This is a genomic window from Microbacterium sp. ZKA21 (assembly GCF_050434165.1).
In the GTDB taxonomy this organism is placed as follows: Bacteria; Actinomycetota; Actinomycetes; order Actinomycetales; family Microbacteriaceae; genus Microbacterium.
Window position 1 is genome coordinate 1 of the sequence record NZ_JBNPVV010000002.1, and the last position, 113,233, is coordinate 113,233.

The following is a 113,233-nucleotide window of genomic DNA, read 5'->3' on the forward strand; positions in this document are numbered from 1 at the left end:
GGGTGGGTTTATGCACATAGTTTTGCGCGCCCCCCGCGGGGGGGGGGGGGGGGGGGGGGGGGGGCGGCCCCCCCCCCCCCCCCCCCCGCCCGCGCGGGAGGCCGACACGCCACCCGTCGGACGTTTCGGCGGATTCGGTCCGACATCTGGCGTGTCGGCCCCCGGCACGGTGACGGTCAGACGCGGCGACTGCATTCGGCAGGCGCCCTGACAAAATCGTCGTACGCTCGGAGGACACGACGAAAGGACAGCGGATGCGCGTACTCGGGCTGCTCTCGGGCACCTCGCACGACGGGATCGACGTCGCCGTCGTCGACTTCACGGAATCGGACGGGCGACTGCACGGCAGGGTGCTGCACGAGAACAGCGTCCCGTACGCGCCCGAACTGCGCGCGCGGCTCGTCGCCGCGCTGCCGCCCGCGCCGACAACGCTGGCGGAGATCTGCGAGCTCGACACCCTGATCGGCCAGGCGTTCGCCGGCACGGCAGCGGATGCCGCGGCATCCGTCGGGGGAGTCGATGCGGTCTGCACCCACGGACAGACCGTCTTCCACTGGGTCGAGGGCGGCCACGCCCGTGGAACGCTGCAGATCGGACAGCCGGCCTGGATCGCCGAGCGGATCGGGGCACCCGTGATCTCGGACGTGCGGATCCGTGACATCACCGCCGGCGGACACGGGGCCCCGCTCGTGTCGTTCCTCGACGAGCTGCTTCTGCGCGATCGCGCAGGAGTCTCTGCGGCGTTGAACCTCGGCGGCATCGCGAACATCACGATCGTCGGCGACGGCATCGTCTCGGCGTACGACGTCGGTCCGGCCAACGCTCTGGTCGACGCGGTCGTCACGGCTGAGAGCCTGAACGCTCTCGGCTACGACGAGGATGCCGCGATCGCCCGCTCCGGCCGTGTCGACGTGCCGCTGCTCGACGCTCTCCTCGCCGACGCGTACTACGCACTGCCGGCGCCCAAGAGCACGGGCAAAGAGCATTTCCACCTCGACTACGTCCGGGCCGTCGTCGCCGCGCAGGGGCGCGACATCCCTGTCGCCGATCTGGTGCGCACTCTCACCGAACTCAGCGTCCGGACGATCGCCGCGGACGTCCGCCGTGCGGGCATCGGATTCCTCGCGGTCTCGGGAGGCGGATGCCGCAATCCGCTGATCATGCAGGGGCTCCGCGATGCGCTCCCCGGGGTCGAGGTCGTGCTCGCGGACGAACTCGGTGCGTCCGCCGACGCCAAGGAGGCGATCCTGTTCGCCCTGATCGGCTGGTGCACGATGCACGGCGTCCCCGCCGTGGTCCCCGGCGGGACGGGCGCACGCGGACCCCGCATCCTCGGGACGATCACTCCGGGTGCCGGGCCGCTGCGGATGCCGGAGCCGGTCACCGTCCTGCGAAGCCTGACGCTCGCCTGACGCTCCGTCGTGCCGCGCTATCCGACCCGGGTCGCTCCATCCCGTTTCCGACGCGTCGGAAACGGTCGTTCATGACCTGGGGTGACGACGTGCACGATGCGCTGGTGTGCGGCGGGATGCTCAGACGCGGCCGCGACGGGCGCGGTCGGCGAACGCATCGAGGGCCTCGATGACCTCACCCGCCTGCCATATCCGGTACCGGGCGGCACCTCCTGCCTGCGTGAGGATGCCGGATTCGGCGAGTCGGTTCACGGCGGTGTTGGCCGCTGCCTCGCTGACACCGAGTGCAGCGCTCGCCGTCCTCACGGTGATCACCGGCTGCGCGAGCAGGAGGTCCATCAGACGATGCGCGGAGGAATCCGCGCGTGCCCGGACGGCGTCGGACCAGCGGGACCGGGCCTCCTGGATGTCGCGCACCAGATGGCGTCCGTTGCCGATCGCGGCGAAAGTCGCGTTCGTGATCGCGTGCACGATCGCGTCGACGTCTCCTGCGCGGTAGTCGGTGAGCGCTTCGAAGTAGGACTGCGGGGAATGCAGCAGCCCGGCCGAGACCGGAACGGTGACGTTCCGGGTCAGAGCACCGCGTCGCAGCATCGCGTGGATGAGCGCTCGCCCGGTACGCCCATTGCCATCGGGGAACGGGTGGATCGTCTCGAACTGCGCATGGGCGATCGCAGCCTGCGCGAGGACGGGGACGTCAGTGCGGTCTGCGAAATCGAGAAGATCGCGCATCAGCGCGGGGATCCGGGAATGGTGCGGTGGGACGAACTCGGCCGCGTGGGGCGAGATCGACCCCCCGCCGATCCATACCTGCTCGGCGCGCCAGCGACCGACGGCATTCGGCGCACTGTCGGCCAGCAGTGCGTGATGCATGGCGATCACCGACTCCGCCGACAGGTCGGAGCTGAGCGCCAGCGCGGAGTCCATCGCGCGTGCGTTCGCGACGACCAGGCGTGCGTTCGTGGAACGGGAGGCGCCGATCGCGGCCAGGGCGACCTGCTTGGCGCCCGCCGTCAGGTTCTCGACTTCGGAGCTCGATGACGATTCCGAGCGGAGCAGGATCGCGGGAAACGGAGCGATGAACGCCCCGGCTTCGGCGTCGAACCTGGCGAGAGCGTGACTGGCCTCGTCCGCGCCGGCCAAGGTGTCGGAATCGAGCACGACATCGGCGTCGCGGATCAGGGGCGGCACTGCTGCTTCGTATCGGTCGGTGACGCGACGAAGGGTGCGGCGGGACGCGACCTCATCACCTGATCGCCGCCACGGCAACGTCTCGTAAGCGATGGCCGGCCAACCGCTGCCCTGCTGATCGTCAACCATGAGGCCATCTAAGCATAGGCTAGATGGATATCCTTTACTTAAAGGCGGACTGCTTCTCGATGGATGTCAGCGCTTGCGCGGGCGGTCGTCGTCGTCCCAGGGGCCTTCGTACCAGTCGCCGCGGTCGTCGCGCTTGGGGCGCTTGAGCAGCTGCACCGCCACGAGTGTCAGCGACGAGATGCCGATGACGATCAGCACGAGGAACAGCATGTCGTTCTGGCTCATGGGCGTCTTCCTTCCGCGGCATCCGCCACGATCTTCGCGATCCGGGCGGCACGGGTCTCCGGCCGCTTCGCCGTCGCGATGTGCGTGAGACCGAGCTTCTTCACGGATCGGGGGAACTTATCCCAGTTCGCGCGAGCGTCGGGCACGGCATCCAGCGCTGCGGCGAACTCGTCGGGTTCGAGCCCGGCCTCCGGCCCGTCGAGCATCGTCCACGAGCCGTTCGCCTTGGCGATCTCGATCACGCGGAGGCCGGCGGGGGCGATCAGACCGGCCGCTTCGAGCTCTGCGAGGCGAGCCTTGTTCGTCGCAGCCCAGCCGCTGGACGGGCGCCGAGGCGAGAACCACTGGCCGACCGTCGTGTCGTCGAAGGTGCGCACCGGACCGTCGATCCAGCCGAAGCACAGAGCGTGCCGCACTGCATCCTCGTAGCCGACGCCCTCGGCGCCGCCGCCCCGGACGCTGAGCAGCCAGACTCCCGCGGAGCGGGTGTGGTTGTCCTCGAGCCAGGAGCGCCAGGCCACGGCATCCGCCGCCCGCAGGCGCTCGCCGTCGTCGAGGGCGCCCATGTCAGGCCTCGGGGAGCAGATCCGCGACCGAGTTCACGACCTCGTCCGGGCGGAACGGGTACTTCTCGATCTCGGCCTGGTCGCTGATGCCGGTCAGCACGAGCACGGTGTGCAGCCCCGCCTCGATGCCCGCGACGACATCGGTGTCCATGCGGTCGCCGATCATACCGGTGCGCTTGGAGTGCGCGCCGATCTTGTTCAGCGCCGAACGGAACATCATCGGGTTCGGCTTGCCGACGACGTACGGCTCCTTGCCGGTCGCCTTGGTGATGAGGGCGGCGATCGCGCCGGTCGCCGGCAGCGGGCCGTCGGCGCTCGGGCCGGTGGCGTCCGGATTCGTGACGATGAAGCGCGCGCCGCCGTTGATGAGGCGGATCGCCTTGGTGATGGCCTCGAACGAGTAATTGCGGGTCTCGCCGACGACGACGAAGTCCGGTGCGGTCTCGGTCATGACGAAGCCCGCCTCGTGCAGAGCCGTGAGGATGCCTGCCTCGCCGATCACGAAGGCCGAGCCGCCGGGCACCTGCTGCTGGAGGAACGATGCCGTGGCCAGCGCCGAGGTCCAGATGCGGTCCTCAGGGACGCTCAGCCCGCTCGCGCGCAGGCGCGCGGAGAGGTCGCGTGCGGTGAAGATCGAGTTGTTCGTGAGCACCAGGTAGGGCGTACCGGCGGCCTCCCAGCCGGCGAGCAGTTCGGATGCCCCGGGGATGGCGTCGTTCTCATGGACGAGCACGCCGTCCATGTCGGTGAGCCAGCATTCGATCTCGGTGCGTTCTGCCATGTGCTCAGCCTAGGGGCAAGGGTGCAGGGGTCATGCGCTGATCCAGACGACGTCGGCGGCGCCCTCGGGCAGCGCCGCGGATGCCCCGTCGATCGTGACGCCGGCTGCGGTCACGGCGACCGGGTGGCCGACGCCGAGCCCGGATGCCTCCAGCGCGCGCAGCAGCTCGGGATCCCGGTCGTCGACGCGCAGGACATGCCCGGTGTGGCCGATCGGGGCCTCCGCGAGCAGCACGAAGGGGACCCGCTCGACGGCGCCCGCGGCATCCGGGATGGCGTCTCCGTGCGGATCGAAACGCGGCCGCCCCAGGCGCTCGTCGATCCCCTCGAGGAGGCGGTCGCTGATCGTGTGCTCCAGTACTTCGGCCTCGTCGTGGACCTCGTCCCAGGCGTAGCCGAACTCCCGCACGAGCCAGGTCTCGATGAGCCGGTGGCGGCGCACCATCGACAGGGCGCGGGCGAGCCCGGCATCCGTCAGCCGCACCGCACCGTACGGCACGTGCGAGACGAGCCCGGCCGCGGCGAGCTTCTTGACCATCTCGGTGACGCTGGACGGCGCGATGCCCAGCTTCGCCGCGAGCTGCGACGGGGTGATCGGGGCATCCTGCCATTCGGTGTGCGCGTACACCGTCTTCAGGTAGTCGTCTGCTGCCGGGGATGCCACGCGTCCAGACTACGCTGGCTGACCCCGACGCTCCCGCGCGCCGAATACCGGACGGCTCTGTGCATCTGCGGTGCGTCGCAGGCCGGACACGCCGACCGGATGCCGAGGCGTCCGAAATTCGGCACGCGACGGCACCCCGCGACCGGTCCGGATACGCTGGCGAGGTGAGCGAGACCCCCGAGCGCAGCACCCACGGCGTCGGCCCGTGGGAAGGGGAGTGGCCTGACGGCGAGCAGTACGACCCCGAGCTGCTCGCGCACGGCGACACCCGAAACGTCATCGACCGCTACCGCTACTGGCGGATGGAGGCGATCGTCGCCGATCTCGACATGAAGCGGCATCCGTTCCACGTCGCCATCGAGAACTGGCAGCACGACATGAACATCGGCTCGATCGTGCGCAGCGCCAACGCGTTCCTCGCCGACACCGTGCACATCATCGGCCGCCGCCGCTGGAACAAGCGCGGCGCGATGGTCACCGACCGCTACCAGCACGTCGTCCACCACGAGGACGTCGCCTCCTTCGCCGCCTGGGCACGGGATGCCGGGCTGCCCGTCATCGCGGTGGACAACGTCGGCGAGGCGGTTCCCGTCGATCGCGCCGATCTTCCGGAACGCTGCGTGCTGCTGTTCGGCCAGGAAGGGCCCGGTCTCACAGATGAGGCGCTCGCCGCGGCATCCGGACACATCGAGATCACGCAGTACGGGTCGACGCGATCGATCAACGCGTCGGCCGCGGGGGCCGTGGTCATGTACGAATGGTGCCGTCGCCACGCCGGATGAGCGGACGTGCGGGAGGATAGCCGGGTGATGACCGAGCAGCGAGGCCCCCGATCCGCGCCGCGGGTGTGGCAGCGGCTCGACGTCATCACGACGGCCGTGCTCGCGGTGATCCTGCTGCCGGCCACCATCGCCGCGCTCGGGCAGCCGCCTGGACTCTCCGGCTGGCCGTTCGTGCTCGCCATCGGGCTGTTCGCCGTGCTGCACGCCCTGTCGTTCGCCGCGCTCCGCTTCCCGCTCGCCTCCTTCGTCGCCGCGAGCGCGACCATGCTCGCGCTCGCCCTGATCGAGGTCGGGGGCGTGAATTCGGCGGCGATGTATCCGTCGGGGATCGCGTATCTGCTCGTCCTCGGACAGGTCGCCCTTCAGTGCGATCGCCGGTACAGTGCGGCGGCTCTGGGCGTGGGAATCGTGGGGGCCGTCGTCGTCGTGCTGACCACGCCGGGACTCGACAACCCGCTCTGGCAGCTGGGTGGATTCCTCGGGCTGGCTGCCGCGGTCGCCGCGGCATGGACCTTCGGCATCCTGCAGCGCGTGCGCAGGGAGCGGACGGACGCAGACATCCGCGCCCGCACGCAGCGGGCGGTGTCCGACGAGCGGGAGCGGATCAACCGCGACCTGCACGATCTCGTCGCCCACGCGACGACCGTGATGATCGCCCAGGCCGAAGTGGCCAGGACGTTCCTGCGGGAGGACCCGGCGACCAGTGAGAGGGCGCTGGGGGTGGTCATCGTCACCGGGCGGGAAGCGCTACGGGGCATGCGCGGAATCGTCGCGGACGACGCCGTCCGCGCTCCCGTGCCCGACCTCGATGCCGTGCGTGCTCTCGTCGACAGCGCGCGCAGCCCCCAGGCCGACGTCGTTCTCGAAGAGCGCGGTGCGCCTGGCGCGCTCGAACCGGTCGTCGCGCTGGCGCTGCATCACGTCGTGCGCGAGGCGCTGACCAACGCGCTGCGGCACACCGAACCGCCGGTGCACGTCGTGGTGACGTTGGAGTGGCGCGAGGCCGGACTCGTCGCGAGCGTCAGAGACGACGGCGGCGCCGGGCGACGGCCCAACGAACTCGGCGCAGGTGTCGGGCTGGTCGGGCTCGCCGAACGGGTGCGGCTGGCCGGCGGGGCGCTCGCGGCCGGTGGTGACGGCGAAGGCTGGGTCGTCAGGGCGGAGCTGCCCCGCGCTGATGCTCCGCTGAGGGAAGGGGAATCGTGAGGATCCGAGTTCTTCTGGCCGACGACCAGGACCTGCTGCGCGAGGCGCTCGCGCTGATGCTCGGCCGTGACGAGCGGCTCGAGATCGCCGGCTCCGTGCGCTCGGGAGACGAGGCGATCGCCTTCGTGCGCGCCCACGCCGTCGACGTGGTTCTGATGGACGTGCGGATGCCGGGGACCGACGGCATCGCGGCGACCGCCGAGGTGCTGCGGCTGCGTCCGCAGACGCGCGTCCTGGTACTGACGACGTTCGACCTCGATGAGTACGTGTTCGCGGCGGTGCGCGCCGGCGCGAGCGGCTTTCTCACGAAGGACGCCGCACCGCAGGAGGTCGCGGATGCCGTGGTGGCGGTCGCCCAGGGCGATCCGGTGCTCGGCGAGCGCGCGATGGCCGCCATGATCGGATTCGTGCGGGACGGCGCGCCCGCGTCGGACGCCGATGCCGCCCTGGCCGTGCTGAGCCCGCGCGAGCAGGAGGTCGTCCGGCTGCTCGCGACAGGCGCGTCGAACGACGACATCGCGCGGGCGCTGTTCCTGTCGGCGAACACCGTGAAGACCCACGTCAAGGCGGTGCTCGCGAAGCTCGATCTGCCCGACCGGGTCCACGTCGTCATCTGGGCGTACGAGAACGGCGTGCTGCGCCCGGGAGAATGAGTGACCGAACTCACCCGCACGGGTGACCCCGGTCGCCACTGCGGGCGATGTGCCTGCAAGGCGCGCGTTTCTAGCGTGGGGGCATGTCGAATCGAATCCGCTCTCTGCTCCTGATCGTCGCCGTGCTCGGCGGGGCGGTCATCGCCGCCGTGACGCTGCTCCGGATGCTGGCCCCCGATGCCGTCGCCTGGACGGAGGATCTCCATCCGACGTTCCTCGCGCGGCTCGGAGGCAGCACCACCGAGACCATCGTCGGACTGTGCGGAGCGCTGGGGGCCATCGCCGTCGCCGTGTTCGCCGCCACATCACCACGCGCGAGGTCGGGTCTCACGGCTCTGCGCGTCGCCGCCCTGCTCATCGCCGCGGTCGTCGCCTTCGGCACCCCGGGCGGTGTGATCCCGGCCGCGGGCTACACGTTCGCCCTGCTCGTCGTCGGCGGCATCGTCGTGGCGACCGTCCTGCTCGCCATCCGCCATCCGTGGATCGGATTGCCGGTCGCGTTGGTGATGGCCGCGGGAGTCGTCTACGCCGTGGCCAACCTCGAGGCTGGGCCTCTCGTGCCGCGCATCCTGGACGCCATGCTCGACACGCTCCCGACCATGCTGCTGTCTCTGGCGCATGTGATGACGGCGGCGTGCCTGCTCGCGTGGGTGATCGGCGTCAGCGTCGACGCGAGAGGCGCGTTCGCCCGGTGGGTGCTCCGTCATCGGGTCGCGATCACCGTGATCGCGGCACTGTGTTCCGTTCCGTACACGTTCGCGCGTCTGACCTGGCTCACTCCCTGGCCGATGTTCGGCGGCGGCGCCGAGATGTTCGCGGATTCCCCCGGCACGCAGCTGACCGGCCTGTTGCTCGGCACCGGGATGCTCTTCGGCGGACTGCTCACGCTGGGCCTCGTCCGCCCGTGGGGCGAGCGATTCCCCCGATGGATGGCTGGTCTCGGCGGACGCATCGTACCGCCGGCCCTGGCTATCCTGCCTGCGAGCCTCGTGAGCGTCCTGTTCACCTCCGGCGGCATCGAATTCGCGCTCGAGGGCGTCCTCTCGCCGGCCGGGCGGCTCGACGTGCTCTACGTGATGACGATGTTCCCGTTCTGGCTCTGGGGTCCGCTGCTCGGATTGGCCACATGGGCGTACGCGATGCACCGCTCCGCTCCCTCGGCACCCGACGAGGATGCCGAGGCGCGCGCCCGCGCGATGGCTCACCTGGCCGAACTGGAGAGCCGGGAGGCGTGAGGACGCGCCTTCGGCGTCAGCCGCGGTCGACGCCGAAGGCGTTCTTCGTCAGCGCGTTCACCGTGCAGGGCGAGTCACACGTTCGCGGTGAGCCAGCGCCCCGTCCGGACGCGCCACCCGAGCGTCACGAGACGCGCGAGCAGATACACGCCGAAGAACGCCACGGCCAGCCAGGTCACCCCGGCGATGCCATCGACGCCTGTCGCGGCGATGATCCACAGTGCGGGGATGAAGGGCACGAGATTGAGCACGCCGGCGATCGCCAGATAGCGGGCGTCGCCGGCGCCCATCAGCACGCCGTCGAGCACGAACACCACACCGGCGATTGGCTGCGCGATGGCCAGCACGATCAGCGCCGGCTGGATGAGGGCCGCGAGCCCGGCGTCCCCGGTGAAGGCCAGCCCGATCACTCCGGAAAGCCCGCCGATCAGGACTCCGACGATCACACCGAACCATGCGCCCCAGGCAACCGTCCGGGCGAGCACACGGCGAACCATCCGTTCATCCCCGGCGCCGAGCCCTTTGCCGATGAGCGCCTGAGCGGCGATCGCCAGAGCATCCAGCGCGAAGGCCGCGGCCGAGAAGATCGTGAAGACGACCTGCCAGCCGGCGAGCTCCTCCGTGCCGATGCCGGTCGCGACGCCCACCGTCACGAGCAGCGCGGCGCGCAGACTCACGGTGCGCAGGAACAGCCAGCCGCCCGAGCGGGCCGACCCCCGAACGCCGTCGCGCTGAGGTCGCACCGAGGCGGAATGGCGCCGGGCGAGGCGACCGATCACGACCGCGTAGGCGGCGACCATGCCCCACTGCGCCGTCACGGTCCCGGCGGCGGAACCCGCGATGCCCCAGCCCCACCCGTAGATGAACAGCCAGTTCAGCAGGGCGTTCGCGGCGAAGCCGAGCCCCGCGATCCACAGCGGAGTCATGGTGTCCTGCATGCCGCGCAGCAGCCCGGTGGCGGCGAACACGATGAGCATCGCAGGCAGGCCCCACATCGAGATGGAGAGATACGTGTCCGCCTGTTCGGCGACGGCATCCGACGCCCCGAACAGCGACACCAGCCATGGCGACGCCATCGCGCCGGCGACCGCCAGCACGGCCCCGAGCCCCAGTGCGAGCCACATACCGTCGATCCCGACGGACACGGCGTTCTTCGGGTCGCCCGCCCCGAAGCGGCGGGCCACCGCCGGGGTCGTCGAGTACGCCAGGAAGACCATCAGCCCGACGATGGTCTGCAGCACGGCGCTCGCGATGCCCAGGCCGGCGAGCTGCCTCGTGCCGAGATGGCCGACGAGCGCGGCATCCACGATGAGGAACGCCGGTTCGGCGATGAGCGCACCCAGCGCGGGCACGGCGAGGCGCAGGATCTCTCTGTTCAGGGATGCTGAGCCGGCTGCCACCCCCCGAGCCTACGGCGTGGCCCGGGAGAGGGGTTCGTTAGGCTGGAGGCACCGGAATCCGGAGGTGCACCATGAGCGATCCCCGAGGACATGCCGCCCGCTACTGGGCCAGGCAGACCGACCAGCCCGATGCCGAAGCCGCACCGGCGCCGATGCAGCTGACCGCGGAGAACAAGCACGAGTTCGTCGAGAGCGCGATCCAGGTCGCGATCCGCCGCGGGGAGTTCGACGATCTGCCCGGTGCGGGCAAGCCGCTGGAAGGCCTCGGCACGCACCACGACCCGGACTGGTGGATCCGCCGGAAGATCGAGACCGAGAACCTCACCGGCCTCGGCCCGCCCGCACTGCTGCTGCGCACCGAGGACCGCGAACTGAACGATCAGCTCGACGCTCTCAGCCGCGAGAGCGACGTCCGCGACGTGCTCGAGGACTTCAACAGGCGCGTGGTCGACGCGCGGCGTCAGCTCATGGGCGGCCCGCCGGTCGTGACCCGCACGCGGGACGTGGATGCCGAGATCGCCGCGTGGCGCGTGCGCAGGGCGTCGATCGCCGCCGTCGCGTCTCAGGAGCCTGCCCCGACGTCGACGGAAGCCCGGCGGCGCAGCTGGTTCCGGCGCGGCTGAGCCGGCCGGTTCGTCAGCCCCGCGTCTCGAGTCGAGGCGTGCGCGGCGGCTCGGTGCGGCGCTGGCCTGACGCCTCGAACGCGAGCGCCAGGGCGAGCAGCGCCGTATCGTCGTACGCCCGACCCGCGAACGTCAGGCCGACCGGCATCCCGATGTCCGCCATCGTGCCCATCGGGATCGTCACGGTCGGGATGCCGAGGTGTCGGGGGACGAGATTGCCGTTGGCGACCCAGACCCCGTTGCGCCACCCGGCGTCGGCCGACACCGGGTTCACGTCCATGTCGGCCGGACCGATGTCGGCCATCGCCGGGAAGACGACGGCATCGAGCCGGAGGTCGTCCATCCACGCTTCGAGATCGACGCGTCGGGTCTCCTCGAGCCCGCGGACGCCGCCATCCAGGTGCGGGATGTCGGTGAAGTGCGCATACGGGTGCGCCGCGACGACCCCGGGGTATGTGGCGATGTCGTCGTCGAATCCGTCGTAGCGGTCCGGCAGGCCGCCGGACGGCGCGGGGAAGATCCGCGCGCCGCCGACGGCCGTGAGCGTCGAGAGTGCCGGGTCGCCGTTGGCGCGCAGGAAGTCGTCCCACGCCCAAGCCGACAGGTCGACGATCTCCCGGTGCAGGTACTCCGGCGAGACCAGCCCCCTGGTCGCGATCGTCGGCGCGCCTGTGCGGTCGCCCTCGTAGTTCGTGACTGCGGGGAAGTCCACCTCGACGACCTCGGCACCGGCGGCTTCCAAGTCGCTCCGCGCCCGCTCCCACAGTGCGAGCACGGACGGCCGGGTCTCGATCCGCCGCCCCGTCGATCCGCCGATCGTCGTGCCTGTCCCGGCATCCGGATCGGCACCGATGTACATGCGCGGGACGCCGAGCCGTACGCCGCGCAGATCGGCGGCCGCGAGTGCGACGTAGGACTCGGGTCGCACGTCGGATGCCGCGGGGATCGGGACCCAGGGCTGGGCGCGCCAGAAGTCCCCGCGCACGTCCGGGTCGTCCGCGACGATCACCTCCAGCACCTCGAGCAGATCCGCCATTGTTCGGGTGTGCGGGACGACGACGTCCATGGTGGGCACGAGCGGCCAATTGCCGCGCACCGAGATGACGCCCCGGCTGGGGGTGTAGGCGCACAGCGCGTTGCACGAGGCCGGCGCCCGTCCGCTCGACCAGGTCTCCTCGCCGAGGCCGAAGGCCGCGAAGCTCGCCGCCGTGGCCGTGCCGGACCCGTTGGAGGAGCCGGAGCCGAACGCGCTGGTCAGCCAGTCGGCGCTGTACGGGCTCTCCGCGCGGCCGTAGACGCCGCGCTGCATCCCGCCGTTCGCCATGGGGGGCATGTTGGTCAGGCCGAGGCAGATCGCGCCGCCCGCCCTGAGCCGTTCGATCGTGAACGAGTCGCGCTGCGCGACCAGGTCGGCGAACGCGGGCGACCCTGCCGCCGCGGTGAGCCCGGCGACGAGATAGCTGTCCTTCGCCGTGTACGGGATGCCGTCGAGCGGTCCGGCCGTGCGTCCGGCGACCCGGCGGGCATCGGACGCCGCGGCTTCCGCGAGTGCGTCCGGGTTGCGCACGACGACCGCGTTGAGGGCCGTCTCGGTATCCGGCGCGTCGTACGCGTCGATGCGGGCGAGATACGCCTGCACGAGCTCGACGCTCGTTGTCGCACCGGTCTCGAGCGCCCGACGCAGATCGGAGACGGTTGCTTCGACCACGTCGATCATGCGGGAACCCCCGTCGTCGCCGGCTGCTGCTGGGTGATGCAGTGGATGCCGCCGCCTCGGGCGAAGATCGGACGCGCGTCGACCGTCACGGCCCGCCGGCCGGGATACGCGGCTTCGAGGATCTCCCGTGCGCGGGCGTCGGCGTCATCCTCGCCGAACCCGCACGCGATCACGGCGTCGTTGACGACGAGGTGGTTGATGTAGCTCCAGTCCACGAACCCCTCGTCGTCGCGCAGGGTCGCGGGTGCCGGCACGTCGATGATCTCGAGCGGGGCGCCCGCGGCATCCGTCTGGTCCTGGAGGAACGCCTTCAGCTCACGCGAGACGGCGTGGTCGGGGTGGGCCGCATCGTCCTGGCGATGCAGCAGCACCCGGCCGGGGCCGGCGAACGCGGCGACGATGTCGACGTGCCCGTTGGTGCCGAACTCGTCGTAGTCGCGGGTGAGACCTCGGGGCAGCCAGATGGCCTTCGTCGTGCCGATCGTGCGCGCGAGTTCGGACTCGACGCGGGCCTTGTCGGCGTAGGGGTTGCGGTTCGGGTCGAGCTGCACGCTCTCGGTGAGCAGCACAGTGCCCTCGCCGTCGACGTGGATGCCGCCGCCCTCGTTCACGAGGACCGAGCTGATGTGCTCGGCGCCGATGCGGTCGGCGACCGTGCGCGCGACGCCGGCCGACACCTGCCACTGCGCCCACGCCGGGGCGCCCCAGCCGTTGAAGATCCAGTCGACGGCGCCGAGGGCGCCCGGCCGGTGGTCGTCGAGCACGAAGGTGGGACCGAAGTCGCGCATCCAGAACTCGTCCAGCGGCGTCTCGACGATCTCGACGGTCGAACCGAGCATGTCCCGGGCGCGCGCCGTCTCCGTGGGGTCGACGAGCATCGTGACCGGTTCGAACTCGGCGATCGCGAGCGCGGTGTCCGTCCAGGCGCGGTACGCCGTCTCCTGCCACTCGGCACCGTCGCCCAGGGTGATCCCCGCGCGCGGGAACGCCATCCAGGTCCGCTCGTGCCTGTCGCCCTCGTGCGGCATCCGCCAGCCCATGTCGTCTCCTTCGACCGATGTCGACGTCTGTCGATACTGTATTGATCGTCTGATCAATACAAGATGTTCCTACACTGGAGGGATCATGTCAACGTCCGACGTTCGTCCTCGTACCCGCAAGAGTCCGCAGCAGCGCTCCGGTGAGATCCATGATGCGGCGATCGCGCTGGCGAAGGACGAGGGGTTGTCCGCCCTGACGCTGCGCGCCGTCGCGGCCCGGGCCGGCGTCGTGCCGGGGCTGGTCGCGCACTACGCGTCCAGCATGGACGAACTCGTCGCGCGGACGTTCCGCGAACTGACGGCATCCGAACTGGACGATGTCCGGACGCAGGCCGAGACCGAGGCCGAGCCTGCGGCCCGCATGGCGCGGATGATCTCGACCGTGCTGCGCAGCGATCACGACGACGTCACGCTGGTGTGGGTGGATGCCTGGTCGCTCGGCCGTGGCAGCGCCACGCTCTCGGTCGCGATCGACGAGCAGATGGCCGCCTGGCAGTCGTTCATCGCGCAGATCATCGAACTGGGCCGGCGCACCGGGACGTTCCGCACGGACGACACGGATGCCGTGGCCTGGCAGATCCTCGCCATGATCGACGGGATCGCGTCGCACGCGCTGACCCGTCGCACCGACGCCGCGCTGTTCGCGGCGCGGCTGGCGCAGGCCTGCGAGACGCTGGTCGGCGCGGTACCAGGGTCGATCGGGGAGCACCTCACCACGTCCTGACGGTCGGCGGGGTGAGTCGCGGCATCCGCTGCGTCCGATCTCGGACATAGGGTGGAGTGCATGACTGATGCACTTCCCGCAGGCCTGGAGATCTCCGAGTTCAGCTCCGACATCCGACCGCAGGACGACCTGTACCGGCATGTCAACGGCGCCTGGATCGACCGCACCGAGATCCCCGGCGACAAGGCCCGCTGGGGGTCGTTCCACCTCCTCGCCGAGCAGGCCGAGAAGGACGTCCGCACGATCATCGAGGAGTCGCAGACGGCCGAGCCCGGCACGCTGGCCCGCAAGATCGGCGATCTGTTCGCCAGCTTCATGGACACGGAGCGCATCGCCGCGGCCGGCGTGACGCCATTGGCCGAGACGCTCGCCGAGATCGATGCGATCGACTCGATCCCCGCGCTGCTGCGGCTCGTCGGCGTCTACGAGCGCGACGGGCGCGCGCACCTGATCAGCTTCTACGTCGACCAGGACTCCGGAAACCCGGAGCGCTACCTCCCGGTGCTGGTGCAGTCCGGCCTGTCGCTTCCGGACGAGAGCTACTACCGCCTGGAGAGCTTCGAAAGCACCCGCGCGACGTACCGCGTGCACCTCGAACGCCTGCTCGCGCTCGCAGGTCTGCCGGATGCCGCGGCCGATGCCGACCGGTCCATCGCGCTCGAGACCGAGCTGGCCGGCCATCACTGGGACAACGTGCGAAGCCGCGACGCCGTCGAGACCTACAACTTGAAGACGTGGGACGGGATCCAGGCGCTGACCGGGGTCGATCTCACTCCGTGGCGCGATGCCGTCGCCCCCACCAATGCCGCGGCGTTCGACGAGGCCGTCGTCTCGCAGCCGAGCTTCTTCGAAGGGCTCGGCGCCCTGCTCGTCTACGACCGCCTCGATGACTGGAAGGCGTGGCTGCGCGCACAGGTCGTTCATGCCGCGGCCCCGTACCTGACCGATGACATCGTTCAGGAGAACTTCTCGTTCTACGGCACCGAGCTCTCCGGCATCCCGACCATCCGCGAGCGCTGGAAGCGCGGTGTCTCGGTGACCGAGGGGGCCCTGGGCGAGGCGATCGGAAAGGTCTATGTCGAGCGGCACTACCCGCCGACGGCGAAGGCGGCGATGGACGAACTCGTCGCGAACCTGATCGAGGCGTACCGGCAGAGCATCGCCGAGCTCGAGTGGATGAGCCCGGCCACGCGCGAGAAGGCGCTGGCCAAGCTCGACGCGTTCACGCCCAAGATCGGTCACCCCGAGGTGTGGCGCGACTACTCCTCGCTCGAGATCGCTGCCGCCGACCTGTTCGGCAACGTGCGCCGCGCCAACATCTTCGAGCATGACCGCAACGTCGACAAGGTGGGCAAGCCCATCGATCGCCTCGAGTGGCACATGCCGCCGCAGATGGTCAACGCGTACTACAACCCCTCGATGAACGAGATCGTCTTCCCTGCGGCGATCCTGCAGTACCCGTTCTTCGACGCGGGTCGCGATGCGGCCGCGAACTACGGCGGCATCGGCGCGGTGATCGGTCACGAGATCGGGCACGGATTCGACGACCAGGGCAGCCGGTACGACGGCTCGGGGAAGCTCGAGGACTGGTGGACCGACGCCGACCGCGACGCGTTCGAAAAGCGTACGAAGGCGCTCATCGCGCAGTACGACGCGCTGGTTCCGGCCGGTCTCGGCGAGGAGCACCACGTCAACGGCGCGCTCACGATCGGCGAGAACATCGGCGACCTCGGCGGCCTCGGCATCGCGCTGAAGGCCTACGAGCTCTCGCTCGGCGGTGCCGAGGCGCCAGTGATCGACGGGTACACCGGGGTGCAGCGGCTGCTGCTGTCCTGGGCGCAGGTCTGGCAGCAGAAGGGGCGGGATGCCGAGACGATCCGCCTGCTGACGATCGACCCTCATTCGCCGAACGAGTTCCGCTGCAACCAGATCGTGCGCAACATCGACGCGTTCTACGACGCGTTCGAGGTCGCAGAGAAAGACGCTCTGCACCTGCCGGCTGACGCGCGTGTGACGATCTGGTGACTATCGCGGCCTAGGGGATCACGGGGGACCGGGCGGGGGTTACGATATCCCTCGCCCCCTCCTCCCCTTGCCGTGAAGGACCACGCATGGGATCCTCCCTCCCCCCTGCCCCCGAGCCTGTCGACGGCGTGCCGTCCACGGCGGTGCGCCGGTCGCACCGCGGAACGCGACGTCTGCCGCGCCGTGCGGCGATCGGGCGGCGCTCCTTCGACGCCACGCTGAAGGCGCTCGAGGAGCTGGTGGATGCCGGGGCGCAGGTCTCCGTGCATGTCGTCGATCTCGACACGCACAAGCACGTCCTCTCCGGAGACGATCACGTCACGATGCCGATCGCCGGTCTCGGCGTCGTTCCGCTGCTGATCGAGGTCGCCGCCGCCTTCGAGGACGGATCGCTCGACCCGCTCGAGATCGTCGAGCGCTCCTCGGTCGAGTCGGTCACGACGGCGGGACTGTGGCGGCACCTGCGCGCCCCGGCGCTTCCGCTCACCGACCTCGCCGTGCTCGCGGCGACCGCCGGCGATCCGATCGCAGTCAACGCGCTGCTGCACCGGGTCGGGCACGAGCGCGTGAGCGCACGGATCGAAGGACTCGGGCTCACCCGCACCGCGGTCCTGGACCGCTTCCGCGATGCCCGCGGTCCAGACGACGCCCCGCAGGTCGCCGTCGGGTCGAGTCGTGAGCTCGCCGGACTGTTCTCGGCGCTGGTGAACTCCGAGGTCGTGGATGCCGCGGTGAGCGCCCAGGTATCGGAGTGGCTCAGTCTGAACCAGGACCTCAGCCTCGTCGCCGCCTCGACCGGCCTCGACCCGTTCGCGCACGATCACGACCAGCACGGGCTGCTGTTCATCAACAAGACCGGCCGCGACCGCGGTGTGCGGGCCGAGGCCGGCGTGCTCGCGGGCCCGCGATCGGGCGTCGCCTACGCGATGATCGTGTGCTTCGACGATCTGTCGATCGCGCACCGCCTGCGTGCGCACGACGCCTTCCGCGTGCTCGGCGTGGAGCTCATGGAGTACACCCACTGACCGTCCCTCGTTCGCCGAGCGAGCACCCCTTCGACCGTTGAGCGAGGACGGCGGAGCCGCCCGAGTCGAACGGGTTCTCTGCCGAGGTGCGTCAGGCGCTGAGGCGACGGGCGCGGAGGGCAGCGTAGACGCCCGCTCCCAGCACGACCGCCGCTGCCGCCACGGCGGTGACGCCGATCGCAGCACTCGCCGGCTCGCCGGCCAGACGTCCGACGGCGAGCCAGGCCAGACCCCAGGCGGAGGCGATCGCCGGAGCGAGTCGGCCGGTCGCCAGTGCGCTCGCCGCGCCGATCATGGTCACGACGGCGAGCACGCCGACGCCCCAGGCATCCGCCTGGGCCTCGAGATCCGCCGGCAGCGTCTGGGTCAACCAGGCGGCCGCGTTGGCGACGGTCGCGATCGTCACCCAGCCGAAGTGCAGGCCCATGGTCGCGTCGACGAGGAGCCGGTCGATTCCGTTTCGAGCGCGAGAGGCTCCGAGCAGCACGATGATCCGCGCGAGCACGGCGAGCAGCGCGGCGATGACGAGCACCGTGAGGACGAGGGTGCCGAACCGCGCCGCGACGAGCCAGAGACCGTTGAGCACCATGGATCCTGCGATCCACCAGCCCGCGCGTCTTTGGCGGGCGTCCGTCCGCTGAGCCGGCAGCGCCTGCCAGATCGTGTAGCCGGCGAGCCCGATGTAGATGACGGTCCAGATCGCGAAGGCGGGGCCTGCGGGCGCGAGGTAGGAGCCGTCGGCCGCCAGCGCGCCGTTCTGCAGTTCGTTGACCGGCGCGCCGCCGAACGCGCCGCCGCCGACGGTCGCGCCGATCAGCATGAACACGGCGGCCGCGATGACGGCGGACTGGCGGACGATGTCGGTACGCGTGCTGCCTGCTCCGGTTGCCTCGCTCATGCCCCGAGGCTAGCGCCCCCGGTGCGCGACGGGCGCGGCCTTGACAGGAGCGCCCGGATGGGCGAAAGGCTCAGGCGCGGACGCGACGTGCGCCCTCGCCGAGGGCCTCGAGCTTCGCCCACGCGATGTCGGCGTGCACGCGTCCGCCGAGGCCGCAATCCGTCGAGGCGATCACGCGGTCCGCGCCCACGATGTTCGTGAACCGCTCGATGCGCTGGGCGACGAGCTCCGGGTGCTCGACGACATTCGTCGCGTGGCTGACGACGCCGGGGACGAGGACGAGATCGTCCGGGACCGCGGCATCCGCCCATGTGCCGAACTCGTGCTCGTGGCGGACGTTGCCGGCCTCGAACGAGATCGAGCCGACGTTCGCCTTGAGGACCTCGGGGAGGATCTTCGCGATCTCGATGTCGGTGACGTGCGGTCCGTGCCAGGAACCCCAGCACAGGTGCAGGCGAACGAGTTCCTTCGGCAGACCCTGGATCGCGTAGTTCAGCGCCTCGACGCTCTTCGCGGTGAAGGCCAGATAGTCCTCGACGCTCGGCTCCGGGCTGATCTGGTCCCAGTTCTCGGCGAGCGACGGGTCATCCAGCTGGACGATGAGTCCGGCATCCGTGATGGCCTTGTACTCCTCGCGCAACGTCTCGGCCCACGCCCAGAGGTGCTCGTCGTGGGTGGCGTAGTGCTCGTTCCAGACGCGGGCGGCCGAGCCGGGAGCGATCGCAGTGATGAATCCCTGCTCGCCCTCACCGAGGGCGGCCTTCAACTGGCGGATGTCGGCGGCGACGGCGTCCTGACCCCGGTACGACAGCGGGCCGGTCGTCGTGGGGAACTCGGTCGCCGGCTTGCCCTCGAACGCGCCCGAATGCGCATCCCCGTAGACGCGGGGGAACAGCTGCCGGTCGCGGCGGTCGACGAAGCTGGTGAGCTCGATGCTCCCCGGCGTCGAGACCGCGGTGGGCTGGGTGAAGAGGTTGTTGTCCGTGAGCGCGAGGCCGTTCACGCGCTGGAACGAGTAGCTCCACCAGGCGCCGTAATCGAGCGGGTTCGACATCGCCTTGCCGAACTCGCCGTCGCCGACGAGCGTGATGCCCGCATCGCGCTGGCGCTGCACGACGTCGGCTACGGCATCCGCCACGAGCGCCTCGAACTCGGGCGTCGTCTCGAGGGTGAAGCCGTCGTCGCCGAACCCGCGGGCGGCGTTGGCCGCGATGAGGGCGTCGGTGCGAGGCAGGCTTCCGGAGGTCGTGGTGGCGATCGTGCTCATGCCTCGACGCTATCGGGCATCGTGGACACGACTGATTCGCGTGACGAACGGTGACGTCTCAGTGCCGTTGCGGGCCGAACCTGTGCTGGGGATCCAGCCCGGCGATGATCGGGGCCAGCGCATCGCTGAGCGCGTTCAGCTGCGCGGGGGAGAGATGGTCGAGCACGAGGTGGTGCACGGTGTCGAAGTGTCCCGGAGTCGCGAGCACGGTCCGACGGCGCCCCTCAGGAGTGAGGCGGACCTCGACACTGCGTCGATCGGCTGCGCTGCCCTCCCTTTCGACGAGCCCGCGTTCGCGCAGCCGGCTGACCACCTTGGATGCTCGGGGGAGGGTGGCGTTCGTGGCGGCCGCGAGGTCGCTGAGCCGCAGCGGGCCGCCACGAAGCAGCGTGCCGAGCAGCATGTATTCGTAGTGCGTCAACTGCGCGTCGCGCTGCAGCTGGGCGTCGAGGGCGGCCGGCAGCAGCTCGGCGGTCGTGATGAGCGAGATCCACGCGCGCGACTGCTCCGCGGTCATCCGGGTGAGTTTCTCTGCCATGTCGCCCTCCTGTCGGGAATAGTTGCCGCGACAAGTAGGTTATCCCACTTAGTTGCCGAAGCAACCAAATGCTCGGCTCCTCCAACGAAAGGGCAGGACAATGACCGCGATCACCGTCATCGGAACAGGGAACATGGGCCAGGCCATCGCCGGCGTCGCGGCGAAGGGTGGTGCGACCGTGCAGATCCTCGCCCGCGATGTCGAGAAGGCGGCCACCGCGGCCGGCCCGATCGGCGCGCATGCCGGGGTCGTCGGCGACGCGATCGCCGGGGAGATCGTCGTGCTGGCCGTTCCGTATCCTGCGCTCGCCGAGCTCGCGGCGGTCTACGGCGAGCAGTTGACCGGCAAGGTCGTGGTCGACCTGAGCAACCCGGTCGATTTCGCCACGTTCGACGGACTGGTCGTCCCGGCCGATTCGTCCGCGGCCGCCGAACTCGCGGCATCCGCTCCCGGTGCGCGCGTCGTGAAGGCGTTCAACACGAACTTCGCGTCGACGCTCGTGAGCGGCGAACTCGGCGGCGAGCCGACGACGGTGCAGATCGCGGGAGACGACGACTCCGCCAAGCATCTCCTGGCTGACGTCCTCGTCGCGGCCGGCCTGCGCGTCGCGGACACCGGATCCCTCGCGCGAGCCAGGGAGCTCGAGGCGCTCGGGTTCCTGCAGATGGTGCTGGCCGTCCGCGAGCAGATCGGCTGGACGGGCGGGTACGCGGTCCGCGCCTGATCCGAGACACCATCCGGGCCGGCTTGTCTGCCGATCGGCCGGCCCGGGGTGCGTAAGGTCGTGGGATGAGCGATCCCGACTGGACCCCGCACCGGCGAGACGACGGCGAGCTGCTCGGCTGGATCCATGCCGAGGACTCCGAGTGGACGGCCATCGACGTTCTCGGGCGTCCGATCGCCGAAGCGGTCGAGTGGCTGGATGCCGAGGCGGCGCTCGAGGCGCACGGTCTCGCCTGGCTCGCCGACGCGTGGATGCTGGAGGGCGAGTCCGACCGCCCGCTGCGCGTGCGGATCGTCGAGGTCACGCCGACGGATGCCGGTCGCACCGGTCGCATCGTCGTGAAGGTCGACGACTTCGGCGACATGAGCCGGCCAGCGTCCGAACCGTACGTGCTGCCCTGGCCGCTGCCGGCGCGCCTTCGGCCGCCGCACGCCGGTGACCCCGACCCCCGCGTGTTCTGACTTCCTCATCCTCCGACGGCGCTCCCGCAGTTCGACGCGTGCCGAATTCCGGATGCCTCGGCATCCCGTCGGCGCGTCGTCAGCCGAACTGCACTCGACGCGCCGGTCTGTCGCGGAGCCGTCCGGAATTCGGCACCGCAGCGCCGGCGGTGGGGCGGAAGTGCGCTCTCGGCTCAGGGGAGCGACGGATGCTGCTCGACCGTGCGCCCGCGCGGGATGAACAGCGACAGCACGACGGCGATGAGCCCGGCGGCGATCGCGAGCCAGAAGCACACCTGGAAGGCCTCGCGCGTCGGCAGCGCGACCCCGTCGACCTCCACGCTCATCGCGGCCAGCACGCCGCCCATCACCGCTGACGCGCTGGAGGTTCCGACCGAACGGAACAGGGCGTTCAGCCCGTTCGATGCGCCGGTCTCGTTGGCCGGCACCGCGCGCATGATGATCATCGGCATGGCGGCGAAGGTGAAGCCGATCCCGACGCCGATGAAGAGGTTCGCGACGAGGATGTGCCAGACCTCGGTCGACCACAGCAGGACGAACACGTAGGCGAGGACGATGGCTGCGGCGCCGCCGGTGAACAGCGGGCGAGGGCCGATGGTGCGCTCGAGCCATCCGGACAGGGGCGAGATGACCATCATGACGAGGCCGGCCGGCATCACGATGAGGGCCGCGCCCACCATGTCGAGCCCGAATCCACTGCCTGTTTCGACGGGCAGCTCGAGCATCTGCGGGAACGTCACGTTCGAAGCGAACAGGGCGAACCCCATGCCGATAGCCGCGACGTTCGTGAAGAGCACGGCGGGGCGGGCGGCGACGCGCAGATCGAGCAGCGGGTCGGACGTGCGCAGCTGATACCAGCCCCACGCGAGCAGCACGGCGACACCGCCGATGATGCACGTGAGGGTCAGCGGGGCGGTCCAGCCCCATTCTGCTCCGCGCGACACGAACAGCAGGATGCCGGTGAGACCGATCGCGAGCCCGATCGCGCCGGGGATGTCGAGACGCCCCGGCGAGCGCAGCACGTCCTCCGGAACGAACAGGAGTACCAGGACGAGACCGATGACGCCCAGGGCGGCGGCCAGCCAGAAGAGCGTGTGCCAGTCGGCGTGCACGGCGAGCAGCGCCGCTACCGGCATCCCGACCGCTCCGCCGACGCCCATGGTCGCGCTCATCAGTGCCACGGCCGTGCCCAGCCGCTGCGGGGGCAGGATGTCGCGCATGATCGCGATGCCGAGCGGGATCACGCCGGTGACGCCGCCCTGCAGGCCGCGCCCGATGATCACGCCGATGATCGAGCCGGACAGCGCGGCGATCAGCGAGCCGACGATCAGCAGTGCCAGGAGCACGACGACGACGCGGCGTTTGCCGTACATGTCGCCCAGTCGTCCGGAGATCGGCGTCGCGACGGCGGCGACGAGCAGTGTGATCGTCACCACCCAGGTGGTGTCCTCACGGGAGGAGTTCAGCAGGGCGGGCAGCTCGGCCTGAAGCGGCACGACGAGCGTGAACATGAACGATGAGCAGAGGCCGGCGAACGCCAGCACCGCGACCGTCGCCCACCGGGGAGGGGTCCGGGAGAGTCGCCGTCGTGCCCGCTCGTCATCCGTACCCACTCTGCAAGGCTATCGGCGCTCGCAGCGGTCGGCTCCGTGGTCGCATTCTTACGGGGATCGTGGCACGGGTGCCGGGGTGTCCTCTCACCGCACCCCTTCATGAGCGCGAGTGTGGTCGCGCATTCTGCATCGCGGGAACCGCCGGTAGGATTGGGATGCCCGTGATCACGGGTTCTTCCCGCAGCATGCGACCATTGGAGCCACCGTGGCCGAACAGTCCCGTCTTGACAAGGTCATCGCCCTCGCCCGCCACCGCGGGTTCGTGTTCCAAGCGGGTGAGATCTACGGCGGTTCCCGTTCGGCATGGGACTACGGCCCCCTCGGCACCGAGCTCAAGGAGAACATCCGCCGGCAGTGGTGGCAGACGTTCGTCCGCGGTCGTGGCGACATGGTGGGCCTGGACTCCTCGATCATCCTGCCCAAGCGCGTGTGGGAGGCATCCGGGCACGTCGCGACCTTCACCGACCCGCTCGTGGAGTGCCTGCAGTGCCACAAGCGCTTCCGCGCCGACAACCTCATCGAGGACTTCGAGGCGCGCAAGGGCCGCAAGGCCGAGAACGGTCTCGCCGACATCCCGTGCCCGAACTGCGGTACGAAGGGCCAGTACACCGAGCCCAAGGCGTTCTCGGGCCTCATCAAGACCTACCTCGGCGTCGTGGACGACGAGTCCGGCCTGTACTTCCTGCGCCCCGAGACCGCGCAGGGCATCTTCGTGAACTTCACGAACGTGCTCACGGCCAGCCGCAAGAAGCCGCCGTTCGGCATCGGCCAGGTCGGCAAGGCGTTCCGCAACGAGATCACGCCGGGTAACTTCATCTTCCGCACGCGCGAGTTCGAGCAGATGGAGATCGAGTTCTTCACGCCGCCCGCCGAGGCGCAGCAGTGGTTCGAGCACTGGGTCGACGCGTGCTGGAACTGGTTCATCGATCTCGGCATCGACCCCGAGAACATCCGCCAGTTCGACGTGCCCGAAGACGACCGTGCACACTACTCAGCCGGCACGATCGACGTCGAGTACCGCTTCGGCTTCGCGGGCAAGGAGTGGGGCGAGCTCATGGGCGTCGCCAACCGCACGGACTACGACCTGTCCAGCCACACCGAGGCATCCGGCCAGAGCCTGACGTACTTCGACCAGGCATCCGGTGAGCGGTACACCCCCTACGTGATCGAGCCGTCGTTCGGACTCACGCGCGCCATGATGGCATTCCTCGTCGATGCCTACGTCGAGGAAGAGGTGCCGAACGCGAAGGGCGGCGCCGATGTCCGCACGGTGCTCAAGCTCGACCCGCGCCTCGCGCCGGTCAAGGTGGCCGTGCTGCCGCTGTCGCGCAACGAGAAGCTCTCGCCGCTCGCACGCGAGGTCGCCGACGGCCTCCGCGGTCGCTGGGCGATCGACTTCGACGACGCCGGAGCGATCGGTCGCCGCTACCGCCGCCAGGACGAGATCGGAACCCCGTTCTGCGTCACGGTCGACTTCGATTCGCTCGACGACAACGCCGTGACCGTCCGAGACCGCGACTCGATGGCGCAGGAGCGCGTCGCGATCGAGAACCTGCACGAGTACCTCGCGGAGCGTCTCAAGGGCGCCTGATCCTGACGCTGCCGACGGCGCCGTGCTGACCGCGGCGCTGTCGTCCTGCTCGCCGTGCCATCCGTTCCGGAGGAGAACGCCCGAACGGGAGGAGCCGTATCGCGATTCAGGCCCTCCGTATCGTGCGTTCTCCTCCCGTTCGGATGCCGTGAAACGATGGGCAGGTGGAGACCACGACCTTCGCCGCGACCGACGGCTTCCCGCACACCGCTCTCGTCGGTGTCACAGACCCGGATGAGACGCTCGCCGTGCAGGGCGACCTTCGGGCGGTGCTGCCCCTGGCATCCGTGACCAAACCGCTCACCGCATGGGGCGTGTTCGTCGCGATCGAACGCGGGCTCGTGGACCTCGACGAACCCGCCGGTCCGGCCGGGGCGACGGTGCTCGACCTGCTCGATCACACCAGTGGGTTGCCCATGGAGGGCGATGGGCCGCTGAGGCCCGTCGGCGAGCGACGGATCTACTCGAACGCCGGATTCGACGTCCTGGCCGCGCACGTCGCCGATGCGGTCGGCCTGGAGTTCGCGGACTGGATGCTGCGCGAGGTCACGCTTCCGCTCGGCATGACCGACACGGACGTGACCGGTCGCCCGTCGGCCGGAGCGCGCGCATCGATCCACGACCTCCTGATCTTCGGTCGTGAGGTGCTGCGGCCGACCCTGATCCCGGCCGCGCTGCGCGATCTCGCACTGACGGTGTCCCACCCGGGTCTTCGTGGCATCGTGCCCGGCTACGGATCGTTCGCGGACAACCAATGGGGACTCGGGTTCGAGCTCAAGGGCGCGAAGAGCCCGCACTGGCTGAGCGACTCGTTCCCCCCGGAGACCGCGGGGCATTTCGGCGCGCAGGGCAGCTTCCTCTTCATCGACAGATCGAGAGACGTCGCCGCAGCCTTCCTCTCCGGCGTCCCCTTCGGCGACGACCACAAGCGGATCTGGCCGGCGCTCACCGACGAGATCGTCGCACGATACGGCCGGCGCTGAGACCATGAACGACAGGGATGCCGGAAAGTAGCGCCGCCGCACCTGGGTGCTCGGCGGCATCCTGCTGGTGCTGTTCTCCGTCGCCCCGCTCGGAAGCCCGATCGCATCGGCAGGCGCCTGGGGCGGTCTGGTGTCGGGGGCGGCGGGCACGGCATTCCTCGGGATGCTCGCTATCGTGCTCGGCGTGCGCGCTACCCGGGTCGGGGTCACCCCGTGACGGTCAACTGCACTTGATCCGTGCCGCCCGCCTCGACCCAGGCCTGCGAGCGCTCCAGGATGCCGCGGAGCACGTCGAGATCCACCTGCTCGAGATCCTTGACATACAGGCATCCCTTGCCGACCGTGTGGTCGCCGAGCCGGGCGAGCGCCTCGGCGTGCGGCTCGACACCATCGAAGAGGTAGATCGTGGAGGCTGCCTTACGAGGCGCGAATCCGAGCACCCCGGAGTCGCCCTCTGTCCCGGTGGGGTAGCGGTAGTGGCACGAGCCGAATCCGATGATCGTGCCCCACAGCACAGGTTCCCGACCGGAGACCTCCTGCATGAGAGCTGTCAGCGTCTCGGCATCCCTTCGCCGGCGCTCGGGCGTGACGGCGGCGATGAACGCGCCGACGCTGCCGCCTGTCGGCTTCACTTCGCGGCCTTCGCGGCCGCCTTCATCGCCTTCTTGTGCTCGCGGACCTTGGTCAGCGACTCCGGGGAGACGATGTCGGCGACACTGCGATACGAGCCGTTCTCGCCGTACGGGGCGGATGCCTCGCGCCACCCGTCACCCGTGAAGCCGTACTGCTTGCCGAGCAGGGCGAGGAAGATCTTCGCCTTCTGCTCGCCGAATCCTGGGAGTGCCTTCAGACGCTTGAGGACCTCCGCACCGGACGGGTCGCCTTCCGTCCACAGAGCGGACGCCTCGCCGCCCCAGTCGTTCACGAGCGTCTCGCACAGCGTCTGCACTCTGGCGGCCATCGAGCCGGGGAAGCGGTGCACGCTCGGCGTCTGCTTGAACGCTTCGAGGAAGGCATCCGGATCCAGGTGCGCGATGGCTGCGGCATCCACGGCTCCCGTGCGCTGCTGGATCTTCAGCGGACCGGCGAAGGCGGTCTCCATGGGAACCTGCTGGTCCAGCAGCATCCCCACCAGCAGCGCGAGCGGGTTGGTGGTCAGCAGGTCGTCTGCGGCGGTGTCTCCGGTGATGTGAAGGGCCATGCGTCCAGTGTCCCACCGGGTCGGCTGTCGCACGCGTGAAAGTCTGGCGGCGGGTGAGTCCGACGCGCTCTGCCCACTCTTTCCGAGGATCCGTCCACGCGATATCATCATGATATGGGTGACACGTTGCGCGAGTTCCGCGAGCGAGCCGGCCTCAGCCAGGGACAGCTCGCCGTGCGCAGCGGCGTCGCGCAGCCGAACATCGCCGCCTATGAAGCCGGGCGCCGGAATCCGTCGGCGGCAATGGTCGACAGACTGCGGTCGGCGATGCGCCCCTTGCCTCATGAAGCGCTCGAACAGCATCGCGACGCACTCAAGGAGCTCGCCGCGGAATACGGCCTCAGCAACGTGCGCGTGTTCGGCTCGGCGGGGCAGAACGCGGACACTGCGCAGAGCGACCTCGATCTCCTTGTCACCCGCTCGCCGGACGTCGGCCTGCTGACGATCGCCGAGTTCGCCTTCGCCGCCGAACAATTGCTCGGCGTCCCGGTCGACGTGGTCACAGACGGAGGCCTCCCCGCTGATCATCCGATCCTCCGGTCGGCGGTGGCCGCGTGAGCGATAGGGACGAACGGTCGTTGCGCGAGATCGTGCGGTTGTGCGACAACGGCACGCGACTCGCTGCCCGCGGACACGAGTGGTACGTCTCTGACGACCTCAATACGCCTGGGCTTGCGGCCGAGTCGATCATCATCAAGATCGGTGAGAATGTCGCGCGGTTGAGCGATGAAGTGATGCTCTCGAACCCGCAGGTGCCCTGGTCGAGCATCAAGCGCATGCGCGATCGGCTCGCGCATCACTACGAGGCGACCGACTACGACGCGGTGTGGGCCACCCTCAACGTCGATCTTCCCGTTGTGCGTGCAGCGATCGCATCGCTCGTCGCCGACTGACCGCCGGCTGGCCGCAGATCGGTGCGTCGACGGAACCGGTCAGGCCGTGCAGTGCCGCCTCAGGCGCTCGCGGCCTCTTCGGATGCCGGGGCGACCGGCGCGATGCCGTACAGCGTGCCCAGGGCGGCGATGAAGTCGTCCGCGCGTCCCTCGGCCGCCAGTTCGTGCGCCCGTACCGTCGGGGTGTGCAGCAGGACGCCGGCGAGATGACGCAGCGACTGCTCGACACGGCCGTCCTCATCGCCACGGGCCCTGGCTCGGTCGATCTCGGCTTCCAGCAGCGCGAAGATGTGCGACCGCATGGCGACGACAGCCGGGGTCACGCTCTGCTGACGGCCGACGACGTGGAAGGTGTCAGCGGCCTCTCGGACGACGCTGCGCGCGGCATCCGTCGCCTGCAGCTCCTCCAGCGGCGCGTGCAGCCGGATGGTCTCCAGATCCAGCAGCGCGACGCCCTCGAGCTCGGCGATCGCGGGGTCGACGTTGCGCGGCATCCCGAGGTCGATCACGAGCTGGGAATGGGGGCCTACGGGGCATCCGACGGCAACGGGTCCGGTCGGCGCCTGCAGCTGGTCCGGCCCGAGGACCGGTTCAGTTGCGGTCGTGCAGGTGATCAGCAGGGACGAGCGCGACGCGACCCGTGCGTAGTCCGCGTCGGAGACCGGTGTGATGTCGTGCTTGGTCGCGAACAGCTCAGCGCGGCCGGACGGCGAGTACACCGAGATGTTCTGCGCACCCCGTTCGCGCAGGGTCGCCAGCGTGACGGCCGCGTACGCGCCGGTGCCGACCAGCAGAACGCGCTCAGCGGACCAGTCCGCGATGCGGCTGTCCGCCAGTTCCAGCGAGAGCCGCACGAGCGAGCGGCCGGCGCGGCCGAGCGCGGTGACGTTCTTGACCTTGCGCTGGGCCTGGCTGGCGCGCTGGAACAGGCGCTCGAGCTCGGGGGAGGTCGTGCCCTCCTTGCGTGCGGAGGTCAGCGCGCGGCGCACCTGTCCGGCGATCTCGCCCTCGCCGGGGACGACCGATTCGAGTCCGGATGCCACGGCGAACAGGTGCTCGGCCACGCGACGGCCGGAGTGCACGGCGTACGATCCGTCCAGATCGGATGCCGGGATGCCGGAGGACTGCTCGATCGCTTCGAGCACCGCCTCGACGCCGACGGCGCCGGCGGCTGTGACCGGTTCGTCGATCTCGACGTACGCCTCGAAGCGGTTGCACGTCGAAAGGACCACGGCCCCCTGAACGCACGGCGCGATCGCCAGAAGATGCGGCGCGACGTCGTCAGGGGTGCGGCTCAATCGTTCGAGCATGTCGAAGGAGGCGGTCTTGTGACTCGCCGTTACACACAGCAGCACAGAGAGATTCTACGCCGTGTCGAAAGCGCGGCGCTCTCAGGCGGACACAAAGCTCGTCGATGGGAGGATGGAGGCATGCCTGCACCCACTGCCCCGCTGTTGCGCGCGCTTGGCGGAGACCGACCGGCGACCGCCCCGGTCTGGTTCATGCGCCAAGCCGGCCGCTCGCTTCCCGAGTACCGCGAGCTTCGGGTCGGAACCCGGATGCTGGATGCCTGCCTCACCCCGGACCTGGCCGCCGAGATCACACTGCAGCCGGTGCGCCGTCATGGGGTCGACGCCGCGGTGTTCTTCAGCGACATCGTCATCCCGCTGCGCCTCGCCGGTGTCGATGTCGTGATCGAACCCGGTCGTGGACCGGTGTTCGCCGATCCGGTGCGCACGGTCGCCGATGTCGACCGCATCACGGCGATCGATCCGCAGGATCTCGACACCACGGCGATCGCCGAGGCAGTGCGGATCACGACGGCCGAGCTCGGCGACACCCCGCTGATCGGCTTCGCCGGCGCGCCGTTCACGGTCGCCGCGTACCTCGTCGAGGGCGGCCCCTCCAAAGAGCACCTGCGCGCCCGCGCCATGATGCACACCGACCCCGACTCGTGGCACCGCCTGGCGGGCTGGCTGTCGCGGATCTCGCGCCGCTTCCTCGAGGCGCAGCGCGATGCCGGTGCCGCCACGGTGCAGCTGTTCGACTCCTGGGCCGGTTCGCTCAGCCCTGCCGACTACCGGACGTTCGTGGCTCCGCACTCGCGTGCCGCCGTCGACGGACTCGGCGTCCCGGTCATCCACTTCGGTGTCGGCACCGGTCCCTTCCTCGCCGACATGCGACTGGATGGCGTGGCGGACGCCGTCGGCGTCGACTGGCGCCAGCCCCTGGACGAGGCCGCCGGCATCCTCGGCGCCGACGTCACCGTGCAGGGCAACATCGACCCTGCACTGCTGTCCGCCCCATGGCCGGTGCTGGAGGCGCACGTGCGCGATGTCCTCGAGCGCGGCCGCGCCGCCCGCGCGCACATCCTCAATCTCGGACACGGCGTCCCGCCCGAGACCGACCCCGACCAGCTGACCCGGATCGTCGAGCTGGTCCACAGCTCATGACCGCGCACCCCGAACCCGAGCTCGCCGGACGCGCCGCCGAACGGCACGTCGTCGTCGTCGGCGGCGGGGTCGCCGGGCTCGTCGCCGCGCGCGAGTGCGTGAAGCTCGGTATGCGGGTCACGCTCCTGGAGGCCGCAGACGAGCTCGGCGGCGCCGTCCGTCGCGCCGATATCGACGGCGTGCGGCTGGATGCCGGGGCCGAGAGCTACGCGACCCGTGGGGGTCACGTGCGGAAGCTCGTCGGCGAACTCGGACTGGCGGACCGCGTGCAGACGCCCGCCGCCGGCGGCGCGTGGCTCGCCGGCGTCCCCGGCCAGGAGCCGTCGCCGCTGCCCAAGGGCGGCATCCTCGGCATCCCGGCCAATCCGTTCGTCGATGATGTGCGGCAGATCATCGGATGGCGCGGCGCCTGGCGTGCGTACGTCGATCGCCTGCGTCCACCGCTGACGATCGGGCACGAGCGGAGCCTCGGCCGGCTGGTCCGCTCGCGCATGGGAGCGCGCGTGCTGGAGCGCCTGGTCGCGCCGGTCGTCTCGGGCGTGTACTCGGCGCACCCGGACGACGTCGACGTCGACGTCGCAGCCCCCGGACTCAACGCCGCGCTCACCCGCGTCGGCTCGCTCAGCGGCGCGGTCGATGCGCTCACGGGGCAGCAGCAGGCGGCCCGCAAGGACAAGGCGCCCGGATCCGCCGTCGAGGGCCTGGTCGGCGGGATGAGCACGCTCGTGGACGCGCTGCACGCCGACATCGAGAAGCTCGGCGGTCTCGCGCGCACTGGCGCTGCGGTCGAATCGCTGACGCGGGACGGAGTCGGCTGGATGGTCGTCTTCACAGCGGACGCGGATGCCGAAGAGCCGGATGCCGCGGCATCCGATTCCGAGCCGGAGCAGGAGAGCCTGTCGGCGGACGCCGTGATCATCGCTACGGCCGAGGGAGCCGCTCGAGCGCTGCTCGACGGACACGTCTCGGGTCTCGGCGATGCCGGAGCATCCCCGGAGATCGAGATCGTCACGCTGCTGCTGGACGCTCCTGCCCTGGATGCGGCTCCGCGCGGAACGGGCGTGCTGACGGTGCCCGGGAGCTTCATGGCGAAGGCGCTCACCCACGCGACGGCCAAGTGGGCGTGGTTGCGCGAAGCCGCAGGGGCCCGTCACGTGGTCCGGGTCTCGTTCGGGTCGCAGGGGGAGCCGGCGGCGACCGCCGCCCTGGACGACGACGCAGCGGCGCGTCTCGCCCTCGACCAGGCTTCCGCAATGCTCGGCGTCGAACTGTCGGACGCGCAGCTGGTCGGTGCCCACCGCGCACGCTTCACTCAGTCGCAGCCCGCGTCGCTGATCGGCGCCGCCGAGCGACGAGCGGCGACGCGCATGGCGGTGCAGGCCGTACCAGGGCTCGCGGTCGTCGGCGCCTGGCTGGCCGGGACGGGTCTCGCTCAGGTGGTGCCCGATGCCACGGCAGAGGCCGATCGGGTTCGCCGGCACCTGCTCTGGGACTGATTCCGAAGCCGATCGGACGCCCCGTGTCAACCCCTCCGACAAGTAGATGCCGAAAACGGCATATGGGGTTACGCTGGAACTCCTGGCCCGCGGATCGAACGCGTGCGGCCCGACCGGAACAACGTGAGGAGACCCCATGAAGGGGAAGATCGGACTCGTCGTCGGACTCGGCGTCGGATACGTTCTCGGCACACGCGCCGGGCGCGAGCGCTATGAGCAGATCAAGACGCAGTGGCTGAAGGTCTGGAACCTCGATCCCGTCCAGGATCAGGTCACCAAGGTCAAGGGCTTCGTCGGCGAGAAGACCGCTGCGATCCCCGGCGCCGTCTGGAACGGAGTCGTCAGACTCACGAAGACCGCGACCGGCCCCGGCACGCCGGGCGAGAAGCTCGACGCGACGATCGCGACCGGCAAGGACGTCGTGGAACAGGTCTCCGACGCGGCCGAGGACGCCGTGGACGAGGCGAAGGAGAAGGCGACCGAGAAGAAGCCGGCCGCCAAGGCCCGGACCGCGAAGCCCTCCGCCACGAAGTCCCAGAACGGCAAGTGACATGGTGCGCGGATACCGCGACCGCGCGGACGACAGCCTGCTGACGCTGCTCGGCGACCTGCCCGACCTCGTCAGCAACCTCGTCAAGGCCGAGATCGACGCCGCCAAGGTGTGGATCTCGCGCACCGCGAAGGATGCCGGAATCGGCAGCGTCTGGTTCCTCGTCGCCCTGTTCTTCCTGTTCTGGCTGGTCCCCATGATCCTGGTGTTCGCGGTGGCCGGCCTGTCGTCGTGGTGGCCCGTTTGGCTGTCCGCGCTGGCGGTCATCGGCATCCTGATCCTCGCCGTGCTCGTGTTCGCGCTGCTCGGCATCCTGAAGTTCCGCAAGGTCATGGCCAGGGAGAACCCCGGCCAGGCCGTCGCGAAGGACATCCGACTCGTGAAGGACGCCGGTGATGACGAATTCTGAGCAGTTGACCAACTCCGCGCAGCCGCTTCCCCGTACGGCGGTTCCCGTCGGCCTCGCCGATCCGGTGCAGTCCGCGCGTGCCGAGCTGAAGGCCGCCCTGGCGGCCATCGAGGTCAAGGGCAATGTGCCGCGCCGCGTCGAGAAGGCGTCGAAGGAGGCGGCCGTCAAGGCGCGCGCTTTCGCCGACCGGAACCCGGTCGGCGCGATCGCCGCAGCCGTCGGGCTCGCCGCGGTGGCCGGTTCTCTCGTCTGGGTCGTCGCCAGGGCCCTCTCGCGGTGACGACGGCGTCGGTCACGCATTAGCGATGCCCCCGGGAAAGGGGCAGACTGGAAGCATGTCCGAGCTGAGCGAAGAATCCCCATCCGGCTTCACCCTCTGGGCGGTGTGGCGGCGCAACCCGAACGCTCCGGTCCTCGAGACCGATGCGACCGAGCTCGAGACCATCGCCGAGCACATCGAGGACTCCGGCGTCACGATCCGCGGCTTCTACGACGTCTCCGGTCTCAAGGCCGACGCCGACCTGATGATCTGGCTCCACGGACCCACGGCCGAGGAGCTGCAGAAGGCGCTCCGGCGCCTGCGCCGCACCGAGCTGCTGCGCACGCTGATCCCGGTCTGGAACGTGATGGGCGTCCACCGCGACGCCGAGTTCAACCGTGCGCACGTCCCCGGGTTCCTCCGCGGTGTCGAGCCCAAGGACTGGCTGTGCCTGTACCCGTTCGTCCGCACGCCGGAGTGGTATCTCGCCCCCGAAGAGGAGCGTCGGAAGATGCTCGCCGACCACGGTCGCAAGGGTGCGGCGTTCACGGGCGTCATCGCCAACACGGTCGCCGCCTTCGCGCTCGGCGACTACGAGTGGATCCTGCCGCTCGAAGCCGACGACGTGACCGAACTCGTCGACCTCATGCGCGATCTGCGCTACACGGACGCCCGCCGGTACGTGAAGGAGGAGGTCCCGTTCTACACGGGGCGGCGATTGCGCTTCGACGAGATCGCGGACGTGCTGCAGTAGGTCTGCGATGACGAACCCGATCCGTCTCGGCACCCGTCGAAGCGCCCTTGCGAGGGCGCAATCCGGCCATGTCGCCGCAGCACTCGAGAAGATCTCCGGCCGTCCGGTCGAGCTCGTTCCGATCGTGTCCGAAGGCGACACGAACCGCGCCTCGCTGTCCGAGATCGGCGGCATGGGCATCTTCGCCACGCGGTTGCGCGAGGCGCTGCTCGCGGGAGAGTGCGACTTCCTCGTGCACTCGTTGAAGGACCTGCCCACCGCCATTCCGGACGGTCTCGTGATCGCCGCGACCCCGCCGCGCGAGGACGCCCGCGATGTCGCGATCACCCGCGGCGCCACGCCGCTGCAGGACCTGCGGCCAGGGGCGACGATCGGCACCGGGTCGCCGCGGCGCATCGCGCAGGTGCGCCGCCGCGCGCCGCGCGCCGAGGTCGTCGACATCCGCGGCAACGTCGACTCCCGGCTGGCCAGGGTCGAATCGGGTGAACTGGATGCCGTGATCCTCGCCGCCGCCGGACTGTCGCGCCTCGGCAGCGAGACGCGTCTGCACCGGGAGGAACTCGGGCTGGCCGAGTGGCCGACCGCTCCGGGGCAGGGTGCACTGGCCGTGGAGACCAGAGCGGATGCCCCGGCCGACCTGCTCTCGGCCCTCGCCGAGTTGGACGATCGTGACACCCATCTGGCGGTCGCGGTGGAGCGCGGCATCCTGGAGGGTCTGGATGCCGGATGCCAGGCGCCGATGGCCGCGCACGCCCTGGTGGACGGCGGTTCCGTGCGGATCCGCACGGTCGTGTACGCGGTCGACGGCAGCAGGCGGATCGGGCTCGACGTCACCGAGCCGCTGAACCAGGGGTATATTCGTCTGAACGGCAGTGGCAATGGTGCGGATGCTGCCGATGGTGCGGACCCGATGCACACAGCACGTGAGATCGGGCTGTCTGTCGCCCGTCGGCTGCTCGAACAAGGGGCGGCCGACCTCGTTCCCCGAGAGCAATCCTGATGACCGAACCCGAATCGAAGCATGACAAGCCGTTGGCCGGCTGGCGCGTCCTCGTCCCGCGAGGAGGCCCGTGGGGCGACGGCGTCGCCGCCAGTCTCCGCTCGCAGGGCGCCGTGCCCGTCGTCGCGCCGCTGATCAACTTCGGCCCGACCAACGACCAGGCCGCGCTCGACGAGGCACTCGAGCAGCTCGCCGCCGGCGAGTTCGACTGGCTCACCATCACGAGCGCCACGACGGTTGACGTCCTGTTCGCGCACCGCGCGGTCATTCCGAAGAAGACCAAGATCGCCGCGGTCGGCGAGACGACGGCGGCGGCTCTGCAGGCGGCCGGCTACGAAGTGACGCTCGTCCCCGAGCAGGACAACTCCGCCGAAGGCATGGCCGCGCAGCTCATCGCGCTCGAGCCGACGCCGCGGCGCATCCTGACGCTGCGCAGCGAGATCGCCAAGCCCGTGCTGTCGAAGTCGCTCGTCAAGGCGGGTCACCACGTCTCGAGCGTCGTCGCCTACCGGACCGTCGGCGTCCCGGTGACGGATCGCATCCGTCGGGATGTCGACAGCGGGCGCATCAACGCGATCCTCATCACGAGCGGCTCGGTGGCGCAGCAGGTCCGTGAGCAGTTCCCCGAGATCCCGGAGGAGACGCTCCTCGCCGCGATCGGTCCGCGGACCGCCAAGGACGCCCGCAAGGCAGGGCTCTCGATCCAGGTGGTCGCTGACAAGCAGACCGTGGATGCCCTCATCGAGGCCGTCTCGCACTTCACCCTCCCGCATGCGGCTGACGAGTTCGCACCGTGAGCTTTCCCGACATCCGCCCGCGTCGGCTGCGGCAGTCGACGGCCGTCCGAGGCCTCGCCCGCGAGACCGATGTCCTGCCCAGGCAGCTCGTGCTGCCGATGTTCGTCCGTGAGGGCGTGAACGAGGCCGTTCCGATCGGGTCGATGCCCGGGGTCGTGCAGCATTCGCTGGATTCCCTGCGGCGCGCGGCCGTCGATGCCGCCGAGGCCGGTGTCGGGGGCGTGATGCTGTTCGGCGTGCCGGCGGTGCGCGATGCGATCGGCTCGGGCGCGGACGATCCGGACGGCATCCTGAACGTCGCCACCGCAGCTCTCGTCGCCGAGGTGGGCGATGCGCTCGTGGTGCAGACCGACCTGTGCCTCGACGAATTCACGGACCACGGGCACTGCGGTGTGCTGGATGCGTCCGGCGCCGTCGACAACGACGCGACCCTCGAGCGGTACGCCGCGATGGCGCTCGCGCAGGCGCGAGCCGGCTCGCAGCTGCTGGGGCTCAGCGGCATGATGGACGGCCAGGTCCGCGCGATCCGTCACGCGCTGGATGCCGAAGGCTTCACCGACACCCTTCTCCTCGGTTACGCGGCGAAGTACGCCAGCGCGTTCTACGGTCCGTTCCGCGAGGCGGTCGACTCGCAGCTGACGGGGGATCGCCGCACCTATCAGCTCGATCCCGCGAACCGTCGCGAAGGCATCCGCGAGGCGCTGATCGACGAGGCCGAGGGTGCCGACATCGTCATGGTGAAGCCGGCGATGTCGTTCCTCGATGTGCTGCGCGAGGTGCGCGACAGCGTGCATATTCCTGTCTGGGCATATCAGATCTCCGGCGAGTACGCGATGATCGAGGCCGCGTCGGCGAACGGCTGGATCGACCGCAGGGCGGCCATCCTCGAGTCGCTGCTGTCGATCCGCCGCGCTGGCGCCGATGCGGTGCTCACGTACTGGGCGACCGAGGCCGCCGGCTGGCTCTCGAGTCGCGGGCGCTGAACAGACCTGAAGGATTCACGCATGACAGACCGCAATGACGACCTGTTCGACGCCGCCCGCGCGGTGACGCCTGGCGGGGTGAACTCCCCGGTACGCGCGTACGGCTCCGTCGGCGGGACACCGCGCTTCCTCGCGTCCGCGCAGGGCGCGACGGTGACGGATGCCGCGGGCGACACGTACATCGACCTCGTGGCGTCGTGGGGTCCGGCGCTGCTCGGCCACGCGCATCCCGAGGTCGTGGCAGCGGTGCAGGATGCCGCCACCCGCGGCCTCTCGTTCGGTGCGCCGACCGAGGGCGAGGTCGAACTCGCTCGCCTGATCGTCGACCGCATTCGCGTCGGCGAGCACGCTCCCATCGAGCGCGTCCGGCTGGTCTCCACCGGGACCGAGGCGACGATGACGGCGATCCGTCTCGCCCGCGGCGCCACCGGCCGCGACCTGCTCGTGAAGTTCGCCGGCCATTACCACGGGCACTCGGACGGCCTGCTGGCCGCCGCCGGCTCCGGTGTCGCGACCCTCGCTCTGCCCGGGTCGGCCGGTGTCCCCGCTCCGATCGCCGCGCAGACCCTCGTGGTGCCGTACAACGACCGTGCGGCGATCGAGCAGGTCTTCGCCGAGCACGGCGACCGCATCGCGGCGATCATCGTGGAAGCGGCCGCGGCGAACATGGGCGTGGTGGCGCCAGAGCCTGGCTTCAACGCGTTCCTCGCCGACACCGCGCACGCGCACGGCGCCCTGCTGATCCTCGATGAGGTGCTCACCGGGTTCCGCGTGCACCCGGCCGGATTCTGGGGGCTGCAGGCTGCGGCCGGAGACCTCTACCTGCCCGACATCATCACTTTCGGCAAAGTCGTCGGCGGAGGGATGCCGCTGGCAGCGCTCGGGGGCCGCGCCGAGATCATGGATCTGCTCGCGCCGCTCGGCCCGGTCTATCAGGCGGGCACGCTGTCCGGGAATCCGCTGTCCGTAGCCGCCGGGCTCGCGACGCTGCGGCTCGCGACACCGGAGGTCTACGCACGGGTGGATGCCGCGGCATCCCGCCTGGCCGATGCCCTCGATGCCGCACTCACCGCTGCCGGCGTCGTGCACGCCGTGCCCCGAGCGGGGAACCTGTTCGGCGTCGCCTTCGCCGCGCACGCCCCGCGCGACTACGCCGAGGCGCAGGCGCAGGAGGCCTTCCGCTACGCGCCGTTCTTCCACAGCATGCGCGAGCAGGGCGTCGCCCTGCCCCCGAGCGTGTTCGAGGCATGGTTCCTCACCGCCGCGCACGACGACGCCGCACTGGCACACATCGAAGCGGCGCTGCCGGCGGCCGCATCCGCTGCCGCGCGGGCCTGAGTGCAGCGTCCGCAACAGGATCGTTGCCGTCCTGTGAGCAAGTCGCAGACATCTCGCAGGAGGACGCTGGCAGACTGAGTGGCATGGTGACGTTGCTGCTGGATCAGACGCAGCTCGAGGTCGTGCTCTCGCCCGTCGAGCGTGCCGCGTCGTTCCACCGTGAGAACATCCGGGTCGCCCGCGACACGATCACCAAGGTGCAGCTGACGGAGGACGCCTGGACCTGGCTGCGCGGCGTTCCCAGCCCGGGGAGTCACATCCCCGGCATCCTCGCTGCCGGCACCTGGAAAGGCGCGGGAACGACCGACTTCGTGCTCATCCGTCGTCGGCGACCCAGCGTCGTCATCGATCTCGAGGGCGACGAGCTGTACCAGCGGCTGATCTTCACGACGCGCCACGGACTGGCGCTGACCCAGGCCCTCCGGCTGGATGCGACCGAGGAGCTCGCCGACGTCGTCGAGATCGTCGCGACCGCGCCGATCCCCGTCGTCAAGGGCAAGAGCCGCCCGGTGATCCGGCCGCGTCCGGTCTGACGCTCAATACCGCGGGTGCTCCTGGTGCTCGCCCTCGGATTCCGGCGCGCTCTCGCCCTCCGGTACGGAGGAGATGACGTCGGATGCCTCGTCATCCGACTCCTCGGATGACGGTGCGTCTTCGGGGATGTGCTCGGCGTGCTCCGACTCGTCGGCCGGGGATTCCTCCGCGAGTGCGTCTTCGGCCGGCGAATCCTCGGCCGACGCGTCGTCGGCCGGCTCCTGGCCCGCGGCGGGCGCGTCGTTCGAAGCCTCGTCGGCGTGCTCGTCGGTCGGCGTCTCATCGGCGGGCTCACCATCGGCGACGGACGCGTGAGCGGGGGAGTCTCCGCTGACGTGCTCGTCGCTCGGAGTGTGCTCGGCCACTGTCACGTCGGCGGAGGATCCGTCGGCGGGCGTCTCATCGGCCGACGCCTCCGCCGGGGTGTCGGATTCCGGCTGCGCGTCGTCGGCGGACCCGTCCAGCGGTCGTCTGGCGATGATCGAAGCCCAGACGCTCGAGATCGCGGGGCTCGGAGTCGTGTCGCCCGTCTGCGAGAGCCCGGCCGCGGCTGCCGCGAGCCCGGAGGTGCCGGGAAGAGGGCGGTCCTCGCCGGCGGAGACCGGAACGAACGAGGGGATCTCGTCGGCCGTGATGTCGTCCTCGTCGCCGTCGGCGGTCGAATCGTGAGCCGTGATGATCGGGATGGCGACGGTCGTCTCGGTCGCGGACATCGGCGCCGCATCGATCGAGGCGGACGTCATCGGTGCTTCGGATCCGGCAGCGGAGTCCTCATCGGTGTCGGTGTCGGTGTCAACGTCGGCCCCGGTCGCGATAGCGGCTGCATCACCGTCGATCGCTTCGTCGCCCTCCGCGACCGTTTCGGGCTCCACGGCTGCTCCGGCGTCAGCGGTCGCTTCGATGTCCGGGGTCGCTGCGTTCTCCGCATCGGCTTCGTTCTCCGCGACGGCCTCGGACGCAACGACCTCTTCGGTACCGGCGTCGACGGCATCATCCGTCACGTCTCCGGCGTCGGTCTCCGCGGCATCCGCAACCGGCGCCTCGTCCGCGGCATCCGCACCAGCGGGCACGGCTGCCAGCGCAGCCGGAGCCTCCGGCTGACGCAGCTGGACGGGCCGATCGTTGACGAGATCGAGGAAGACGTCCTCCAGGGTCGGGCCGCGCTGCTGCAGAGTGCTGAGGGCGACGCCCGCTTCAGCGGCCACGGCTCCGATGGTCCTCGCATCGCTGCCGCGCACGGTGAGGCCGGAGCGCAGCACCTCGAACTCGAAACCGGCGGCGGTCAATGCGGCCGTGAGGCCGGCACGATCCGCGGCATCCACCACGACCGGACCCGAAGTCGGATCGGCCAACGACGCGAGAGAGCCGGCGAACTTGCGCTGTCCATGCGCGATCACCAGGATCTCGTCCGCGACCTGCTCGACCTCGCTCAGCACGTGCGAGGAGACCAGGACGGTGCGCCCCTCGTCGGCGAGTCCGCGGATGAGCATGCGCATCCAGCGGATCCCCTCGGGATCCAGGCCGTTGGCCGGCTCGTCCAGCACGAGCGCGCCCGGATCGCCGAGCAGCGCCGTCGCGGCGCTCAGGCGCTGACGCATGCCGAGCGACAGTGCACCGATGCGCGTGCCCGCCTCGCCGTCGAGTCCGACGAACGAGATCACCTCGGCGACGCGCGATGCGGCGATGCCGTTCGCCTTCGCCGCCAGGACGAGGTGGCGCTCGACCGAGCGACGGGGACGGAATCCGGGGTCCTCGTGCATCGCGCCGATGACACGCGCCGGGTGCTTCAGATCCGCGTACTGCGCGCCGCCGATGGTCGCGGTGCCGGAGGACGGACGGATCTGGCCGAGCAGCATCCGCAGCGTCGTCGTCTTGCCTGCGCCGTTCGGGCCGAGGAAGCCGGTGACGACGCCAGGCTCGACGCGTCCCGAGAAGTCGGAAACGGCGGTCACGTCGCTGAAGCGCTTCGTGACCCGGTCGAACTCGAGCACCTGTCCGTCGGGCATCGGGACCTCTCTTTGTAGGGCAGTCCCCTCTATCTTGTCGGAAATCGCGGAAAATCGTGCATTATCTGGGCGGAATGCACCAGCGGGTAACGTGGCACTCGTGACCGATCAGCCCGCAGCATCCCGTGTCCTCGTCTGCACCGAGGGCGCGCTCGGACGCATCACGCTCAACCGACCGGAGGCCATCAACGCCCTCGACCTCGGGATGATCCAGGACATCACTCGAGCCCTCGAGGCGTGGAAGACCGACACCGACGTGCAGATCGTCCTGCTCGACGGCGAGGGCCGCGGGCTCTGCGCAGGCGGCGACGTGCGCGCGCTGTACGACCAGATCCGAGCCGGTGAGCCGGAGCGGACCGCTGAGTTCTTCCGCGCCGAGTATGCGATGAATGCGCTGATCGCGGAGTACCCGAAACCCCTGGTCGCGTTCGCCGACGGCATCACGATGGGCGGCGGCATCGGTCTGGCCGGCCACGCGGCCATCCGGATCGTGACGGAGCGCTCGAAGCTCGCGATGCCCGAGACGCGCATCGGCTTCACCCCCGACGTCGGCGGCACCTACCTGCTGGGTCGCGCGCCCGGTCGCCTGGGCGAATACCTCGCACTCACCGGGCGCACGCTCAACGGATCGGATGCCGTGTACACCGGCCTCGCGGATCACTACGTGCCGTCCGAGAACCTGGACGCGCTGCGCGAGGCGCTCGCCTACCGGGCCGACCCGACGGGCCCGGCCGAACTCGTGCTGCTGTTCGACGAGACCCCTGAGCCGTCCTCGCTGCGTGCGGAGCGGGTCTGGATCGACGAGGTGTTCTCGGCGGGTTCGATCGGCGAGATCGTGCATCGGCTGGCCGAGAGAGCGGAGCCCGCGGCATCCGAGACCGCGGCCGTGCTCGCCGAGCTCGCACCGACGGGACTCGCCGTGACGCTGGATGCCGTGCGGGAGGCGCGCACCGGCGATCTGCGGGACGCGCTGACCGGTGAGTACCGCCGCGTGCTGTGGTTCGTGAACCATCACCCGGATCTCGTCGAAGGCATCCGCGCGCAATTGGTCGACAAGGACCGCGCCCCGCATTGGCAGCCGGCGACGATCGCGGAGCTGGATCCGGATGCCGGCGCCGAGGCCAGGGCGTACGTTCCCGCTGCGCCGTTGTTCGGCTGACCTGGACGGGATGCAGATATCCCGTCCGACCGGCGAAATCGTTCGCCCTGAGCGGATTACGCGTCCCGGCGCTGTGCAATGTCCGTGGGGCGTGGCACGCTAACTGATGGCCCACTCGGGTCCGCTGCTCAGAAGGAATCTCCATGCTCGGAAAACTCCTGTTCCGCTATCTCTCCAAATACTGGCCATTACTCGTCGGCGTTCTGGCGTTCCAGTTCGCCAGTGCATTGGCGACGCTGTACCTGCCGCGGCTGAACGCCGACATCATCGACAAGGGTGTCGCGCAGGCCGACACCGGCTACATCTGGAGCACCGGAGCGTTCATGCTCATGGTCTCGCTCGGTCAGATCACCGCGTCGATCATCGCCACCTATTTCGCGGCCCGCGCGGCCATGAGCCTCGGCCGCGACATCCGCGCCGACGTGTTCTCGCGCGTGAGCGGCTTCTCCGAGCGCGAGGTGTCGCAGTTCGGCGCCGGCTCCCTCATCACCCGCAACACCAACGACGTGCAGCAGGTCCAGATGCTGGCCATGATGGGCGCCACCATGTTCGTCATGGCGCCCATGCTCGCGATCGGCGGCATCATCATGGCCGTCCAGCAGGACGTCGGCCTGAGCTGGCTGATCGCCGTCTCCGTGCCGGTGCTGCTCATCCTCGCGGGGCTCATCATCGGCCGCATGGTGCCGCTGTTCCGGCGCAACCAGCGCAAGCTCGACAACGTCAACCGCATCATGCGCGAGCAGCTCACCGGCGTCCGCGTCGTACGCGCGTTCGTCCGTGAGGACATCGAGGAGGAGCGGTTCCGCGGCGCGAACACCGACATCATGATCCTCGGCCGCAAGATCGGTTCGCTGTTCGTGCTGCTCTTCCCGCTGTTCATGCTCATCCTGAACGTCACGGTCGTCGCCGTGATCTGGTTCGGAGGCATCGAGATCAACGAGGGCAACGTCGAGGTCGGCACGCTGTTCGCGTTCATGCAGTACATCGGTCAGATCATGGGCGGCGTCATCATGGCCAGCTTCATGGCGATCATGATCCCGCGCGCTGCGGTCTCGGCCGAGCGCGTCGGCGAAGTGCTGGATGTCCCCTCGACCCTGGAGCGCCCCGAGAACGGCGTGACGGAGTTCCCCGAGCCCGGCGCGGTGTCGTTCGAGAAGGCCGAGTTCACCTATCCCGGCGCCGAGTCTCCCGTGCTCAGCGGCATCGACTTCCGTGCGGAGCCGGGCGAGACCGTCGCCATCGTCGGATCGACCGGTGCGGGCAAGACGACCCTCATCTCGCTGATCCCGCGGCTGTTCGACGTCACCGGCGGCGCCGTGCGCGTCGGCGGCACCGATGTCCGCGAAGCGGACGTCGAGGAACTGTGGGACAGCATCGGGCTCGTCCCGCAGCGTCCCTTCCTGTTCACCGGCACCGTCGCATCCAACCTGCGCTACGGGCGCGAGGAGGCCACGGACGACGAGCTCTGGAAGGCGCTCGAGATCGCCCAGGGCCGCGATTTCGTCGAGGAGATGCCCGACGGGCTGAACTCGCGGATCGCCCAGGGCGGCACGAACGTCTCCGGCGGTCAGCGCCAGCGCCTCGCGATCGCGCGTGCGATCGTGCACCAGCCGAAGATCCTCGTGTTCGACGACTCGTTCTCGGCACTGGACCTCACGACCGATGCGCGCCTCAGACAAGCGCTGTGGCGAGAGCTGCCGGAGGTGACGAAGATCGTTGTCGCTCAGCGTGTCTCGACCATCACCGATGCGGACCGCATCGTCGTCCTCGACGGGGGCACGATGGTCGGCGTCGGGACGCATCAGGAGCTCCTGGCGTCGAACGACACCTACCGTGAGATCGTCGAGTCGCAGCTGGGGGTGGACGCATGAGCACTCCGGAACAGCTGACAGCCGACGAGCAGTACGAGGCCGAACTCGCGGAGCAGGCGCGCCAGAACTCGGGCGACTGGGATGCCGTCGCACCGGGCAAGGCCGACAACTTCGGCAAGAGCTTCGGTCGCATGATCGGACTGCTCAAGCCGTCCGCCCTGTGGTTCGTCTTCGTCTCGATCCTCGGCGCGATCGGTGTGGTCCTCACCGTCGCAGCACCCAAGGTGCTCGGCGAGGCGACCAACATCATCTACGAGGGCTTCATCTCGAAGAGCCTCGGAGACTCGGGCGTGCCGGCGGGAACCTCGCAGGAGCAGATCGTCGAGATGCTCCGCGCCCAGGGCCAGGACGACTTCGCGAACATGGTCGCGGCGTTCAGCGACTTCCAGGTCGGTGTCGGCATCGACTTCGACCGCCTGCGCTGGATCATCACCGCGGTGCTGGCGATCTACGTCGGCGCGGCGCTGCTCACCTGGATCCAGGGCTACGTGATCAACGTCATCATGGTGCGCACGATGTGGCGCCTGCGCGAGGACGTCGAGGCGAAGATCAACCGCCTGCCGCTGTCGTACTTCGACAAGGTGCAGCGCGGTGAGCTGATCTCCCGCGTCACGAACGACATCGACAACATCACCCAGACCATGCAGCAGTCGCTCTCGGGTGCGCTGACCTCGATCCTCACCGTGATCGGCGTGCTCTGGATGATGTTCACGATCTCGTGGCAGCTCGCGCTCGTCGCCCTCGTCGCCCTGCCGCTGATGGGAGTCATCTTCGGCGTCATCGGCCCGCACTCGCAGAAGGCGTTCGGTACGCAGTGGCGCAAGGTCGGTCGACTGAACGCACGCGTCGAGGAGGCCTTCTCCGGCCACGCGCTGGTCAAGGTCTTCGGCCGCGAGCAGGATGCTCTGGACAAGTTCCAGGTCGAGAACGAGGAGCTGTATCAGGCGAGCTTCAAGGCGCAGTTCCTGTCGGGCATCATCATGCCGGCCATGACCTTCGTCGGAAGCCTCACCTACGTGGGCATCGCAGTGCTCGGCGGCCTGATGGTCGCCAGCGGCCAGCTCCGTCTCGGTGACGTCCAGGCGTTCATCCAGTACTCGCAGCAGTTCACGCAGCCGCTGAGCGAGCTGGGCGGCATGGCTGCGGTCGTGCAGTCCGGCACAGCCTCCGCCGAGCGGGTGTTCGACTTCCTGGATGCCGACGAGCAGGAGGCTGACGCCGAGAACGCGCCCGAGCTCAAGGACGGCAAGGGCGTCATCGAGTTCGAGAACGTGTCGTTCTCGTACACGCCGGAGCGTCCGCTGATCAAGGATCTGTCGTTCCGGGTGGAGCCGGGGCAGACCGTCGCGATCGTCGGCCCGACCGGCGCCGGTAAGACGACGCTGGTCAACCTGATCATGCGCTTCTACGAGCTCAGCGGCGGACGCATCCTGCTCGACGGTCAGGACATCGCCGACCTCACCCGTTCGGACCTCCGCTCGCGGACCGGAATGGTGCTGCAGGACCCGTGGCTCTTCGCCGGTTCGATCCTGGAGAACATCCGGTACGGTCGTGCGACGGCGTCGGACGACGAGGTGCTCGCAGCGGCCAAGGCGACGTATGTCGACCGGTTCGTGCACGCGCTGCCGGACGGCTACGAGACGGTCCTCGACGAGGACGCGTCGAATGTGTCGGCGGGTGAGCGACAGCTCATCACGATCGCACGCGCGTTCGTCGCGCAGCCCTCGATCCTCATCCTCGATGAGGCCACGAGCGCGGTCGACACCCGCACCGAGCTGCTGCTGCAGCACGCCATGGCGGCGCTGCGACAGGGGCGGACGTCATTCGTGATCGCGCACCGTCTCTCGACGATCCGCGACGCCGACCTCATCCTCGTGATGGAGCACGGCGACATCGTCGAGAAGGGCACGCACGACGAGCTCATCGCCGCACAGGGCGCCTACTGGCGTCTGTACCAGTCCCAGTTCGAGCAGGCGGCGACCGACATCGACGCCGAAGAGGCGCTCACCTCATCGACCCCCGTGGTCGTCACGGGCGACGCCGATGAGGCCGAAGCCGCCGCTGAGACGGTAGCCGAGTCCGAGTCCGAACAGGCCTGACCCGGTTCACGGAGGACCGTCACCGACAGGTGGCGGTCCTTCGTCGTTCCCGGCAGCGCCGGCGACCCGGTGACGCCGGCGGCCCGCCGGCACTGGCGGCCCGGGAGGGGCCGCACATGGTCGCGTCCCGCGCGTCGAGCGCGTCCCGCGCGTCGAGCCGGCGATCTGCGACCTCTGGCGTGCGCGGTGGGGTGCGCTGCGGTCCGGGAGGGGGCGCGTGTGGTCGCCTGCCTCGTGCGGAGGCGGCGATGTGCGACCTTTCGCGGAGACGCCGGCCGCTCGTCAGGCGGTGATGCCGAGCAGTTCGAGGGGATGCGTGAGGCGCCACCACGGGCTCGGACCCTCGAGGTCCTCGGCGAGGACTACCGGAACCTCCACGGTGTTCACCGGGCCCGCGACCGTCATCGTCCCGACGGCGGCATCGGCATCCCTGGTCTCGCCGAGATCGAACGCGACCTCGGCCGTCGGGGCTGCCGAGTTCCAGAGCACGACGGACGCGTCGGCATCCGTCACGATGTCGGCGGAGGCGCCCCACGGCGTGCTGACCCGACCGACGACCGTGTCTGCGGTCACGGCCGGACCCTGTGCCTGCAGCTGCGCTTCGACCTGCGCATACAGGTCGCGGCTCGCCTGAAGGCGTGACTCATCGTTCTCCTGGCCGAGAACAGCGGCATAGATGCGCACCGTCGCGTCACCGACAGGGACGTCCTTGCCGCTGAGCAGGTTGTAGTCGCCGTCGAGGGACCCGGTCTTCACGCCCACGAACCCCGGTTCGGGGAGGAGGCCGTTCGAATTCGTGACGAGACCCGCTCCCGGCAGGTCGACGGACGGCGTGCCGACGATCTCGGCGAACACGGGGTTCGCCATCGCGATCGACGCCAGGGCCGTGAGGGAGGCGGGGGAAGCGACGTTGTTCTCGTTGCGTCCGGAGGGGGTGACGATCGTGATGTCGTTCAGGCCGCGCGCGGACAGCCACGCGTCGGCCGCTGCGGCGAACTCTCGGTCCGATCCCCAGATCTCCTCGGCGAGCCGGTCGATGTAGTTGTTCGCCGATCCGAGCAGGATGCCCTGGAGCATCTGGTACTCGGTCAGCACTCCGCCGACGGGCACGTCCAGGGCTGACTGGTCGTCGCGCAGGTACGTCCAGAACTCGCTCGAGTCTCCGTTGTCGAAGGCGTACTCCGGTCCCTGCTCGCCGGGCTGCAGCGGAAGGGCCTCGAGCACCATCAGAGACGAGACGACCTTGGTCACACTGGCGATGGGGGCGGACTCGGTCGTCGACGACGCCGTGCTCACACCCTCGACGCTGACGCCGGCGCTGCCGACGGCCGGCCACGTGATGGCGGCCGCCTCGGCGCCGACGGGGGCGACGGTGCTCGCCTCGATCATCGGCGGAAGCTCGTGGAGCGGCCACAGCAGGGTGGTGCCGACATACGCGACTCCGAGCGCGACCAGGGTCCCCAGCGGCACGAGGATGCCGGGCTGCAGGAATCCGCGCTGCGGGGCGCCGACCAGCAGGTCGGGGCCGTCATCTCCGTCGGATGCCGTGTCGAGCAGCGCCGCCTGAGTGGCGGCCTCGACGGCGATCGGATCCACCCAGGTCAGGGCCGTCGCGGGTGAGTTCTGATCGGCCCACGCGGCCGCCGGCTGCGGTGGCTCGTCCTGGGCGGCGAGCAGCGTGGCGAGCTCGGCATCCGGATCGGCTGCGACGGGGGCACCGGGCGCACCGGCCGCCACGGGCGGATCCGCCTCGGCATCCGGATCGACTGCGACGGGCCCCACGGTGTCGACCGGCCGGGTCGCGTCATCATCGACCGGGGCAGTTTCCTCGACCGGCGCAGGTTCCGCGGGGGCGTCGGCTGCGGATGCGGAGCGGGTCACCCGTTCCGCCTCGGCGACGACGTCGGCATCCGTCGTGACGGGAATGGCCCCGGTGCGTCGACGGTGCTCGCGGCGTGTGAGGGCAGCGCCGCCGTCGGTCTGATCATCGAGGGTCACTCGAATACGGTACCGAATCCGCATGTGACAATGCCGTATTCGCCGAGGAGTAAGATCGAGCGCACAACCCACGGGAGTCCGGCGAGCCGGGCTGAGAGGAAGCGATCCGCGCTTCGACCGTCGAACCTGATCCGGATCATGCCGGCGCAGGGAGGAGATCTGATGAGCACGTCCACGTCCGCATCCGCTTCCGAAGAGGCGAGCACCACCGCATCCGCACACCCGCTGCGGTGGCGCGTCGTCGACATCGTCGTCGCCGCCGTCCTCGGCGTCGCGATCGGTCTGCTGTTCTGGGGCTGGAACATCGTCGGGGGCGCCTGGTTCGGCGCAGCCGACGCCCTGACCCCAGGGCTGGGCGGCATCGCCGTCGGGATCTGGTTGATCGGCGGCGTGATCGGCGGTCTCGTGATCCGCAAACCCGGAGCGGCCTTCGTCGTCGAGGTCGTCGCCGCGATCGTCTCGATGCTGATCGGCAACGTCTGGGGCGTCGGCACCGTGGTGTCGGGCGTGGCACAGGGACTGGGCGCCGAGCTCGTCTTCGCGCTGTTCTTCTACCGTCGCTTCGGCATCGCGGTCGCAATGCTGGCGGGCATCGGCGCTGCGATCGGCGCGTGGGTGTGGGAGTTGTTCGGAGGGAGCTCGCCGAACATCCTCAAGTCGGTCGAGTTCAACGCGATCTACCTGACGACTCTCGTGATCTCGGGAGCCCTCCTGGCCGGTGTCGTCGGGTGGCTGCTCGTGCGGGCACTGGCCGTCACGGGCGCGCTGAATCGCTTCGCGGCGGGGCGAGAACTCGTCCGAGAGGTCTGAGTGGTCATGAACGCCCCGGTGCGCGTTCAGGCCACGGGCTGGGGATGGCGCTACGCGGGCCGGAAGCTGCCGGCCGTCAGCGACGTGTCGTTCACGATCGAGCCGGGCGAACGGGTCCTGCTGCTCGGGGCCTCAGGGGCCGGGAAGTCCACGCTCCTCGCCGGCCTCGCCGGGGTCCTCGGCGACGCCGATGAGGGCGTGCGCACCGGCTCGCTGCTGGTCGACGGAGCCGCCCCGGAGTCCGCGCGCGGACGGACAGGTCTGGTCCTGCAGGATCCGGATGCCGGCATCGTGCTGTCCAAGGTCGGCGACGACATCGCGTTCGGATGCGAGAACCTCGGCGTTCCGGCATCCGAGATCCCCGGTCGAGTCGCCGAAGCGCTCGAGGCGACCGGGCTCGATGTGCCGCTGAAGCGACCGACCAAGGCGCTGTCCGGCGGGCAGAAGCAGCGGCTCGTGCTCGCCGGCGCGCTCGCGATGCGGCCGGGTCTGCTGCTGCTGGACGAGCCGACAGCGAACCTCGACCCTGCGGGGGTGCGGGAGGTGCGGGCGAGCGTCGAGCGCGCGGTCGAAGCGACCGGTGCGACGCTCGTCGTGGTCGAGCACCGCACGCCGGTGTGGGCCGACCTCATGACCCGCGTCATCGTGCTCGCAGCCGACGGCGGGCTGCTGGCCGACGGGGCGCCGGCTCGGGTGTTCGCCGAGCACGGCGCAGCGCTCGCCGAGGCCGGAGTGTGGGTCCCGGATTCATCGATCACGCTGCCGGAACTCGACCCGGCCACGGGCCCGGCCATCCTCTCGGCGTCTGGCCTCGCGATCGCACGCGAGCCGCGCACGATCGTCCAGGCCGGGCTCGACGTCGTCGTTCCCCGCGGCACTGCGACGGTCATCTCGGGGCCCAACGGCGTCGGGAAGTCCACACTCGCGCTCACCCTCGCGGGGCTTCTGCCCGAGCGCTCCGGCGAAGTGGCCGCCGCGCAGGATCTGGCCGGTCGCTCCGGCCGCCGCCCGTTCCGGTGGTCGTCGCGCGAACTGCTGACCCGCATCGGGACGGTGTTCCAGGAACCGGAGCATCAGTTCCTCACCCAGACGCTGCGCGACGAGCTGGCTGTCGGTCCGAAGGCGCTCGGCTGGGATCGGGCGCGGACGGATGCCGTGGTCGACGGACTCCTGGAGCGACTGGGGCTCGCCCCGCTCGCACTCGCCAACCCGTTCACACTGTCGGGCGGGCAGAAGCGCCGACTGTCGGTGGCGACGGTGCTGGCGGCATCCCCCGAGGTGATCGTGCTCGACGAACCGACCTTCGGGCAGGACCGTCGCGGCTGGATCTCGCTCGTCGCACTGCTTCAGGAGGAGATCGCCCGCGGGCGGTCGATCGTCGCCGTCACCCACGACGAGGGCGTGATCCGTCATCTCGGCGGGCACCGCATCGCACTGGAGAGCCGGGTGCGCGCATGACCGCCCCGGAGAACGCGCCGGTACGGCGCGAAGGCACGGGTTCTGGCACGGAAACCGGTCGTTCGCGCCATGGAGACGGGCTCGACGCGGACGAACGGGCGGCGTGGCTCGACGGGGTCAATCCCGTGACGAAGCTGGTGCTCGCCCTCGCGCTGTCCGTGCCGCTGTTCGCGTCGATCGACGTGACGAGCGCCCTCGTGGCGATCGCACTGCAGCTGCTGTGCCTGCCGCTCACCGGGTTGACGCTCGGCACCGTGGTCAGGCGCCTGCTGCCGATCGTGATCTTCGCTCCGATCGCCGGGATCAGCATGCTGCTCTATGCCGAGCCGGCGGGCCAGATCTACTGGAGCTTCGGATTCGTCACGATCAGCGACGACTCGATCGAGCTCGCGATCGCCGTCAGCCTGCGCGTGGTGGCGCTGGGCCTGCCGACGATCCTGCTGTTCGGCCGAACCGACCCGACCGAGCTCGCCGACGCCCTCGCGCAGGTCGCCCGGCTGCCGAGCCGGTTCGTGCTCGGCATCCTGGCCGGTGCGCGGATGCTCGGCCTGTTCATCGACGACTGGCGCACGATGGGGCTCGCTCGTCGAGCGCGCGGGGTCGGCGACACGGGAGCCATCCGGAGGTTCTTCTCGATGGCCTTCGTGCTCCTGGTGTTCGCCGTGCGCCGCGGTACCAAGCTCGCGATGGCGATGGAGGCCCGTGGCTTCGGCTCCGGCATCGAGCGGACCTGGGCGCGCCCGTCTCGTCTGCACAGCAGGGATGCCGTGGCACTCGCCGGGGGACTCGCGATCATGGCGGTGTCGATCGCCGCCGCGGTGGCCGTCGGGACCTTCCGGTTCGTAGGGGCCTGAATCAGCCCGCGTTCCACAGGTCGCGGTAGTAGACCAGGCGTTCGTGGTCGGGTTCGACGCCGTACGCCTCGATGAGCAGGTCGTCGAAGCCGGGGCCGACGTTCCACTCGGTGCTCATCGACGCGACGGCGATGTCCGCCCACCGGTCTCCGGTGCCGAGCGCGGCCAGATCGACATGGGCGATCGGGTGACCGGCTTCGTCGAGCAGGGTGTTGGGCATGCAGGCATCGCCATGACACACCACGAGACGGTCGATCCCCGGCGCCTCGCGCAGGACATCGGGAAGCCGGATGCCGCGGCGCTCGGCGTTCGCGAAGCGGCTGGCAACGCTCCACTCCCACGGGCACTCCTCCACGGGAAGCGCGTCGTGCAGCATCCGAAGTCCTTCGCCGACCGCGCGCACGGCGGCGGCCGGCTCCGCGATCCAGCGCGGGTCGACGGCGCTGCGACCAGGGATCGCCGAAGTGACGAGCCACTCGTGCGCGGCATCCTGCCCCTGCTCGAGAACCTCCGGCACCGCCGCCCACTGTCGCGCCCACCGCATCCGCTCGGCCTCGTCGCGCATGTTGGCCTCGAGATCGTGCGGGCCCCATTTGATGTACCGGGCATCGTCGGTGCGGAACGTCAGGCCGCCGAGGCCGTTCTCCCATACCGGCGTGAGGGAGGCGCCGCGGGCGAGCACCCGCACGCGCTCCGGGACCGCTGTCGACGCGGACGGGATGCTCACAGCAGCTCCCGCAGCGCGTCTTCCAGGACGACCGCATGATTGTGCACCGGATCGTGCGCGGCGTAGACGAGGGTGACGACCTGGCGGGTCCGCAGCTCATCGGCGAGCGCGGCCAGGGCCGGCGCGGTCTCGTGCGCGAGTTCGGCGCGGTACCGGTCGGCGTACGCGTCCCATTCGGCGTCGGACGCGGCGTGCCATGCCTTGCGCAGATCCGGGCTCGGTGCGGTGTCCTTGGCCCAGAGATCGATCGCGGCGCGCTCCTTGGACAGACCTCGTGGCCAGAGTCGGTCGACGAGAACTCTCCACCCGTCCGAGGTTTCGGCGGTGTCGTAGGCTCGCTTGCGACGCAGGTCCATGATCCCAGCCAACACCGCACGTCGCCCAGACGCCAAGTGTGGGACTCGGAACCGCGTAAGCTGGAACTGAGTTGCACGATCGTTCGAAGGAGAACAGCATGCAGATCCAGGGATCGGGCGCCCTCATCACGGGCGGCGCTTCGGGACTCGGCCTCGCCACCGCGCGCGCCCTCGCCGCGGCCGGCGCTCATGTCACGCTGCTCGACCTGCCCGGCTCCGCCGGTGCCGCGCTCGCCGCCGAACTCGGCGGCGCGTTCGCTCCCGGAGATGTGACCAGCCCGGCGGATGCCGCGGCCGCCGTCGCCGTGGCGAACACCGAGGCGCCGCTGCGCATCGTCGTGAACTGCGCCGGCATCGCCCCGCCCGCGAAGGTGCTCGACCGCGAGGGCGACCCTGGGTCCCTGGAGGACTTCGAGCGGATCGTCCGCATCAACCTGGTCGGCACGTACAACGTGCTGTCCCAGGCATCCGCGATCATCGCGAAGACCGAACCGACTGCGACCGGCGACCGCGGCGTCATCGTCAACACCGCGAGCGTCGCCGCATTCGACGGGCAGATCGGGCAGCCCGCCTATTCAGCGTCCAAGGGCGGCGTGCATGCGATGACGCTGCCGGTGGCGCGCGAGCTCGCCCGCTACGGCATCAGGGTCTGCACCATCGCCCCGGGGATCATGGAGACCCCCATGCTGGCCGGGCTCCCGGAGGCGGCGCAGGCGTCGCTCGGCGAGCAGGTTCCGTACCCCGCACGCCTGGGCAGGCCGGACGAGTACGCCGCTCTCGTGCGGCACATCGTCGAGAACGGGTACCTGAACGGCGAGACGATCCGCCTCGACGGCGCCATCCGCATGGCCCCGAAGTAGCAACCATTCCGGTTCGAGTAACTGTGTTTGCTCGAAATGGTCCGGATTCGAGCAAACACAGCGATTCGAACGGAAGACACGGGAGTTCCCATGACCCTGGCAGGAAAGACCATCCTGATGTCGGGCGGCAGCCGCGGCATCGGCCTCGCGATCGCGCTGCGGGCCGCGCGAGACGGCGCGAACATCGCGATGCTCGCGAAGACCGACACCCCGCACCCCAAGCTCGAGGGCACGATCCACACTGCCGCCGAGCAGATCCGTGCGGCCGGCGGCAACGCGCTGCCGATCGTGGGCGATGTGCGCGAGGACGACGACATCACCGAGGCCGTGCTGAAGACGGTCGGCGAGTTCGGGGGCATCGACATCGTCCTCAACAACGCCAGCGTGATCGACCTCTCGCGTTCGCTCGATCTCGGCGCCAAGAAGTACGACCTGATGCAGGACGTCAACGTGCGCGGCACGTTCCTGCTGTCGCGCGCGGCCGTTCCGATCCTGAAGGATGCCGAGAACCCGCACATCCTCTCGCTGTCGCCGCCGCTGAACCCGACCCCGAAGTGGCTCGGGGCGCACACCGGCTACTCTCTGGCGAAGTTCGGGATGACGATGGTGACGCTCGGCCTCGCTGCCGAGTTCGCCCGCGACGGGATCGCCGCGAACACGCTCTGGCCGCGGACGACGATCGCGACGGCCGCAGTGCAGAACCTTCTCGGCGGCGACAAGGTCATGGCGGCCAGCCGGACGCCTGCGATCTACGCGGATGCCGCGTACGCGGTGCTGACCAAGCCGGCACGCGAGTACACGGGCCAGAGTCTGATCGTCGAGGACGTGCTCGAGGCGGATGGCGTGACTGACTTCTCCGGCTACGCCGCCATCCCCGGCACCCCGGACAGCGCGCTGTTCCCGGACATCTTCCTCGACTGACGGCTCCAGGGCAGCCGTCGTTCCTTCGGGTGGGAGGGTGGATGCCGTGACGCGCGGGGCTCAGACCAGCAGGTACGCGGCGCCGACGATCGTCAGGATGATGACGAGACGATCGAACAGCTGCTGCGGCATCCGCTTCGCGAGCTTCAAGCCGACGAGCGCGCCGACGACGACCAACGGCGTGAGCAGCAGGTCCATCAACAGGACCTCGGGGGTGAACAGCCCGATGCCCGCGAGGAAGGGCACCTTCACGAGGTTCACGATCGCGAAGAACCAGGCAGACGTGCCGAGGAACACCTGCACGGGCGTGCGGGTTGCGAGGAAGTACATCGACATCACCGGGCCGCCGGCGTTGGCGACCATCGTGGTGAAACCGGCCAGCGTGCCGTAGGTCATGCCGAGCAGGGGGCCGCCCACGGCCTTCGCGGCCCGACGACGGCGCCACAGCGTCACCGCGATCATCAGCAGCAGGATGACCCCGATCGCACGACGCACGATGCCGTCGTCGCCGTACGCGAGGAACAGGAATCCCAGGACCAGTCCGGCGACGACCGCCGGCGCGAGCCGCACCAGCGTCGGCCAGTGCGCGTGCCGGCGGTAGGCGATGAGCGCGAACACATCGCCCACGATGAACAGCAGGAGCATCGCGGCGGTCGAGGTGCGTGCGGGGAGCACCGCGGCGAACAGCACCACGGACACGGTCGCGCTTCCGGGGATCGCCGTCTTGCCGAGGCCGGCGACCAGTGCAGCGAGGCCGAGCAGAGACCAGGCGAGGGGAGTGAGCTCGATCATGCGTTGCGGCCTCGCGCCGCGGCATCCTCAGCCGACTCCGCGACGAGCGACTCGACCAGCGAGCGCACCGTGCGCAGCACGAATGCTCGGCGCGCGGCGATCCGCTCCGGCAGGTGGGTTCGGCCGCCGCTGTACAGCTGATCGATGGACCGGAACACCTGCCAGCCGTCGGACAGGGTCACGATCGTCAGCAGGAGCTCGGCGGCGGTCGCCTCGTCGAGCCCCGGCAGGACGACGCGCATCTGGGCGATCTTGCGGGAGTGCGCGAGAGAGCGCGCATCGAAGGCGACCGGCGTGGTGCGTTCCAGCCCCTCCCAGGCGAGCAGGCGTGGGAGCTCTGGATGGGCGAGTTGGTAGTCGAACACCGAGGCGGCGTAGTCGAGCACGGCGTCCACGCCCTCGCCGGCGATCGGAACCGCATGGATCACGGCGAGCAGGGTCGACTCGAGCGCGGCGCCGAACAGCCCCTCCTTGTCGCCGAAGTACGCGTAGATCCGCTCCTTGTTGGCGTCGGCCGCCTGGGCGATCCGATCCACGCGCGCTCCGGCAAGGCCGTTGGCGCTGAACTCGTCCACGGCGGCGGCCAGCAGTCGCCGCTTCGTCTCCTCCGGCGTATAGGGCACGGATCGATCCTATTCCAACTGTTCAGTTGCTATGAAGGATCGACTGTGGTTCACTGTAGCCAACCAGTCAGTTGGAAAGAGGGCTTCTCATGTCGGCACCCACCGCCCCCGTCTCGGTCCACGTTCGTGCCCTGATCACCTGGATCGCGATCTTCCCGCTCGTCACGATCGGCCTCTACGCGCTCGCGCCGCTCACCGAGGGTTGGCCCGTCGCGCTGCGAGCGCTCGTTCTCACGCTCGTCGTGGTGCCGCTGTCGGTGTACGTCGTCGTCCCGCAGCTGCTGCGGGCCTGGATCGCCGTGTCGGTGAAGGCTACGGCGGCGAGGGCTACGGCGGAGAGGGCTACGGCGGCGTCGGAGTAGGAGTCGGAGTCGGAGGCGGAGGCGGAGGCCGCGGACGCGAAGGCCGCAGCGGCGCAGTAGGGCTGGAGGCGGCCAGGACCCTCGCCGCAGCGTCGGCGCGGTGGTCATCTCACCGGTGGAGACGGCGTGGCGGCCTCGTCACCGTCAGCGACGGCGCGGCGGTCCCGTCACCATCGGCGCTGTCGTGGCCCTCGCGCTGTCGCGCCCGGCCGACGGCGTCCTGCTTCCGCGGATCAGCGGGATGCGGCGCCCCAGGCATCGATGCGATCCTTGGACTCCTTCAGCCCCCAGCCGGTGTGCGCGCGCAGCACCTTGATCGCCTCGATCTTGCGATCGGCGGCGACGAGCGCGTCGATCTCGGCGATCGCATCGGCGGGCAGAGTCGACGCCGCAACAGGGGTCGCGCTCGTGGCCGGAGCATGAGGCGACCAGGCGTCGATCCGGTTCTTCGCCTCCCGGAGACCGAGCCCCGGCGTGCTGTCGCGCAGCAGCTTGATGGCCTGGATCTTGTTCCCCTCAGCGACGAGGCGGTCGATCTCGGACGTGACCGCAGGGTCGGACGCGATCACGGTCGCGCCCGCCGTCGGTGTCGGCGGAACGGTCGGTCGCATCGACTTGCCGACAACCGAGAACAGGACGATGGCGCCCACGACGCCGAGTGCGATCCACAGCCATTCCACGCCGCCAGTCTACGGATGCCGCGGATCCCGCGGTCTCCCAGCCGTGACGCCGTACCCTGGAAGGTATGACCGAGACCTCCCGTGCGCCGCGCAAGACCGGCGCTGTGCGTCCCACGACGGCGCGCGCGGCATCCGGCACGCCGCAGGTGCGGCCCACGACCGAAGGCTGGACTCAGAAGAAGGATGCCGAGGGCAGGCCGCTTCTGCAGTTCGCCAGCCCGAAGCGCGGCAAGCCGCCGGTGCACCTGGCCGACCTCACCCCGGCCGAGCGTGTGGAGAAGGTGAAGGAGCTCGGCCTTCCCGGTTTCCGCGCCAAGCAGCTCTCGACCCATTACTTCAAGCACTACACCTCGGACCCTGCCGAGATGACGGACCTGCCCGCCGGCATCCGCGACGAACTCGTCACGGGTCTCCTGCCTCCGCTGATGACCGAGGTGCGCCGCCTCGAGACCGATAAGGGCGACACGATCAAGTTCCTGTGGCGTCTGCACGACGGAGCGCTCGTCGAGTCCGTCCTCATGCGCTACCCGGGCCGGATCACGCTGTGCGTGTCGAGCCAGGCCGGCTGCGGCATGAACTGCCCGTTCTGCGCCACCGGTCAGGCTGGGCTCACCCGCAACATGTCGGCCGCCGAGATCATCGAGCAGGTCGTCCGCGCCAACCGTGCGATCGCGAACGGCGAGCTGGGCGGCAAGAAGCGCGACGACCACTCGATGGAGCGCGTCAGCAACATCGTCTTCATGGGCATGGGCGAGCCCATGGCCAACTACAACCGGGTCATGCACGCGGTGCGCACCATGGTCGGTGCCCAGCCCGACGGCCTCGGCATGAGCGCGCGAGGCATCACGGTGTCAACCGTCGGCCTGGTGCCGGCGATCCGCAAGCTCGCCGCCGAGGACATCCCGGTGACCTTCGCCCTCTCGCTGCATGCGCCGGACGACGAGCTGCGCGACGAGCTCATCCCGGTGAACTCGCGCTGGAAGGTCGACGAGGCTCTGGATGCCGCACGAGAGTACTTCGACAAGACCGGCCGCCGGGTGTCGATCGAGTACGCGCTCATCAAGGACATGAACGACCACGCCTGGCGCGCCGATCTCCTCGCGGACAAGCTCAACGCCCGCGGCCGCGGCTGGGTGCACGTGAACCCGATTCCGTTGAACCCGACGCCCGGATCGATCTGGACGTCGTCGGACGTATCGGTGCAGAACGAGTTCGTGCGCCGGCTCAACGACGCCGGCATCCCGACGACTCTCCGCGACACCCGAGGCAAGGAGATCGACGGAGCCTGCGGTCAGCTCGTCGCGACCACCGAGGACGAGGCGGCGGCCGCAGCCGTCTGATCCCCGACTTCCGGCGGTCGAGTCGCCAGCCGGTCGACCGTCGTCCGGTCGCTCAGGTCGCAGAATCTGTCGTTCTGCGCGCACGCGCGCGGTTCAGGTCGCGAGTTCTGTCGCTAAGCCCGCGTCAGAACGGCAGATTCTGCGACCCGAACGGGAGCGCTGACGCGTGAATCGCGTGCACCGAGACGCTCGGCGCGGTCGAGCCAGGTCGAGATCCGCTCCGGCCCGGCATCCTTCACGCCCAGCATCCGGTGCGTGCGCACGGAACGGATGCCGCAGAGGCGGAGGGTGTTGCGGGCGACCTGCGTCTGCGCGGGCAGCCCCGTGAAGGGCGCCGCGTACCAGGGGGTGTCGGCGAGCAGCATGAGCCGGCCGCGGCGCGCATCGAGCAGGCCCTCGGGGAGGCCGAGCTTCGTGTAGCGGTACTCCTGCTGCGGGAGCAGTGCGCGGTCGAAGAACCCTTTGAGCACCGCCGGAACCGACCCCCACCAGAGCGGCGTCGCGACGACGACGGTTTCCGCTTGGTGCAGGGCGCTCTTCGCCTCGGCGAGGTCGGATTCGAGCGGCATCCGCTCCCGGTAGCCGAAGCGCAGGTGCGGATCGAAGTCCAGGTCGCGCAGAGCCAGCACCCGTGCGTCGCCATGTCCTGCGGCGTAGCGACGGGCGAGTTCGGCGGTGAGCGAGCGGGCGTCCGGGTGGCCGTCGATGATCAGCGCGGTGGTCATGAGATCTCCTATGTTGACAGTGTCCATTTGCTTGACAGTGTCAACATAAGAGACAATGTTGCTCGTGTCAACTTCTCGAACGGCCTATCATCACGGCGATCTCGCGCACGCGCTGGAAGCGGCGGCGATGAGGCTGCTCGAGGAGAAGCCCGCGCAGGAGATCAGCCTGCGCGAGGTCGCACGCTCGGCCAATGTCAGTCACAACGCGCCCTACCACCACTTCGCAGATCGGCAGGGGCTGCTCAAGGTGCTCGCCGAGCGCAGCATGGCCGACCTCGTCGCCGCTGTCCGCACGGCGATCGCCGACGCGGACTCTCCGGTGCCCGCGTTGATCGCCGGTGGTGGTGCGTACATCCGGTACGCGGTGCAGAACCCGAACGGGTTCGATGTCATCTACGACCCGACGGTGTGCGTGCCCGGCCATCCGAGCGCGACGATGGCGCCGCTGATCACCGAGCTCGAGGACGCACTGGGGGCGGCCGCCGTCGCCGCCGGACTCGAGAACGAGACGGATGCGGTGGCGCTGTGGGGCCTGATCCACGGTCTCGGCACGCTGTGCGCGGCCGGCCACTTCGCTCTCGACTCGGCGCTCGCGGCGGGGGAGTCGGCCATCAGGCGGATGCTTTCGGTGTGATCCGGCCGCGGTCATCCGCTCGGGGTGCTCGGCCGTGCGGATCGTAGCGCGCGTGCTCGCGCCGATCCCGATCGCAGCTTGCTACCCGCGCGCCCGCGCACCCCCGCGCCCGCGCCCCCGCGCCCCTGCGCCCGCGCACCCCCCGCGCCCGCGCGCCCATTCAGGTCGCGAATTCTGCCGCTAAGACCGCGTCGGAACGGCAGATTCTGCGACCCGAGTACGCTCGCGCAGCACCTCGGACACGGTCCGGGCCCGCAGCGCCGGATGCCGCGACACATGCAGTGCGATCGATCGCACCAGGCTGATGACCGCGGGCTCACGCGTCAACCGGGCACCGGAGAGCGATGCGTCCAGGTCGAGCGTCCACCGGGAGCCGGTCAGCGACTCCTCGATGGCACGCAGCGGTGCGCGCACGGTGGAGTCGCTCAGGCGAGTGTCATCGGCGGCGAACCATTCCAGGAGCGCCTCGATGGTCCAATCGCTCGCAATTGGCTCTTTGAATGGCGAATCGGTCGGCATCGGGTGGATCATTGGACCAGAATTCATGAATATGAGTCGTGATGACAGTGCCAATCAGCGCCTGGTGGACCACCGGACGGCCATCGTCGATTCGACAGCCCTCGCCGCCCGTCTCGGACGATGGGCGCAAGGCGACGGCACGCTGTCGGGCAGATTGGCGCACGGCATCCGGGCCTTGGTCGAAACGGGGGAGCTGCGCCCCGGCGACCGGCTCCCGGCGGAACGCACCCTGGCGGCCGCGATCGCGGTGTCGCGAGGCACCGTCGTCGCCGCCTACGCCGATCTGACCGAGCGCGGCGCGGTCGAGCGGCGCCAGGGCAGCGGAACCCGCATCGCCGGATCACCGGTCTCCCAACCCGGGAGAGCCGGTCGGGGAGAGGCGCTGTTCTCGTCCCTGCCGAACGCGATCGACCTGCTGCGGTCGGTGCCGCTGATTCCGCCGACGGCGGTCGAGCTCATCCGCAATCACAAGCCGCGACTCGATCTCGCGCTGCTTCCGGAGACGGATCCGGCGGGTCTGCCGATGCTTCGCGAGCAGATCGCCGGGATGCTCGTCGCCGGCGGCACCCCGACCACTCCGGAGCAGATCCTCGTCACGCATGGCGCGCAGCAGGCGATCAGTCTCGTCGTCAACGCGCTGGTCGGCCCCGGCGATGTCGTGCTGGCCGAGGAGGTGACCTGGCCCGGTGTGACCGACTCGGTCACGCTGCGCGGTGGCAGTGTCCAGGGCATCCCGATGGGTCCGGACGGTCTCGACCCCGCCGCTCTCGAGGTCGCGATGGCGCGTCTGCGCCCAGCCCTGGTGGCACTGAACCCGCACCATCACAACCCCACCGGCACGCGCCTGCCCGCACAGGCCCGTCGGCGCGTCGCAGACCTCGCAGCGCAGTACGGCGTGCCGATCGTCGAGGACCGGGTGCTCGCCGATGTCTCGTTCGACGGCGTCGTTCCGCCGACGCTCGCGGCGGAGCGGCCGGACGCACCGGTGATCGTGGTCGAATCGGTGTCGAAGTGGGCGTGGGCAGGGCTGCGGATCGGGTGGCTGCGCGCGGACCCTGTGCTCGTGCGTCGGCTGCGCGGAGCGCGACAGCTCGCCGACCAGTCGTCGAGTGTTCCGGCTCAGCTGCTCGCGAGCGACCTGCTGGCACATGCAGCCGAACTGAAGCGCGAGGTCTCCCACGCCCACGGGGATCGCCTCGATCTCCTGCTGCGGCTGTTGGCCGAGCACCTGCCCGAGTGGACGTTCCAGACGCCGCGCGGAGGGCTGTCGCTGTGGGCGCAGATCCCGGCGGGGTCTGCGGATGCGTTCGCTCGGGTCGCCGCCGTCCACGGCGTCTCGGTCGCGGGCAGCGCCGAGTTCGCGGCATCCACATCTCCGGACGACCACATCCGGATCCCCTTCACCGCACCCGACGACGTCCTGACCGAGGGCGTGCGCCGTCTCGGCGAAGCCTGGCGGGAGTACCGCGCCGGGCTCTGACGGCGGTAGGGCAGTCGGTCCGGGACGCGATGCTGTCGAGAACGGGATGCTCGCGGGCGGAGAGGATTCCCGGTGCAACATGTCCCGGAGCGGCCCGCGTCCGGCACACGATGCCAGGATGATCTCATGCCCCGTCTCCAGCACACCGTCACGTTCCGCCTGAACCACCCGACGGGTTCCGCCGCCGAGACGGCCTTCCTCCGCGATGCGCACACCGCTCTGACATCCATCCCGGGCGTCGAGGACTTCCGCATCCACGCGCAGGTCGGCTCGAAGAGCGACCTGACATTCCAGTTCTCGATGTTCTTCGCCGATGAGGGCGCGTACACGGCGTACGACACCCATCCGACGCATGTGGCGTTCGTCGCCGAGCGATGGGTGCCGGAGGTCGCGGAGTTCCAGGAGTTCGATTACGTCGCGATGGTCGACATGACGAATCTGCCCGAATCGAATCCGCAGGGCGCTGGCCGCCGCTAGCGTTGACGCATGGTCAAATATCGTTTTCTGGGCAACAGCGGTCTGAAGGTCTCCGAGATCACCTACGGCAACTGGGTGACGCACGCATCGCAGGTCGGCGACGACGCTGCGGTCAAGACGGTGCACGCCGCTCTGGATGCCGGAATCACCACGTTCGACACGGCCGACACGTACGCCAACACGGCCGCCGAGGTCGTGCTCGGAAAGGCGCTTCAGGGGCAGCGTCGCGCGAGCCTCGAGATCTTCACCAAGGTCTACTTCCCGACCGGCCCCAAGGGGCCGAACGACACCGGTCTGAGCCGCAAGCACATCTTCGAGTCGATCAACGGCTCGCTCGAGCGCCTCGGCACCGACTACGTCGACCTCTACCAGGCCCACCGCTACGACTACGAGACGCCGCTGGAGGAGACGTTCCAGGCGTTCGCCGACGTCGTGCGGCAGGGCAAGGCGCTGTACATCGGCGTCTCGGAGTGGACGGCTGAGCAGCTGCGCGACGGGCACGCACTCGCCAAGCAGCTCGGCATCCAGCTCATCTCGAACCAGCCGCAGTACTCGATGCTGCACCGTGTGATCGAGGGGAAGGTCGTCCCGGCATCCGAAGAGCTGGGCATCTCGCAGATCGTCTGGTCGCCGATGGCGCAGGGTGTGCTCAGCGGCAAGTACCTGCCGGGGCAGCCGGTGCCGGAGGGCTCCCGCGCGACGGATGAGAAGAGCGGCGCCGGATTCATCAAGCGATTCATGAACGACGACACGCTGTCGGCGGTCCAGCGCCTCAAGCCGATCGCGGAGCAGGCCGGGCTCACCATGCCGCAGCTCGCGATCGCCTGGGTGCTGCAGAACAAGAACGTCGCAGCGGCGCTGGTCGGGGCATCCCGCCCGGAGCAGCTGGCCGACACCGTCAAGGCCTCCGGCGTGACGCTGGATGCCGACACGCTCGCCGCGATCGACACCGCGCTGGGCGACGTCGTCTTCTCGGATGCCGAGGACACCTACGGCGTCTCGCCGAAGGCCCGCCTGGTCTGACGCTCGCGCAGGTCGCGCATTCCTCGCGTTCGCGAGACCTCTCGGCAATGGCGAAGCCCCGTCGTGAATACGACGGGGCTTCGCCATCAGGGAGAGGTCTGGGCGGGCGGTGTTCGGCGGTCGGCAGGATGCCGGACCCGGGCGGCTACGTCAGAGTGATGTCGACCTGGAGCTCGGTCGTCAGACGCTCGAGGTCCGCGCGCAGTGCGTCCAGATCCACCGACTCCGGCACTTCGGCGACGACGGATGCCTCGAACAGGCGCCCTCCGGCCATGGCGGCATCCCGGGTCTCGGTCGTCATCGTGTCGATGCTGAGTTCGTGCGTCCGCAGCACGGCCGAGACCTCCCGGACGATCCCCGGACGATCGTTGCCGAGGATCTGAAGGGTGATCGGCCGAGCGGGCGCGTCGCCCGCGGCATCCGAACCGGCGTGCACCGTGACCGTCAGCAGGCCGTCCAGCTCGCGCAGCGCGGCCGTCAGATCTGCACGGCTGCCATCGGGCACGGATACCTGGATCACGCCCGCGAACGCGCCTGCCAGTTCGGCGAGCTGGCTGTTCTCCCAGTTGCCGCCGTGCTCGTCGACGATATCGGCGACGGCCGCGACGAGCCCAGGACGATCCGAACCGACGACGGTGAGGATGAGCGTTGTCATGGCAGAAGCGTAGCCCTCACGCGTCCCAGACGCCGGTCGAGAGGAACCGATCCATCTGCGCGCGGTGCGGTGCGAGATCCCAGCCCTGGGCTGCGACCCAGTCGTCCGAATAGTACGTGCCGGCGTAGCGGGCGCCGCCGTCGCAGATCAGGGTGACGACGCTGCCGGTCTCGCCTGCCGCGCGCATGCGCGCGATCAGTCGGAAGGCGCCGACGAGGTTGGTGCCTGTCGAGCCGCCCGCCCAGTGCATCGTCCGCTCCTGCAGCAGCCGGATCGCCGCGATGGAGGCGGCATCCGGAATCTGCAGCATCTCGTCGATCACGCCGGGGACGAACGACGGCTCGACACGTGGGCGCCCGATGCCCTCGATGCGACTCGGCCGCCCGGTCGTGTGGTCGGACGCGCCGGTGCTCCAGCCGCCGTAGAAGGCGGAGCCCTCCGGGTCGACGACGGCGACCTTCGTGTCGTGCCGCCGATAGCGGACGTACCGGCCGAAGGTCGCGCTGGTGCCGCCGGTGCCGGCGCCCACGACGATCCAGGACGGGATCGGATGCCGCTCGCGCTCCATCTGGCTGAACACGCTCTCGGCGATGTTGTTGTTCCCGCGCCAGTCCGTCGCCCGCTCGGCATAGCTGAACTGGTCGAGGTAGTGCCCGCCGCATTCGGCGGCGAGGCGCTCGGCCTCGGGGTACATGTCGGGGGCTCGGTCGACGTAGTGGCAGCGCCCGCCGTAGAACTCGATGAGCTCGATCTTCTCCGGACTCGTCGAGCGGGGGACCACCGTGACGAAGTCGAGCCCCAGCATCCGGGCGAAGTACGCCTCGGAGACGGCCGTCGATCCACTGGATGCCTCGACCAGCGTCGTTCCCTCATGGATGCGGCCGTTGACGAGCCCGTAGAGGATCAGCGAGCGCGCGAGGCGGTGCTTGAGCGAACCGGTCGGGTGCACCGATTCGTCCTTGAGGTAGAGGTCGATGCCCCACTCGACGGGCAGCGGGAACACATGCAGGTGCGTGTCGGCGCTGCGGTTCGCATCGGCATCCAGCAGGGTGATCGCTGTGCTGGTCCAGGAGGTCATGGGATCGAGCGTAACCGGGTCAGCCCACGCGCGAGGCGAGCAGGGCATCGACCTCGGCGCGGTGCGGGATGCTCTGCGACGCGCCCTGCCGGGTGACGGTGAGGGCGCCGGCCACCGCGGCCAGACGCACCGCTTCCGCAAGGGTGGCACCGTTCGCGAGCGCGGCGCCGAGATATCCGGCGTAGGCGTCGCCGGCCGCCGTCGTGTCGACGGCCTCGACCGGCAGCGCAGGGCCGAAGAACGCCCCGTTGGAGGTGACGACGACGGATCCCTGCCCGGCGAGCGTGATGACCGCAGCGCCGACCCCGTGTGCGAGGAACCATCGACCGGCGCGTTCGGCGGAGGCGGCATCCGTGACCTCGATGCCGGTGATCAGCGATGCCTCGGTCTCGTTCGGCGTGACGATGTCGACGTTCTGCCACACGGCCGCGGGGAGGTCGGCGGCCGGAGCCGGATCGAGGATCACGATGTAGCCGAGCTCGTGCCCTCGCGCGGCGATGTGCGCGGTGAGCGCGATCGGTGTCTCCAGCTGCGTCAGGAGCACGGATGCCGTCGATGCGAGGTCCTCGAGGGCGGCGTCGATCTGCTCCGCGCTCAGCTGAGCGTTCGCGAGCGGCACCACCACGATGTCGTTCTGCGCCGAGGCGTCGACGCGGATGTGCGCGACACCGGTGGGGCCGTCGACGGTGCGCAGGTGCGTCAGGTCGACGCCGGCGTCGCTGAGGCCGTCGACGACGAGATCGTGGAAGAGGTCGTCGCCGACGCATCCGACGAAGTTCGTCGTGGTGCCGGCGCGGCCTGCGGCCACCGCCTGGTTGGCGCCCTTGCCGCCGAGGAGGAGCGTGAACTCCTCACCGAGAACGGTCTCGCCTCTGGCCGGCAGGCGCGGTGAGAACGTGGTCACATCCGCCGACACGCTGCCGATGACGACGACGCCGGAACGCGCGGCGGGGGATGCGGGGGTCATGATGCTCCTGTGATGGCCTGGCGCAGCCACTGCTCGATGCCGGCGATGTGCGCGGTGGCGAGCGACGTCGCGAGATTCGGATCGTGCCGGGCGATGGCGTCGGCGATCGCCCGGTGCTCGGAGAGCGTGCGCTCGACGGCGCCCTGCTCGGTGAGACCGCGCCACACCCGCGCCCGCACGGTCTGACTGCTGAGGTGCTCGATGAGGCTGGCGAGATACGCGTTGCCGGCCATCCGCACGATGTCCCGATGGAACCGCATGTCGTGCGCGACGAGATCGTCGATCGAGACATCCGCATCGACGCTGTCGAGTTCGTCGTGCAGGGCGCGCACGTGCTCGTCGTCGCCGAGGGTCGCGGCGAGCCCGGTCGCCTGGGACTCCAGCATCCGTCTGACCGCGAAGATCTGCAGCATGGAGTCGTCGTCGTGCATGTCGACGACGAACGAGATGGCTTCGAGCAGCAGATCGGGCTCGAGGCTCGTCACGTACGTGCCGTCGCCGCGGCGCACGTCGAGCACGCGGATGACCTCGAGAGCCTTGACGGCCTCGCGCATCGAGTTGCGCGACAGGCCGAGGCGCTCGGCGAGCTCCTTCTCGGGGGGAAGGCGGTCTCCGGGGCCGAGTTCGCCGGAGACGATCATCGCCTTGATCTTCTCGATCGCCTCGTCCGTGACTGCCATGGGGTCATCCTCGCACATTGGTCGGATGTCTGCGGCAGGATGGATGCATGCGCGTCCTCGACTCCCACCTGCACCTGTGGGACCCGTCCCAACTCGACTATCCGTGGCTCGAGGGTCCCCTGCTCGCGGGGTTCGGTCCGGAGGAACTGCTCGCCGCTCGAGGAGAGGATGCCGTCGAACACGCCGCCGTGTTCGTCCAGGCCGCTTGCATCGACGAGCAGTTCCTGGACGAGGTCGCGTGGGTCGCATCGATTGCCGATCGCGTCGGCGTGCGCGGCATCGTCGCCGGCGCGCGCCTGGACCGGGGTGAGCAGACCCGGCGATACCTCGGCGGACTGGCCGGTCGTCCTCTCGTGGTCGGAGTGCGCCACCTGCTGCAGGGCGAACCCGTCGGCTTCGCGCGAACAGAGGCTTTCCGGGCCGGGGCGCGTGAGCTGGTCAGGCACGGGCTCACCTTCGACGCCTGCGTGCGCGGGGCGGCGCAGCTGCAGGACGTCGTCGCCCTGGCGGATGCCGAGCCCGAACTGCGCATCGTGCTCGACCACCTCGGCAAGCCGGACATCGGCACGACATCCGCGCCCGTCGCTCCGGAGGGCGACTGGATCGACGCGATCTCCGAGCTGGCGACCCATCCGCAGGTGGCGTGCAAGCTCTCCGGACTGCCGGCGGAAGCCGGCGGGTCGTGGAGTGCCGTGCAGGTCGAACCGTTCCTGGACGTCGTCGCGACCGCGTTCGGCCCGGACCGGATCATGATCGGCAGCGACTGGCCAGTCTCCGCTGTCACGCCCGAAGGGTGGTCAGGCGGCGAAGGGCCCGCGGTGGATGCCGCAGCGATCCCGACCTGGACGAGCACGGTCGCCCGATGGGCGGACGCGCGCGGGTTCGACGTCGATGCAGTGCTCTGGCGCAACGCCGCGCGCTTCTACGGTCTGGGCTGATCCTGCGCCGCTCGGCGACAGAGAGGTCGCGCGTGGTCGCCTCGACCGGCGAGGCGCGACGATTCGCGACCCCTCGCGCGCCTACTCCGCGCGCAGGCGCAGCTGCGCCATGCCGCCGTCGACCTCGATGAACGTGCCGGTGGTCGACCCGGCATCCGGTCCGACGAGATAGGCGACCGCGGCAGCGACCTCCTGCGGGGACACGAGCCTGCCATGCGGCTGTCGAGCCTCCAGCGCGGCGCGCTCCGCGGCCGGATCGTCAGCCTGGTCCAGCAGACGTCCCACCCACGGGGTGTCGGCGGTTCCCGGATTGACCGCGTTGACGCGGATGCCCTCGCGCAGGTGGTCGGCTGCCATCGCTCGGGTCAGAGCCGATACGGCGCCCTTGGACGCCGTGTACAGCGCACGCTGGGGCAGACCGGTCGTCGAGGCGATGGATGCCGTGTTGCACACCGCAGCCGCCGGTGAACGCCGCAACCAGGGCAGTGCCGCCGAGGTCACGCGCGCGATGCCTGTGACGTTGATCGAGAGCACGCGCGCCCATTCGTCGTCGTCGTTCGCGGCGATGTCGCCGACCGCGCCGATGCCGGCGTTGTTCACGACGATGTCGATGCGCCCGAAGCGTTCGGCGACGGCGGCGACGGCGGCATCCACCGAGGCGCGATCCGAGACGTCGGCGGTGAACGCCGGGAACGCCGTCCCCGACGGATCGCGATCGAGCACGGCGATCTCGGCGCCGTCGGCGTGCAGCCGCTCGGCGATGGCAGCGCCGATGCCGGAGGCCCCGCCGGTGATGATCGCGACGAGGCCGTGCAGCCGGCCGGCTCCGCGCGCTTCGACCGGCTCAGCGAGCTCGGTGCCGGTCATTCCGCCGCCTCCCATGCCACGAACTCCTGGCGTTGATGCCCGAGTCCCTCGATCTCGATCTCGACCACGTCGCCCGCCTTCAGATACGGGAACTTCCCGCCGAAGGCGACGCCCTGCGGTGTCCCCGTGAGGATGAGATCCCCCGGTTCGAGGGTCACGTACTGGGACAGGTGGTGCACGATCGTCCGCACGTCGAAGATCATGTCGTTCGTGTTCGAGTCCTGCCGCGGCTCGCCGTTCACCCAGCTGCGCAGGCGCAGGTCGTCGACGTCGACCTCTTCCGGGGTGACCAGCCAGGGGCCGGTGGGGTTGAACCCGAACGCGATCTTGCCCTTCGACCACTGCCCGCCGGAGACCTCCATCTGGAACGCCCGCTCCGACACGTCGTTCGCGACGACGTAGCCGGCGATGTGCGCAGCCGCCTGATCCGGAGAATCGAGGTACGCGGCGCGCTCGCCGATGACGATGCCGAGTTCGACCTCCCAGTCCGTCTTCTCGCTGCCGCGCGGGATCGTCACGGCGTCGTTCGGGCCGACCACTGTGTTGGGGGTCTTCAGGAACATGATCGGGATCGTGGGCGGCTCCGCCCCGGACTCGCGGGCGTGTGCGGCGTAGTTCTGCCCGATGCAGATCACCGCGCTCGGTCGTGCGATGGGGGCTCCGATGCGCAGGTCGGCTGCTCCGGCGAGATCGGTCAGTTCGCCGGCATCCAGAGCCGAAGCGACCCTGGCGCGGAAGTCGCCGGCCAGGAAGTCGCCGTTCACATCGGATGTCACGGGTCGCAGGTCGAGGTGGCGATCACCGTGCACGAGGACGGGAATCTCGGATCCAGGGGCGCCAAGCCGCGCGAACTTCATGATTCTCCTGCTTCGTCGGGGAGGTGGCCAGTGGCGGCCGCTGTCATTGACAGTATAGACATCGGATGTTTACACTCCAAGAGATCTGAAGGAGAATCGTGAGCCGCATCGTCGCACTCGAGACCACCGACGTCCGCTTCCCGACGTCGCTGAGCCTGGACGGCTCGGACGCCATGAACCCCGACCCCGACTATTCCGCGGCATACGTCGTCATCCGCACGGATGCCGCGGATGCCGGTCATGCCTTCGTCTTCACGATCGGCCGGGGCAACGACGTGCAGGTGGCCGCGATCGACGCGCTCGCCGGCCACCTCGTCGGCCGCGAGCTCGAGCCTCTGCTCGACGACATGGGCGGCACGTTCCGGGAGATCATCGGCGACTCGCAGCTGCGCTGGCTCGGCCCGGAGAAGGGCGTCATGCACATGGCGATCGGGGCCGTGATCAATGCGCTGTGGGACATCAAGGCCAAGCGCGCCGGACTCCCGCTTTGGCAGCTGCTGGCCCGGATGACCCCTGAGGAGATCGTCGATCTGGTCGACTTCCGCTACCTCACGAACGCCCTCACGCGTGAGGACGCGCTCGAGATCCTGCGAGCGGCGGTGCCCGGGCGCGCGGAGCGCGAACAGGAGCTCCTCGCCAGCGGTTACCCCGGGTACACCACCAGCCCCGGCTGGCTCGGATACTCGGACGAGAAGCTCGAGCGCCTCGCCCGTGAGGCGCTCGGCGACGGGTTCACGCAGATCAAGCTGAAGGTCGGTGCCGACCTCGAGGACGACATCCGTCGATTCCGCAAGGCGCGCGAGGTCGTCGGACCGGACTTCCCGATCGCGATCGACGCCAATCAGCGGTGGGAGGTGTCGGAGGCGATCGCCTGGGTGAACGCGCTCGCAGAGTTCCGCCCGGCCTGGGTCGAGGAGCCCACGAGCCCCGATGACGTGCTCGGCCACGCAGAGATCGCGAGAGGCATCGCCCCGATCAGGGTCGCCACCGGCGAGCACGCGCAGAACCGGGTGATCTTCAAGCAGCTTCTGCAGGCGGACGCGATCGGCGTCATGCAGATCGACGCGGTGCGCGTCGCCGGCGTCAACGAGAACATCGCCAACCTGCTGCTGGCCGCGAAGTTCGGCATCCCGGTCTGCCCGCACGCCGGAGGAGTCGGCCTGTGCGAAGCCGTGCAGCACCTGTCGATGTTCGACTTCGTGGCGGTGACCGGCACGCGCGAGGGGCGCCTGATCGAGTTCGTCGATCATCTGCACGAGCACTTCGTCGTGCCGACCGACATCCGGGGCGGCTCGTACATGGCGCCGACGGCGCCCGGAGCCGGCATGGAGATGAAGGCGGAGAGCATCGCGACCTACACCTGGACCGGTGCGCATGTCGTCGCGTGAGCTTCCGGCACTCGGATACGGCGCCGCGAACGTCGGCAATCTCTTCCGCGCGCTCACGGATGACGAGGCCTGGGCGATCCTCGATGCGGCGTGGGAGAGCGGCATCCGCTACTACGACACCGCTCCGCACTACGGACTCGGGCTGTCGGAGCGGCGGCTCGGGGCCTTCCTGCAGACGAAGCCGCGTGACGAATTCGTGCTGTCCACCAAGGTCGGCAGGCTGCTGCGCCCCAACCCCGACCGCACCGGCGGGCTCGATACGGCGAACGACTTCCATGTGCCCGACGATCTGACGAGGGCGTGGGACTTCTCGGATGCCGGGATCCGCGCGAGCCTGGACGAATCACGCCGGCGTCTGGGGATCGATCGCATCGACATCCTGTATCTGCACGACCCGGAGCGGCATGACCTCGACCTCGCGATCGACAGCGCGCTCCCCGCGCTCGAACGTCTGCGCGCCGACCACAAGGTCGACCAGATCGGCGTCGGTTCGATGGTCTCGGAGGCGCTCGCGCGCGCTGTGCGCGAAGCCGATCTCGACACGGTCATGGTCGCCGGCCGCTACACGCTGCTCGAGCAGCCGGCCGCCGCCGATGTGCTTCCCGCCTGCGACGAGACCGGGACGGGGATCGTCGCGGCATCCGTGTTCAATTCCGGCCTGCTCGCTCAGGGCGAGCCGCGTCGCGACGGACGCTACGAGTACGGCGCGCTGCCGGACGAGCTGTGGGACCGCCTCGTGCGGATCGCCGGTATCTGCCGCGCGCACGACGTTCCCCTGCCCGCGGCGGCGATCCAGTTCCCGTTGCAGGCATCGGCCGTGCGCTCGGTCGTCGTCGGCGGCAGCCGACCGGCCCAGTTGCGCCAGAATGCCGAATACGCCGCCCTCGGCATACCGGCCGACCTCTGGGCGGAGCTCGCCGACGAAGGACTCATCCCCGGGGGTCGGGATGCTTGAAGGAATCCATCCGCTCCTCACCGGGGAGCTGCTGCTGCACCTGGACCGGATGGGGCACTCCGATTCGGTCGTGGTCGCCGATGCTCATTTCCCGGCGTGGGCGCTCGGCGCACGCGTGGTCGACCTCCCGGGCACCACGACCCCCGAAGTCGTCTCGGCGATCCGCACGGTGCTGCCTCTGGATGATGCGCCGGGGCTCGACCTCATGGAGTCGGCGGATGCCGTGGTGCTCGACGTCCAGCGCGAACTGATGGCCGCCGCGGGTACGGTCGAGGCGACGACGCGCTTCGTCGAGCGGTTCGCCTACTACGACGTCGCGAAGGACGCGTTCCTCCTGGTCCGCACGGGTGAGATGCGCAAGTACGGCAATGCGCTGCTGCGCAAGGGCGTCGTCGGCCATGCCTCGGACTGAGGGAGGCTATCGAGCAGCGATGATCTGACCGGCGACCTGCTCCGCGGAGCATCCGTCGGTGTCGATGACGACGCTGCCGGCTGGTCGGAAGCCTGGGTCGGCGGCCTCCCGCACGGATTCTGCGATGGATGCCGCGAGCTCGGCTCCGCTCAGCCCGAGTCGACGGTCCCCCGCGAGTGGTGGGCCGCCGCCTGCGGCGCGAGCGCGGATCCGTGCCGCGATGGCGTCGGGCGACGCGTGCAACCACATCGTGCGTGCCCCCGGAAGTGCTCGTGCGAGCCCGTGCGCCGTGGTGGCGTCGCCGGAGACGATGACCTGCGCGATCCCCCGGTCCGCCATGACCCGGACGAGCGCCGCCGTGTTCTCAGCACGCAGCGCCACTGCGGTCGCGGCATGAGGGTCGTCGCCGAAGAAGCCGAGCTGGTGGCTGTCGATGTAGCCTGCGCTCTCGCCGGCCCACGCGCTCTTGAGGAACGCGAGGAAGCCGGTCGTCGAGGCGCCGACCCCGCCGGCGCCGCTCACCAGGGTGACGGTCGCCGCGGCATCCGATTCGGGTACGAGCGGGCGCTGCGCGCCGGGGGAATCGATCAGGTCCTCGGCGAGCCCGACGAGCGCATCGGCGATCCGATGGGCAGGCAGCCGTGTCGTGTCGAGCGAGAGATCGACCCAGCTCGTGTCGAACCCGTGAGCGTAGGCGACCGACTCCGGGGCGAGTTCGACGTTCCATCGCCGCTTCTCGATCCGCTCGATGAGTGTGTCGTCGGCCGCGCCGAGATGGACCACGCGCACGTGCCCGCGAGTGGCACCGGGCAGCAGCCGCGCGAAATGGGCCTCGTCATCCATGATCCCGGCGACGATCAGCAGCCGGGCGCCCGCGGCGCGGAAGCGAGGTTCGAGCGCGAGCAGCCCGTCGGCGATGAAGTCGTCCTCGCCGGCCTCGACTCCGGCGGCGTTGCGGAGCTGATCGGCATCGATGAATGCTGCGGGAGTGCCCGACCGGGTGAGTCGCTGCTGCAGCGTCCAGCCGACGGTGGACTTGCCGACGCCGGAGGGGCCGGTCAGCCAGAGGAGAGGGAGCATCGGTTCAGGGTAGCGACATTCTCCAATCGATACTTGCCAGTCGATTATCGATTACGCTAGCGTGAAGCGCGTCCACCCTGCCGCGCACCGTTGCGCGGCGCCCTTGAGTCTGGAGACCGCGATGAAGCGAGCTGCGACGACATTGATCCTGACCGCCCTGGTGGCGACGGCCCTGCCGACGCTCCACCCCGAACCCGCATCCGCCGTCGATGAGCCGCCGGGGGACGCCATCTACATCGCCACGGACGGCGACGACGAGGCGGGCGGCTCCGTCGATGCGCCGCTGGCCACACTCGAGGCAGCCCGCGACCTCATCCGCGAGCGCAAGCAGGCCGGCACTCTCTCGGCGGACGGCGCCACCGTCTACCTGCGCGAAGGGAGTTACCAGCGCTCCGCCTCCTTCGCGCTCGGCGCCGAGGACTCGGGTACGGCGGACGCCCCCATCGTCTACCGGTCGTACCCCGGCGAGGTCGCGACCCTGACCGGCGGCCAGACGCTCGCGTACGAGGACTTCCGCCTGACCGAGGACCAGACGGTCCTGGACCGTGTGATCGAGGAGTCCGCCAGGGACGACATCCGGGAGATCGATCTGGCTGCGCTCGGCATCGACGACTACGGCCAGCTCAGCCGCCATGGCTACTGGATGGCGAACGACGTCAGCAGCACCCCGCCGATGGAGCTCTACATCGATGGGCAGGGCATGACGCTCGCCCGCTGGCCCAACGCGGGTGCGGCCAAGGAGACGGTGCAGATGGGCGACATCATCGATCCTGGCCCCACGCGCGCGGATGCCGACCTTCAGGAACGCGGCGGCACCTTCGCCTACACGTATGACCGCCCGCAGCACTGGACGCAGGCCGAGGACGTCTGGCTGGACGGCATCTTCGGCTACAGCTGGGAGTGGTCGTACAACAAGATCGAGGCCATCGACACCGAGGCCAAGACCATCACCCTGCGCTATGGCGAGATGTCCGGGATCATGAAGAGCTGGTTCCCCGACTTCCACTTCGCGCAGAACCTTCTCGAAGAGCTCGACGCTCCGGGGGAGTACTACATCGACCGGACCGCGGGGAAGCTGTACCTCGTGCCCAACGCGGCGTTCCTCGCCGGGCGAGGGGCGCCGGTGGTGACGACGCTCGACGAGCCGATGATCCGCGCCGACGGCGCCTCGCACATCACCTTCGACGATCTCGTGCTCGAGTACGGGCGCGCCACGGCCGCCGTCATCCTCGGCGGCTCGAACGTGACGATCCAGCACAGCGACATCCGCAATTTCACCGATGGCGGTGTGCTCATCAACTCGCCGGGGCGGTACACCTACGACGGCATCCCCGTGAACCGCGGCGGCAAGGACCATGCCGTGCTCGCGAGCGAGCTCAGCCACATCGGCGGGGTCGGTGTCGTGCTGCAGGGCGGCGACAAGACGACGCTGACGCCGGGGAACAACAGCGTGCAGAACTCCGAGATCCACGACTTCGCGTACTACCACAAGGCCTACAACCCGGGTGTGATGTTCGACGGGGTCGGCAATGTGGCCCGCGGCAACGAGATCCACGACGCCCCGCACCCCGGCATCATCGTGCACGGCAATGACCATCTGTTCGAGCAGAACGAGGTCTACGACGTCTGCAAGACGTTCCACGATCTCGGGGCGATCTACATGAACTCCGGGATGACGCCCCAGCAGCGCGGGCACGTGTTCCGGCAGAACTACTTCCATGACATCGGAGCAGGGATGGCCGGGGTCGAGGGGATCTACGCCGACAACTTCACATGGGATCTCAGGATCGAGAAGAACATCTTCGTGAACATGGGCAACAGCGCGATCAAGAGCGGTTCGGCCGACTACATCGAGGCGACGAACAACATCTTCGTCGACGCGAACGTGCCGTACGACAACTACGAGCTGTGGATGGGCGATCAGGAGGGCAACGTCGTCGATCGCTCCTACATGCCGGAATGGGAGAAGGTGTTCGCCGATAACAATGATTTCGTCGGCACGCCGTATCTCGAGAAGTACCCCGAGCTGGGCCACTTCTTCGAAGACGACCACTACTTCCCCGACCACAGCACGTTCGCCAGGAACGTCGTGTGGAACCCGACCGTGCCTCGCCAGGCGCAGGTCAACGCACAGGGCGCGAGAGACGTCAAGGAGCTGCTGAACTACGACAGCAACTGGGTGAGCGACGCCGACCCCGGATTCGTCGATGCCGCGAACGGCGACTACCGTCTGGCCGAGGACGCCGCCGTGTTCGCGCAGATCCCCGGATTCGAGGACATCGGCTTCGACGAGATCGGCACCCAGGGGCACATCGGCCAGACGCAGTCGCCCGAGTCGGTGCCGCTTGAGGCGGTCGCGTTCGACGCGGATGCGGTCGCACTCGACGTCGGCAAGGAACTGCTCGTGCGAGCGAAGCCTCTGCCGTGGAACGCGGATGACGCCGGCCTCGTCTACGCATCGGCCGATGAGGCCATCGTGACCGTCGAGGACGGCAAGCTGACCGGCATGGCGCCCGGTTCGACGACCGTGACGGTGAGCGCGACATCCGATGCGGGGATCACGGACACCCTTGAGGTGACCGTCGGCGAGGGTGACGGAGTGCTGCACTTCACGGACTTCGAGGACGGCTCGAACGGCTGGCCGACGGACCCGAATCGCAGCATCGTCACCGCAGACGACGGCGATCACGTCTACCGGATCGTGAACGGCGCGAACTCGCAGCTGCCGCGGGACTTCACGAACTTCGTGCTCGACTTCGACGTCACGACGCCCGAGACGATTCCCGCGAACGCCGTCATGATCGTCTACAACCGCAACAGCGCCGGTGGCGGCTACATCCGGTATCGCAACGCGACGGCCGGTCCGACGTGGACGATCTTCGACAACGCGTGGCAGACGGTCGGCGAGGTCGTCCTCGACCCGGCGAAGGCACTGCCGGCCGCGGCGACCAGCCATGTCCGCATCGCCGTGCAGGACGGTGCGATCCGCATCGTGGTGAACGGGGAGGTCGTGCTCGAGGGTGCGGATCCGGCACCCGGTGCCGCCGGGAAGGTGGGGTTCTACACCGAGGGCTTCTCGCACCTGGACTTCGACGACATCGGCTTCTCGATCTCGGCGGTCCCGGTCGACGGCATCGCGCTCGACGCGGCGGAGCTCGCCCTGCAGACCGGCGAACGCCGACCGGTGATCGCGACGGTGTCGCCGCAGGACGCCAGCGACGTTCGCGTCACATGGTCCAGCAGCGATCCGGCCGTGGCATCGGTCGCGGACGGCACGGTCTCCGCGCTCGCCGCCGGTGAGGCGACGATCACGGCCACGTCGGTCGCCGACCCGTCGATCTCGGCGACGACGGTGGTGACGGTCGCTGATGCCGAGCACCCGACCGTCGCGCTCGGCGATCAGCTCGCCGATGCGGCGAACTGGACCCAGTCGGACAAGCTCGACTTCGATCAGGGGACGATCCGTGTAGGCGCGGAGGGCGTGCACGGCTACGAGGCCGAACGTTTCGGAGACGGACTGCTGGAGTTCGACGCGACCTTCGGCGCATTCGACGGCGGCTGGTACGGCTTCCAGGTCCGGTCCGATCAGACCGGCATCCCCGCCTGGCAGAACTCCAACACCGGGTACCTCGCGGTGATCAAGGAGGACACGATCGAGTTCCAGAGCTGGAGTCCGGGGCAGACGATGCTCGACATCATCCCGAACACGGCGATCGAGCCGGGAAGCACGCATCGCATCGCGTTCGGTGCTGTCGCCGAGGGGACCGGAACCCGCATCGTCCTCCAGGTGGACGGGAAGACCGTGTGGAATCGCCTGGATGCCAGAGAGAACCTGCGCATCGGCGCCGACGGGTTCTTCAACGTCTATCACTACGCCAAGCAGAACAGCCTCACGCTGACGAGGGTCGCGCCGCCGGCAACCGTGACGGGGGTCGCGTGGGCTGCGGATGCCGCTCCGAAGGTGAAGTACCTCATCGGCGATGAGCTGGACGTGACCGGGATGGTCCTGGACGTGGCCTGGAGCGATGGCACGACGACCAGGGTCGACGTGACCCCGGAGATGGTGTCCGGTTTCGACAGCGCGCGGGTGCGCCCGCACCAGAAGCTGACCGTGGAGTACCAGGACGGCACGGTGGAGCTGACGGTGTCCGTCAAGAAGAAGCAGAAGTGAGCCGGTGGCGCGGTCCGCGGGCCCTCCCGGGCCTGCGGACCGCGCCATTAGCGATAGTCGATAATGAACGTAAGATGGTGGGCATGGCAGAAGCACTGGCTCCGCAGGGACTGCAGCGAGGGCTGCTCTCCGACCAGATCTACCTGATGATCAAGGCGATGATCAAGGACTCCAGCCTCGCACCGGGCGAGCAGCTGGTGGAGTCGCAGCTCGCCCGTCAGCTCGAGGTCAGCCAGGCACCCGTGCGCGACGCATTGAAGCGGCTGGCGCACGAAGGGCTCGTGTCGCACATCCGCCACCAGGGCAATTTCGTCGCGACCTACACCGACGACGAGGCCGCTCAGGCCAAGATCGCGCGTGTCGAGCTCGAGGGCCTCGCCGGACGGCTGGCCAGCGGCAATCTGGATGCTGATCGTCGCACCGAGCTGACCACGCTCATCGAGCAGATGCACGCGGCGGCCGATGAATCCGACCTTCCGGCATTCCGAGAACTCGACTTCGTGTTCCACCGCGCCGTGATCGAAGCGAGCGGCAACGTGTACCTCCCCAAGATGTGGGACCTGCTCGAACCCAGCCTGCGCGTCATGCACGTGCTCGGCGACCCGACCTTCACGGGGGACTGGCACGAGGTCGCGGACTGGCACCGTGGGCTGCTGGACGTCCTCGACGCCGGCGATCCGGAAGCGGCTTCCGTCCTGTTCCGCCGTCACGCGGCCGGGACGCTCCTCGAGGATCAGGACGAACCGAGCGCGTAGACCCGATCGGCGGTGCCGTGCCAGACGGCGGCGGCATCATCCGGCCCCAGCCCGGACAGCATCCGCGCGGTCGCGGCGACCGCCTCGGCGTGCGAGAGGTGCCGAGCGGACATCGGCCAGTCGCTGCCGAACATCAGCCGTTCCGGGCCGAAGGCCTCGAGCGCGGCATCCGCGATCACCCGTCGTTCACGATCGGTCCGAGTGCCGACGACGCCGGAGATCTTGGCGTGCACGTTGCCCCGCTGTGCGAGCTCGAGGAGATCGGAGCGCCAGGGGGCGGTCGGGGCGCTGTTGCCGAGTCCTAGATGGCACAGCACGATGCGCAGCTCGGGATGCCGGTCTGCGAACACCGCGACACCGGCGAGCTGCTCCGGGCGGATGAGGAACTCGAGGATGCGGTCGGTGCGGGTGAGGCCGTCGGCCAGGGCGTCCAGCCCTGCGACGTCGGACAGATCGGCGGCGCACTGCGGGATCGCCGCTCGAAGCCCGGCGACCGACGGGCCCAGCGCCGGAGCCGATGCTCCGGCCCACACGCCCTGTGCCGCCGAGTACTGCAGCACGATGCGCGACAGCATCCGACTCCGTGCGGCCTGCGCGGCGAGCCAGGCGGCTTCGTCGAGAGTGTCGGCGGCCTGCACGGCGATCGCGGCATCCACGGCCGCCTCCGCCTCGAAGTCGGCCGCCGTCACCCGCGGCGCGAGCCCCATGTCGTCACGGAACCAGGTCAGCGGATGCCGTGTGCGATCCCAGAGGTGGATGTGGGCGTCGACGATGCGCATGTCAGCCGGCTGCGATCCGGTCGAGTTCGGACCAGAGCGCGTCCGGGATCCGGGCGCTCGCACTCGCGGCGAACGCCTCCACCTCGGACGGAGTCCTGGCGCCGACGATCACCCCCTCGACATCGTGCCGGAAGGGGTACTGGACGGCGGCGTCGGCCAGGCTCGCGCCCGCGCGGAGGCAGGCCTCTTCGAGCCGCAGTGCCGTCGTGACCGTCGCGGGCGGTGCCGGGTGGTAATCGAAATACGCGACGCCGCGCGGGTCGGCGAGGACGCCCGAGTTGTACACGCCCGCGGCGAGGATGCCGACGCCGTGCGCGGCGGCCGCAGGTAGCAGCTCGTCGAGGGCGGTCCTGTCCAGCAGGGTCAGCCGACCGGCTTCCATGATGACGTCGACCGGCGCCTCCGCAGCGAACCGGGTGAGCGGCGCCGTCCGCACCATCCCGACGCCGAGCGCACGGACGACTCCCTGGTCCCGAAGCTCGATCATCGCGCGCATCGCACCGGACAGTGCGGCATCCACGTCCTCGGGGTCGTGCAGGTGCAGCAGGTCGATGCGATCCGTGCGGAGGCGCTTCAGGCTGCCCTCGATGCTGCGCCACACGGCGTCGTAGCCGACGTCGCTGATCAGCCCGGCACCGCTCGCGCCGACGGGCATCTCGGTGCCGTCGGCATCCACGATCATGCGACCGACCTTCGTCGCGAGCGTCACGGTGTCGCGGTCGATGCCCGCGAGCGCCGCGCCGAGCCGGCGCTCGCTCTCCCCCGCCCCGTAGTTGGGGGCGGTGTCGAAGAAGCGGATGCCGTGGTCGAGCGCCGCCTGGATCGTGGCGACGGCGTCACCGTCGCCGACCGCGGTGTAGAGGTTGCCGATCGGCGCGCAGCCCAGCCCGAGATCGTCGCGGAAGTGGTCGGTCTCCGTCAGCGGACGGAGCTCTGCGCGGAACGCCATGCCTCGTACTCCTCGCGGCTGTCCGGGGTCAGGGGGTAGTAGTCGCTCAGGCGCGCGCCCTCATCCAGGCGCTGACGGCTGAAGCCCTCCCATTCCTCATGGTCGCGAGCCGAATCGACCACGCTCGCTGCCATGGCCCGAGGAACGATGACCGGTCCGTCGTCGTCCGCGACCACAAGGTCGCCCGGCATGCACAGCGAGCCGCCGACGGCCACCGGCACGTCGTACCCCCAGGGGGTGAGTTCCGATTGCGAGGCGTAGTGCGGAGTCGTCCCGGTGGACCAGACGGGGATGCCGAGCTCGCGGATCTTGCCCGAATCGCGGATCCGGCCGTCGACGACGATTCCCGCGCCGCCCTTGCGGGCGAAGTAGCGGGCGAGGATGTCGCCGATGCAGCCTGAGAACCTGCTTCCGTACGCCTGGATGACGAGCACGTCTCCCGGCTGCACCGCCTCCAGAACGTGCCACAGCGCGGTGTGCCGTTCGGCGTACTCCTGACCGTGTCCTGAGGCGAGATCCTCGCGCTGCGGCATGAACTGCAGCGTCAGCGCCGAGCCGACGACCCTCTGGCCGGGGGACAGCGGGACGGGGCCGTCCACGTAGCTGTGCCGGATGCCGAGGCCGTGGAGCTTTGCGCACGCGGTGGCGGAGGAGACCTGATCGAACGAGGACATCAGCTCGGCGGACGGCCGCTCGTAGCTCGGCCCGCGGACGGGCAGCGTGAAGTCGGGGCGGATCAGGGGGGTGTCGCTCATGATGTTCCTTCGGTGCGATGGTGCGGTGCGGATGAAGTCCGCGTGAGGGTCAGGGTCAGTTCGGCGGCATGGGCCGGTGCCAGTTCCACGGTCAGCGTGCCGTCCGGGCAGTCGATGGTCCGTGTCGACGGTGTCAGGCGGATGCCGGCATAGGCGCCGCTCGGGCCCGGGTACCCGTCGTCGCCCTCGGCCGTGACCGCAGCGCTCGCGATGCGGGTGCGCGAGAAGCGTCCGGCGAGGATGCGCACCCGGCGGGCGCGGGTCGTCGACGTGTTCACCAGGCGGATGCCGATGGTGTCGGATTCCAGGCGGTCGACGAGCGCGGCGACGTCCTCCGGCAGCCCGGGGCGATCGAGGTCGGCATCGGCGTAGTCGATCGCCGAGAACGGCAGCCCGCCGTTGTAGAGCACCTGCGGGGTGCCGGTGACGAGCTGGGACAGCACCTCGGTGACCACGGGGTTGACCCGCTGCCAGAAATGCAGGTGAGCCCCGTCCGGGTCGTCGCCGTCGGTGCGCATGAGAGCGACTCGACGCGCCACTTGTCCGAGCGCCATGGCGAGCGCTCGCTCCGGATACTCCGGCAGGTCCCCGCTGAGGAACCGGATCCAGCCGGCCTCGTGGCCGGCCTCCTCCTTGTCCCGGAACTCGCCGACGAGGTCGACGGCCTCGGGCATACCGTCGATCGCGCGGTCCAGGCGTGCGCGATCGGCATCCGAACGCGTCCACCACCACAACCAGGTCGGAAGGTCCAGTTGGAGCGGACCGAAGTCGAACCAGCCGTCGACGCCGTGGCGATACGGCACGAGGAGACCTTCGTCCGCGGATGCGTCGCCGAACCGGAACTTCCACTCGCCGCGCAGGCTGTAGTCCGACGCATCCACTCTGCCGCGGACGCCGTGATCGAGGACCGTGTCGAGCATGGTCCGCACCATGTCGAGCGGGCGATCGTCATCGGCGATGAGTGCGGCGTTGAGCCCGCCGATCAGGGCGCTCATGGCGACGGAGTGGAGCCCGTGCGGCCACGCCCATCCGTAATGGCCGCCCCACCAGCGGCCGTCCTGAAGCCCGCCGACCGTTCCATCGGGGGCGACGTTGTCCGGCAGCAGTCCGTCGTTCGCCGCGGCCCGCGCCATCCACCCGTCGACGTAGCGCGTCACCCAGGCCGCCGAGTGCGCATCCCCGTCGTACAGCCAGGCGTTGGCGACGAGCGACGTGGCGGCGAGGTTCACCGCGACATCTCCCGCGGCCCTGCGCTGCATCTCGTCCGCCATGCGGCGCGCGTTCTCCGGATCGGCGAGATCCTCCCACTTCGCGATCCCATCGATGCCCTGCACGGGCAGTCCGTACGGGCGCATCTCAGTCAGCGCGGCGGAGTACGGCCGCGGGGCGCCGTCCTCGAGGCCGCGCCGAGCACCGAGCGCGCCGTTGTGCGGGGCGCGGATGATGTCGTGCTCGGCGTCGAAGTTCCCGTTCCGGGGGTCGGTGTACAGCGCCGCGAACCGACGTGCCCGCTCGGCGAAGCGCTCATCGCCAGGATCGGCGGCGCAGATGCCGAGGAAGAGCAGCGCCGACTCGCCCTGATGGAACCAGTCGTACCCGTTCTCGTACTCGTCGGTCAGCATGCCGGCGGTCGAGAGCTGGGCGGTGACGCCCTCCCAGTGCCGCTTGGCGTCGGCCAGCGCGGCATCCGGCCCGCCCAGCAGATAGAACGCGGGCCAGTTGAAGAACGGTTCGTACAGGTCGTCGACGCCGTCCCGATCGGGGAACGCGGCGATTCCGCGCAGACTCCCGTCCGGGTTCGTGTACCGCTCGACGAAGAGACATCTGGCGTCCTCGATCTCGTCGAACAGTCGGCGCTGCAGGATCGCCCATGCGGGCAGCGATCGCAACGGAGTCGTATGAGAGGTCGTCGACATCGTCAGCCCTTCGTCGCGCCGGTGACGAGGCCGCCGATGATGTGCCGCTGCATGATGATGAAGAACACCATGGCCGGCAGGACGGCCAGCAGCAGCGTCGGGAAGACGACCGTGTAGTCGGTGGCGAACTGCCCGACAGCCGCATAGACGCCCGTGGTGACGGTGTAGATGCCCGAGCTCGGGCCGAGGATGATCTGGGGGCTGACGAAGTCGTTCCACACGCCGATCGAGTTCAGTACGACGACGGTGGCGACGATCGGCCGCATGACGGGGAAGATGCAGGACCAGAAGGCCCGGATGCGTCCTGCTCCGTCGAGGGCAGCCGCCTCATCGATGTCCCGTGGAACGGTGCGCAGGTAGGCCGCGAACAGGAAGATCGTCACGGGCAGGGTCGCGGCGGTCTCGAAGAGGATGAAGCCCGGGATCGTGTTGATGAGTCCGAGCAGACGCAGCACGAAGACGACGGGGATCAGTGTCACCTGCCCCGGGATGAACAGGCCGGAGACGAACAGGAGCAGCAGTCCCATGTGCCACTTCGAGCGGCCGCGGGCGATGACGAACGCCACTGGGGCCGCGAGTGCGATGCAGCAGACGTTGACGAGAGCGACGAACAGGAGCGTCACGCCGTATGCGGCGATGACGTTGAACTTCGAGCTCGTGATCGCAGCCCAGAGATAGTCGAAGGTGAAGGTCGCCGGGTCGAGGCCGAGCGGGTTGGCGATGATCTCCGCCTGCGGCTTGAAGGCGTTGACGACCATCGTGTACAGGGGCACGAGCATGAGCAGCGCGACGACGCCGAGGATGATCCAGCGGATCACGCGGGCGGGGACGGGAGCGGAAGTGCGTGCGCTCATCAGTCGGTGACCTTTCGCTCTGCGCGGCGGCGGATGAGGGTGACGCTCAGCCCCAGCACGGCGGTGACGATGAGCAGAATGACGGACTGCGCAGCGCCGAAGCCGAGGTTCGAGTTCGCGAAGCTGTCCTTGAGGATCTGGTAGACGATGGTCTGCGTCGAGCCGGCCGGTCCACCGTCCGTGAGGGAGAGCACGATGTCGTAGGCCTTGAGGAGCCCGACCAGGGTGAGGACGATGTTGACGGTGAAGACGGGGGCGATGAGCGGCAGCGTGATGTTGCGGAACTGCTGCCAGCGGGTCGCGCCGTCGACCGTCGCCGCCTCGTAGTACTCGATCGGGACGGACTTGATGCCGGCCAGGAACAGGATCATGTTGAACCCGAAGTGCGACCAGACGATGGTGAAGATGACGCAGGCCCTGGCGAAGTCGGGCTCGACGAGGAACGGCATCGCGGGAAGACCGAGCGTCGTCAGCATCCCGTTGACGGCGCCCTCGGGGGCGAGCATGGCCGACCACAGGAAGCCGATGATCAGGGCGCTGATGACGTACGGGTAGAAGAAGATGGTGCGCAGCAGGGTGTTCGAGCGACCGGGTCCCGAGATGAGGGCCGCGATGGCGAGACCCACCACGTTGCACACGACCGTGCCGACGACCGCGATGATCGCGGTGAAGATGGCGGCGTCGACCGAGCGGGGGTTGCGGAACGCCTTCAGGTAGTTGTCCCACTCGACGAACGTGAAGTTCAGGCTGTACCCGTTCCAGTTCGTGAAGCTGAGCACGAACGCGAGGATCATCGGGATCACGAACATGAGCAGGAAGACGACGACAGCGGGCGCCGCCATCAGGAACCCGGGGAAGGCATTCCGGACGCGCGTGGCCGTCGACTTCCCGCGCCGAGGGGGCGGCGGTGCGACAGCGCTGGGCGGCTCGGCGGTGGCCGGTGGGGCGATCATGGTCTGGCTCATCTTCGAGATCCTCTGTCGTGCGGGCTCCGGGTGCGGCGCGAGCCGCACCCGGAGCAGGGCATCAGTTCGCGTTCGCGAGGAACCACGCGTCCATCGCGTCGAGCATCTCCTGCGCGGAGGTGCCGCCGATCAGGGCCTGCGTCTGCGTGTTGAGTTCGTTGGAGTACTCCGACGGCAGCGTGCGCTCGCCGTAGCCGTTGCCGGTCGGCGTGTACGCATCGGCCGGGGTATCGGCGACGATCGCGAGCAGCTCCTCGCCGAGCGGGGTCATCTCGTACTCGTATCCGTCGCGGAAGTTGCCGTCGACGGCGAGCTGGCTGCTGACCGCGTCCTGATCGGTGACGAGGAACTCGATCAGCTCGGCCGCGGCGTCCTGGTGCTCGCTGGACTTCATGATCGAGTACGGGCTGGCGATGTTGGCGCCCATCGACGGCTGCGTGTCGGCGTCGAACGCGGGGGCGCGGAACACGCCGATGTCGGCGGACTCCGCGGCGTTCGCCTGCGTGCCGGCGAACCAGCTGCCCATCGAGTACACGGCGGTCTTGCCGGAGAGGAACGCCTGTTCGGCATCCGGATACTTGATGCCGAGGGCCTCCTTGGGGATGTAGCCCTCGGCCACCCACTCCGCGTAGGTGTCGACCGCCTGCTTGTACGTGTCGCCGAACGTCAGCTCGCCCGCGCTCATCTCCTGGAACCAGTCGGGGTGCTCCGCGATGATCGACGGCAGGCCGAGCGCCTGCAGCGTGTGGCTGGTCATCCAGTCGCCGCCGGTCTGCACGGGCGTCCAGCCGGCCGCCTTCAGCTTGCCGAGCGCCTCGGTGAGCTCGTCCACCGTGGAGGGAGTCTCGGTGATGCCCGCCTCGGTGAAGGCGGTCTTGTTGTAGAAGAACAGGCTCTGCAGTTGCACCCCGATGCCGGCCATGTAGTACTTGCCATCGATCGTGTACTGCTCGGCGAGCGGGCCGGAGGTCGCCCAGTCGTACTCGGACAGGTCCACCAGCTCGGGCGCGATCTCGGTGGTGGGCGCCATGGACTGGACGATGTCCGGAGCGTCGCCCGCTGCGAGCAGCCGGGGGACGGCCGCGTGCACGCCCTCGGCGCCGGGGTTCTGAATGACGACGTCGATGTTGTCGTGCTCCTTCTCGAAGGGAGCGACGAGATCGTTCCAGTACTCTTCGGTGAGGTTCGGTGTGACGTTGACGAGCATGCTGAGTTCGATCTTCTCGTCGCTGTCCGCCGGTGCGGACGTGGCGCAGCCGGCCAGCGCGAGAGAGGCGACCGAGGCGATGCCCAGCGCGGTGAGGTGACGGCCCTTGATCATCGTTGATCCTTTCGTGGTGCACGGGAGGGATGTCCCGAACATACACTAATCGATAATCGTTTGTGAAGTATCGGACGTCTCTTCCGCACGATCACATGATGACAGCGGAAGGCGAGCGGACACCCCTTGTCGATGCCCGAAGGCCGGAGCAGACTGTCCGCGACGGCTCGGCAGGCGGGCCGCGCAGGTCTGACGAGAGGTGGCGGCAATGGCGCACGGAGACATCACCCACATCGACATCCCGGTCGATGACATGGCGAGGGCGACGACGTTCTATTCGGCTCTGTTCGGCTGGCAGATCGCGGAGCTGCCCGGGTTCGAGGGATACCCGATGTGGCAGGCGCCGAACGGGATCTCGGGCGGTGGACTCGCTCCGCGTGACCAAGGCTTCACGCAACCTCGGTCGTACGTCGAGGTCGACTCCATCGATGAGACGATCGCGGCGGCGGTGGCAGCGGGCGGCAGCGTCGCCGCCGAGCGCCAGCCGATCACCGAGACGAGCGCGTGGGCGGTCATCGTGGACCCGGACGGGAACCACATCGGTCTTCGAGGGCGTCCTCGGGGGCTGAGCCGAAGGGAGGCGCATGACCGTCGCGAGGGGCCGATCGCCACGCGCGATCGGCCCCTGAGTCGTTTCCCGGCCGCCGCACGTGGTCGCTGATCGCGCACGGGCAGCGGTAACACGCGGTCACGCGATGACACGTGTGACGCATTGCTGGACGCTCGGAGTGCGCGCGCTGGAGGATTCCTGTCACCGGACTCCAGCGAAAGGATCACACCATGGCCTCCTCCCCCCGAAACCGACGACGATCGATGAGGCGACTGCCCGCGGTCGCCGGCGCGGTCGCCGCCCTGGTGCTGCTGGCCGGTTGCGCGAGTGCCGGTTCTGCCGCGGTCGACCAGTCCTCGGCATCCGAACCCCTGCCGACCGGCGCACCGGACGGCGAGACCGAACTGCGCGTCGCAGGTCGGACGACCCAGTTGCAGCTCGAACTCGCCGGAGATGAGCTGAAGGGTCCGGAGTTCGCCGTCAAGGAATGGGTGAATGCCGCCGCCGGACCGGATGTCATCCAGGCCTTCCGCGCCGGTGCGCTCGACATCGCGAGCAACGCGATCATCCCGCCCATCCAGGCGCACGACATCGGATTCGACGCGACGATCGTGAGCGTGCTCGAGCGTCCGCTGCCGGGCTACGTGTTCGCGAGTGCTCCGGGTGTCGATCTGAGCGACTGGCAGGACCTGCGCGGCAAGAGGATCGCCTTCTCGCAGGGGCAGTCGCAGGGCGACACGGTTCTGCGGACACTGCAGGAGGCCGGCATCGACTACGACGAGGTCGAGTTCGTCGAGCTGCCGAGCACGCAGTTCCTCACGGCGCTGCAGGGCGGCCAGGTCGACATCGCTCCGCTGTCTGAGCCGGCGGTGACGAAGTACATCGACCAGTTCGGAAAGGATGGCGCCGACGCGCTGCTCGCCGAGGTCCCTGACCTGCTGACGATCCTCTGGGTGCCGACGACCGTGCTCGAGGACGAGGAGAACGTGCGCGCGGTGCGCGACTACATCCGGGTGTGGGCGCAGTCCCAGGTCTGGGCGTGGGAGCACCCGGACGAGTGGAAGCAGTTCTACTTCGTCGACACGGAGGGCGTGACGGCCGAGGACGCCGACCGCATCTGGCAGCTGGCCAGCAAGCCCTCCTTCCCGACGGACTGGGACACCGCCGTCGAGTGGGCGCAGTCCTCGGCCGACCTGCTCGCCGACGGCGGGTTCATCGAGGAACTGGATGCCGAGGTGCTGTTCGACCGCCGGTTCGAAGGCGATGCCGCAGCCGCGGTGTCCGACGAGTACGTGACGGAGGAGTGAGATGTCCCTGACCAAGCTGACGACCAGGCCCACGGCCGTGATCCCGGATCCGGAGACGCCGGTCGCGGAGGCTCCGGTCGGGCCGGCCCCGGCATCCGACCTCGTCCTGCAATCGCGACGGCACCGCCTCGGGCGGGGCCGGTCGCTGCCGGGGGCCCGCCTGCTCGGGCCCTTCATAATTGTGGTCCTCTGGTTCGCGGCATCCTCCTTGGGGCTGCTCGACCCGCGCCTGCTCAGCGGGCCAGGCACGGTCGCGGCGACCGCGTGGCGGCTCATCACCGACGGCACGCTCGCCGAGCACGTCGGAGCCTCGCTGTCGCGGGCGCTGCTGGGCCTCGTGATCGGCACCGTGACTGGTGTGGTGCTCGCCGTCATCGCCGGACTCAGCCGGCTCGGCGAAGCGGTTGTCGACGGCACGGTGCAGGTCAAGCGGGCGATCCCGGTGCTCGCCCTGATCCCGCTGCTGATTCTGTGGCTGGGCATCGGCGAGGAGTTCAAGGTGACGATCGTCGCCCTCGGCGTCCTCGTACCGATCTACATCAACACCTACAGCGCGCTGACCGGCATTGACACCAAGCAGATCGAACTCGCCGAATCGCTCGGGCTGACCCGGTGGCAGTACATCCGCTTCGTGCTCGTGCCCGGCTCGCTGCCCGGATTCTTCGTCGGCTTCCGCCTCGCCGTGGTCGGATCCTGGATGGCGCTGATCGTGGTCGAGACCATCAACGCCACCTCCGGGGTCGGCTACATGATGGCCCAGGCCCAGTTGTACGCCCAGTCGGACATTATCCTGGTCGGTCTCGTCGTCTACGGCGTCTTCGGCTTCGTCTCGGACGCGCTCGTCCGACTTCTGGAGAGGCGGGTGCTGTCATGGCGACGCACGCTCGCGAGCTGACCCCCACCGTCGGCACGGCCGTCCGCACCGTCGGGCTGCGCCGATCCTTCGGTGACAGGGACGTCCTGGACGGCATCGACCTGGAGATCGAGCGCGGCGAGTTCGTCGCCCTGATCGGACGCAGCGGATCGGGCAAGAGCACGCTCCTGCGCGCCGTCGCCGGTCTCGACGATTCGGTCTCGGGGGCTGGAGAGGTCTATGTCCCTCGTCGCGTCTCGATGGTCTTCCAGGACTCGCGGCTGCTGCCGTGGCTGCGCGTGCTCGACAACGTCGTGCTCGGACAGTCCGGCTCCATCGCGCGGGGGCGGGGCCGCGAGGTGCTCGCCGAGGTCGGTCTCGCCGGCCGCGAGCGCGCCTGGCCGCACGAGCTGTCCGGCGGTGAGCAGCAGCGCGCGGCGCTGGCGCGATCGCTCGTGAGCGAACCGCAGCTCCTGCTCGCCGACGAGCCGTTCGGTGCCCTCGACGCGCTCACCCGCATCCGGATGCACGGTCTGCTGCGGACGCTGCTGCGCGTGCATCGACCCGCCGTGCTGCTCGTCACGCACGACGTGGACGAGGCGCTGCTGCTCGCCGACCGCGTGCTCGTGATCGACGGCGGGCGGTTCTCGCTCGACCTGCGCATCGAGCTGCCGGAGCAGCGCACACCGGCCGACCCCGACTTCGCCCGCCTGCGCGAACTGCTGCTGGCCTCGCTCGGAGTGCAGAGCGACGCCGCACCCGTCACCACCACGATCACCGAGGAGTCCCGATGACCAGACAGCTGCACTTCAATCTCTTCCTGCACGACACCGGGCATCACGAGGCATCCTGGCGTCTGCCGGAGTCCGACCCGCACGCGCTGCTGGATCTCGCGTATCACCAGCGGCTCGCGAAGATCGCCGAGGATGCGAAGTTCGACTCGTTGTTCCTCGCCGACTCGCCTGCGCTGTTCGGCGAGGTGGGGCGGCGGCCCGTCGGCGGGTTCGAGCCGACGGTCCTGTTGACGGCGCTCGCCGTCACCACCTCGCGGATCGGCCTGATCGCCACGGCCTCCACGTCGTACAACGAGCCGTTCAACCTCGCCAGGCGCCTGTCCTCGGTGGACTGGATCTCGAACGGACGAGCCGGCTGGAACATCGTCACGACGGCGGGGGAGGCCGCGGCCCGCAACTTCGGGCTCGAGGATCAGCCGCTGCATCGTGACCGGTACGCGCGGGCATCCGAGTTCCTCGAGGTCGCGACCAAACTCTGGGATTCCTGGGACGACGACGCGATCATCGCGGACAAGGATGCCGGGGTGCACGCGCGTGCCGACCGGGTGCACGCGATCGGTCATCGCGGCGAGCACTTCCGCGTCGAAGGTCCGCTGAACTCGCCGCGCAGCCCGCAGGGGCATCCGCTGCTCGTGCAGGCGGGGTCGAGCGAGAGCGGCAAAGAGTTCGCCGCACGCTGGGCCGAGGCGATCTTCACCGCGACACCGACCATCGAGGAGGCGCAGGAGTTCTACGCCGACATCAAGCGGCGCGCGGAAGCGAACGGTCGCGACCCGGAGCAGGTCAAGGTGCTCCCGGGGCTCGTGCCGATCATCGCCGACACCGAGTCCGAGGCGCGTGAGCTCGAAGCCGAACTCGACCGGCTCATCGCGCCGGAGTTCGCCAGAGACCAGCTCGAGAAGGTGCTGAAGCTGGCGCCGGGGACGCTCCGGCTCGACGCGCCGCTGCCGGAGGACCTGCCGAGCGAAGACGAGATCGAAGGCGCCAAGAGCCGCTACACGCTGATCGTCGCCCTCGCCCGGCGCGAGAACCTCACCGTCCGCGAACTGATCGGCCGCCTCGGCGGAGGCCGCGGACACCGCACGTTCACGGGAACGCCGGTGCAGGTCGCCGACACGATCCAGCACTGGTTCGAGCACGGCGCGGCGGACGGCTTCAACATCATGCCGGCCGTGCTGCCCTCGGGGCTCGAGGTGTTCGTCGAGCGCGTGGTGCCGATCCTTCAGGAGCGCGGATTGTTCCGCACCGAGTACACCGGGCGGACGCTGCGTGAGCACTACGGACTGCCGCGCCCGGTTGGTCGCCGCGAGCTGGCAGCCGTCGGCTGACGCCCGATGCGGCACCCCGTCGCGGGGTGCCGCACGCGTCAGCGCGCCGCGCGTCGTGACCGGTAGGCGGCCACGGCATTGCGGTTCGCGCAGGTCGTGGAGCAGTAGCGCTTGGAGCGGTTGCGCGACAGGTCGAGGGCGATCGCCTCACAGTCGGCATCCGCGCACACGCTCATCCGCCCGCCCTCGTCCGCGCGGATGACGTCGATCAGGGCCATGGCGGTCTCGACGAGGATGCGCTCCGGGAGCGGGTGGTCGTCTGCGACCGCGTGCAGGTGCCAATCGGCCTCGTCGTGCCTGACCAGGCGAGGACTCAGCGAGACCTCCGCGAGCACGTCGTTGACCTGCTCGACCATCTCGTCGCGGGGCGCGAGCAGCATGGTCCTCAGCCGGGGGCGCAGTGCGCGCAGCCCGCTGAGCTCACGGTCGTCGCGATCGAGTCGTCCCGTGTACGGATGCTGCACGAGAAACGCGTAGACGTCGTCCTGCGTCGTCAGGGTGTCCGGCTCCTCGGCCGTGTTCGCGAGGAGCACGGCCGCGCGCAGCGCTTCCCCGGTGTCATCGGTGAAGAACATGTTGACATCTTACATCCGCAGTGGCTAGCGTCATTTCTCATGAGCACTGTGACCCATGACGTGGCGCGGCAGCCCCGAGTCGGCATCGGCGTCGCGATCGCGATCGGCGCGGCCTTCTCGTTCGGGATGTCGGGGGCATGGGCGCGCGGGCTCATCGATGCGGGATGGACGCCCGGCGCCGCCGTGACGGCACGGCTCTGGGTGGGCGCCATCATCCTGCTCGTCCCGACGCTCATCGTCCTGCGCGGGCGCTGGGCAGCCGTCCGGCGGAACATCGGGATGGTCGTGGCGTACGGGCTGGTCTCGGTCACCGCCGCCCAGCTCTGCTACTTCCAGGCGGTCGCGCGGATGGATGTCGGGATCGCGCTGCTGATCGAGTACACGGCTCCGATCGCGGTGGTGATCTGGCTGTGGCTGCGCCGCGGCGAACGCCCGACGCGGCGCAGTGCGGTCGGCGCGGTGATCGCCTTTGCGGGGCTCGTCCTGATGCTCGACATCGTCACCGGTGCCGACGCCGACGTGGTCGGAATCCTCTGGGCTCTCGGTGCGATGGTCGGCGCCGCGAGCTACTTCCTCCTCTCGGCACGCGGCGACACCGGCATCCCGCCGATCGCCCTCGCCGGGCTCGGTCTGCTGCTCGGCGCGGTCGGACTCACATTGGCCGGTATCGTCGGCGTGCTCCCGATGGCCTGGACGACGACCGACATCGCCTACCGGTTCGGCAGAGTGCCGTGGTTCCTGCCGGTGATCGCCATCGGGCTCGGCGCGACAGCGCTCGCGTATGTGCTCGGGATCGTCTCGACCCGGATGCTGGGGTCGCGGTTGGCGTCGTTCATCGCGCTCGCCGAGGTCGTCGCGGCGATGCTCTTCGGGTGGCTGCTGCTCGGCCAGCTGCCGGATCTGCTGCAGGGCGTCGGCGCTCTGCTGGTCCTCGGGGGCGTCGTGCTGGTGAAGCTCGGCGAACCGGCGGCATCCGCGTTCGTGGAGCCGGTGCCCGCCGCATCCTCTGATCGGTCTCTGTATACGATCTGACGGATCCGGCCCCAATCGGTGCGGGAAGGCGCGATTTGTGTATACAATGACGGCATGCGAGCAAGTGATCGGGCGTACGCCGCGCTCCTGGACGAGATCCAGTCCGGAGCGCTGGCGCCCGGCACTGTGCTGGCCGAGGTCGACCAGGCCGCGCGACTCGGTGTGAGCCGCACACCGCTGCGCGAGGCGCTGCAGCAGCTGGCACTCGACGGACTCGTCGTCCAGCAGTCGCCGCGGGTCACGGTCGTCTCCGCGGTCGAGGCCGACGACATCCGGTCCTTGTTCGAGACCCGTCGCGCACTCGAGGAGGCGGCTGCCCGGCTCGCGGCGCAGCGCGGTGACGCGCAGGCGTTCGCCGAACTCGCCGGCGCCTTCTCTGCCGTCGAGCTCCCCGCCGACACCGACGCCTACTACGCCCTCATCGAACGCCTCGACCGTGCGATCGACGAAGCGGTCGCCAACGGCTACATGGCGGCAGCGCTCCGCACCGTCCGCACCCACCTCGTGCGCGTGCGCCGCATGGCACGCGACAAGCCGGAGCGGCTCGATGCGTCCGTGGGGGAGCACCGCCTCATCGCCGAGGCGCTCGCCGCCCGCGATGGCGAGCTCGCCGCGCACGCGACCCACGTGCATCTGCACAACGCTCTCACCAGCATCCTGGAATCCCTGAACGAAGGACAGCCATGACCGTCACCCACCACGTCCGCGTCCACCGCTCCGACGAGGACCTGCCCCGCGAGGAGCAGCTCGCCTGGCGGATCGCCGAAGTCGCCGCCGACCCGGTGGCCGTCGAGTCCGAGGTCGTCGACATGATCATCAACCGGATCATCGACAACGCGTCGGTGGCCGCGGCATCCCTCACGCGCGCGCCGATCGTCGCCGCACGCGACCAGGCCTTCAGCCACCCGGTCTCGACGGGCGGTGCGGGCGCGACCGTGTTCGGCGCCGCTCTCGAGAAGCGCACCAGCCCGGAGTGGGCGGCGTGGGTGAACGGCGTGGCCGTGCGCGAACTCGACTACCACGACACGTTCCTCGCTGCGGAGTACTCCCACCCCGGCGACAACATCCCGCCGATCCTCGCCGTCGCCCAGCACCTCGGCTGCGACGGCCGCTCGCTCGTCCGCGGCATCGCGACCGGCTACGAGGTCCAGGTGGACCTCGTCAAGGCGATCTCGCTGCACAAGCACAAGATCGACCACGTCGCGCACCTCGGGCCGTCAGCGGCGGCCGGTATCGGCACACTGCTCGGCCTTCCGGTCGAGACGATCTATCAGGCGATCGGTCAGGCGCTGCACACGACGACGGCCACGCGGCAGAGCCGCAAGGGCGAGATCTCCACGTGGAAGGCGCACGCTCCGGCGTTCGCCGGGAAGATGGCCGTCGAGGCTGTCGACCGGGCGATGCGCGGGCAGACGAGCCCGTCGCCGATCTATGAAGGCGAGGACGGCGTCATCGCGTGGATGCTGGACGGCAAGGACGCCTCCTACGACGTGCCGCTGCCCGCGGTCGGCGAGGCCAAGCGCGCCATCCTCGACACGTACACCAAGGAGCACTCCGCGGAGTATCAGGCACAGGCGTGGATCGACCTGGCGCGCAAGCTGCACGGTCAGGGGATCGACGTGGCGGCGATCGAATCCGTGGTGCTGCACACGAGCCACCACACCCACTACGTGATCGGCTCCGGGGCGAACGACCCGCAGAAGTACGACCCGGCAGCGTCGCGCGAGACGCTGGACCACTCGATCCCGTACATCTTCGCCGTCGCCCTGCAGGACGGCGCCTGGCATCACGTCGACTCGTACCTGCCCGCGCGCGCGGCGCGTGCGGACACGGTCGAGCTCTGGCAGAAGATCATCACGGCGGAGGATGCCGAGTGGACCCGCCGCTATCACTCGATCGACCCCGCGGAGAAGGCCTTCGGCGGACGCGTCGAGATCGCCTTCGCGGACGGCTCGACTCTGGTCGACGAGATCGCCGTCGCCGACGCGCATCCGCTCGGCGCGCGCCCGTTCGCGCGAGCGGACTACATCGCGAAGTTCCGCCTGCTCGCTTCTCCGGTCCTGGAGGATGCCGAGATCGAGCGCTTCCTCGCGCTCGTGCAGCGCCTCCCCGAGCTCACAGCCGCCGAGGTGCAGGAGCTGTCGATCATCGCGCGCCCCGGCATCCTCTCCGCCGAGCCGACGACCAAGGGCCTGTTCTGATGCTGTATTCCACCACGACCCCGGCCGAGAAGCGGCGGCTGTTCCGCGAGCGCCTTGCCAGCGGCGAGCTGCTGCGCTTCCCCGGCGCGTTCAATCCGCTCAGCGCCCGCTTGATCGAGCAGAAGGGGTTCGACGGCGTCTACATCTCGGGCGCCGTGCTGTCGGCCGACCTCGGCCTCCCTGATATCGGGTTGACGACGCTCACCGAGATCTCCGGCCGTGCGCAGCAGATCGCGCGGATGACGGAGCTCCCGGCGATCGTCGACGCCGACACCGGTTTCGGCGAGCCCATGAACGTCGCCCGCACGATCCAGACGCTCGAGGACGCCGGACTCGCCGGCATGCACATCGAGGATCAGGTGAACCCCAAGCGCTGCGGTCACCTCGACGGCAAGGCCGTCGTCGACGAGGGCACCGCGATCAAGCGCATCCGGGCCGCCGCAGATGCCCGGCGCGATCCGAACTTCCTCCTCATGGCGCGCACCGACATCCGCGCCGTCGAGGGCCTGGATGCGGCGATCGATCGTGCGAAGGCGCTGGTGGATGCCGGGGCCGACGCGATCTTCCCCGAGGCCATGCGCGACCTCGACGAGTTCGAGGCGATGGCCGAGGCGCTGGACGTGCCGATCCTCGCCAACATGACCGAGTTCGGCAAGTCGGAGCTGTTCTCGACGGATCAGCTGCGGGATGCCGGAGTGAACATCGTGATCTGGCCGGTGTCGCTGCTGCGCATCGCGATGGGCGCGGCGGGCCGTGCACTCGATACGCTGAACGAACACGGGCACCTCACCTCGAAGCTGGGGGAGATGCAGCACCGCGCCGACCTCTACGAGCTGATCGACTACGAGTCGTACAACCACTTCGACTCCGGAGTCTTCAACTTCACCATCGACCACCCGTGACCGTGCGAAGGAGCAGGAAATGACAGACCCCGAGATCCGCAAGGGACTGGCCGGCGTCGTCGTCGACACGACGGCGATCAGCAAGGTCAACCCCGAGACGAACAGCCTGCTCTACCGCGGGTACCCCGTGCAGGAGCTGGCGGCGACCCAGCCGTTCGAGGCCGTCGCCTACCTCCTCTGGAACGGTGAGCTCCCGGATGCCGAGCAGCTCGCCGCCTTCCGTGCGACCGAGCGCGCGCACCGCGCGCTGACCCCGCAGGTGAAGGCGACGATCGACCTGGTGCCCGTCGAGGCGCATCCGATGGATGAGGTCCGCACGGCCGTCAGCGTCATCGGAGCGACGGATGCCGCGGGCTCCGCGCTGGATGCGCAGGCCAGTCCTGAGGAGAACCTGGCGCGCAGCATCCGCCTGTTCGCCGCTCTGCCCGCGATCGTCGCCTATGGGCAGCGCCGCCGCAGGGGGCAGGAGCCGATCGCGCCGCGCGACGACCTCGACTACTCCGCGAACTTCCTCTGGATGACCTTCGGCGAGCTGCCCGATCCAGTCGTCGTCGACGCGTTCAACCGGTCGATGATCCTCTATGCGGAGCATTCGTTCAATGCGTCGACGTTCACCGCTCGTGTCATCACCTCGACGTTGAGCGACCTGTACTCCGCCGTCGTCGGGGCGATCGGGGCGCTCAAGGGTCCGCTGCACGGCGGTGCCAACGAAGCCGTGCTGCACATCTTCGACGAGATCGGCGATGCCGCGAACGTGAAGCCGTGGCTGGACAAGGCCCTCGCCGAGAAGCGCAAGATCATGGGCTTCGGCCACCGCGTCTACAAGAACGGCGACTCGCGCGTGCCGACCATGAAGTCGGCGCTCGACACGCTCGTCGAGCACTACGGCCGTGACGACGTGGCCGAGCTCTACGACGCGCTGGAGCAGGAGTTCGTCGCGCGCAAGGGCATCTACCCGAACCTCGACTATCCCTCCGGCCCCGCCTACAACCTCATCGGATTCGACACGCTGACCTTCACGCCGCTCTTCGTCGCCGCCCGCGTCACGGGGTGGACCGCGCATGTCATCGAACAGGCCGCTGCCAACGCGCTGATCCGCCCGCTGTCGCTCTACGATGGGCCCGATGAGCGCCACGTCCGGCTCTGACGCACCAGGGAATCTCTACAACGTTGTAGACTGACGCTGGAGAGGGGTGGGATCATGGCCGCGACACTGCACGATGTCGCGAGGCTCGCAGGAGTCTCGATCAAGACCGTGTCGAATGTCATCAACGACTATCCGCACATCCGTCCGACGACCAGGGAGAAGGTCGAGCTGGCGATCGCCGAGCTCGGCTACACCCCGAACCTGACGGCCCGCAATCTCCGCTCGGGGCGCACCGGCGCGATCGCGCTCGCGCTGCCCGACCTGAGCCTGGCGTACTTCGCCGAACTCGCAGCCCAGGTCATCCACGAGGCGGAGGCTGCAGGTGTCGTCGTGCTCGTGGAGCAGACCGGCGCCGACCGCGACCGGGAGCTCGATCTGCTGCGCAGTCCGCGGCTCAAGCTCACCGACGGTCTGATCTTCAGCCCGCTCGGCATGGGCCAGGAGGATGCCGCGGCTCTGAACGTGTCCTATCCGCTGGTCCTGCTCGGCGAGCGCATCTTCGACGGTCCGACCGATCACATCACGATGCGCAACGTCGAGGCGGCGAAAGCGGCGACCGAGTACCTCCTGAAGTCCGGACGCCGGCGCATCGCGGTCGTCGGCGCGCACGAGGGCGAGATCGTCGGCTCGGCAGCGCTGCGTCTGCAGGGATACCGGGAAGCGCTGGCGGATGCCGGCATCCCGTACGACGACTCGATGGTCGGCTACACGACCCTCTGGCATCGGGCGAACGGTGCCGACTCGATGCGCGAACTCCTGGCCGGAGGCGCGGAGTTCGACGCGGTGTTCGGCCTCAACGACACCCTCGCGCTCGGTGCGATGCGCGTCCTGCAGGAGTCGGGCCGCCGGGTCCCCGAGGATGTCGCCGTGGTCGGCTTCGACGGGCTGGACGAGGCCGAGTACTCGATTCCGAGCCTGACCACCGTCGATCCGGGGCGCGAGTGGATCGCACGGACCGCCGTGACGACCCTGCTCGAGCGCATCGGGGCCGGCGACGAGAAGCCGGCGCCGCGGACGCGTCTCGCCGACTACCGCATCCTCGAGCGCGAATCCGCGCCCGCCGGCCGCTGATCCTGGCGCTTTCGCCGGGCCGCCGATAACGATTCGGCCGTGCAATTGACAATCGTCCGACGCGGGTTCACAATAACTTCTACAACGTTTACTACAACGTTGTAGATCGATTGGGAATCGCACCGCGCTCACCAGGCGGGAGCGCGCGAGGCGACATCGAAGTCAGCCCCGAGAGGACACAGCACAATGAAGTCACGAATTCTGGCCGGAGTCGGCATCGCCGCCCTCGCGGCTGCCGCACTGACCGGCTGCGCCGGCGGAAGCGGCGAGAGCGCCAGCAACGAGATCACCTTCATGTTCCGCGGCAACGACGCGGAGAAGGAGGCCTACACGGCCGCCATCAAGCAGTTCGAGAAGGACCACGACGCCAAGGTCAAGATCATCATGACCACGGCTGACGACTACTCCACCAAGCTGAAGGCCGCGATCACCGGCAAGCAGATCCCCGACGTCTTCTACGTCGACCCGGGCAGCGTCCAGGCCTACGTCAAGTCCGGCATCATCAAGGACATCACCGAGAAGGTCGAAGCAGACGTCGACCTCGACAACATCTGGCAGTACGGCGTCGACAGCTACCGCTTCGACGGCCAGCTGATGGGCCAGGGCGCGATCTACGCGATGCCCAAGGACATCGGGCCGTTCTCGTTCGGCTACAACAAGACCATGTTCGAGGCGGCCGGCATCCCGCTGCCCGACAAGGACAAGCCCTACACGCTGGACGAGTTCGTCGACGTCGCCAAGAAGCTGACGCTCGACACCAACGGCGACGGCACGCTCGACCAGTGGGGCACCGGCCTCAACGTCCAGTGGAACCTGCAGCCGTTCGTGTGGTCGAACGGCGGCGACTGGCTGAACGAGGACCGCACGAAGGTCACGGTCGACGAGCCCGAGTTCGTCGAGGCGCTGCAGTGGTTCGCCGACCTGTCGCTGGTCGACGGCGTCACCCCCTCGACCTCCGACGCGCAGACGCTGGACACCTACCAGCGCTGGATGCAGGGACAGATCGGGTTCTTCCCGGTCGGCCCGTGGGATGTGCCCACCTACCAGTCGCTCGACTTCGAGTGGGACCTGATCCCCTACCCGGTCGGTTCGACCGGTGAACCCGCCAGCTGGATCGGCACGCTCGGTATCGCCGTCGCAGAGACGTCGAAGAACACCGACCTCGCCACCGAGCTCGCGATCTACCTCTCCACCGACGTCACCGCGCAGCAGTCGCTGGTCGACGCGGGTGTGCAGATCCCGAACCTCATCGACATGGCCGACGAGTGGGTCGCCTCCAGCACGCTGCCGCCGGCGAACAAGCAGGAGTTCCTGGACGTCGCTCAGGACTACGGTCGCGCGCTGCCCACGAGCACGACGTACAGCGCCGAGTGGTACGACGAGCTGTTCAAGAACATCCAGCCCGTCCTCGACGGCAGCCAGACGGCCGAGGAGTACCTCACCGAGGTGCAGCCGCGCATGCAGGAGCTGCTGGACAAGGCGAACGCGGACGCCGGTATCGGCTGAACGCCGACCGACCTCTGACCACCCCGGGGCGGGCGATGCCTGCCCCGGGGCCCATCCGCCCGTCCTTGACCCATCGAGGTGACCATGTCCACGACGACCTATCGTCGCTCCCGGCTGCATCGCCGTGAGCACCTGGCCAGCGCCGCGTTCGTCGCGATTCCGGTGCTCGGCTTCCTGATCTTCATCGCGTACCCCCTGTGCTACGCGGTCTACGCCTCGTTCACGAAGTGGAACGGCCTGAGCGACCCGGTCTTCAACGGTCTCGACAACTACGTCGAGATGCTGAACGACCGGTATTTCTGGCAGGCGATGGGCAACACCGTCTTCATGATGATCGGCATCCCGATCGGCCTGATCATCTCGCTGCTGCTCGCCCTTGCGCTGAACCGCAAGATGCGCGGCACCACCTTCTTCCGCACGGTCTACTACGTGCCGGTCATCTCCTCGCTCGCCGCCGTCGCCATCCTCTGGCAGTGGGCCTACAACGGCGACTTCGGTCTGATCAACCAGGTCCTCGCGATCTTCGGCATCGAGGGCCCGAACTGGCTCCAGGATGCCGCATGGGCCAAGCCCGCCATCATCATCATGTCCGTGTGGAAGGGCCTCGGCTACTCGATGCTCCTCTATCTCGCGGCTCTGCAGTCGGTTCCGCGGCACCTCTACGAGGCAGCGGCCATCGACGGCGCCGGCGCGTTCAAGCAGTTCCGGCACATCACGATCCCGATGCTGAAGCCGGTGACCTTCTTCCTCGTCGTCACGAGCATCATCGGCGGCGCGCAGATCTTCATCGAGATCAACATCATGACACCCACCGGCGGACCCGAGTTCTCCACGGCATCCATCGTCTGGTACATCTGGCAGAAGGCGTTCAACTACCTCCAGATGGGCTACGCGACCTCCGTGTCCGTCGTGCTCGGCATCCTGGTCTTCATCGTCACGGCGATCCAATTCCAGATGAACCGTCGCTCCCAGTTCTCGATCGAGTGAGGCAGCCATGACTCAGACAGCTCCAGCTCCTGGAACCATGACCACCGTCCTGCCGGAGGCCGCTCGCCGCAGGCGTCTGCCCCGCAACCCGATCGGCAGCGGCAAGGGCAACTCCGCCGCCGCGGTCGGCATGCGGTCCCGCTCGTACCGCACGATGAACATCATCGTGACGGTCATCCTGTCCCTCGGCGGCATCCTGATGGTCGCGCCGCTGGTGTGGACCTTCAGCACTTCGCTCAAGACCCGCGAGGCCGTGTTCGCGCTGCCGCCGCAGTGGATCCCGGATCCGGTGCAGTGGGAGAACTACGTCCGCGTCTGGACGGCGGGTCCCCTTGCCAGCGGTATCGTCAACAGCGCCATCGTGTCGATCAGCGTCACCGTGGTCGGCACCGTGACCTCGTCGCTCGCGGCGTTCGCGTTCGCGAAGATGCGTATGCCCTTCAAGAACCTCGTGTTCCTCGCGATGCTGTCGGCGATCATGATCCCGTTCCCGACGATCATGATCCCGCAGTTCAAGATGTTCGGCGACGCCGGCCTGGTGGACACCCTGTGGCCCCTGATCCTGCCCGGGATCTTCGGCAACATCGTGATGATCTTCTTCCTGCGCCAGTACCTCGACTCGATCCCCGACTCGATCATCGAGGCGGCCAAGCTGGACGGCGCCGGATACCTGCGGATCTTCTTCAAGCTGATCTTCCCGGTGATCCGCCCGGCCATCGCCGCACAGTTCATCCTGTGGTTCATGGCGGTCTGGAACGACTACCTCGCCCCGATCATCTACCTGAACTCGCCCGAGAAGCAGACCCTGCAGCTCGTGATCGCGAGCTTCAACGCCCAGTACGCGAGCCAGACCGACTACCCGCTGATCATGGCGGCGTCGTTCATCGCGCTGATCCCCGTGCTCGTGGTGTTCCTCATCTTCCAGCGTCAGATCATCGAGTCGGTCGCGCTGAGCGGATCGAAGGCCTGACATGAGCACCGCCACCAGCGACCCGACCACGTGGGGCGCGCGCAACGCGCACGACCCCACGGTGGTCCGCGGCGACGACGGCCTCTGGTACATGTTCTCCACGGATGCCGGGGGCGACGCCCCCGGCATCCCGGTGGGTGCGCATGTGCGCACCTCCTCCGACCTGGTCACGTGGTCCTTCCACGGAACAGCGCTCGGCGAGGTGCCGGCCCCGGCACGCGAGTGGTCCGGAGCCGAGGGACTCTGGGCTCCGGAGGTCGTCCGCTGGCCGTCGGTGGACGGCGGGGCGAGGTGGCACATGTACTACTCGGCGTCGACGTTCGGCTCGCGCACCTCGGCGATCGGCCTGGCGACGGCGGAGTCGCTCGCGGGGCCCTGGACCGACCAGGGCATCGTCGTGGCCACCCAGCACGACCGCGACGGGCACAACGCGATCGACGCGGCTGTGACGTTCGACCGCGAAGGCCGGGCGTGGATGCTCTACGGATCGTTCTTCGGCGGCATCCACATCGTCGAGCTGTCGCTCGAGACCGGCATGCGCGTGCGCGAGGAGAAGGGTGCGCTCATCGCGCGCCGGCCGCAGAACGTCGACGGCGCGATCGAGGGGGCGTACGTCGTGCACCGCCCCGAAGAGGATCGCTTCGTCCTGTTCGTCTCGTACGACTCGCTCGTGAACACCTACAGCGTCCGCGTCGGCGTGGCGGACGAGATCACCGGCCCCTACCGGGATGCCACGGGCAACGACCTCACCGACCCGACCGCCGAGCAGGCGACCGCGGTCGGCACGAAGGTACTCGGCGGCCACCGGTTCCCCGGCGGCACCGGCTTCATCGCCCCCGGCCACAACTCGATCTTCCACGACGGCGACGCGACCTACATGGTGCACCACGTGCGTCTCGCGGACGCTCCGGCGCAGCACGAGGCGCAGATCCGGCGCGTGCACTGGACTCGCAGCGGCTGGCCGCTCGTCTCGCCGTTCCCCTACGCGGGTGCGGATGCCGAGACGCTGGATGCCGCGGCATCCGTGTCCGGATCCTGGAGCGCCGTGCGCTTCGCCCCGGAAGAGGCGGGGCTGATCGAGGCCGAGACCGTGCAGCTCTCCGCTCCCCTCACGAGCGCGGGCGAGGCGGTCGCCGGCGAACTCGCGCTGACCTCGGCATCCGGAACCGCGACGCTGGACGGCGTCGTGTTCGGGGCGTGGGATCCGGTGGCCGAGCGTCCGGTGCTGGCCTTCGCCGGCATCGATGAATCCGGCGTCGTCTGGACCGGATCGCAGCAGGTGACGCCATGACCGCGCTCGTCCGTTCGTCTCGCTCGGCTCGCTCGGCTCGCTCGACGAGCGAGTCGGCCGGAGCGGACGACGCAGCCCTCGGCTGGACCGGCCGGGTCATGCAGTGGCTGCGGGTCGTCACGTCCGTGGTCCTCGTGAACGTGCTGTTCCTGCTCGGCACGCTCGCCGGTCTCGTCCTGCTCGGCCTCATGCCGGCATCCGTCGCGGCCGCCGGCGTCCTGCGGCGCAACGACCTCCTCCTCGGTACCGCAGAGGACGGGCTCTTCCGCACGTTCTGGGCGACCTACCGCACCGAGTTCTGGCGTGCGAACCGCGCCGGCGTCCCGTTCTGGATCGTCGGCACCCTGCTCGCCGCCGACCTCGCCGTGCTGCCACAGCTCACCGGCCCCGTCTCGGCGGTCCTGCTCGTCTTCACCGGCGCCCTGGTGCTCGCCGCGGTCGTGACGTTCGCCGCCGCCATCGCCCTGCTGGCACGCTACGACGACAGCGTCGCCGCCGTCCTGCGTTACGCGCTGGTGCTGCCGCCGACGTCGCTCGGCATGAGTGCCGGGGTGCTCGTGGCCACTGCCGCCTGGGCGCTCATCGTCTCGATCGTGCCCGTCCTGCTGCCCCTCATCGGAGCAGCCATCCCGCTCGCGATCGCCGTGCGTCTGATCGACGCGCGACTGGATCGCATCGAGGATGCCGGCTGAGCCCGGCATCCTCCCGAAAGCCCACTACCCGCACGCCGTGCTGCCTTCAGCCCGGCCTGTCCCAGAGAAGGAAACACCGTGACTCAGGCACGCATCTCCGTCGACCGCGAAGCGGTCGTCGCACCGCTCGACCGGCGGATCTTCGGCTCGTTCGTCGAGCACCTCGGCCGCTGCGTCTACGACGGCATCTACGAGCCCGGCCACCCGACGGCGAACGAGGACGGCTTCCGCCTCGACGTCGTCGACCTCGTCAAGGAACTCGGCTCGACGACCATCCGCTACCCCGGCGGCAACTTCGTCTCCGGCTTCCGCTGGGAGGACTCCGTCGGGCCGCGCGACCAGCGCCCGGTGCGCCGCGACCTCGCGTGGCACTCGATCGAGACCAACCAGGTCGGCGTCGACGAGTTCTCTCGCTGGCTGAAGCTCACGGGGTCCGAGCTGATGATGGCCGTCAACCTCGGCACCCGCGGCATCGAGGCGGCTCTCGACCTGCTCGAGTACTGCAACCACCCGTCCGGCACGGCGCTCAGCGACCAGCGCATCGCCAACGGCACCGTCGAGCCGCACGACATCAAGATGTGGTGCCTCGGCAACGAGATGGACGGCCCGTGGCAGACCGGCTACATGACCGCCGAGGACTACGGCAAGATCGCGGCCCGCACCGCGCAGGCGATGAAGACCGCCGACCGCTCGCTCGAGCTCGTCGTCTGCGGTTCCTCGAGCTCGTCCATGCCGACGTTCGGCGACTGGGAGCGCACCGTCCTCGAGCACGCGTACGAGCACGTCGACTACATCTCCTGCCACGCCTACTACCAGGAGCGCGGCGGCGACCTCGGGTCGTACCTCGCGTCCTCGTTGGACATGCAGTACTTCATCGAGACCGTCGTCTCGACGGCCGACCACGTCGGCAACAAGCTCAAGTCGAAGAAGAAGATCAAGCTCTCCTTCGACGAGTGGAACATCTGGTACCTCGACGAGCACCAGGCATCCGACGAGGTCAACGACGAGTGGCGCGTCGCCCCGCGTCAGCTCGAGGACGTCTACTCCGTGGCGGATGCCGTGGTCCTCGGAAACCTGATGATCACGCTGCTGAAGAACCACGACCGGGTCGCCTCGGCATCCCTCGCCCAGCTCGTCAACGTGATCGCTCCGATCATGACCGAGCCGGGCGGCGACGCCTGGCGACAGACGACGTTCTTCCCGTTCTCGGTGACGTCGCGCCTGGCGAAGGGCGAGATCCTCAAGCCGCGCATCGACGCCGGAACGTACGAGACCAAGGTGTACGGCACGGCCCCGCTGGTCGACTCGGTCGTCACGACCGACGGCACCGACTCCGCTGTCTTCCTCGTGAACCGCAGCCAGACCGAGGCGATCACCATCGCCGTCGACGTCGCCGAACTCGGCGCCTCGACCATCGCCGAGGCCGTCACCCTGTGGGACGACGACGTGTACGCGAAGAACACGCTCGCCGACCAGAACCGCGTCGGGCTCAAGCAGCTCGAAGGCGCGGTTCTCGCGGAAGGCGTGCTGACCGTCACGCTGCCTCCCGTGTCGTGGTCGGCGATCGCCCTCGCATGACCTCGTTCGAATCGCGCGAATCGCCCTTCCCGGCCCGCCGGAGGGGTCGTTCGCGCGATTCGAACGCACGGCGTCCGACCGGCGCCGCGGCCGTGGTCCTCGCCGCGGTCGCAGCGCTGGTCGGGTGCGCTCCCGCCGCGGCGGTCGCCCCCGAGCTGTCCGGCGACGTGTTCGTCCACGATCCGGCGTATGTCGCGACGGACGACGGGGCGTTCGTGTACTCGACCGGCAACGGTCAGATCGCGGACGGGAACATCCAGGTCCGCACCTCCGTCGACGGTGCGGAGTGGGAGTACGCCGGCGAGGTCTGGGAGACCAAACCGGCCTGGCTGAGCGAGGCCGTGCCCGGCGTCGACAACCTCTGGGCGCCCGAGCTCTATGAGCACGACGGCACCTGGTACCTGTACTACTCGGCCTCCACGTTCGGCAGCAACGCGTCCGTGATCGCTCTCGCTACGAACACCACGCTCGACCCGTCGGATGCCGCCTACGAATGGGTGGACCAGGGCGAGGTCATCTCGTCCGCCGGCACCGACTACAACGCGATCGACCCCGGCATCGTCGAGGACGAGGGCGGCAACCCGTGGATGGCGTTCGGATCGTTCTCCTCCGGGCTCGAGATCGTCCCGCTGGAGTGGCCGAGCGGTCTGCGCGCGGATGACTCGGAGCCCGTGACCATCGCGGATCGAGGGCTCGCCGAGAACGCGATCGAGGCGCCGTACATCGTGCCGCATGACGGCGATTTCTACTTGTTCGCCTCCCGCGGCTTCTGCTGCCGAGGCGTCGACAGCACGTACGAGATCATCGTCGGCCGCTCCGACTCCGTGACCGGCCCGTATCTGGATGCCGACGGGGGAGAGCTCCTCGATGACGGCGGCACGGTGCTGCTGACGAGCGAGGACGACCGCGTCGGACCGGGTGGACAGTCGGTCTGGGAAGACACGCTCGCGTTCCACTTCTATGACGGCGCTGCCGATGGCATCCCGACGCTCGGACTGCTGCCGATCACATGGCGCGACGGCTGGCCCGAGGTCGCGTCCGAGAAATAGTGCTTGGCCGGGAGCGAGCTGTCTGCTAGCTTTGCCGGTAGTTAAATCAGGGGTTATGTTTATCCCTGTTCATCCGTGGCGTCAGTGCTGACGCCACGACCGCAGAGAGGCGGAGGATGGCTCTGACCCAGGTACCACGACGGCGCAGATCCGTGTGGGCGCAGCTCAAGACCAGCAGGATGCTGATCTTCATGTGCGTCCCGGCGATCGCGTTCTTCCTGGTCTTCAACTACGCGCCGCTGCCCGGCATCTGGATCGCGTTCACCGACTTCAATTACCGCGACGGCATCTTCGGCAGCCCGTTCGTCGGTTTCAAGAACTTCGAGTTCCTCATCAAGTCCGGGATGCTGTGGGACCTCACCCGCAACACGATCCTGTACAACGTCGCCTTCATCGTGTTCGGGAACATCCTGCAGATCGCGATCGCGATCATGTTCAACGAGGTGCGGCTGAAGTTCTTCAAGAAGGTCACGCAGGGCATCATGTTCCTGCCGTACTTCATCTCGGTCGTGCTGATCGGTGTGATCGCGTTCAACATCCTGAACTACGACACCGGCGCGCTGAACACGCTGATCGAGCAGACCGGCGGCGACCCGATCAAGATCTACAGCATGGCCGGCATCTGGCCGCTCATCATCATCATCGTCCACCTGTGGCAGAGCACCGGCTACGGATCGATCGTGTACTTCGCGGCGATCATGGGCATCGACAAGGGCCTGTTCGAGGCGGCCGAGATCGACGGGGCTTCGGCGTGGCAGCGCATCCGCTACGTGATCCTGCCGAGCCTCAAGCCCACGTTCATCATCCTGTTCCTGTTCTCGCTCGGCGGCATCATGAGCGGCAACTTCGGACTGTTCTGGAACCTCGTCGGCAACAACGCGGCGCTCTTCTCGACGACCGACATCATCGAGACCTCGGTCTACCGGATGGTCATGTCGCAGAACAACTTCACCACCTCCACGGCTGTGGGGCTGTATCAATCCCTCTTCGGTTTCGCCATCGTCATGACGGCGAACTGGATCGTGCGAAGGATGAACAAGGACTATGCCCTCTTCTGATGTCACCCTGACGGCGCCGGCCGCCGATTTCGCCGACACCGGAGCGACGCGCACGCTGCTGCTGCCCAAGAAGGGCAAGGGCCTGTTCGACCGCTCGCCCAAGCCGCGGGCGATCAAGCTGTCCGCGAGCGATCGCTGGCTGCGCGGGATCTCCTACGTGTGGATCAGCCTGTTCGCGCTGTTCTGCCTGCTGCCGTTCGTGCTCATCGTGTCCGCCTCGTTCTCGAGTGAGTCCGCGATCCGCACCGACGGATTCGGGCTCTGGCCGAAGGACTTCACGTTCGCGGCCTACGAACTGATCTTCCAGTCCCCGCGGCAGATCCTCGGCGCCTACGCGGTCACCGTGACGATGACGGTGCTCGGAACCGCGATCGGCCTGTTCGTCATCGCGATGACGGGGTACGCGCTGTACCGGCAGGACTTCGCGTTCCGGAACCAGATCTCGTTCTTCATCTACTTCACGACACTGTTCTCCGCGGGGCTCGCGCCGACCTTCCTCTGGGTGGGACGCGACCTCGGACTCCGCGGCACGTACCTCGCGGTGTTCCTGCAGCTGCTCATGACCCCGTGGCTCATCATCCTCATGAAGAACTTCATGAAGACCGTGCCGTACGAGATCGTCGAGTCGGGGAAGATCGACGGGGCGGGCGACTTCCGGATCTTCGCGAAGCTGACGCTGCCGATGATGAAGCCGGCGCTCGCGACGATCGGGCTGTTCCTCGCTCTCGCGTACTGGAACGAGTGGTATCTGTCCTCGCTGTACCTGGGCAGCACCGTCGAGTTCAAGCCTCTGCAGTACTACCTGTACAACGTCATCAACACCGCGAGCGCGCTGCGCAACTCGGTCGCCGGGGCGAACGTCAGCATCGCGGATCTGCCCAGCAACACCCTGAAGATGGCGAGCGCGGTCGTGGCGACGGGCCCGATCCTGCTGTTCTACCCGTTCGTCCAGAAGTACTTCGTCAGCGGCATCACCGTCGGTGCGGTCAAGGGCTGACCCGCCGAAGCTGACGTCCCCCTGGCCCGCCCCGGGCCGTCCCTGCAATCACAGAGCCGAAGGAGTCTCACATGAAGAAAAGGATCCTCACGTCCGCGGCGGCACTCGCCGTCGTCGGGCTGAGCGTCGGCGCCCTGGCGGGCTGCTCGCCCGCCGGCGGTGAAGAAGGCGGCGACGCCACCAAGATCACCATGCTCGTCCTGGGCAACAAGCCCACCAACGGCCGCCTCGAGGCGATGCTCGAGGAGCTCAACCCGAAGCTCAAGGAGAAGGTGAACGCGACCCTCGACTTCTTCTACGTCGAGTGGGCGGACTGGCAGACGCAGTACAACGTGCAGCTGCTGTCGGGCGATGACAACATCGACCTGATCACCACGGCCACCGACTGGCTCTACGCGTGGGAGAACGCCGACAAGGGCGCCTTCCTGCCGCTCACCGAGGACATGCTCAAGGAGAACGCCCCGAAGACCTGGGAGCAGGTGGATGCCGAGGGCCACTGGGATCTCACCAAGCTGAACGACGAGATCATGTTCATCCCGGAGGACAACTACACCCAGTACACCAACCACGGGTTCTTCTACCGCGGCGACTGGGCGACCGCCGCCGGGTTCGAGAACGGCGAGATCACGAAGTTCGAGGACTTCACCACGTACTTCCAGTGGGTCAAGGACAACCAGCCGGAGGCGTACCCGTGGGATGTCGTCGGCACGAACGAGGCGGCGCTGACCGGATACTGGCAGGGCCACACGGACCTCGTCACGCTGCAGGGCGTGAGTGCGGGCATCTTCATGCCGTTCCAGCTCTCGGCATCCGACCCGACGACCGTCACGTCGGTCTACATGGAGGGCGACGAGCTGCTGGAAGCGGCAGAGCTGGCACGCGAGTGGAACGAGATCGGCGTCTGGCGCGAGGACGCGCTGAATTACGACGGCGACACCCGTGAGGAGTTCTACGCGGGCCTGAGCGGTGTGGACCAGCACCACACGCAGACCTACATCGGCGCGATCGTCGACAACATGACGAAGAAGCAGCCGGGCTCCGACCCGAAGATGTTCTACTGGGGCCAGGAGAACGGCAACGTCTACAAGGACATCCTCACGCACGGTGCGATGGCCGTCAGCGCGAACTCCAGCAACCCCGAGAAGGCGCTGCAGGTGTACGACGCGCTGCGCAACGACGAAGAGCTCTACGACCTGCTCAACTTCGGCATCGAGGGCACCGACTACGTCATGACCGATGACGGCATGCTCGGCTTCCCCGAGGGCTACGACCCGTCGACCGACTCGCTCGGATCGAACTTCTGGGGCGGACGCATGGACGAGTACGAGCCGCAGCGGGTCAACGAGGCACCCAACAAGGACGAGATCTACGCGTCCCTCGACGAGGTCGCCAAGGAGTACCCGTACTCGACCCTGATCGTGGACAAGAGCATGATCGACCCGACGCTCGCCGCCATGGGCGCCGTCCTCTCGGAGTACATCCCGCAGCTGCAGTACGGCAAGTTCGAGGACCCGGCCGCCGCGATCGACGAGATGCGGCAGAAGCTGACGGACGCCGGCTACGAGGACGCCCGTGACTCGCTCCAGGCGGACATCGACGCCTGGGCGGAGGACCAGGACCTCGAGTAGACCCGCACCGCCGGGTGGGCCGCACGGCCCACCCGGCACCGCCTCCTTCTTCGACCGAGGGGATCGATCAATGCCAGGCATCTTCGCCGCCGACTCCGCGCTCATGCGCACGCTCACGCGCATCGCGGACGTCATGATTCTCAACATCCTGTTCATCGCGACGTCGCTGCCGATCGTGACGATCGGCGCGTCGCTCACCGCGCTGAACGCCACCGCCATGCGCATCGTCGCGGGCGACGACCACTCGATCACGCGCGACTACTTCACGGCCTTCCGCCGCGACTTCCGACAGTCGACCGTCATCGCACTGCTGCTCGCGGCGATCGGCGGGGCTTTCGCCGCCTGGTACTTCGTCGTCACGCAGCAGGTGGCCGACGCCGTGCTGCAGTTCGTGCTGCTCGCGATCTGGTTCGTGCTCCTCTTCATCGCCGTGACGTCGGTCCTGTTCGTCTTCCCTTATCTCGCGCGGTTCGAGGATTCGACGCGGAACGTGCTGCGCAATGCCCGTCTGATCGGTCTGCGCCACCCGCTCGCCGCGGTCGCGATCCTCGCGGTCACGGTTCTGGCCGTCGTGGTCAGCATCTTCTTTCCGCAGGCCACCGGCTACGGCCTGCTCTGGCTGCTCATCGGCTTCGGCGGGCTCGCCGTGGTCCACGCCGTCGTCTTCACGCGGGTGTTCGCCCGCTACGCCTCGGCGGATGTCGCATGACCGGCGTGCAGACGCATCGCGTCGCCGAGTGGCGGTTCGCGCTCGAGGATCATCGCGGCGCGTGGGCCAAGAGCTTCGACGATTCCGGCTGGCGTGCGGTGACCGTACCGCACGACTGGAGCGTCGAGCAGGATTTCGCCCCGGATCATGCCAGCGGCACCGGCTATCTGCCCGGGGGCGTCGGCTGGTACCGCGCCCACGTGCCGCTGGACGCGCTCGAGCGTGCTGATGACGCGCACATCACCCTGTCCTTCGGCGGCGTCTACAAGAATGCGGAGGTCTGGGTCAACGGCTACCATCTCGGCGGACGCCCGAACGGACACGTGCCCTTCTCCTTCGACCTCACCGAGATCGTCGCCTACGCGCCCGATGGCGACCTCGTGATCAGCGTGCGCGTCGATCGCACCGAGATCGCGGACTCCCGCTGGTACAACGGCTCAGGCATCACCCGTGCCGTCGTGCTCGACGTGCACGGGCCGGTCAGGGTCGCGGCGCAGAGCACGGCCTTCACCTCCTCGGGCGTCACCGCGGAGTCCGCGGTCATCCGCATCGCCCAGACCCTCGTGAACGACCTCTCCCAGGATGCCGAGGTGCGCGTGCGGCACGAGCTGCGCTCTCTCGCCTCCGGCGCAGAGCACGCCTTCGAGCGGGAGATGCGGGTGCCGGCCGGCGCGAGCGTCGAGCTCGTCGTGGACGGACGGATCCCGCACCCCGAACTCTGGTCGGATGCCGATCCGGCGCTGCACCGCCTCTCGACGCAGTTGACCTGGCGTACCGCTGACGCGCGCGGGCGGAGCGAGAGCGCCGAGATCGTCGGCATCCGCTCCATCGTGTTCGACGCGGATCGCGGACTGCTCGTGAACGGCGAATCCCGCACGCTCAGGGGGGTGTGCCTGCACGAGGACGCCGGAGTCCTCGGTGTCGCGGTGCCCGCCCAGGTCTGGCTGCGTCGGCTGCTCGCGCTCAGGGACATGGGGTGCAACGCGATCCGGATGGCGCACAACCCGCACGACGCGGTGCTCTACGCGCTGTGCGACGCGCTCGGCTTCTACGTCATCGACGAGGCGTTCGACGAATGGGAGAACCCCAAGAACAAGTGGTGGCAGGGCCACAACGTGTACCCGCCGAAGCACGAGGGATACGCGACGCACTTCCCGCAGTGGCACGAACAGGATCTGCGGGACATGATCGCGGCGCACCGCAACCATCCGTCGATCATCGCGTGGAGCATCGGCAACGAGGTCGACTACCCGAACGACCCGTACGTGAGCGAACTGTTCCACGAGATGACCGGCAACAACGATGCCGACAAGCCGGCGCAGGAGCGCGTCTACGATCCGAGCCGCCCGGACATCCGACGACTCACGACGATCGCGCGCCGGCTGGGCAGGATCGTGCGGGAGGCGGATCCGAGCCGCCCGGTGACGCTCGCGGCCGCCTTCCCCGAGCTCTCCAGCCGGACGGGACTGCTCGACGACCTCGACGTCGTCGGATACAACTACAAGGAGCAGCTCTACGCCCAGGACCATGAGCGCTTCCCGGACAAGCCGTTCCTCGGCAGCGAGAACGGTCACGGCTATGCCGAATGGCGCGCCGTCGTGGACAACGAGTACGTCTCGGGTCAGTTCCTCTGGACCGGGATCGACTATCTCGGGGAGGCGCACGGCTGGCCGATCCACGGATCCGGCGCAGGTCTGCTGACGCTCGCCGGCTTCCCGAAGCACGAGTGGCATCTCCGCCGCAGCTGGTGGTCGGAGGAGCCGACCGCTCACCTCGTCGTCCGCGCGCACGAGGCGGTCGCCGATCGGAAGGCGTTCTGGACGCATCCCGTCTCGCGTCATTGGGAGACGGAGGACGGCGCGATCGAGGTCATCGCCTTCGCCGGCGGCGGAGAACCGCGATTCACCGTCGACGGCCTGGATGTGCCGCTGGAGTTCGATCAGGACGGCGGGTATCTGCGCGCGGTGGCCCCGGCATCCGCTGCGGTGCTGACACTGGAGGTCTCCGCCGGCGGACATGTGGTGGCGCGGGACGAACTGCGCCCCGCCGGAGTACCGACGCGACTGGATGCCGAAGTCTGGCGTGTTCCGGATGAGGCGGCGCGGCGGTGCGCCGCCGCCCGCATCGACGTCGACGACGTCGTTCAGATCGAGTGCGCGCTGCGCGACGACAGCGGTGCGCTCGCCTCATCGGACGCGACGGTCGCGGCCGATGCGCGGGGTGGCGATCTGCTCGGCCTGGAGAACGGCGACCTCGCAGATGTCACGGCGTATCGGAGCACCGGACGCCGCACGTACCGGGGGCGGCTCATCGCCTACGTGCGCCCTGGCACGGCCGAGGTACGGCTCAGCACGCCGGGTATCGAGACTGTTACGGTTCAGCTATGAGGGGTGCGCTGCCGAGGCGGACGTCGCGAGACATCCGCAGCGATTCGATGGTCGATGTGCTGCACGCGGTGCTGTCGGCCGGCGAGACCACCCGCAACGAGATCGCCCAGAGGACCGGCCTGAGCCCGGCGACAGTGGTCACGATCGCCGGCGCTCTCATCGAACGCGGCATCATCGTCGAGACGAAGACATCGGCCGGCCAGGTGGGCAGGCCGACAGCCGTGCTCGCGATCGACGCCGACCGCGGCCGCGTCATCGGCCTCGACGTCGCCGAGACCTACGTACGCGGCGTGATGTTCGATGCGACCCTGAATCCGCTCGCGCAGATCGAACGCGCGCACGACGAGCACCTGCTCGATCCGGATTCGATCGTCGAGGCGATCGGACTGGTCCTGGACGATCTGCTCGCGCAGGAGGGCGTGTCGCGGGACGGCATTCTCGGCGTCGGGATATCGCTCCCCGGGCTCATCCAGGAGCCGGCGGGCGTCGCGGTCGTCGTTCCGAACTGGGAGTGGCGCAGCGTCGAGCTCGACCACCTGCGCGAACGCGTCGGCCTCCCGCTGGTCATCGATAACCCGCTGAAGGCGATGGTCGCTGCCGAGCTGTGGCTCGGACGGGGGCGGTTCGCCTCGAGCATGACCACCGTCAACCTCGGCACCGGCGTCGGCGCGGGGATCGTCCTCGAGGGGCGCGTCCTGCGCGGCTCGACGAACTCGGCGGGGGAGTGGGGGCACTCGCTGCTGCAGCTGGACGGACGCCTGTGCCGCTGCGGTCGCCGCGGCTGCGTCGAGGCGTACATCGGCGCGCCCGGCATCCAGCAGACGCTGCGCGAACTCGATCCGGAGCATCCCCTCGCGGATGTCGAGATGCAGCGGGACTTCATCATGGCGCTGGCCACCGCAGCGGCGGATCCGGAACAGGATGCCGCGGTGCGCGAGACCGTGGCGCGCACCGCCTACTACCTCGGCTCGGCGCTGGCGGACCTGGTCGCGATCGTGAATCCGGAGATCATCACGCTGACCGGATGGACCACGTGGGCGCTCGGCGACCTGCTGCTCCCACCGGCCGCCGAGCGCATGCGCGAGCAGTCGCCGGGGCGTGCGGGAACCGCGTTGGAGCTCGAGGTGTCGACCGTGCGCGGGAATCCGGTCGCCTCCGGCATCGCGATGATCGCGTTGGAGCGCTCGCTGGTGGATGCCGGGCTGCTCACGTCGCGCATCCCTGTGGCCCTCTGACGAGACGAGAAACCACATCCGCCACGAGAAACCACTCCCTGCGTGATTTCTCGCGGCGGATGTGATTTCTCGTCGAAGCCCGGGGCTACGCCAGCTCGATCAGCGACCAGGACACCGGCGGCAGCGTCGCGCGGACCGCGCCGTCGATGACCTCGACTCCGGCGAGCGGCGCCATGCTGACACGGTCGGGCGGGCACGGCAAACGTCGATCATGTCGATTCTGGCCGATATCCAATCGTGATGCAACTAGTTTCACTTTTTGCTTGGAAAGCGTTCGCCATCTGGGTTACAGTCCCTTGACGGAGCCGCTTCGGCCCATGATCAAGGGAGATGCAATGACACACGCAATGATGCGTCCGATGACTCGGCGGATCGCGCTGGTCGGTGTCGCGGCAGCCGTATCGGCGGTCGCGCTCGCCGGCTGCTCGAGTGCTGGCGATGCGGGAGCCGCCGGCGACAAGACCACGATCCGATTCCTCTACGCCACCGGCGACGACACGTGGAACAACACGGTCGACGCCCTCGTCGCCGATTTCAACGAGCAGAGCGATTCGACGGTCGTCGAGCTCGACCCGCTTCCGGCGGGAAGCGACTACGCGACCGCGCTCAAGACCGTCGACGCCACCGGCAAGTGGCCGGCCATCGTCGACATGCGCGACACGCTGACGTACGTGAACGCAGGCAAGCTCGCGCCGATCCCGACTGAGGTCACCGATCTGCTGCAGCCGGAGGCGTTCGCCGCTGCTGCCGATGGAAACGTCTACACGCTGCCGTACAGCGCCCTCAACGGCGAGATCGGCATCAACATCGTCTACAACAAGGACTACTTCGAGGAGCACGACCTCGAGGTCCCCGCCACCTACGACGAATTCATCTCGCTCATGGAGGACATCAAGGCGAACGGCGACGTGCCGCTCGCGACCGCTGCCGCCGAGGTGTGGCCAGCAGACCAGCTCTGGAAGCCGCTCGCCGCACCGACCTTCGCCGAGTACGGCGACCAGGGCGGATTCTGGAACGTCGCCGCTGAGGGCGGCGCCGGCATCGAGGACTTGCGTGCGCCCCTCGAGCAGCTCGAGTACATCACCGACAACTTCCTGCTGCAGGGATGGCAGTCCACAGCGGATGCCCAGA

The 113,233-nt window shown here is 69.0% G+C and carries 110 protein-coding genes, 1 pseudogene and 1 riboswitch (1 of these 112 cut by a window edge); of the genes and pseudogenes, 72 read left to right on the forward strand and 39 right to left on the reverse strand.

Annotated features, from left to right (window positions below; translation table 11 throughout):
• Positions 1–254: 254 nt before the first annotated feature.
• Positions 255–1,412, forward strand: coding sequence for an anhydro-N-acetylmuramic acid kinase (locus M2317_RS04330; RefSeq protein ID WP_429457670.1), 1,158 nt, complete (start codon positions 255–257; stop codon positions 1,410–1,412).
• Between the two features lie 120 nt (positions 1,413–1,532).
• Here M2317_RS04330 and M2317_RS04335 read toward each other — a convergent pair whose 3' ends face one another.
• The 5 genes from M2317_RS04335 to M2317_RS04355 all read right to left on the reverse strand — a co-directional run bounded on the left by M2317_RS04335 (position 1,533) and on the right by M2317_RS04355 (position 4,967).
• Positions 1,533–2,732, reverse strand: a complete 1,200-nt coding sequence (locus tag M2317_RS04335) for a Fic family protein (protein WP_429457672.1) — start codon at positions 2,730–2,732, stop codon at positions 1,533–1,535.
• 66 nt (positions 2,733–2,798) lie between these two features.
• The gene (locus M2317_RS04340) at positions 2,799–2,957 is read right to left on the reverse strand and encodes a hypothetical protein (protein WP_429457674.1); all 159 of its coding nucleotides are present in this window, start codon (positions 2,955–2,957) and stop codon (positions 2,799–2,801) included.
• Positions 2,954–3,523, reverse strand: coding sequence for a YdeI/OmpD-associated family protein (locus M2317_RS04345; RefSeq protein WP_429457676.1), 570 nt, complete (start codon positions 3,521–3,523; stop codon positions 2,954–2,956). The genes M2317_RS04340 and M2317_RS04345 overlap by 4 nt, the downstream gene beginning before the upstream one ends.
• 1 nt (position 3,524) lies before the next feature.
• Positions 3,525–4,304 (reverse strand): HAD-IIA family hydrolase, encoded by a 780-nt coding sequence (locus M2317_RS04350; RefSeq protein WP_429457678.1) that lies wholly within the window; start codon positions 4,302–4,304, stop codon positions 3,525–3,527.
• 30 nt (positions 4,305–4,334) lie between these two features.
• Positions 4,335–4,967: a metal-dependent transcriptional regulator gene (locus M2317_RS04355; RefSeq protein WP_429457680.1), complete on the reverse strand. Its 633-nt coding sequence runs from the start codon at positions 4,965–4,967 to the stop codon at positions 4,335–4,337.
• Between the two features lie 164 nt (positions 4,968–5,131).
• On the opposite strand from M2317_RS04355, the gene M2317_RS04360 reads away from it, so the two are divergent.
• The 4 genes from M2317_RS04360 to M2317_RS04375 all read left to right on the forward strand — a co-directional run bounded on the left by M2317_RS04360 (position 5,132) and on the right by M2317_RS04375 (position 8,843).
• Positions 5,132–5,749, forward strand: coding sequence for a TrmH family RNA methyltransferase (locus M2317_RS04360; RefSeq protein WP_429457682.1), 618 nt, complete (start codon positions 5,132–5,134; stop codon positions 5,747–5,749).
• Positions 5,750–5,776: 27 nt separating this feature from the next.
• Positions 5,777–6,955 (forward strand): sensor histidine kinase, encoded by a 1,179-nt coding sequence (locus tag M2317_RS04365; protein WP_429457684.1) that lies wholly within the window; start codon positions 5,777–5,779, stop codon positions 6,953–6,955.
• Entirely contained in the window at positions 6,952–7,608 is a 657-nt protein-coding gene (locus M2317_RS04370) for a response regulator (RefSeq protein WP_429457686.1), read from the forward strand. Before M2317_RS04365 ends, M2317_RS04370 begins: the two co-directional genes overlap by 4 nt.
• An 83-nt stretch (positions 7,609–7,691) precedes the next feature.
• The gene (locus tag M2317_RS04375) at positions 7,692–8,843 is read left to right on the forward strand and encodes a hypothetical protein (protein WP_429457688.1); all 1,152 of its coding nucleotides are present in this window, start codon (positions 7,692–7,694) and stop codon (positions 8,841–8,843) included.
• Between the two features lie 74 nt (positions 8,844–8,917).
• Here the strand turns inward: M2317_RS04375 and M2317_RS04380 are convergent, their stop codons facing one another.
• Positions 8,918–10,243 carry an MATE family efflux transporter gene (locus tag M2317_RS04380; RefSeq protein WP_429457690.1) on the reverse strand — a complete coding sequence of 442 codons (1,326 nt, stop codon included), beginning with the start codon at positions 10,241–10,243 and terminating at the stop codon, positions 8,918–8,920.
• A 71-nt stretch (positions 10,244–10,314) separates the two neighbouring features.
• Here M2317_RS04380 and M2317_RS04385 point away from each other — a divergent pair, with 71 nt between their 5' ends.
• A complete protein-coding gene (locus M2317_RS04385; protein ID WP_429457692.1) occupies positions 10,315–10,866 on the forward strand; it encodes a DUF1992 domain-containing protein in 552 nt (183 codons plus the stop codon).
• A gap of 13 nt (positions 10,867–10,879) precedes the next feature.
• On the opposite strand, the gene M2317_RS04390 is transcribed toward M2317_RS04385, so the two are convergent.
• Together M2317_RS04390 and M2317_RS04395 are read right to left on the reverse strand one after the other, a co-directional pair.
• Positions 10,880–12,583, reverse strand: a complete 1,704-nt coding sequence (locus M2317_RS04390; protein ID WP_429457694.1) for an amidase — start codon at positions 12,581–12,583, stop codon at positions 10,880–10,882.
• A complete protein-coding gene (locus tag M2317_RS04395) occupies positions 12,580–13,623 on the reverse strand; it encodes an agmatine deiminase family protein (protein ID WP_429457696.1) in 1,044 nt (347 codons plus the stop codon). Before M2317_RS04395 ends, M2317_RS04390 begins: the two co-directional genes overlap by 4 nt.
• Before the next feature lie 85 nt (positions 13,624–13,708).
• Between M2317_RS04395 and M2317_RS04400 the strand changes: the two genes are divergently transcribed.
• From M2317_RS04400 to M2317_RS04410, 3 genes are all read left to right on the forward strand, one after another.
• A complete protein-coding gene (locus M2317_RS04400) occupies positions 13,709–14,347 on the forward strand; it encodes a TetR/AcrR family transcriptional regulator (RefSeq protein ID WP_429457698.1) in 639 nt (212 codons plus the stop codon).
• A gap of 60 nt (positions 14,348–14,407) precedes the next feature.
• Complete coding sequence (locus tag M2317_RS04405) at positions 14,408–16,372, forward strand: M13 family metallopeptidase (protein WP_429457700.1); 1,965 nt, start codon at positions 14,408–14,410, stop codon at positions 16,370–16,372.
• Positions 16,373–16,458: 86 nt separating this feature from the next.
• The gene (locus M2317_RS04410) at positions 16,459–17,397 is read left to right on the forward strand and encodes a serine hydrolase (protein ID WP_429457702.1); all 939 of its coding nucleotides are present in this window, start codon (positions 16,459–16,461) and stop codon (positions 17,395–17,397) included.
• Positions 17,398–17,488: 91 nt separating this feature from the next.
• Here the strand turns inward: M2317_RS04410 and M2317_RS04415 are convergent, their stop codons facing one another.
• The 3 genes from M2317_RS04415 to M2317_RS04425 all read right to left on the reverse strand — a co-directional run bounded on the left by M2317_RS04415 (position 17,489) and on the right by M2317_RS04425 (position 20,100).
• Positions 17,489–18,295 (reverse strand): TspO/MBR family protein, encoded by an 807-nt coding sequence (locus tag M2317_RS04415; RefSeq protein ID WP_429457704.1) that lies wholly within the window; start codon positions 18,293–18,295, stop codon positions 17,489–17,491.
• A gap of 70 nt (positions 18,296–18,365) precedes the next feature.
• Positions 18,366–19,562, reverse strand: coding sequence for a cobalamin-independent methionine synthase II family protein (locus M2317_RS04420; protein ID WP_429457706.1), 1,197 nt, complete (start codon positions 19,560–19,562; stop codon positions 18,366–18,368).
• A 58-nt stretch (positions 19,563–19,620) separates the two neighbouring features.
• A complete protein-coding gene (locus M2317_RS04425) occupies positions 19,621–20,100 on the reverse strand; it encodes a MarR family winged helix-turn-helix transcriptional regulator (RefSeq protein ID WP_429457707.1) in 480 nt (159 codons plus the stop codon).
• Between the two features lie 100 nt (positions 20,101–20,200).
• Here M2317_RS04425 and M2317_RS04430 point away from each other — a divergent pair, with 100 nt between their 5' ends.
• Together M2317_RS04430 and M2317_RS04435 are read left to right on the forward strand one after the other, a co-directional pair.
• Entirely contained in the window at positions 20,201–20,824 is a 624-nt protein-coding gene (locus M2317_RS04430; protein ID WP_429457709.1) for an NADPH-dependent F420 reductase, read from the forward strand.
• A gap of 65 nt (positions 20,825–20,889) precedes the next feature.
• Positions 20,890–21,285, forward strand: coding sequence for a hypothetical protein (locus M2317_RS04435; protein WP_429457711.1), 396 nt, complete (start codon positions 20,890–20,892; stop codon positions 21,283–21,285).
• 173 nt (positions 21,286–21,458) lie between these two features.
• Here the strand turns inward: M2317_RS04435 and M2317_RS04440 are convergent, their stop codons facing one another.
• The gene (locus M2317_RS04440) at positions 21,459–22,898 is read right to left on the reverse strand and encodes an MFS transporter (RefSeq protein ID WP_429457713.1); all 1,440 of its coding nucleotides are present in this window, start codon (positions 22,896–22,898) and stop codon (positions 21,459–21,461) included.
• Positions 22,899–23,103: 205 nt separating this feature from the next.
• Here M2317_RS04440 and M2317_RS04445 point away from each other — a divergent pair, with 205 nt between their 5' ends.
• The 3 genes from M2317_RS04445 to M2317_RS04455 all read left to right on the forward strand — a co-directional run bounded on the left by M2317_RS04445 (position 23,104) and on the right by M2317_RS04455 (position 25,689).
• Positions 23,104–24,489 (forward strand): glycine--tRNA ligase, encoded by a 1,386-nt coding sequence (locus tag M2317_RS04445; protein ID WP_429457715.1) that lies wholly within the window; start codon positions 23,104–23,106, stop codon positions 24,487–24,489.
• 164 nt (positions 24,490–24,653) lie between these two features.
• Entirely contained in the window at positions 24,654–25,472 is an 819-nt protein-coding gene (locus M2317_RS04450; RefSeq protein WP_429457717.1) for a serine hydrolase domain-containing protein, read from the forward strand.
• Positions 25,473–25,518: 46 nt separating this feature from the next.
• Entirely contained in the window at positions 25,519–25,689 is a 171-nt protein-coding gene (locus M2317_RS04455; RefSeq protein WP_429457719.1) for a hypothetical protein, read from the forward strand.
• Here the strand turns inward: M2317_RS04455 and M2317_RS04460 are convergent.
• Entirely contained in the window at positions 25,679–26,104 is a 426-nt protein-coding gene (locus tag M2317_RS04460) for a DUF1801 domain-containing protein (protein ID WP_429457721.1), read from the reverse strand. The genes M2317_RS04455 and M2317_RS04460 overlap by 11 nt on opposite strands.
• Positions 26,101–26,673, reverse strand: coding sequence for an HhH-GPD-type base excision DNA repair protein (locus tag M2317_RS04465; protein ID WP_429457723.1), 573 nt, complete (start codon positions 26,671–26,673; stop codon positions 26,101–26,103). Before M2317_RS04465 ends, M2317_RS04460 begins: the two co-directional genes overlap by 4 nt.
• A 114-nt stretch (positions 26,674–26,787) precedes the next feature.
• Here M2317_RS04465 and M2317_RS04470 point away from each other — a divergent pair, with 114 nt between their 5' ends.
• On the forward strand, positions 26,788–27,231 hold the full coding sequence (locus M2317_RS04470) for a helix-turn-helix domain-containing protein (protein ID WP_429457724.1): 444 nt from the start codon (positions 26,788–26,790) through the stop codon (positions 27,229–27,231).
• Positions 27,228–27,566, forward strand: a complete 339-nt coding sequence (locus tag M2317_RS04475) for a HepT-like ribonuclease domain-containing protein (RefSeq protein ID WP_429457726.1) — start codon at positions 27,228–27,230, stop codon at positions 27,564–27,566. The genes M2317_RS04470 and M2317_RS04475 overlap by 4 nt, the downstream gene beginning before the upstream one ends.
• Before the next feature lie 59 nt (positions 27,567–27,625).
• Here M2317_RS04475 and M2317_RS04480 read toward each other — a convergent pair whose 3' ends face one another.
• Positions 27,626–28,921, reverse strand: coding sequence for a glutamyl-tRNA reductase (locus tag M2317_RS04480; RefSeq protein WP_429457728.1), 1,296 nt, complete (start codon positions 28,919–28,921; stop codon positions 27,626–27,628).
• Between the two features lie 75 nt (positions 28,922–28,996).
• Between M2317_RS04480 and hemE the strand changes: the two genes are divergently transcribed.
• The 11 genes from hemE (at position 28,997) to M2317_RS04535 (ending at position 38,138) form a co-directional block, all read left to right on the forward strand.
• Positions 28,997–30,019 (forward strand): uroporphyrinogen decarboxylase, encoded by a 1,023-nt coding sequence (gene hemE / locus M2317_RS04485; RefSeq protein WP_429457729.1) that lies wholly within the window; start codon positions 28,997–28,999, stop codon positions 30,017–30,019.
• Entirely contained in the window at positions 30,016–31,515 is a 1,500-nt protein-coding gene (locus tag M2317_RS04490; protein ID WP_429457731.1) for a protoporphyrinogen/coproporphyrinogen oxidase, read from the forward strand. Before hemE ends, M2317_RS04490 begins: the two co-directional genes overlap by 4 nt.
• 136 nt (positions 31,516–31,651) lie before the next feature.
• Positions 31,652–32,065: a hypothetical protein gene (locus M2317_RS04495; RefSeq protein WP_429457733.1), complete on the forward strand. Its 414-nt coding sequence runs from the start codon at positions 31,652–31,654 to the stop codon at positions 32,063–32,065.
• 1 nt (position 32,066) lies between these two features.
• Positions 32,067–32,474 (forward strand): phage holin family protein, encoded by a 408-nt coding sequence (locus M2317_RS04500; protein ID WP_406248550.1) that lies wholly within the window; start codon positions 32,067–32,069, stop codon positions 32,472–32,474.
• Positions 32,461–32,754 (forward strand): hypothetical protein, encoded by a 294-nt coding sequence (locus M2317_RS04505; RefSeq protein WP_429457735.1) that lies wholly within the window; start codon positions 32,461–32,463, stop codon positions 32,752–32,754. The genes M2317_RS04500 and M2317_RS04505 overlap by 14 nt, the downstream gene beginning before the upstream one ends.
• Before the next feature lie 55 nt (positions 32,755–32,809).
• On the forward strand, positions 32,810–33,487 hold the full coding sequence (gene hemQ, locus M2317_RS04510; RefSeq protein ID WP_429457737.1) for a hydrogen peroxide-dependent heme synthase: 678 nt from the start codon (positions 32,810–32,812) through the stop codon (positions 33,485–33,487).
• A gap of 7 nt (positions 33,488–33,494) precedes the next feature.
• The gene (gene hemC, locus M2317_RS04515) at positions 33,495–34,487 is read left to right on the forward strand and encodes a hydroxymethylbilane synthase (RefSeq protein WP_429457739.1); all 993 of its coding nucleotides are present in this window, start codon (positions 33,495–33,497) and stop codon (positions 34,485–34,487) included.
• Positions 34,487–35,284, forward strand: coding sequence for a uroporphyrinogen-III synthase (locus M2317_RS04520; RefSeq protein ID WP_429457741.1), 798 nt, complete (start codon positions 34,487–34,489; stop codon positions 35,282–35,284). The genes hemC and M2317_RS04520 overlap by 1 nt, the downstream gene beginning before the upstream one ends.
• Positions 35,281–36,267, forward strand: coding sequence for a porphobilinogen synthase (gene hemB, locus M2317_RS04525; RefSeq protein WP_429457743.1), 987 nt, complete (start codon positions 35,281–35,283; stop codon positions 36,265–36,267). The genes M2317_RS04520 and hemB overlap by 4 nt, the downstream gene beginning before the upstream one ends.
• 21 nt (positions 36,268–36,288) lie before the next feature.
• Positions 36,289–37,605, forward strand: a complete 1,317-nt coding sequence (locus M2317_RS04530) for a glutamate-1-semialdehyde 2,1-aminomutase (protein ID WP_429457745.1) — start codon at positions 36,289–36,291, stop codon at positions 37,603–37,605.
• Between the two features lie 83 nt (positions 37,606–37,688).
• The gene (locus tag M2317_RS04535; protein ID WP_429457746.1) at positions 37,689–38,138 is read left to right on the forward strand and encodes a hypothetical protein; all 450 of its coding nucleotides are present in this window, start codon (positions 37,689–37,691) and stop codon (positions 38,136–38,138) included.
• A 3-nt stretch (positions 38,139–38,141) separates the two neighbouring features.
• On the opposite strand, the gene M2317_RS04540 is transcribed toward M2317_RS04535, so the two are convergent.
• A complete protein-coding gene (locus M2317_RS04540; RefSeq protein ID WP_429457748.1) occupies positions 38,142–40,145 on the reverse strand; it encodes an ATP-binding cassette domain-containing protein in 2,004 nt (667 codons plus the stop codon).
• Between the two features lie 100 nt (positions 40,146–40,245).
• Here M2317_RS04540 and M2317_RS04545 point away from each other — a divergent pair, with 100 nt between their 5' ends.
• The 3 genes from M2317_RS04545 (at position 40,246) to M2317_RS04555 (ending at position 45,274) form a co-directional block, all read left to right on the forward strand.
• Complete coding sequence (locus tag M2317_RS04545; protein ID WP_429457750.1) at positions 40,246–41,304, forward strand: enoyl-CoA hydratase/isomerase family protein; 1,059 nt, start codon at positions 40,246–40,248, stop codon at positions 41,302–41,304.
• Positions 41,305–41,447: 143 nt separating this feature from the next.
• A complete protein-coding gene (locus M2317_RS04550; protein WP_429457752.1) occupies positions 41,448–43,175 on the forward strand; it encodes an ABC transporter ATP-binding protein in 1,728 nt (575 codons plus the stop codon).
• The gene (locus tag M2317_RS04555) at positions 43,172–45,274 is read left to right on the forward strand and encodes an ABC transporter ATP-binding protein (RefSeq protein WP_429457754.1); all 2,103 of its coding nucleotides are present in this window, start codon (positions 43,172–43,174) and stop codon (positions 45,272–45,274) included. Before M2317_RS04550 ends, M2317_RS04555 begins: the two co-directional genes overlap by 4 nt.
• Before the next feature lie 282 nt (positions 45,275–45,556).
• Here M2317_RS04555 and M2317_RS04560 read toward each other — a convergent pair whose 3' ends face one another.
• Entirely contained in the window at positions 45,557–47,272 is a 1,716-nt protein-coding gene (locus M2317_RS04560; protein WP_429457756.1) for a D-alanyl-D-alanine carboxypeptidase, read from the reverse strand.
• Positions 47,273–47,332: 60 nt separating this feature from the next.
• Positions 47,333–47,442: riboswitch (TPP riboswitch) on the forward strand.
• Between M2317_RS04560 and M2317_RS04565 the strand changes: the two genes are divergently transcribed.
• From M2317_RS04565 to M2317_RS04575, 3 genes are all read left to right on the forward strand, one after another.
• Positions 47,435–48,082 (forward strand): ECF transporter S component, encoded by a 648-nt coding sequence (locus M2317_RS04565; protein ID WP_429457758.1) that lies wholly within the window; start codon positions 47,435–47,437, stop codon positions 48,080–48,082. Its footprint overlaps the riboswitch before it by 8 nt.
• 6 nt (positions 48,083–48,088) lie before the next feature.
• Positions 48,089–49,540 carry an ABC transporter ATP-binding protein gene (locus M2317_RS04570; protein ID WP_429458706.1) on the forward strand — a complete coding sequence of 484 codons (1,452 nt, stop codon included), beginning with the start codon at positions 48,089–48,091 and terminating at the stop codon, positions 49,538–49,540.
• Positions 49,537–50,394, forward strand: a complete 858-nt coding sequence (locus tag M2317_RS04575; protein ID WP_429457760.1) for an energy-coupling factor transporter transmembrane component T family protein — start codon at positions 49,537–49,539, stop codon at positions 50,392–50,394. The genes M2317_RS04570 and M2317_RS04575 overlap by 4 nt, the downstream gene beginning before the upstream one ends.
• 1 nt (position 50,395) lies before the next feature.
• Here M2317_RS04575 and M2317_RS04580 read toward each other — a convergent pair whose 3' ends face one another.
• Positions 50,396–51,121: a phosphotransferase gene (locus M2317_RS04580; RefSeq protein WP_429457762.1), complete on the reverse strand. Its 726-nt coding sequence runs from the start codon at positions 51,119–51,121 to the stop codon at positions 50,396–50,398.
• Positions 51,118–51,477, reverse strand: a complete 360-nt coding sequence (locus M2317_RS04585) for a DUF488 domain-containing protein (RefSeq protein ID WP_429457764.1) — start codon at positions 51,475–51,477, stop codon at positions 51,118–51,120. Before M2317_RS04585 ends, M2317_RS04580 begins: the two co-directional genes overlap by 4 nt.
• 98 nt (positions 51,478–51,575) lie before the next feature.
• On the opposite strand from M2317_RS04585, the gene M2317_RS04590 reads away from it, so the two are divergent.
• Together M2317_RS04590 and M2317_RS04595 are read left to right on the forward strand one after the other, a co-directional pair.
• On the forward strand, positions 51,576–52,337 hold the full coding sequence (locus M2317_RS04590; RefSeq protein ID WP_429457766.1) for an SDR family NAD(P)-dependent oxidoreductase: 762 nt from the start codon (positions 51,576–51,578) through the stop codon (positions 52,335–52,337).
• Between the two features lie 90 nt (positions 52,338–52,427).
• Positions 52,428–53,258 (forward strand): SDR family oxidoreductase, encoded by an 831-nt coding sequence (locus M2317_RS04595; protein WP_429457768.1) that lies wholly within the window; start codon positions 52,428–52,430, stop codon positions 53,256–53,258.
• 60 nt (positions 53,259–53,318) lie between these two features.
• Here the strand turns inward: M2317_RS04595 and M2317_RS04600 are convergent, their stop codons facing one another.
• Together M2317_RS04600 and M2317_RS04605 are read right to left on the reverse strand one after the other, a co-directional pair.
• Positions 53,319–54,050 (reverse strand): sulfite exporter TauE/SafE family protein, encoded by a 732-nt coding sequence (locus M2317_RS04600; protein ID WP_429457770.1) that lies wholly within the window; start codon positions 54,048–54,050, stop codon positions 53,319–53,321.
• The gene (locus M2317_RS04605) at positions 54,047–54,673 is read right to left on the reverse strand and encodes a TetR/AcrR family transcriptional regulator (RefSeq protein ID WP_429457772.1); all 627 of its coding nucleotides are present in this window, start codon (positions 54,671–54,673) and stop codon (positions 54,047–54,049) included. The genes M2317_RS04600 and M2317_RS04605 overlap by 4 nt, the downstream gene beginning before the upstream one ends.
• An 89-nt stretch (positions 54,674–54,762) precedes the next feature.
• Here M2317_RS04605 and M2317_RS04610 point away from each other — a divergent pair, with 89 nt between their 5' ends.
• Positions 54,763–55,035, forward strand: a complete 273-nt coding sequence (locus M2317_RS04610; RefSeq protein WP_429457774.1) for a hypothetical protein — start codon at positions 54,763–54,765, stop codon at positions 55,033–55,035.
• Between the two features lie 233 nt (positions 55,036–55,268).
• Here M2317_RS04610 and M2317_RS04615 read toward each other — a convergent pair whose 3' ends face one another.
• The gene (locus tag M2317_RS04615; protein ID WP_429457776.1) at positions 55,269–55,715 is read right to left on the reverse strand and encodes a hypothetical protein; all 447 of its coding nucleotides are present in this window, start codon (positions 55,713–55,715) and stop codon (positions 55,269–55,271) included.
• Between the two features lie 65 nt (positions 55,716–55,780).
• On the opposite strand from M2317_RS04615, the gene rlmN reads away from it, so the two are divergent.
• Entirely contained in the window at positions 55,781–57,055 is a 1,275-nt protein-coding gene (rlmN, locus tag M2317_RS04620; protein ID WP_429457778.1) for a 23S rRNA (adenine(2503)-C(2))-methyltransferase RlmN, read from the forward strand.
• A 113-nt stretch (positions 57,056–57,168) separates the two neighbouring features.
• Here rlmN and M2317_RS04625 read toward each other — a convergent pair whose 3' ends face one another.
• The gene (locus tag M2317_RS04625) at positions 57,169–57,780 is read right to left on the reverse strand and encodes an NAD(P)H-dependent oxidoreductase (RefSeq protein ID WP_429457779.1); all 612 of its coding nucleotides are present in this window, start codon (positions 57,778–57,780) and stop codon (positions 57,169–57,171) included.
• A gap of 64 nt (positions 57,781–57,844) precedes the next feature.
• Between M2317_RS04625 and M2317_RS04630 the strand changes: the two genes are divergently transcribed.
• A complete protein-coding gene (locus M2317_RS04630; protein WP_429457781.1) occupies positions 57,845–58,414 on the forward strand; it encodes a TetR/AcrR family transcriptional regulator in 570 nt (189 codons plus the stop codon).
• Positions 58,415–58,594: 180 nt separating this feature from the next.
• On the opposite strand, the gene M2317_RS04635 is transcribed toward M2317_RS04630, so the two are convergent.
• Complete coding sequence (locus tag M2317_RS04635) at positions 58,595–58,945, reverse strand: hypothetical protein (protein ID WP_429457783.1); 351 nt, start codon at positions 58,943–58,945, stop codon at positions 58,595–58,597.
• 19 nt (positions 58,946–58,964) lie between these two features.
• Between M2317_RS04635 and M2317_RS04640 the strand changes: the two genes are divergently transcribed.
• From M2317_RS04640 to M2317_RS04650, 3 genes are all read left to right on the forward strand, one after another.
• Positions 58,965–60,413, forward strand: coding sequence for a PLP-dependent aminotransferase family protein (locus M2317_RS04640; protein WP_429457785.1), 1,449 nt, complete (start codon positions 58,965–58,967; stop codon positions 60,411–60,413).
• Between the two features lie 126 nt (positions 60,414–60,539).
• Positions 60,540–60,890 (forward strand): Dabb family protein, encoded by a 351-nt coding sequence (locus M2317_RS04645; RefSeq protein ID WP_429457787.1) that lies wholly within the window; start codon positions 60,540–60,542, stop codon positions 60,888–60,890.
• A gap of 9 nt (positions 60,891–60,899) precedes the next feature.
• The gene (locus M2317_RS04650; protein WP_429457788.1) at positions 60,900–61,913 is read left to right on the forward strand and encodes an aldo/keto reductase family protein; all 1,014 of its coding nucleotides are present in this window, start codon (positions 60,900–60,902) and stop codon (positions 61,911–61,913) included.
• Positions 61,914–62,058: 145 nt separating this feature from the next.
• Here the strand turns inward: M2317_RS04650 and M2317_RS04655 are convergent, their stop codons facing one another.
• Genes M2317_RS04655 through M2317_RS04670 form a run of 4 tightly spaced genes read right to left on the reverse strand, consistent with a single transcriptional unit; the run spans position 62,059 to position 65,293 of the window.
• Positions 62,059–62,568, reverse strand: a complete 510-nt coding sequence (locus M2317_RS04655) for a glycine cleavage system protein R (protein WP_429457790.1) — start codon at positions 62,566–62,568, stop codon at positions 62,059–62,061.
• A gap of 16 nt (positions 62,569–62,584) precedes the next feature.
• Positions 62,585–63,646 carry a PLP-dependent cysteine synthase family protein gene (locus M2317_RS04660; protein ID WP_429457792.1) on the reverse strand — a complete coding sequence of 354 codons (1,062 nt, stop codon included), beginning with the start codon at positions 63,644–63,646 and terminating at the stop codon, positions 62,585–62,587.
• A gap of 19 nt (positions 63,647–63,665) precedes the next feature.
• Positions 63,666–64,613: a ribokinase gene (locus M2317_RS04665; RefSeq protein ID WP_429457794.1), complete on the reverse strand. Its 948-nt coding sequence runs from the start codon at positions 64,611–64,613 to the stop codon at positions 63,666–63,668.
• Positions 64,610–65,293 (reverse strand): FadR/GntR family transcriptional regulator, encoded by a 684-nt coding sequence (locus M2317_RS04670; RefSeq protein ID WP_429457796.1) that lies wholly within the window; start codon positions 65,291–65,293, stop codon positions 64,610–64,612. The genes M2317_RS04665 and M2317_RS04670 overlap by 4 nt, the downstream gene beginning before the upstream one ends.
• 47 nt (positions 65,294–65,340) lie before the next feature.
• On the opposite strand from M2317_RS04670, the gene M2317_RS04675 reads away from it, so the two are divergent.
• On the forward strand, positions 65,341–66,231 hold the full coding sequence (locus tag M2317_RS04675; RefSeq protein ID WP_429457798.1) for an amidohydrolase family protein: 891 nt from the start codon (positions 65,341–65,343) through the stop codon (positions 66,229–66,231).
• Positions 66,232–66,312: 81 nt separating this feature from the next.
• On the opposite strand, the gene M2317_RS04680 is transcribed toward M2317_RS04675, so the two are convergent.
• Positions 66,313–67,098, reverse strand: a complete 786-nt coding sequence (locus tag M2317_RS04680; protein WP_429457800.1) for an SDR family NAD(P)-dependent oxidoreductase — start codon at positions 67,096–67,098, stop codon at positions 66,313–66,315.
• A complete protein-coding gene (locus tag M2317_RS04685) occupies positions 67,095–67,955 on the reverse strand; it encodes a fumarylacetoacetate hydrolase family protein (protein ID WP_429457802.1) in 861 nt (286 codons plus the stop codon). The genes M2317_RS04680 and M2317_RS04685 overlap by 4 nt, the downstream gene beginning before the upstream one ends.
• Positions 67,956–68,053: 98 nt before the next feature.
• Between M2317_RS04685 and M2317_RS04690 the strand changes: the two genes are divergently transcribed.
• Genes M2317_RS04690 through M2317_RS04700 form a run of 3 tightly spaced genes read left to right on the forward strand, consistent with a single transcriptional unit; the run spans position 68,054 to position 70,710 of the window.
• Positions 68,054–69,343: an L-fuconate dehydratase gene (locus M2317_RS04690; protein ID WP_429457803.1), complete on the forward strand. Its 1,290-nt coding sequence runs from the start codon at positions 68,054–68,056 to the stop codon at positions 69,341–69,343.
• On the forward strand, positions 69,330–70,298 hold the full coding sequence (locus tag M2317_RS04695; RefSeq protein ID WP_429457804.1) for an aldo/keto reductase: 969 nt from the start codon (positions 69,330–69,332) through the stop codon (positions 70,296–70,298). Before M2317_RS04690 ends, M2317_RS04695 begins: the two co-directional genes overlap by 14 nt.
• The gene (locus M2317_RS04700) at positions 70,291–70,710 is read left to right on the forward strand and encodes an RbsD/FucU family protein (protein ID WP_429457805.1); all 420 of its coding nucleotides are present in this window, start codon (positions 70,291–70,293) and stop codon (positions 70,708–70,710) included. The genes M2317_RS04695 and M2317_RS04700 overlap by 8 nt, the downstream gene beginning before the upstream one ends.
• A gap of 6 nt (positions 70,711–70,716) precedes the next feature.
• On the opposite strand, the gene M2317_RS04705 is transcribed toward M2317_RS04700, so the two are convergent.
• Positions 70,717–71,790: an AAA family ATPase gene (locus M2317_RS04705; protein WP_429457806.1), complete on the reverse strand. Its 1,074-nt coding sequence runs from the start codon at positions 71,788–71,790 to the stop codon at positions 70,717–70,719.
• A gap of 121 nt (positions 71,791–71,911) precedes the next feature.
• Between M2317_RS04705 and M2317_RS04710 the strand changes: the two genes are divergently transcribed.
• Both M2317_RS04710 and M2317_RS04715 read left to right on the forward strand, forming a co-directional pair.
• Positions 71,912–75,961: an Ig-like domain-containing protein gene (locus tag M2317_RS04710; RefSeq protein WP_429457807.1), complete on the forward strand. Its 4,050-nt coding sequence runs from the start codon at positions 71,912–71,914 to the stop codon at positions 75,959–75,961.
• An 83-nt stretch (positions 75,962–76,044) separates the two neighbouring features.
• Positions 76,045–76,716: a GntR family transcriptional regulator gene (locus tag M2317_RS04715; RefSeq protein WP_429457808.1), complete on the forward strand. Its 672-nt coding sequence runs from the start codon at positions 76,045–76,047 to the stop codon at positions 76,714–76,716.
• Here the strand turns inward: M2317_RS04715 and M2317_RS04720 are convergent.
• The 7 genes from M2317_RS04720 to M2317_RS04750 all read right to left on the reverse strand — a co-directional run bounded on the left by M2317_RS04720 (position 76,695) and on the right by M2317_RS04750 (position 84,255).
• Positions 76,695–77,495: an amidohydrolase family protein gene (locus tag M2317_RS04720; RefSeq protein WP_429457809.1), complete on the reverse strand. Its 801-nt coding sequence runs from the start codon at positions 77,493–77,495 to the stop codon at positions 76,695–76,697. The genes M2317_RS04715 and M2317_RS04720 overlap by 22 nt on opposite strands.
• A 1-nt stretch (position 77,496) precedes the next feature.
• A complete protein-coding gene (locus tag M2317_RS04725; protein ID WP_429457810.1) occupies positions 77,497–78,444 on the reverse strand; it encodes an aldo/keto reductase in 948 nt (315 codons plus the stop codon).
• Positions 78,414–79,199, reverse strand: a complete 786-nt coding sequence (locus M2317_RS04730) for a ribonuclease activity regulator RraA (RefSeq protein ID WP_429457811.1) — start codon at positions 79,197–79,199, stop codon at positions 78,414–78,416. The genes M2317_RS04725 and M2317_RS04730 overlap by 31 nt, the downstream gene beginning before the upstream one ends.
• Positions 79,196–81,115, reverse strand: a complete 1,920-nt coding sequence (locus M2317_RS04735) for a hypothetical protein (protein WP_429457812.1) — start codon at positions 81,113–81,115, stop codon at positions 79,196–79,198. Before M2317_RS04735 ends, M2317_RS04730 begins: the two co-directional genes overlap by 4 nt.
• 2 nt (positions 81,116–81,117) lie before the next feature.
• Positions 81,118–81,969: a carbohydrate ABC transporter permease gene (locus M2317_RS04740; protein WP_429457813.1), complete on the reverse strand. Its 852-nt coding sequence runs from the start codon at positions 81,967–81,969 to the stop codon at positions 81,118–81,120.
• Positions 81,969–82,934: a carbohydrate ABC transporter permease gene (locus tag M2317_RS04745; RefSeq protein WP_429457815.1), complete on the reverse strand. Its 966-nt coding sequence runs from the start codon at positions 82,932–82,934 to the stop codon at positions 81,969–81,971. Before M2317_RS04745 ends, M2317_RS04740 begins: the two co-directional genes overlap by 1 nt.
• Positions 82,935–82,995: 61 nt before the next feature.
• Positions 82,996–84,255, reverse strand: a complete 1,260-nt coding sequence (locus M2317_RS04750; RefSeq protein WP_429457817.1) for an ABC transporter substrate-binding protein — start codon at positions 84,253–84,255, stop codon at positions 82,996–82,998.
• A 208-nt stretch (positions 84,256–84,463) separates the two neighbouring features.
• On the opposite strand from M2317_RS04750, the pseudogene M2317_RS04755 reads away from it, so the two are divergent.
• The 5 genes and pseudogenes from M2317_RS04755 to M2317_RS04775 all read left to right on the forward strand — a co-directional run.
• Positions 84,464–84,802 (forward strand): annotated as a pseudogene (locus M2317_RS04755) (VOC family protein); the annotation flags it as partial.
• Between the two features lie 266 nt (positions 84,803–85,068).
• Entirely contained in the window at positions 85,069–86,112 is a 1,044-nt protein-coding gene (locus M2317_RS04760) for an ABC transporter substrate-binding protein (protein ID WP_429457819.1), read from the forward strand.
• Between the two features lies 1 nt (position 86,113).
• Positions 86,114–87,007 carry an ABC transporter permease gene (locus tag M2317_RS04765; RefSeq protein WP_429457821.1) on the forward strand — a complete coding sequence of 298 codons (894 nt, stop codon included), beginning with the start codon at positions 86,114–86,116 and terminating at the stop codon, positions 87,005–87,007.
• Positions 86,983–87,759, forward strand: coding sequence for an ABC transporter ATP-binding protein (locus M2317_RS04770; RefSeq protein WP_429457823.1), 777 nt, complete (start codon positions 86,983–86,985; stop codon positions 87,757–87,759). Before M2317_RS04765 ends, M2317_RS04770 begins: the two co-directional genes overlap by 25 nt.
• The gene (locus M2317_RS04775; RefSeq protein ID WP_429457825.1) at positions 87,756–89,087 is read left to right on the forward strand and encodes an LLM class flavin-dependent oxidoreductase; all 1,332 of its coding nucleotides are present in this window, start codon (positions 87,756–87,758) and stop codon (positions 89,085–89,087) included. Before M2317_RS04770 ends, M2317_RS04775 begins: the two co-directional genes overlap by 4 nt.
• A 38-nt stretch (positions 89,088–89,125) precedes the next feature.
• On the opposite strand, the gene M2317_RS04780 is transcribed toward M2317_RS04775, so the two are convergent.
• Entirely contained in the window at positions 89,126–89,662 is a 537-nt protein-coding gene (locus M2317_RS04780; RefSeq protein ID WP_429457827.1) for a CGNR zinc finger domain-containing protein, read from the reverse strand.
• A 39-nt stretch (positions 89,663–89,701) separates the two neighbouring features.
• Here M2317_RS04780 and M2317_RS04785 point away from each other — a divergent pair, with 39 nt between their 5' ends.
• The 20 genes from M2317_RS04785 to M2317_RS04880 form a co-directional block, all read left to right on the forward strand.
• The gene (locus M2317_RS04785; protein WP_429457829.1) at positions 89,702–90,694 is read left to right on the forward strand and encodes an EamA family transporter; all 993 of its coding nucleotides are present in this window, start codon (positions 89,702–89,704) and stop codon (positions 90,692–90,694) included.
• Positions 90,695–90,748: 54 nt separating this feature from the next.
• Complete coding sequence (locus M2317_RS04790; RefSeq protein WP_429457831.1) at positions 90,749–91,381, forward strand: GntR family transcriptional regulator; 633 nt, start codon at positions 90,749–90,751, stop codon at positions 91,379–91,381.
• A complete protein-coding gene (locus tag M2317_RS04795) occupies positions 91,378–92,895 on the forward strand; it encodes an MmgE/PrpD family protein (protein WP_429457832.1) in 1,518 nt (505 codons plus the stop codon). The genes M2317_RS04790 and M2317_RS04795 overlap by 4 nt, the downstream gene beginning before the upstream one ends.
• Complete coding sequence (gene prpB, locus M2317_RS04800; RefSeq protein ID WP_429457834.1) at positions 92,895–93,797, forward strand: methylisocitrate lyase; 903 nt, start codon at positions 92,895–92,897, stop codon at positions 93,795–93,797. The genes M2317_RS04795 and prpB overlap by 1 nt, the downstream gene beginning before the upstream one ends.
• A 19-nt stretch (positions 93,798–93,816) precedes the next feature.
• Positions 93,817–94,944, forward strand: coding sequence for a bifunctional 2-methylcitrate synthase/citrate synthase (locus M2317_RS04805; RefSeq protein WP_429457836.1), 1,128 nt, complete (start codon positions 93,817–93,819; stop codon positions 94,942–94,944).
• A gap of 54 nt (positions 94,945–94,998) precedes the next feature.
• On the forward strand, positions 94,999–96,015 hold the full coding sequence (locus tag M2317_RS04810; protein WP_429457838.1) for a LacI family DNA-binding transcriptional regulator: 1,017 nt from the start codon (positions 94,999–95,001) through the stop codon (positions 96,013–96,015).
• Between the two features lie 186 nt (positions 96,016–96,201).
• A complete protein-coding gene (locus M2317_RS04815) occupies positions 96,202–97,521 on the forward strand; it encodes an ABC transporter substrate-binding protein (protein ID WP_429457840.1) in 1,320 nt (439 codons plus the stop codon).
• Positions 97,522–97,605: 84 nt separating this feature from the next.
• Positions 97,606–98,508 (forward strand): carbohydrate ABC transporter permease, encoded by a 903-nt coding sequence (locus M2317_RS04820; protein WP_429457842.1) that lies wholly within the window; start codon positions 97,606–97,608, stop codon positions 98,506–98,508.
• Between the two features lie 37 nt (positions 98,509–98,545).
• Positions 98,546–99,478, forward strand: a complete 933-nt coding sequence (locus M2317_RS04825; protein ID WP_429457844.1) for a carbohydrate ABC transporter permease — start codon at positions 98,546–98,548, stop codon at positions 99,476–99,478.
• Position 99,479: 1 nt separating this feature from the next.
• Positions 99,480–100,769, forward strand: a complete 1,290-nt coding sequence (locus M2317_RS04830; RefSeq protein WP_429457845.1) for an arabinan endo-1,5-alpha-L-arabinosidase — start codon at positions 99,480–99,482, stop codon at positions 100,767–100,769.
• The gene (locus tag M2317_RS04835) at positions 100,766–101,461 is read left to right on the forward strand and encodes a YesL family protein (protein WP_429457847.1); all 696 of its coding nucleotides are present in this window, start codon (positions 100,766–100,768) and stop codon (positions 101,459–101,461) included. Before M2317_RS04830 ends, M2317_RS04835 begins: the two co-directional genes overlap by 4 nt.
• Before the next feature lie 78 nt (positions 101,462–101,539).
• The gene (locus M2317_RS04840) at positions 101,540–103,039 is read left to right on the forward strand and encodes an alpha-N-arabinofuranosidase (RefSeq protein ID WP_429457848.1); all 1,500 of its coding nucleotides are present in this window, start codon (positions 101,540–101,542) and stop codon (positions 103,037–103,039) included.
• A complete protein-coding gene (locus M2317_RS04845; RefSeq protein WP_429457849.1) occupies positions 103,036–104,088 on the forward strand; it encodes an arabinan endo-1,5-alpha-L-arabinosidase in 1,053 nt (350 codons plus the stop codon). Before M2317_RS04840 ends, M2317_RS04845 begins: the two co-directional genes overlap by 4 nt.
• Positions 104,089–104,204: 116 nt before the next feature.
• Positions 104,205–105,146 carry an ABC transporter permease gene (locus M2317_RS04850; RefSeq protein ID WP_429457851.1) on the forward strand — a complete coding sequence of 314 codons (942 nt, stop codon included), beginning with the start codon at positions 104,205–104,207 and terminating at the stop codon, positions 105,144–105,146.
• Positions 105,133–106,143, forward strand: coding sequence for a carbohydrate ABC transporter permease (locus tag M2317_RS04855; RefSeq protein ID WP_429457853.1), 1,011 nt, complete (start codon positions 105,133–105,135; stop codon positions 106,141–106,143). The genes M2317_RS04850 and M2317_RS04855 overlap by 14 nt, the downstream gene beginning before the upstream one ends.
• A gap of 71 nt (positions 106,144–106,214) precedes the next feature.
• A complete protein-coding gene (locus tag M2317_RS04860; protein ID WP_429457855.1) occupies positions 106,215–107,771 on the forward strand; it encodes an extracellular solute-binding protein in 1,557 nt (518 codons plus the stop codon).
• 70 nt (positions 107,772–107,841) lie between these two features.
• On the forward strand, positions 107,842–108,480 hold the full coding sequence (locus tag M2317_RS04865) for a YesL family protein (protein ID WP_429457857.1): 639 nt from the start codon (positions 107,842–107,844) through the stop codon (positions 108,478–108,480).
• Positions 108,477–110,867: a glycoside hydrolase family 2 TIM barrel-domain containing protein gene (locus M2317_RS04870; RefSeq protein ID WP_429457859.1), complete on the forward strand. Its 2,391-nt coding sequence runs from the start codon at positions 108,477–108,479 to the stop codon at positions 110,865–110,867. The genes M2317_RS04865 and M2317_RS04870 overlap by 4 nt, the downstream gene beginning before the upstream one ends.
• Complete coding sequence (locus M2317_RS04875) at positions 110,864–112,102, forward strand: ROK family protein (protein ID WP_429457860.1); 1,239 nt, start codon at positions 110,864–110,866, stop codon at positions 112,100–112,102. Before M2317_RS04870 ends, M2317_RS04875 begins: the two co-directional genes overlap by 4 nt.
• A gap of 359 nt (positions 112,103–112,461) precedes the next feature.
• Positions 112,462–113,233, forward strand: the 5' portion of a protein-coding gene (locus tag M2317_RS04880; protein ID WP_429457862.1) for an ABC transporter substrate-binding protein. Its footprint extends 548 nt past the window's final position; only the first 772 of its 1,320 coding nucleotides appear in the window; its start codon is at positions 112,462–112,464; its stop codon lies beyond the right edge, outside the window.

Bases quoted from the DNA above. Each gene is read 5' to 3' on its own strand.
- M2317_RS04425 (WP_429457707.1), bottom strand. From the start codon at position 20,100: ATGGCAGAGAAACTCACCCGGATGACCGCGGAGCAGTCGCGCGCGTGG.
- M2317_RS04350 (WP_429457678.1), bottom strand. From the start codon at position 4,304: ATGGCAGAACGCACCGAGATCGAATGCTGGCTCACCGACATGGACGGC.
- M2317_RS04650 (WP_429457788.1), top strand. From the start codon at position 60,900: ATGGTCAAATATCGTTTTCTGGGCAACAGCGGTCTGAAGGTCTCCGAG.
- M2317_RS04505 (WP_429457735.1), top strand. From the start codon at position 32,461: ATGACGAATTCTGAGCAGTTGACCAACTCCGCGCAGCCGCTTCCCCGT.
- M2317_RS04810 (WP_429457838.1), top strand. From the start codon at position 94,999: ATGGCCGCGACACTGCACGATGTCGCGAGGCTCGCAGGAGTCTCGATC.
- M2317_RS04745 (WP_429457815.1), bottom strand. From the start codon at position 82,934: ATGAGCCAGACCATGATCGCCCCACCGGCCACCGCCGAGCCGCCCAGC.
- M2317_RS04535 (WP_429457746.1), top strand. From the start codon at position 37,689: ATGGTGACGTTGCTGCTGGATCAGACGCAGCTCGAGGTCGTGCTCTCG.
- M2317_RS04845 (WP_429457849.1), top strand. From the start codon at position 103,036: ATGACCTCGTTCGAATCGCGCGAATCGCCCTTCCCGGCCCGCCGGAGG.
- M2317_RS04465 (WP_429457723.1), bottom strand. From the start codon at position 26,673: ATGGCCCTTCACATCACCGGAGACACCGCCGCAGACGACCTGCTGACC.
- M2317_RS04395 (WP_429457696.1), bottom strand. From the start codon at position 13,623: ATGGGCTGGCGGATGCCGCACGAGGGCGACAGGCACGAGCGGACCTGG.
- M2317_RS04430 (WP_429457709.1), top strand. From the start codon at position 20,201: ATGACCGCGATCACCGTCATCGGAACAGGGAACATGGGCCAGGCCATC.
- M2317_RS04855 (WP_429457853.1), top strand. From the start codon at position 105,133: ATGCCCTCTTCTGATGTCACCCTGACGGCGCCGGCCGCCGATTTCGCC.
- hemQ (WP_429457737.1), top strand. From the start codon at position 32,810: ATGTCCGAGCTGAGCGAAGAATCCCCATCCGGCTTCACCCTCTGGGCG.
- M2317_RS04790 (WP_429457831.1), top strand. From the start codon at position 90,749: ATGCGAGCAAGTGATCGGGCGTACGCCGCGCTCCTGGACGAGATCCAG.
- M2317_RS04645 (WP_429457787.1), top strand. From the start codon at position 60,540: ATGCCCCGTCTCCAGCACACCGTCACGTTCCGCCTGAACCACCCGACG.
- M2317_RS04695 (WP_429457804.1), top strand. From the start codon at position 69,330: ATGTCGTCGCGTGAGCTTCCGGCACTCGGATACGGCGCCGCGAACGTC.
- M2317_RS04660 (WP_429457792.1), bottom strand. From the start codon at position 63,646: ATGACCTCCTGGACCAGCACAGCGATCACCCTGCTGGATGCCGATGCG.
- M2317_RS04415 (WP_429457704.1), bottom strand. From the start codon at position 18,295: ATGAGCGAGGCAACCGGAGCAGGCAGCACGCGTACCGACATCGTCCGC.
- hemE (WP_429457729.1), top strand. From the start codon at position 28,997: ATGCCTGCACCCACTGCCCCGCTGTTGCGCGCGCTTGGCGGAGACCGA.
- M2317_RS04490 (WP_429457731.1), top strand. From the start codon at position 30,016: ATGACCGCGCACCCCGAACCCGAGCTCGCCGGACGCGCCGCCGAACGG.
- M2317_RS04405 (WP_429457700.1), top strand. From the start codon at position 14,408: ATGACTGATGCACTTCCCGCAGGCCTGGAGATCTCCGAGTTCAGCTCC.
- M2317_RS04675 (WP_429457798.1), top strand. From the start codon at position 65,341: ATGCGCGTCCTCGACTCCCACCTGCACCTGTGGGACCCGTCCCAACTC.
- M2317_RS04765 (WP_429457821.1), top strand. From the start codon at position 86,114: ATGTCCCTGACCAAGCTGACGACCAGGCCCACGGCCGTGATCCCGGAT.
- M2317_RS04760 (WP_429457819.1), top strand. From the start codon at position 85,069: ATGAGGCGACTGCCCGCGGTCGCCGGCGCGGTCGCCGCCCTGGTGCTG.
- M2317_RS04770 (WP_429457823.1), top strand. From the start codon at position 86,983: ATGGCGACGCACGCTCGCGAGCTGACCCCCACCGTCGGCACGGCCGTC.
- M2317_RS04730 (WP_429457811.1), bottom strand. From the start codon at position 79,199: ATGAGCGACACCCCCCTGATCCGCCCCGACTTCACGCTGCCCGTCCGC.
- M2317_RS04420 (WP_429457706.1), bottom strand. From the start codon at position 19,562: ATGAGCACGATCGCCACCACGACCTCCGGAAGCCTGCCTCGCACCGAC.
- M2317_RS04410 (WP_429457702.1), top strand. From the start codon at position 16,459: ATGGGATCCTCCCTCCCCCCTGCCCCCGAGCCTGTCGACGGCGTGCCG.
- M2317_RS04805 (WP_429457836.1), top strand. From the start codon at position 93,817: ATGACAGACCCCGAGATCCGCAAGGGACTGGCCGGCGTCGTCGTCGAC.
- M2317_RS04625 (WP_429457779.1), bottom strand. From the start codon at position 57,780: ATGACCACCGCGCTGATCATCGACGGCCACCCGGACGCCCGCTCGCTC.
- M2317_RS04700 (WP_429457805.1), top strand. From the start codon at position 70,291: ATGCTTGAAGGAATCCATCCGCTCCTCACCGGGGAGCTGCTGCTGCAC.
- M2317_RS04495 (WP_429457733.1), top strand. From the start codon at position 31,652: ATGAAGGGGAAGATCGGACTCGTCGTCGGACTCGGCGTCGGATACGTT.
- M2317_RS04775 (WP_429457825.1), top strand. From the start codon at position 87,756: ATGACCAGACAGCTGCACTTCAATCTCTTCCTGCACGACACCGGGCAT.
- hemC (WP_429457739.1), top strand. From the start codon at position 33,495: ATGACGAACCCGATCCGTCTCGGCACCCGTCGAAGCGCCCTTGCGAGG.
- prpB (WP_429457834.1), top strand. From the start codon at position 92,895: ATGCTGTATTCCACCACGACCCCGGCCGAGAAGCGGCGGCTGTTCCGC.
- M2317_RS04555 (WP_429457754.1), top strand. From the start codon at position 43,172: ATGAGCACTCCGGAACAGCTGACAGCCGACGAGCAGTACGAGGCCGAA.
- M2317_RS04530 (WP_429457745.1), top strand. From the start codon at position 36,289: ATGACAGACCGCAATGACGACCTGTTCGACGCCGCCCGCGCGGTGACG.
- M2317_RS04670 (WP_429457796.1), bottom strand. From the start codon at position 65,293: ATGGCAGTCACGGACGAGGCGATCGAGAAGATCAAGGCGATGATCGTC.
- M2317_RS04735 (WP_429457812.1), bottom strand. From the start codon at position 81,115: ATGTCGACGACCTCTCATACGACTCCGTTGCGATCGCTGCCCGCATGG.
- M2317_RS04665 (WP_429457794.1), bottom strand. From the start codon at position 64,613: ATGACCCCCGCATCCCCCGCCGCGCGTTCCGGCGTCGTCGTCATCGGC.
- M2317_RS04590 (WP_429457766.1), top strand. From the start codon at position 51,576: ATGCAGATCCAGGGATCGGGCGCCCTCATCACGGGCGGCGCTTCGGGA.
- M2317_RS04850 (WP_429457851.1), top strand. From the start codon at position 104,205: ATGGCTCTGACCCAGGTACCACGACGGCGCAGATCCGTGTGGGCGCAG.
- M2317_RS04655 (WP_429457790.1), bottom strand. From the start codon at position 62,568: ATGACAACGCTCATCCTCACCGTCGTCGGTTCGGATCGTCCTGGGCTC.
- M2317_RS04610 (WP_429457774.1), top strand. From the start codon at position 54,763: ATGTCGGCACCCACCGCCCCCGTCTCGGTCCACGTTCGTGCCCTGATC.
- M2317_RS04785 (WP_429457829.1), top strand. From the start codon at position 89,702: ATGAGCACTGTGACCCATGACGTGGCGCGGCAGCCCCGAGTCGGCATC.
- M2317_RS04750 (WP_429457817.1), bottom strand. From the start codon at position 84,255: ATGATCAAGGGCCGTCACCTCACCGCGCTGGGCATCGCCTCGGTCGCC.
- M2317_RS04825 (WP_429457844.1), top strand. From the start codon at position 98,546: ATGACCACCGTCCTGCCGGAGGCCGCTCGCCGCAGGCGTCTGCCCCGC.
- M2317_RS04585 (WP_429457764.1), bottom strand. From the start codon at position 51,477: ATGGACCTGCGTCGCAAGCGAGCCTACGACACCGCCGAAACCTCGGAC.
- M2317_RS04330 (WP_429457670.1), top strand. From the start codon at position 255: ATGCGCGTACTCGGGCTGCTCTCGGGCACCTCGCACGACGGGATCGAC.
- M2317_RS04390 (WP_429457694.1), bottom strand. From the start codon at position 12,583: ATGATCGACGTGGTCGAAGCAACCGTCTCCGATCTGCGTCGGGCGCTC.
- M2317_RS04375 (WP_429457688.1), top strand. From the start codon at position 7,692: ATGTCGAATCGAATCCGCTCTCTGCTCCTGATCGTCGCCGTGCTCGGC.
- M2317_RS04640 (WP_429457785.1), top strand. From the start codon at position 58,965: ATGAGTCGTGATGACAGTGCCAATCAGCGCCTGGTGGACCACCGGACG.
- M2317_RS04725 (WP_429457810.1), bottom strand. From the start codon at position 78,444: ATGGCGTTCCGCGCAGAGCTCCGTCCGCTGACGGAGACCGACCACTTC.
- M2317_RS04860 (WP_429457855.1), top strand. From the start codon at position 106,215: ATGAAGAAAAGGATCCTCACGTCCGCGGCGGCACTCGCCGTCGTCGGG.
- M2317_RS04575 (WP_429457760.1), top strand. From the start codon at position 49,537: ATGACCGCCCCGGAGAACGCGCCGGTACGGCGCGAAGGCACGGGTTCT.
- M2317_RS04705 (WP_429457806.1), bottom strand. From the start codon at position 71,790: ATGCTCCCTCTCCTCTGGCTGACCGGCCCCTCCGGCGTCGGCAAGTCC.
- M2317_RS04345 (WP_429457676.1), bottom strand. From the start codon at position 3,523: ATGGGCGCCCTCGACGACGGCGAGCGCCTGCGGGCGGCGGATGCCGTG.
- M2317_RS04795 (WP_429457832.1), top strand. From the start codon at position 91,378: ATGACCGTCACCCACCACGTCCGCGTCCACCGCTCCGACGAGGACCTG.
- M2317_RS04870 (WP_429457859.1), top strand. From the start codon at position 108,477: ATGACCGGCGTGCAGACGCATCGCGTCGCCGAGTGGCGGTTCGCGCTC.
- M2317_RS04780 (WP_429457827.1), bottom strand. From the start codon at position 89,662: ATGTTCTTCACCGATGACACCGGGGAAGCGCTGCGCGCGGCCGTGCTC.
- M2317_RS04830 (WP_429457845.1), top strand. From the start codon at position 99,480: ATGAGCACCGCCACCAGCGACCCGACCACGTGGGGCGCGCGCAACGCG.
- M2317_RS04595 (WP_429457768.1), top strand. From the start codon at position 52,428: ATGACCCTGGCAGGAAAGACCATCCTGATGTCGGGCGGCAGCCGCGGC.
- M2317_RS04550 (WP_429457752.1), top strand. From the start codon at position 41,448: ATGCTCGGAAAACTCCTGTTCCGCTATCTCTCCAAATACTGGCCATTA.
- M2317_RS04435 (WP_429457711.1), top strand. From the start codon at position 20,890: ATGAGCGATCCCGACTGGACCCCGCACCGGCGAGACGACGGCGAGCTG.
- M2317_RS04715 (WP_429457808.1), top strand. From the start codon at position 76,045: ATGGCAGAAGCACTGGCTCCGCAGGGACTGCAGCGAGGGCTGCTCTCC.
- M2317_RS04500 (WP_406248550.1), top strand. From the start codon at position 32,067: ATGGTGCGCGGATACCGCGACCGCGCGGACGACAGCCTGCTGACGCTG.
- M2317_RS04600 (WP_429457770.1), bottom strand. From the start codon at position 54,050: ATGATCGAGCTCACTCCCCTCGCCTGGTCTCTGCTCGGCCTCGCTGCA.
- M2317_RS04400 (WP_429457698.1), top strand. From the start codon at position 13,709: ATGTCAACGTCCGACGTTCGTCCTCGTACCCGCAAGAGTCCGCAGCAG.
- M2317_RS04340 (WP_429457674.1), bottom strand. From the start codon at position 2,957: ATGAGCCAGAACGACATGCTGTTCCTCGTGCTGATCGTCATCGGCATC.
- M2317_RS04865 (WP_429457857.1), top strand. From the start codon at position 107,842: ATGCCAGGCATCTTCGCCGCCGACTCCGCGCTCATGCGCACGCTCACG.
- M2317_RS04680 (WP_429457800.1), bottom strand. From the start codon at position 67,098: ATGACCGGCACCGAGCTCGCTGAGCCGGTCGAAGCGCGCGGAGCCGGC.
- M2317_RS04685 (WP_429457802.1), bottom strand. From the start codon at position 67,955: ATGAAGTTCGCGCGGCTTGGCGCCCCTGGATCCGAGATTCCCGTCCTC.
- M2317_RS04470 (WP_429457724.1), top strand. From the start codon at position 26,788: ATGGGTGACACGTTGCGCGAGTTCCGCGAGCGAGCCGGCCTCAGCCAG.
- M2317_RS04385 (WP_429457692.1), top strand. From the start codon at position 10,315: ATGAGCGATCCCCGAGGACATGCCGCCCGCTACTGGGCCAGGCAGACC.
- M2317_RS04740 (WP_429457813.1), bottom strand. From the start codon at position 81,969: ATGAGCGCACGCACTTCCGCTCCCGTCCCCGCCCGCGTGATCCGCTGG.
- M2317_RS04335 (WP_429457672.1), bottom strand. From the start codon at position 2,732: ATGGTTGACGATCAGCAGGGCAGCGGTTGGCCGGCCATCGCTTACGAG.
- M2317_RS04720 (WP_429457809.1), bottom strand. From the start codon at position 77,495: ATGCGCATCGTCGACGCCCACATCCACCTCTGGGATCGCACACGGCAT.
- M2317_RS04835 (WP_429457847.1), top strand. From the start codon at position 100,766: ATGACCGCGCTCGTCCGTTCGTCTCGCTCGGCTCGCTCGGCTCGCTCG.
- M2317_RS04820 (WP_429457842.1), top strand. From the start codon at position 97,606: ATGTCCACGACGACCTATCGTCGCTCCCGGCTGCATCGCCGTGAGCAC.
- M2317_RS04365 (WP_429457684.1), top strand. From the start codon at position 5,777: ATGACCGAGCAGCGAGGCCCCCGATCCGCGCCGCGGGTGTGGCAGCGG.
- M2317_RS04710 (WP_429457807.1), top strand. From the start codon at position 71,912: ATGAAGCGAGCTGCGACGACATTGATCCTGACCGCCCTGGTGGCGACG.
- M2317_RS04815 (WP_429457840.1), top strand. From the start codon at position 96,202: ATGAAGTCACGAATTCTGGCCGGAGTCGGCATCGCCGCCCTCGCGGCT.
- M2317_RS04875 (WP_429457860.1), top strand. From the start codon at position 110,864: ATGAGGGGTGCGCTGCCGAGGCGGACGTCGCGAGACATCCGCAGCGAT.
- M2317_RS04570 (WP_429458706.1), top strand. From the start codon at position 48,089: ATGAACGCCCCGGTGCGCGTTCAGGCCACGGGCTGGGGATGGCGCTAC.
- M2317_RS04520 (WP_429457741.1), top strand. From the start codon at position 34,487: ATGACCGAACCCGAATCGAAGCATGACAAGCCGTTGGCCGGCTGGCGC.
- M2317_RS04635 (WP_429457783.1), bottom strand. From the start codon at position 58,945: ATGATCCACCCGATGCCGACCGATTCGCCATTCAAAGAGCCAATTGCG.
- rlmN (WP_429457778.1), top strand. From the start codon at position 55,781: ATGACCGAGACCTCCCGTGCGCCGCGCAAGACCGGCGCTGTGCGTCCC.
- M2317_RS04565 (WP_429457758.1), top strand. From the start codon at position 47,435: ATGAGCACGTCCACGTCCGCATCCGCTTCCGAAGAGGCGAGCACCACC.
- M2317_RS04540 (WP_429457748.1), bottom strand. From the start codon at position 40,145: ATGCCCGACGGACAGGTGCTCGAGTTCGACCGGGTCACGAAGCGCTTC.